Origin of the sequence: Rhizobium nepotum 39/7, from assembly GCF_000949865.1 — a bacterium.
GTDB lineage: Bacteria > Pseudomonadota > Alphaproteobacteria > Rhizobiales > Rhizobiaceae > Agrobacterium > Agrobacterium nepotum.
Map to the genome: position 1 here is coordinate 1 of NZ_JWJH01000001.1, position 115,343 is coordinate 115,343.

The 115,343-nt window shown below is 59.0% G+C and carries 93 protein-coding genes, 1 tRNA gene and 1 pseudogene (1 of these 95 running past the window's edge); 58 read left to right on the forward strand and 37 right to left on the reverse strand.

Annotation, left to right across the window (positions count from 1 at the left end):
• Window positions 1-182 precede the first annotated feature (182 nt).
• Entirely contained in the window at window positions 183-908 is a 726-nt protein-coding gene (hutC, locus tag RS75_RS00005) for a histidine utilization repressor (protein ID WP_200893606.1), read from the reverse strand.
• A 48-nt stretch (window positions 909-956) separates the two neighbouring features.
• Window positions 957-2,303 carry a formimidoylglutamate deiminase gene (locus RS75_RS00010; RefSeq protein WP_045016135.1) on the reverse strand — a complete coding sequence of 449 codons (1,347 nt, stop codon included), beginning with the start codon at window positions 2,301-2,303 and terminating at the stop codon, window positions 957-959.
• Window positions 2,304-2,418: 115 nt separating this feature from the next.
• On the opposite strand from RS75_RS00010, the gene hutI reads away from it, so the two are divergent.
• From hutI to RS75_RS00035, 5 genes are read left to right on the forward strand one after another with little or no spacing between them, the layout of a single operon-like run.
• A complete protein-coding gene (hutI, locus tag RS75_RS00015; protein ID WP_045016138.1) occupies window positions 2,419-3,678 on the forward strand; it encodes an imidazolonepropionase in 1,260 nt (419 codons plus the stop codon).
• Window positions 3,675-5,219: a histidine ammonia-lyase gene (hutH, locus tag RS75_RS00020; RefSeq protein ID WP_045016140.1), complete on the forward strand. Its 1,545-nt coding sequence runs from the start codon at window positions 3,675-3,677 to the stop codon at window positions 5,217-5,219. The genes hutI and hutH overlap by 4 nt, the downstream gene beginning before the upstream one ends.
• A gap of 1 nt (window position 5,220) precedes the next feature.
• Window positions 5,221-6,039, forward strand: coding sequence for an N-formylglutamate deformylase (gene hutG / locus RS75_RS00025; protein WP_045016143.1), 819 nt, complete (start codon window positions 5,221-5,223; stop codon window positions 6,037-6,039).
• On the forward strand, window positions 6,036-7,709 hold the full coding sequence (gene hutU, locus RS75_RS00030) for a urocanate hydratase (protein WP_045016144.1): 1,674 nt from the start codon (window positions 6,036-6,038) through the stop codon (window positions 7,707-7,709). The genes hutG and hutU overlap by 4 nt, the downstream gene beginning before the upstream one ends.
• A gap of 60 nt (window positions 7,710-7,769) precedes the next feature.
• Window positions 7,770-8,339, forward strand: coding sequence for a HutD/Ves family protein (locus RS75_RS00035; protein ID WP_045016146.1), 570 nt, complete (start codon window positions 7,770-7,772; stop codon window positions 8,337-8,339).
• A gap of 13 nt (window positions 8,340-8,352) precedes the next feature.
• Here RS75_RS00035 and RS75_RS00040 read toward each other — a convergent pair whose 3' ends face one another.
• The 4 genes from RS75_RS00040 to RS75_RS00055 all read right to left on the reverse strand — a co-directional run bounded on the left by RS75_RS00040 (window position 8,353) and on the right by RS75_RS00055 (window position 13,139).
• A complete protein-coding gene (locus RS75_RS00040) occupies window positions 8,353-9,831 on the reverse strand; it encodes a M81 family metallopeptidase (RefSeq protein ID WP_045016149.1) in 1,479 nt (492 codons plus the stop codon).
• A gap of 71 nt (window positions 9,832-9,902) precedes the next feature.
• Window positions 9,903-10,991 (reverse strand): D-TA family PLP-dependent enzyme, encoded by a 1,089-nt coding sequence (locus RS75_RS00045; protein WP_045016657.1) that lies wholly within the window; start codon window positions 10,989-10,991, stop codon window positions 9,903-9,905.
• Window positions 10,992-11,022: 31 nt separating this feature from the next.
• Window positions 11,023-11,418 (reverse strand): RidA family protein, encoded by a 396-nt coding sequence (locus RS75_RS00050; protein WP_084686306.1) that lies wholly within the window; start codon window positions 11,416-11,418, stop codon window positions 11,023-11,025.
• A gap of 335 nt (window positions 11,419-11,753) precedes the next feature.
• The gene (locus RS75_RS00055) at window positions 11,754-13,139 is read right to left on the reverse strand and encodes an FAD/NAD(P)-binding protein (protein WP_045016151.1); all 1,386 of its coding nucleotides are present in this window, start codon (window positions 13,137-13,139) and stop codon (window positions 11,754-11,756) included.
• 431 nt (window positions 13,140-13,570) lie between these two features.
• On the opposite strand from RS75_RS00055, the gene repA reads away from it, so the two are divergent.
• The 5 genes and pseudogenes from repA (at window position 13,571) to soxR (ending at window position 18,691) form a co-directional block, all read left to right on the forward strand.
• Window positions 13,571-14,785, forward strand: coding sequence for a plasmid partitioning protein RepA (gene repA / locus RS75_RS00060; RefSeq protein WP_084686307.1), 1,215 nt, complete (start codon window positions 13,571-13,573; stop codon window positions 14,783-14,785).
• Window positions 14,782-15,792: a plasmid partitioning protein RepB gene (repB, locus tag RS75_RS00065; protein WP_045016155.1), complete on the forward strand. Its 1,011-nt coding sequence runs from the start codon at window positions 14,782-14,784 to the stop codon at window positions 15,790-15,792. The genes repA and repB overlap by 4 nt, the downstream gene beginning before the upstream one ends.
• Window positions 15,793-15,977: 185 nt before the next feature.
• Entirely contained in the window at window positions 15,978-17,255 is a 1,278-nt protein-coding gene (gene repC / locus RS75_RS00070) for a plasmid replication protein RepC (RefSeq protein WP_084686308.1), read from the forward strand.
• A gap of 480 nt (window positions 17,256-17,735) precedes the next feature.
• Window positions 17,736-17,947 (forward strand): annotated as a pseudogene (locus RS75_RS27020) (hypothetical protein).
• A 288-nt stretch (window positions 17,948-18,235) separates the two neighbouring features.
• Complete coding sequence (gene soxR, locus RS75_RS00075; RefSeq protein ID WP_045016158.1) at window positions 18,236-18,691, forward strand: redox-sensitive transcriptional activator SoxR; 456 nt, start codon at window positions 18,236-18,238, stop codon at window positions 18,689-18,691.
• Between the two features lie 38 nt (window positions 18,692-18,729).
• On the opposite strand, the gene amyA is transcribed toward soxR, so the two are convergent.
• The 6 genes from amyA to RS75_RS00105 form a co-directional block, all read right to left on the reverse strand.
• Window positions 18,730-20,217, reverse strand: a complete 1,488-nt coding sequence (amyA, locus tag RS75_RS00080; RefSeq protein WP_045016160.1) for an alpha-amylase — start codon at window positions 20,215-20,217, stop codon at window positions 18,730-18,732.
• Between the two features lie 133 nt (window positions 20,218-20,350).
• Window positions 20,351-22,081 carry an acetyl/propionyl/methylcrotonyl-CoA carboxylase subunit alpha gene (locus RS75_RS00085; protein ID WP_045016162.1) on the reverse strand — a complete coding sequence of 577 codons (1,731 nt, stop codon included), beginning with the start codon at window positions 22,079-22,081 and terminating at the stop codon, window positions 20,351-20,353.
• Window positions 22,082-22,098: 17 nt separating this feature from the next.
• On the reverse strand, window positions 22,099-23,694 hold the full coding sequence (locus tag RS75_RS00090) for a 5-oxoprolinase subunit B/C family protein (RefSeq protein ID WP_045016165.1): 1,596 nt from the start codon (window positions 23,692-23,694) through the stop codon (window positions 22,099-22,101).
• Window positions 23,695-23,701: 7 nt separating this feature from the next.
• Window positions 23,702-24,511, reverse strand: a complete 810-nt coding sequence (locus RS75_RS00095; RefSeq protein WP_045016166.1) for a putative hydro-lyase — start codon at window positions 24,509-24,511, stop codon at window positions 23,702-23,704.
• Between the two features lie 12 nt (window positions 24,512-24,523).
• On the reverse strand, window positions 24,524-25,291 hold the full coding sequence (locus tag RS75_RS00100; RefSeq protein ID WP_045016168.1) for a LamB/YcsF family protein: 768 nt from the start codon (window positions 25,289-25,291) through the stop codon (window positions 24,524-24,526).
• A gap of 20 nt (window positions 25,292-25,311) precedes the next feature.
• Window positions 25,312-26,553, reverse strand: a complete 1,242-nt coding sequence (locus RS75_RS00105; RefSeq protein WP_045016170.1) for an NRAMP family divalent metal transporter — start codon at window positions 26,551-26,553, stop codon at window positions 25,312-25,314.
• A gap of 262 nt (window positions 26,554-26,815) precedes the next feature.
• Here RS75_RS00105 and RS75_RS00110 point away from each other — a divergent pair, with 262 nt between their 5' ends.
• The 19 genes from RS75_RS00110 to glpK all read left to right on the forward strand — a co-directional run bounded on the left by RS75_RS00110 (window position 26,816) and on the right by glpK (window position 50,285).
• Window positions 26,816-27,469: a GntR family transcriptional regulator gene (locus RS75_RS00110; RefSeq protein ID WP_045016173.1), complete on the forward strand. Its 654-nt coding sequence runs from the start codon at window positions 26,816-26,818 to the stop codon at window positions 27,467-27,469.
• Between the two features lie 103 nt (window positions 27,470-27,572).
• A complete protein-coding gene (locus tag RS75_RS00115; RefSeq protein ID WP_045016659.1) occupies window positions 27,573-28,160 on the forward strand; it encodes an ANTAR domain-containing response regulator in 588 nt (195 codons plus the stop codon).
• A 36-nt stretch (window positions 28,161-28,196) separates the two neighbouring features.
• Window positions 28,197-29,492 (forward strand): CmpA/NrtA family ABC transporter substrate-binding protein, encoded by a 1,296-nt coding sequence (locus RS75_RS00120; protein WP_045016176.1) that lies wholly within the window; start codon window positions 28,197-28,199, stop codon window positions 29,490-29,492.
• A gap of 377 nt (window positions 29,493-29,869) precedes the next feature.
• Complete coding sequence (locus tag RS75_RS00125) at window positions 29,870-31,162, forward strand: CmpA/NrtA family ABC transporter substrate-binding protein (protein ID WP_045016177.1); 1,293 nt, start codon at window positions 29,870-29,872, stop codon at window positions 31,160-31,162.
• A 115-nt stretch (window positions 31,163-31,277) separates the two neighbouring features.
• Window positions 31,278-32,171, forward strand: a complete 894-nt coding sequence (gene ntrB, locus RS75_RS00130) for a nitrate ABC transporter permease (RefSeq protein ID WP_045016179.1) — start codon at window positions 31,278-31,280, stop codon at window positions 32,169-32,171.
• A gap of 13 nt (window positions 32,172-32,184) precedes the next feature.
• Window positions 32,185-32,982 (forward strand): ABC transporter ATP-binding protein, encoded by a 798-nt coding sequence (locus RS75_RS00135; RefSeq protein WP_045016181.1) that lies wholly within the window; start codon window positions 32,185-32,187, stop codon window positions 32,980-32,982.
• 5 nt (window positions 32,983-32,987) lie between these two features.
• Entirely contained in the window at window positions 32,988-35,435 is a 2,448-nt protein-coding gene (gene nirB / locus RS75_RS00140; protein WP_045016183.1) for a nitrite reductase large subunit NirB, read from the forward strand.
• A gap of 5 nt (window positions 35,436-35,440) precedes the next feature.
• Window positions 35,441-35,776 (forward strand): nitrite reductase small subunit NirD, encoded by a 336-nt coding sequence (gene nirD, locus RS75_RS00145; protein WP_045016186.1) that lies wholly within the window; start codon window positions 35,441-35,443, stop codon window positions 35,774-35,776.
• Between the two features lie 220 nt (window positions 35,777-35,996).
• Window positions 35,997-38,645 carry a nitrate reductase gene (locus tag RS75_RS00155; RefSeq protein WP_045016188.1) on the forward strand — a complete coding sequence of 883 codons (2,649 nt, stop codon included), beginning with the start codon at window positions 35,997-35,999 and terminating at the stop codon, window positions 38,643-38,645.
• Entirely contained in the window at window positions 38,617-40,095 is a 1,479-nt protein-coding gene (gene cysG, locus RS75_RS00160; RefSeq protein WP_045016190.1) for a siroheme synthase CysG, read from the forward strand. The genes RS75_RS00155 and cysG overlap by 29 nt, the downstream gene beginning before the upstream one ends.
• 135 nt (window positions 40,096-40,230) lie before the next feature.
• Window positions 40,231-41,004, forward strand: a complete 774-nt coding sequence (locus tag RS75_RS00165) for a DeoR/GlpR family DNA-binding transcription regulator (RefSeq protein WP_045016192.1) — start codon at window positions 40,231-40,233, stop codon at window positions 41,002-41,004.
• A 108-nt stretch (window positions 41,005-41,112) separates the two neighbouring features.
• On the forward strand, window positions 41,113-42,636 hold the full coding sequence (locus RS75_RS00170; protein WP_045016194.1) for a glycerol-3-phosphate dehydrogenase: 1,524 nt from the start codon (window positions 41,113-41,115) through the stop codon (window positions 42,634-42,636).
• 37 nt (window positions 42,637-42,673) lie between these two features.
• Window positions 42,674-43,741, forward strand: a complete 1,068-nt coding sequence (locus RS75_RS00175; RefSeq protein WP_045016196.1) for an ABC transporter ATP-binding protein — start codon at window positions 42,674-42,676, stop codon at window positions 43,739-43,741.
• Window positions 43,742-43,754: 13 nt separating this feature from the next.
• Entirely contained in the window at window positions 43,755-44,825 is a 1,071-nt protein-coding gene (locus tag RS75_RS00180) for an ABC transporter ATP-binding protein (RefSeq protein ID WP_045016198.1), read from the forward strand.
• 2 nt (window positions 44,826-44,827) lie between these two features.
• Window positions 44,828-45,694 (forward strand): carbohydrate ABC transporter permease, encoded by an 867-nt coding sequence (locus tag RS75_RS00185; RefSeq protein ID WP_045016205.1) that lies wholly within the window; start codon window positions 44,828-44,830, stop codon window positions 45,692-45,694.
• A gap of 81 nt (window positions 45,695-45,775) precedes the next feature.
• Entirely contained in the window at window positions 45,776-46,621 is an 846-nt protein-coding gene (locus RS75_RS00190; protein WP_407691484.1) for a carbohydrate ABC transporter permease, read from the forward strand.
• A 2-nt stretch (window positions 46,622-46,623) separates the two neighbouring features.
• Window positions 46,624-46,917 carry a DUF2160 domain-containing protein gene (locus tag RS75_RS00195; RefSeq protein WP_045016210.1) on the forward strand — a complete coding sequence of 98 codons (294 nt, stop codon included), beginning with the start codon at window positions 46,624-46,626 and terminating at the stop codon, window positions 46,915-46,917.
• A gap of 77 nt (window positions 46,918-46,994) precedes the next feature.
• Entirely contained in the window at window positions 46,995-48,716 is a 1,722-nt protein-coding gene (locus RS75_RS00200; protein WP_045016212.1) for an ABC transporter substrate-binding protein, read from the forward strand.
• Window positions 48,717-48,785: 69 nt separating this feature from the next.
• On the forward strand, window positions 48,786-50,285 hold the full coding sequence (glpK, locus tag RS75_RS00205; RefSeq protein ID WP_045016214.1) for a glycerol kinase GlpK: 1,500 nt from the start codon (window positions 48,786-48,788) through the stop codon (window positions 50,283-50,285).
• Between the two features lie 6 nt (window positions 50,286-50,291).
• Here the strand turns inward: glpK and RS75_RS00210 are convergent, their stop codons facing one another.
• Entirely contained in the window at window positions 50,292-51,152 is an 861-nt protein-coding gene (locus tag RS75_RS00210; RefSeq protein ID WP_045016216.1) for a LysR substrate-binding domain-containing protein, read from the reverse strand.
• 99 nt (window positions 51,153-51,251) lie between these two features.
• On the opposite strand from RS75_RS00210, the gene RS75_RS00215 reads away from it, so the two are divergent.
• Window positions 51,252-52,271: a bile acid:sodium symporter family protein gene (locus tag RS75_RS00215; protein ID WP_045016218.1), complete on the forward strand. Its 1,020-nt coding sequence runs from the start codon at window positions 51,252-51,254 to the stop codon at window positions 52,269-52,271.
• Window positions 52,272-52,337: 66 nt separating this feature from the next.
• On the opposite strand, the gene hspL is transcribed toward RS75_RS00215, so the two are convergent.
• Window positions 52,338-52,820: a heat shock protein HspL gene (gene hspL / locus RS75_RS00220; protein ID WP_045016220.1), complete on the reverse strand. Its 483-nt coding sequence runs from the start codon at window positions 52,818-52,820 to the stop codon at window positions 52,338-52,340.
• A 387-nt stretch (window positions 52,821-53,207) separates the two neighbouring features.
• Between hspL and RS75_RS00225 the strand changes: the two genes are divergently transcribed.
• On the forward strand, window positions 53,208-54,149 hold the full coding sequence (locus tag RS75_RS00225) for an alpha/beta fold hydrolase (protein WP_045016222.1): 942 nt from the start codon (window positions 53,208-53,210) through the stop codon (window positions 54,147-54,149).
• Between the two features lie 45 nt (window positions 54,150-54,194).
• On the opposite strand, the gene hisN is transcribed toward RS75_RS00225, so the two are convergent.
• Both hisN and RS75_RS00235 read right to left on the reverse strand, forming a co-directional pair.
• Window positions 54,195-54,971, reverse strand: coding sequence for a histidinol-phosphatase (hisN, locus tag RS75_RS00230; RefSeq protein ID WP_045016224.1), 777 nt, complete (start codon window positions 54,969-54,971; stop codon window positions 54,195-54,197).
• Window positions 54,972-55,275: 304 nt separating this feature from the next.
• Complete coding sequence (locus RS75_RS00235) at window positions 55,276-56,160, reverse strand: N-formylglutamate amidohydrolase (protein WP_045016226.1); 885 nt, start codon at window positions 56,158-56,160, stop codon at window positions 55,276-55,278.
• 181 nt (window positions 56,161-56,341) lie between these two features.
• Between RS75_RS00235 and cpdR the strand changes: the two genes are divergently transcribed.
• Both cpdR and RS75_RS00245 read left to right on the forward strand, forming a co-directional pair.
• Window positions 56,342-56,704 carry a cell cycle two-component system response regulator CpdR gene (cpdR, locus tag RS75_RS00240; protein ID WP_003497910.1) on the forward strand — a complete coding sequence of 121 codons (363 nt, stop codon included), beginning with the start codon at window positions 56,342-56,344 and terminating at the stop codon, window positions 56,702-56,704.
• Between the two features lie 81 nt (window positions 56,705-56,785).
• Window positions 56,786-56,860, forward strand: a tRNA-Val gene (locus RS75_RS00245).
• A 590-nt stretch (window positions 56,861-57,450) separates the two neighbouring features.
• Here the strand turns inward: RS75_RS00245 and RS75_RS00255 are convergent.
• Window positions 57,451-58,980, reverse strand: coding sequence for an MFS transporter (locus RS75_RS00255; RefSeq protein WP_234704213.1), 1,530 nt, complete (start codon window positions 58,978-58,980; stop codon window positions 57,451-57,453).
• A 132-nt stretch (window positions 58,981-59,112) separates the two neighbouring features.
• Between RS75_RS00255 and RS75_RS00260 the strand changes: the two genes are divergently transcribed.
• From RS75_RS00260 to RS75_RS00305, 10 genes are all read left to right on the forward strand, one after another.
• Window positions 59,113-60,003 carry a LysR family transcriptional regulator gene (locus RS75_RS00260; RefSeq protein WP_045016230.1) on the forward strand — a complete coding sequence of 297 codons (891 nt, stop codon included), beginning with the start codon at window positions 59,113-59,115 and terminating at the stop codon, window positions 60,001-60,003.
• A 260-nt stretch (window positions 60,004-60,263) separates the two neighbouring features.
• Entirely contained in the window at window positions 60,264-61,277 is a 1,014-nt protein-coding gene (locus tag RS75_RS00265; RefSeq protein WP_045016232.1) for a substrate-binding domain-containing protein, read from the forward strand.
• A 71-nt stretch (window positions 61,278-61,348) separates the two neighbouring features.
• Window positions 61,349-62,869 carry a sugar ABC transporter ATP-binding protein gene (locus tag RS75_RS00270; RefSeq protein WP_045016234.1) on the forward strand — a complete coding sequence of 507 codons (1,521 nt, stop codon included), beginning with the start codon at window positions 61,349-61,351 and terminating at the stop codon, window positions 62,867-62,869.
• A gap of 12 nt (window positions 62,870-62,881) precedes the next feature.
• On the forward strand, window positions 62,882-63,883 hold the full coding sequence (locus tag RS75_RS00275; protein ID WP_045016236.1) for an ABC transporter permease: 1,002 nt from the start codon (window positions 62,882-62,884) through the stop codon (window positions 63,881-63,883).
• 41 nt (window positions 63,884-63,924) lie between these two features.
• On the forward strand, window positions 63,925-64,899 hold the full coding sequence (locus RS75_RS00280; RefSeq protein ID WP_045016238.1) for a sugar-binding transcriptional regulator: 975 nt from the start codon (window positions 63,925-63,927) through the stop codon (window positions 64,897-64,899).
• Window positions 64,896-65,894 (forward strand): aldo/keto reductase, encoded by a 999-nt coding sequence (locus RS75_RS00285; protein WP_045016240.1) that lies wholly within the window; start codon window positions 64,896-64,898, stop codon window positions 65,892-65,894. Before RS75_RS00280 ends, RS75_RS00285 begins: the two co-directional genes overlap by 4 nt.
• Window positions 65,895-66,016: 122 nt before the next feature.
• Window positions 66,017-67,741, forward strand: a complete 1,725-nt coding sequence (locus RS75_RS00290; RefSeq protein WP_045016241.1) for a glycerol-3-phosphate dehydrogenase/oxidase — start codon at window positions 66,017-66,019, stop codon at window positions 67,739-67,741.
• On the forward strand, window positions 67,738-68,586 hold the full coding sequence (locus RS75_RS00295) for a class I fructose-bisphosphate aldolase (RefSeq protein ID WP_200893607.1): 849 nt from the start codon (window positions 67,738-67,740) through the stop codon (window positions 68,584-68,586). The genes RS75_RS00290 and RS75_RS00295 overlap by 4 nt, the downstream gene beginning before the upstream one ends.
• Entirely contained in the window at window positions 68,579-70,075 is a 1,497-nt protein-coding gene (locus RS75_RS00300; RefSeq protein ID WP_045016243.1) for an FGGY-family carbohydrate kinase, read from the forward strand. Before RS75_RS00295 ends, RS75_RS00300 begins: the two co-directional genes overlap by 8 nt.
• Window positions 70,076-70,363: 288 nt before the next feature.
• Window positions 70,364-72,568, forward strand: a complete 2,205-nt coding sequence (locus tag RS75_RS00305; RefSeq protein WP_045016245.1) for a methyl-accepting chemotaxis protein — start codon at window positions 70,364-70,366, stop codon at window positions 72,566-72,568.
• 37 nt (window positions 72,569-72,605) lie between these two features.
• Here the strand turns inward: RS75_RS00305 and RS75_RS00310 are convergent, their stop codons facing one another.
• Window positions 72,606-73,550 (reverse strand): bifunctional helix-turn-helix transcriptional regulator/GNAT family N-acetyltransferase, encoded by a 945-nt coding sequence (locus RS75_RS00310; protein WP_045016247.1) that lies wholly within the window; start codon window positions 73,548-73,550, stop codon window positions 72,606-72,608.
• Window positions 73,551-73,781: 231 nt separating this feature from the next.
• On the opposite strand from RS75_RS00310, the gene RS75_RS00315 reads away from it, so the two are divergent.
• Window positions 73,782-74,120: a hypothetical protein gene (locus tag RS75_RS00315; protein WP_045016669.1), complete on the forward strand. Its 339-nt coding sequence runs from the start codon at window positions 73,782-73,784 to the stop codon at window positions 74,118-74,120.
• A gap of 42 nt (window positions 74,121-74,162) precedes the next feature.
• Here RS75_RS00315 and RS75_RS00320 read toward each other — a convergent pair whose 3' ends face one another.
• The 9 genes from RS75_RS00320 to RS75_RS00360 all read right to left on the reverse strand — a co-directional run bounded on the left by RS75_RS00320 (window position 74,163) and on the right by RS75_RS00360 (window position 85,152).
• Entirely contained in the window at window positions 74,163-75,311 is a 1,149-nt protein-coding gene (locus RS75_RS00320; protein WP_045016249.1) for an alpha-hydroxy acid oxidase, read from the reverse strand.
• 155 nt (window positions 75,312-75,466) lie between these two features.
• Complete coding sequence (locus RS75_RS00325) at window positions 75,467-77,089, reverse strand: acyltransferase (protein ID WP_045016251.1); 1,623 nt, start codon at window positions 77,087-77,089, stop codon at window positions 75,467-75,469.
• On the reverse strand, window positions 77,086-78,960 hold the full coding sequence (locus RS75_RS00330) for a DUF2264 domain-containing protein (protein ID WP_045016253.1): 1,875 nt from the start codon (window positions 78,958-78,960) through the stop codon (window positions 77,086-77,088). The genes RS75_RS00325 and RS75_RS00330 overlap by 4 nt, the downstream gene beginning before the upstream one ends.
• A 69-nt stretch (window positions 78,961-79,029) precedes the next feature.
• The gene (locus tag RS75_RS00335; protein ID WP_045016255.1) at window positions 79,030-80,310 is read right to left on the reverse strand and encodes an ABC transporter substrate-binding protein; all 1,281 of its coding nucleotides are present in this window, start codon (window positions 80,308-80,310) and stop codon (window positions 79,030-79,032) included.
• A 48-nt stretch (window positions 80,311-80,358) separates the two neighbouring features.
• Window positions 80,359-81,063, reverse strand: a complete 705-nt coding sequence (locus RS75_RS00340) for a DUF624 domain-containing protein (protein WP_045016257.1) — start codon at window positions 81,061-81,063, stop codon at window positions 80,359-80,361.
• A 19-nt stretch (window positions 81,064-81,082) separates the two neighbouring features.
• Window positions 81,083-82,192: an ABC transporter ATP-binding protein gene (locus RS75_RS00345; RefSeq protein ID WP_045016258.1), complete on the reverse strand. Its 1,110-nt coding sequence runs from the start codon at window positions 82,190-82,192 to the stop codon at window positions 81,083-81,085.
• Between the two features lie 13 nt (window positions 82,193-82,205).
• On the reverse strand, window positions 82,206-83,378 hold the full coding sequence (locus RS75_RS00350) for a glycoside hydrolase family 88 protein (RefSeq protein WP_045016260.1): 1,173 nt from the start codon (window positions 83,376-83,378) through the stop codon (window positions 82,206-82,208).
• A gap of 4 nt (window positions 83,379-83,382) precedes the next feature.
• Window positions 83,383-84,219 carry a carbohydrate ABC transporter permease gene (locus RS75_RS00355; protein ID WP_045016262.1) on the reverse strand — a complete coding sequence of 279 codons (837 nt, stop codon included), beginning with the start codon at window positions 84,217-84,219 and terminating at the stop codon, window positions 83,383-83,385.
• A 3-nt stretch (window positions 84,220-84,222) separates the two neighbouring features.
• Entirely contained in the window at window positions 84,223-85,152 is a 930-nt protein-coding gene (locus tag RS75_RS00360) for a carbohydrate ABC transporter permease (RefSeq protein ID WP_407691485.1), read from the reverse strand.
• 242 nt (window positions 85,153-85,394) lie between these two features.
• On the opposite strand from RS75_RS00360, the gene RS75_RS00365 reads away from it, so the two are divergent.
• Window positions 85,395-87,182 carry a heparinase II/III domain-containing protein gene (locus tag RS75_RS00365; RefSeq protein ID WP_045016266.1) on the forward strand — a complete coding sequence of 596 codons (1,788 nt, stop codon included), beginning with the start codon at window positions 85,395-85,397 and terminating at the stop codon, window positions 87,180-87,182.
• 10 nt (window positions 87,183-87,192) lie between these two features.
• Entirely contained in the window at window positions 87,193-88,005 is an 813-nt protein-coding gene (locus RS75_RS00370; protein ID WP_045016269.1) for a hypothetical protein, read from the forward strand.
• Window positions 88,006-88,087: 82 nt separating this feature from the next.
• On the opposite strand, the gene RS75_RS00375 is transcribed toward RS75_RS00370, so the two are convergent.
• The 6 genes from RS75_RS00375 to RS75_RS00400 all read right to left on the reverse strand — a co-directional run bounded on the left by RS75_RS00375 (window position 88,088) and on the right by RS75_RS00400 (window position 98,898).
• A complete protein-coding gene (locus RS75_RS00375; RefSeq protein WP_084686311.1) occupies window positions 88,088-88,840 on the reverse strand; it encodes a FadR/GntR family transcriptional regulator in 753 nt (250 codons plus the stop codon).
• Between the two features lie 268 nt (window positions 88,841-89,108).
• Complete coding sequence (locus RS75_RS00380; RefSeq protein ID WP_045016272.1) at window positions 89,109-90,731, reverse strand: ABC-F family ATP-binding cassette domain-containing protein; 1,623 nt, start codon at window positions 90,729-90,731, stop codon at window positions 89,109-89,111.
• Between the two features lie 143 nt (window positions 90,732-90,874).
• On the reverse strand, window positions 90,875-92,113 hold the full coding sequence (locus tag RS75_RS00385; protein WP_045016274.1) for a vWA domain-containing protein: 1,239 nt from the start codon (window positions 92,111-92,113) through the stop codon (window positions 90,875-90,877).
• Window positions 92,114-92,281: 168 nt separating this feature from the next.
• Window positions 92,282-93,160: a transglutaminase family protein gene (locus RS75_RS00390; RefSeq protein WP_045016277.1), complete on the reverse strand. Its 879-nt coding sequence runs from the start codon at window positions 93,158-93,160 to the stop codon at window positions 92,282-92,284.
• A gap of 4 nt (window positions 93,161-93,164) precedes the next feature.
• A complete protein-coding gene (locus tag RS75_RS00395; RefSeq protein ID WP_045016279.1) occupies window positions 93,165-95,570 on the reverse strand; it encodes a circularly permuted type 2 ATP-grasp protein in 2,406 nt (801 codons plus the stop codon).
• A gap of 1 nt (window position 95,571) precedes the next feature.
• The gene (locus RS75_RS00400) at window positions 95,572-98,898 is read right to left on the reverse strand and encodes a transglutaminase family protein (RefSeq protein ID WP_045016281.1); all 3,327 of its coding nucleotides are present in this window, start codon (window positions 98,896-98,898) and stop codon (window positions 95,572-95,574) included.
• Window positions 98,899-98,969: 71 nt separating this feature from the next.
• On the opposite strand from RS75_RS00400, the gene RS75_RS26570 reads away from it, so the two are divergent.
• Together RS75_RS26570 and RS75_RS00410 are read left to right on the forward strand one after the other, a co-directional pair.
• The gene (locus tag RS75_RS26570) at window positions 98,970-99,206 is read left to right on the forward strand and encodes a hypothetical protein (RefSeq protein WP_045016283.1); all 237 of its coding nucleotides are present in this window, start codon (window positions 98,970-98,972) and stop codon (window positions 99,204-99,206) included.
• The gene (locus RS75_RS00410) at window positions 99,191-100,999 is read left to right on the forward strand and encodes an ABC transporter ATP-binding protein/permease (RefSeq protein WP_045016285.1); all 1,809 of its coding nucleotides are present in this window, start codon (window positions 99,191-99,193) and stop codon (window positions 100,997-100,999) included. The genes RS75_RS26570 and RS75_RS00410 overlap by 16 nt, the downstream gene beginning before the upstream one ends.
• 42 nt (window positions 101,000-101,041) lie before the next feature.
• Here RS75_RS00410 and RS75_RS00415 read toward each other — a convergent pair whose 3' ends face one another.
• Complete coding sequence (locus RS75_RS00415; protein ID WP_045016673.1) at window positions 101,042-101,236, reverse strand: hypothetical protein; 195 nt, start codon at window positions 101,234-101,236, stop codon at window positions 101,042-101,044.
• 173 nt (window positions 101,237-101,409) lie between these two features.
• On the opposite strand from RS75_RS00415, the gene RS75_RS00420 reads away from it, so the two are divergent.
• The 5 genes from RS75_RS00420 (at window position 101,410) to RS75_RS00440 (ending at window position 106,076) form a co-directional block, all read left to right on the forward strand.
• Complete coding sequence (locus RS75_RS00420) at window positions 101,410-101,799, forward strand: acyl-CoA thioesterase (protein WP_045016288.1); 390 nt, start codon at window positions 101,410-101,412, stop codon at window positions 101,797-101,799.
• A 113-nt stretch (window positions 101,800-101,912) separates the two neighbouring features.
• Window positions 101,913-103,094 carry a carboxylate--amine ligase gene (locus RS75_RS00425; protein WP_045016290.1) on the forward strand — a complete coding sequence of 394 codons (1,182 nt, stop codon included), beginning with the start codon at window positions 101,913-101,915 and terminating at the stop codon, window positions 103,092-103,094.
• 6 nt (window positions 103,095-103,100) lie between these two features.
• The gene (locus RS75_RS00430; RefSeq protein ID WP_045016675.1) at window positions 103,101-104,150 is read left to right on the forward strand and encodes a polysaccharide deacetylase family protein; all 1,050 of its coding nucleotides are present in this window, start codon (window positions 103,101-103,103) and stop codon (window positions 104,148-104,150) included.
• Between the two features lie 173 nt (window positions 104,151-104,323).
• On the forward strand, window positions 104,324-105,364 hold the full coding sequence (locus RS75_RS00435) for a four-carbon acid sugar kinase family protein (protein WP_045016293.1): 1,041 nt from the start codon (window positions 104,324-104,326) through the stop codon (window positions 105,362-105,364).
• A 4-nt stretch (window positions 105,365-105,368) separates the two neighbouring features.
• Complete coding sequence (locus RS75_RS00440) at window positions 105,369-106,076, forward strand: FadR/GntR family transcriptional regulator (RefSeq protein ID WP_045016295.1); 708 nt, start codon at window positions 105,369-105,371, stop codon at window positions 106,074-106,076.
• A 47-nt stretch (window positions 106,077-106,123) separates the two neighbouring features.
• Here RS75_RS00440 and RS75_RS00445 read toward each other — a convergent pair whose 3' ends face one another.
• The 3 genes from RS75_RS00445 to RS75_RS00455 are packed head-to-tail and all read right to left on the reverse strand — an operon-like array spanning window position 106,124 to window position 109,397.
• Window positions 106,124-107,251: an iron-containing alcohol dehydrogenase gene (locus tag RS75_RS00445; protein WP_045016296.1), complete on the reverse strand. Its 1,128-nt coding sequence runs from the start codon at window positions 107,249-107,251 to the stop codon at window positions 106,124-106,126.
• Window positions 107,248-108,204 (reverse strand): 4-hydroxythreonine-4-phosphate dehydrogenase PdxA, encoded by a 957-nt coding sequence (pdxA, locus tag RS75_RS00450; RefSeq protein WP_045016298.1) that lies wholly within the window; start codon window positions 108,202-108,204, stop codon window positions 107,248-107,250. The genes RS75_RS00445 and pdxA overlap by 4 nt, the downstream gene beginning before the upstream one ends.
• The gene (locus RS75_RS00455; RefSeq protein WP_045016300.1) at window positions 108,201-109,397 is read right to left on the reverse strand and encodes a sialidase family protein; all 1,197 of its coding nucleotides are present in this window, start codon (window positions 109,395-109,397) and stop codon (window positions 108,201-108,203) included. Before RS75_RS00455 ends, pdxA begins: the two co-directional genes overlap by 4 nt.
• Before the next feature lie 322 nt (window positions 109,398-109,719).
• Between RS75_RS00455 and RS75_RS00460 the strand changes: the two genes are divergently transcribed.
• The 5 genes from RS75_RS00460 to RS75_RS00480 all read left to right on the forward strand — a co-directional run.
• Complete coding sequence (locus RS75_RS00460) at window positions 109,720-111,228, forward strand: ABC transporter substrate-binding protein (protein WP_045016302.1); 1,509 nt, start codon at window positions 109,720-109,722, stop codon at window positions 111,226-111,228.
• 77 nt (window positions 111,229-111,305) lie between these two features.
• Window positions 111,306-112,220 (forward strand): ABC transporter permease, encoded by a 915-nt coding sequence (locus RS75_RS00465; protein ID WP_045016304.1) that lies wholly within the window; start codon window positions 111,306-111,308, stop codon window positions 112,218-112,220.
• A 15-nt stretch (window positions 112,221-112,235) separates the two neighbouring features.
• Complete coding sequence (locus tag RS75_RS00470; protein ID WP_045016307.1) at window positions 112,236-113,159, forward strand: ABC transporter permease; 924 nt, start codon at window positions 112,236-112,238, stop codon at window positions 113,157-113,159.
• Window positions 113,152-114,795 carry an ABC transporter ATP-binding protein gene (locus RS75_RS00475; RefSeq protein ID WP_045016309.1) on the forward strand — a complete coding sequence of 548 codons (1,644 nt, stop codon included), beginning with the start codon at window positions 113,152-113,154 and terminating at the stop codon, window positions 114,793-114,795. The genes RS75_RS00470 and RS75_RS00475 overlap by 8 nt, the downstream gene beginning before the upstream one ends.
• Window positions 114,792-115,343, forward strand: the 5' portion of a protein-coding gene (locus RS75_RS00480; RefSeq protein ID WP_045016310.1) for a dihydrodipicolinate synthase family protein. It continues 321 nt past the right edge of the window; the window shows 552 of its 873 coding nt (coding positions 1-552); the start codon lies at window positions 114,792-114,794; the stop codon falls past the right edge of the window. The genes RS75_RS00475 and RS75_RS00480 overlap by 4 nt, the downstream gene beginning before the upstream one ends.

Genomic DNA, 115,343 nt, shown 5'->3' on the forward strand with positions numbered 1-115,343 from the left:
AACACAACAAAATACAAATTCTAGAAAAAACTCGAAAGTGATTGATTCTAAAGGAGAGTTTGAAATTAGTCATACAAACTAACAGATTTTAACACTTTCGCAGCCGCCTGGCAAAAACCGGAGCTTCCCCTTTCCAGGACAGGGGTTCTCTAGAGCTGTTGCAGAGGTATGTGTTCCCGACCTCAGTCGGAAGACGGGCTGAAACGGGCGACCAGGGCGTGCGCATTGCCGGGATAAGTGAAGCGTACATAGGTGACGGCACCCGAATTGCTCCATGTGCGCCGTTCCACGACAAGGCAGGCCTGCCTTTCGGAGATGCCCAGCAAACGTGCGATCTCCTTCGAGGGCGTTTCGGCGCTGATCCGGTGTTCGGCAGTGCTCCACGGAACATGACCCAGCAGCCAGGGTCCGGGCGCAATCTCCGTGAAATCAGCTTCTGCGGCCTTCGGCACGGCGGCCACGCTGATGAGACGCTGTTCGATACAGAATTCGCGCCTGCCCGCAAAATGGATGCAGACAATACCGAGCAGCGTTTCTCCGATAGCAACGTCGAGACTTGCGCGATCGTCTCGCTTTGCCGCACGCGATACGCGCTCCAGGACTTTAAAGCCATATACCAGGCCGAGGGATTCGACTTCAGCCCTGATATCGTGAATTTCGAGAACCGCAGACTGGATCTGCGGCTGACGAACGAAGCTGCCGGATTTCTTGCGGCGCTCGATCAGACCAGCCGTCACAAGCTGGCCCATGACCTTGTTGACGGTCATGCGTGAGCAATCGTAATGGGCGGCGAGGTCGACCTCAAAGGGTAACCGGTGACCCGGTGGCCATTCCCCCGATACGATCCGGCCCTCGATATCGCTGAGGATACGCTGGTGCAGGGTTTGCCCGGCCGATGCTTTCGTCACGTCCGCAATGCCTTCCAACGGCTCGATCTCGTTCCTATCGAGCGCATATCAGCTATCGACAAGTTCGGCCATGACCTTGTTGAAGCGGTCCGATATTTCGTGGCGATGAACGTGCCGACCCGCTTGCACCAGCTTTTTACCACGCACCCAGACGGAATCGATGCGAACGCCACCCGCGAATATCCACTGGTCGAGAATCTGAGATATAGGCAGATAGGAAACGGCTGTGACATCAAGCGCAACAAAATCGGCGCTTTTTCCCTGTTCTATGCCATTTCGTGATGCCAGCGCCCTGCCGCCACCTTCGAGCGCCTGCCGAAACAGTTTCTCGCCCGTAGATCGCCCGGCATCGGCGATGACATTGCGCGCCCGAAGCGACAGGCGCTGCGAATATTCGAGCATCCGCAATTCTTCCGGCACGGAGATGAGGATGTTGGAATCGGAACCGACACCGTAATGGCCGCCTTCCGCAATAAAATCCGGCGCGGGGAAGATGCCGTCACCGAGATTGGCCTCCGTGATCGGGCAGAGACCGGCAACCGCGCCGCTTTTTGCCATGCGGCGCGTTTCAGCGTCCGTCATATGCGTCGCATGAATGAGGCACCAGCGATCATCGACGGGTGCATTCTCCAAAAGCCACTCCACCGGCCGGGCACCGGAAAAGGCAAGCGAATCTTCGATTTCCTTTACCTGCTCCGCCACATGAATGTGGATCGGCCCGCCCTTTGCAAGCGGCTCGATGGCGGCCAGTTCGCTGCCGGTTACGGCGCGCAGGCTATGCGGCGCGATGCCGAGCGCAGCACCCGGCAATGCGTTCACCACGGCCTGCGCGCCCTGCATCAACCGTTCGTAGCTGTCGAGCGAGTGGATGAAACGTTTCTGCCCGTCAATCGGCGTCTGGCCGCCGAAACCGGAATGCGCGTAAAATACCGGCAGCAATGTCAGGCCGATACCCGTTTGCGCGGCCGCCGCACCGATACGCTCGGCCATCTCGGCGATATTGCCGTAATGCGAGCCATCCCTGTCATTATGCAGGTAATGAAATTCGCCGACCCGCCCGAAACCTGCCTCCAGCATTTCCATATATAGCTGGGCGGCCACCGCCTCGACGTGATCCGGCGTCATGGACAATGCGAACTTGTACATGACGGTACGCCAGCTCCAGAAACTGTCATCGGCAGGCCCGCGAATTTCGGCAAGTCCGGCCATGGCCCGTTGAAAAGCGTGGCTGTGGAGATTGGGCATGGCAGGCAGGATGACGGCATGCCGCTCATCCTGCGACTGCGGGGAAACATTGCTTTCGACGGATAAAACAGCGCCATCATTGCAAACAATGCGAACATCCTGCGCCCATCCGCCAGCCAGAAGCGCTGCGCCCGCGTGAATTGCCGTCATGCCATCCTCTCCTCTTCGTCGATCGGGCAAGGCCACTTTCAAACATGAAATTGCGGCTTGCCAAGCTCGTTATTATGTATATACATTTGAGCCACAAAAGAAAGGCGAAAAGCAAATGCCAGGGAACAAATCTGCAAAGGGAATGGCGACGGAAAACGCTGCTGAATTGTGGCGCAACGCCCGGCTGGCAACCTTCAACCCCTTGATGGAAGGCATCGGCGCAATCGAAAACGCCGTCATCGCCGTACGCGATGGCCGCATCGCCTTTGCCGGCCCTGAACGCGATCTGCCTGCCGATCTGGCAGCGGCCAACGAGGTCACCGATTGCGGTGGACGCTGGATCACCCCGGCTCTGATCGATTGCCACACACATCTGGTCTTTGGCGGCAACCGCGCCATGGAATTCGAAATGCGGCTCAATGGCGCGACCTATGAGGAGATCGCCAAGGCAGGCGGCGGCATCGTTTCTTCGGTGCGCGACACACGCGCACTTTCGGAAGAGGCTTTGTTGGCACAGGCATTGCCCCGTCTCGACACGCTTCTGGCCGAGGGCGTCTCGACCGTCGAAATCAAATCCGGTTACGGTCTCGATATTGAAACCGAACTGAAAATGCTGCGTGTCGCCCGCAGGCTTGGAACGCTGCGCCCTGTTAGAATCGTCACCAGTTATCTGGCCGCGCATGCAACGCCCGCCGAATATAAGGGCCGTAACGCCGATTATATTATGGAAGTGGTTCTGCCGGGGCTGGAAAAAGCCCATGCGGAAGGGCTGGTGGATGCGGTCGATGGTTTTTGCGAAGGCATCGCCTTTTCCGTCGAGGAAATAACCCAGGTTTTCGAGGCGGCAAAACAGCGCGGGCTTCCCGTCAAGCTGCATGCCGAACAGCTTTCCAACCTCGGTGGTACAGAGCTTGCCGCATCCTATGGTGCACTTTCTGCAGATCATCTGGAATATCTTGATGAGGTGGGCGCTGGGGCGCTGGCAAAAGCGGGAACGGTGGCCGTGCTTCTGCCGGGCGCATTTTATGCACTCCGGGAAAAACAGCTGCCACCGGTTCAGGCTCTGCGCGACGCAGGCGCCGCCATGGCGCTCGCGACCGATTGCAATCCCGGCACCTCCCCACTCACCTCCCTGCTTCTGACCATGAATATGGGGGCGACGCTTTTCCGCATGACAGTGGAAGAGTGCCTGACGGCGACGACGCGCAATGCCGCGAAGGCGCTCGGCCTGCTGGCTGAAACCGGCACGCTGGAAGCCGGAAAATCCGCCGATTTCACTATTTGGGATATCGAACGCCCGGCCGAGCTTGTCTACCGCATCGGCTTCAATCCGCTCCACGCCCGCATTTTCAGGGGACAGAAAGTTTGCCCATGACCATGAAGACCATCACGCTTCACCCCGGCACTGTGACCCTTGCCGATCTTGCCGCGATCTACTGGGATAACGGCGCTGCCAAACTCGACCGTTCATTCGATGCCGGTATCGAAAAGGCGGCGGCCCGCATCGCCGAGATCGCCGCCGGCAATGCCCCGGTCTATGGCATCAATACCGGTTTCGGCAAACTCGCTTCCATCAAGATCGATGCAGCCGATGTGGCAAAGCTGCAGCGCAATCTCATTCTTTCACATTGCTGCGGCGTCGGTGCGGCGCTTCCGGAAAATGTCGTGCGCCTTATCATGGCGCTGAAGCTGATTTCGCTCGGTCGCGGCGCATCCGGCGTGCGGCTGGAACTGGTGCGACTGATTGAGGAGATGCTGGAAAAAGGCGTAATCCCGGCTATTCCGGAAAAGGGTTCGGTCGGCGCATCCGGCGATCTCGCCCCGCTTGCCCATATGGCCGCCGTGATGATGGGCGAAGGCGAGGCTTTTTATGAAGGCGCGCTTCTGCCCGCCGGCGAGGTGCTCGCAAGAGCCGGGCTGACCCCGGTTGTTCTTGCCGCCAAGGAGGGCCTGGCGTTGATCAACGGCACGCAGACCTCTACGGCGCTGGCGCTCGCCGGTCTTTTCCGCGCCCACCGCGCGGCACAGGCAGCCCTGATAACAGGTGCGCTTTCCACCGACGCCGCCATGGGTTCTTCCGCACCTTTTCATCCCGATATTCACACTTTGCGCGGCCACAAGGGGCAGATCGACGCGGGTGCTGCACTTCGCGGATTGCTGGAAGGTTCCGAAATCCGCGTGAGCCATATCGAAGGCGACGAGCGCGTCCAGGATCCCTATTGCATCCGCTGCCAGCCGCAGGTGGACGGCGCCTGCCTCGATCTTCTGCGGCAAGTGGCCCGCACGCTTGAAATCGAGGCCAATGCGGTGACGGACAATCCGCTGGTGCTTTCCGACAATTCCGTCGTGTCCGGCGGCAACTTCCACGCCGAACCGGTAGCCTTTGCCGCCGACCAGACGGCGCTCGCCATCTGCGAGATCGGCGCGATCGCGCAGCGCCGCGTGGCGCTTCTCGTCGACCCTGCCCTTTCCTATGGCCTTCCCGCTTTTCTCTCGAAAAAGCCGGGGCTGAATTCCGGCCTGATGATTGCCGAGGTCACCTCCGCCGCGCTGATGAGCGAAAACAAGCAGATGGCGCATCCGGCCTCGGTCGATTCGACGCCAACCTCCGCCAATCAGGAAGACCATGTCTCCATGGCCTGCCATGGCGCGCGCCGCCTTCTGGCAATGACGGAAAATCTCTTTGCCATTCTCGGCATCGAGGCGCTTTCGGCGGTTCAGGGCGTGGAACTGCGCGGGCCGCTGAAAACCAGTCCGGAGCTGCAAAAGGCAATCGCCGTGCTGCGTACGATGATCCCTTCGCTGGAAGAGGACCGTTATATGGCGCCGGACCTGAAGGCGGCGGCAGAGCTGATTGCCACCGGCGCTCTGGTCTCCGTGATTTCGGAAGGCATCCTGCCGAAGCTGGAGGTGTAAGATGCACATCTTCGACATCAGGCAAGGCTCATCGCCCGTCATTCTTGGCCTTCCCCACACCGGTACCGATGTGCCGGCGGAAATCTGGCAACGCCTGAACGACAACGGCAAGATGCTTGCCGATACCGACTGGCACATTCATGATCTCTATGCGGATCTGCTGGACGACGCGACCACGGTGCGCGCCACCTTTCATCGTTACGTGATCGACGCCAACCGCGACCCCGAGGGCGTCAGCCTTTACCCCGGACAGAACACCACGGGCCTCGTTCCGGAAACCGATTTCGACGGCAAGCCGATCTGGAATGAGGGGCAGGAACCCGACCAGGGCGATATAGCCTATCGGCTGGAAACCTTTCACGCGCCCTATCATGCAGCCCTTGCAGCGGAAATAGAGCGGGTGAAGGCCATCCACGGCATCGCCATTCTCTACGATTGCCATTCCATCCGCTCGCATATCCCTTTCCTCTTCGAAGGCAAGCTGCCGGATTTCAACATCGGCACGGATATGGGAAAGACCTGCAATCCCGCCATTGAGAAAATGGTGGTCGAAGCGACCGCTGCTGCGGAAGGTTACACCAGCATTCTCAACGGCCGTTTCAAGGGTGGCTGGACGACGCGCCACTACGGAAAGCCCGAAACCGGGGTGCACGCCATCCAGATGGAACTGGCGCAATCCACCCATCTGACGGCCGAGGCACCGCCATTTGCCTATGATGACGCCAAGGCGGCGAAACTTCGCATCCACCTGAAAGATATTCTCGTGCGTATCGAGACGACTGCGCTGACACTGGCACACACCAAAAGGGGAACCAAATGACCAATCCTCGTCATAATATTCGCGACGTCCGCGCTGCGCGTGGAACCGAACTGACCGCGAAATCCTGGATGACCGAAGCGCCGCTGCGCATGCTGATGAACAATCTCGATCCTGAAGTGGCCGAGAACCCGCACGAACTGGTGGTTTATGGCGGCATCGGCCGCGCCGCCCGCACCTGGGCAGACTTCGACAAGATCGTCGCGACGCTGCGCGATCTCAACGAAGACGAGACGCTGATGGTCCAGTCCGGCAAACCGGTCGGTGTGTTTCGCACCCACAAGGATGCGCCGCGTGTATTGATTGCCAACTCCAATCTCGTGCCGCACTGGGCGACCTGGGATCATTTCAACGAGCTGGATAAGAAGGGTCTCGCCATGTACGGCCAGATGACCGCCGGCTCCTGGATCTATATCGGCAGCCAGGGCATCGTGCAGGGCACCTACGAAACCTTCGTCGAGGCCGGGCGCCAGCATTATGGCGGCGATCTCAAGGGCAAGTGGGTTCTGACCGGCGGCCTTGGCGGCATGGGCGGCGCCCAGCCACTCGCCGCCGTCATGGCCGGTGCCTGCTGCCTTGCCATCGAATGCAATCCCGATTCGATCGATTTTCGCCTGCGCACCCGTTACGTCGATGCCCGCGCAGAAACCCTCGATGAGGCGATGGAGATGATCGAGCGCTGGACCGCTGCCGGTGAGGCGAAGTCCGTTGGCCTGCTCGGCAACACCTCCGAAATCCTGCCGGAAATGGTCCGCCGTGGCATCCGTCCGGATATGGTGACCGACCAGACCTCGGCGCACGACCCGATAAACGGCTACCTGCCGAAAGGCTGGACGATGGCCAAGTGGAAGGAAAAGCGCGAGAGCGACCCGAAGGCCGTCGAAAAGGCCGCACGCGCCTCGATGCGCGAACATGTCGAGGCGATGATCGCCTTCCAGGACATGGGCATCCCGACCTTCGACTACGGTAACAACATCCGCCAGGTCGCCAAGGAAGAAGGCCTCGAAAATGCCTTCGCCTTCCCGGGCTTCGTGCCTGCCTATATCCGCCCGCTGTTCTGCCGTGGCATCGGCCCCTTCCGTTGGGCTGCTCTTTCCGGTGATCCCGAGGATATCCGCAAGACCGACGCCAAGGTGAAGGAACTGCTTCCAGACAACAAGCACCTGCACAACTGGCTGGACATGGCCGCCGAACGCATCGCCTTCCAGGGACTGCCGGCGCGTATCTGCTGGGTTGGCCTTGGTGATCGTCACCGCCTCGGGCTCGCCTTCAACGAAATGGTCAGGAGCGGCGAACTCAGCGCCCCGATCGTCATCGGCCGCGACCATCTCGATTCGGGTTCCGTCGCCTCGCCGAACCGCGAGACCGAAGCCATGAAGGACGGTTCGGATGCCGTGTCCGACTGGCCGCTCCTGAATGCGCTGCTCAACACGGCGTCAGGCGCGACCTGGGTTTCGCTGCATCACGGCGGCGGCGTCGGCATGGGCTTTTCACAGCATTCCGGCATGGTCATCTGCTGCGACGGCACCGATGATGCGGCCCGTCGCATCGAGCGTGTGCTGTGGAACGACCCGGCAACCGGCGTGATGCGCCATGCCGATGCCGGTTACGAGATCGCCGTGGAATGCGCAGAAGAACAGGGTCTGCGACTGCCCGGCATTCTCGGCAACTGATCCAGCATGGCCGGGAATGCGGAAAACGGTTTCCGGCCAAAACCTTGCGGAAGTAGAAACATGACCCTGTTGCGTGCAAGCGGCTACAAACGCATGCCCTGGAAAAACGGTGGTGGCGAGACGGTGGAAATCGCCGTCTTTCCGCCTGATGCCTCTGTGGATGACTTCGACTGGCGCATCAGCATGGCGACAGTTGCCAGCAACGGCCCGTTCTCCATCTTTCCCGGCATAGACCGCACCCTGTCTATTCTTGAGGGAAACGGCATGGTGTTGGCAATCGCCGCAAATAACCCGCTTCTCCTGACGATCGAAAGTGCGCCCCTGCCCTTTCCGGCGGATGTGCCGGTGAACGCAACCTTATACAACGGTCCGATCGTCGATCTGAACGTCATGACCCGTCGTTCGACCTTTCGCCACAGCGTGCAAAGGCGGTCCGGCACGTTTTTCGCAGACGCTGCCGGCAACACGACGCTTGTTCTCGCGCTCGATCCGCTGACAATCTCCAGCGGCAATGGCAAAGACCGCCTGGAGAGCTTGGACAGCCTGATGATCGAAAGCGATTTGCCTTTCACCGTCGAGACGCATCAAAGCGAAGGTGCGTTTTTCCTGATCTCGCTTGAGCGCATCTGAAGCCGCCACAACTTCAATCCAGCCCCAGCGGATCGGCCACCCTTGGCCAAAGCTGCAGGCTTGCCTTGCGATAGGCGGTTTTTGCCGGATCGGTCGGGTAAGACGTCGGGGCGGCGATGTAAACGATCTCGGATGCGACCGGCGCAAAACCCGCGTGGAAGTGGTTGGTCGACTTCACCAGCAGCACGTCTTTCCTGGCGAAATCGATGCCAAGATTGGAAAAGATATCCGGCTCATAAGTTTGGGTTCGGCTGGTGATGAGAATGATATCTATCTCCGTTCCGACCGGCCGGACAACGGCGGCACGTCCGAGCGTGACGCGGCTGTTGCGGAAACTCTGCCATCCCGCCTCGGCGGTGCGCATCACCCTGATCCGGAAATCAAGCGGCTGGCCACCTTCAGGGCTGGATTTGCCGCCGATGCGCAAATCGATCTCCGCGCCCTCGCCCGCCGCATGACAGAAGGACACGGCAATCGGATCCCAGATCGTCGCGACGCCGATATTATCCATGCCGCGCTCCACCAGGCGTCGCAGAATATGAGTGGCATCGCCCGCGACACCGCCGCCGGGATTGTCCCATATATCCGACACCACGACCGGCATATCCGGATTTTCGCTCCGAATGGCGAGAGCCTTGTCGAGACCCGCTTCGGTGTCGAGCATCGGCATCGCGGTCAGCTTGCGCATGGCGTAAAGCTCACGGCCAAGTTTTTGCGCCAGAGCATCGCCCTTCGCCCTGTCACCATCGGTAACCACAATGATACGCGTGCCCATATCCGGTACATCGCCGGCCATAAAACCGTGAATGACGGAAATGGACAGAATGCCATCCCTGCCCTCCAACGCCTTCAACCGGTCGACATAGGAACGCATCGGCTCGCGGCTGGTGGGATAAATGGTAATCATACGGCAATCGAACGTGGAGATGACCGGCCTGATCTCTCCCCGCAAGGTACGCAGCGCCAATTCCACGACATGCTCGCCCCGTTCTTCGAAGTCCGTATGGGGGAATTCCAGAAACGTTGCCATAATGTCGAGATTAGCGACCCTCAGCGCCGTCAGATGGCTGTGGGGATCGAATTCCGCCGCTATCAGCACATCGGGACCGACCAGCGCGCGGATATGCGACAGAAAATCGCCTTCTGGATCGTCATAACCTTGCGCCACCATGGCACCATGCAGGCCAAGAACCACGGCATCGACGGGCAGGGCGGCGGCAAGCTCGGCAAGAATGGTGTCACGCAACGTTTCATAGGTCTGGCGCTGGATCAGCCCCGCCGGCTCTGCCCAGCAGGAGGTGCCCTCGATTACCGTAAACCCTTCCGCCTTGCCACGGCGGCGCAGAATTGGCACCGGCGACGAGCAAAGTGTCGGCGTTTCCGGATGTTCGCCCGGCCCGGCATAAAAAGCGGCGCGAAAAGCATCCATATCCGTCGGAACGGGTGAAAACGTATTGGTTTCGGTGGCGAGCGATGCCGTGAATATGCGCATAACTGTGATTCTCGTTGCCGGTGCCCACCTTTTGGCAGCATCCTTTTCGCAATTTAATTAGCCGGGTAATATTACCAGACGGTGCCGCGCGCCGCGACCTCCTCAACCCGCGTCACGATACCGTTTCGATGAAAAACCATCCTGTCGAAAAGATTGCTGACGACGCAGGTGTGGTTCGGCACGACCTTGACCACATCGCCGATTTCGGGCCGGCCTGCGGTGCATCCGGACAAATCGACGACCGCGTGTTCTTCCGATAACGACGTGATTTTTGCGCCTTCATACCCTTCGATCAGCCCATAATCGCTGAAACCCAGAAGATCAGAGGTCAAGGCCTTGGAACCGCTATCCAGCACGGCGCGGTCCGGTGTGGGTTTCGATACCACGGTAGCAAGAACATGCATCGCCAGATCACCGGCGGTGCAATGTCCGGCACGCAACATCGAGCGGTCATTATAGACATAGGTGCCCGCCCGGTGTTCGGTCGCGGAGGGAACGAGATGCGCGGAGAAAAAATCCGGTGAACCACCGCTGGAGCGAACCGGGCAGTCAATGCCCTTTTCCGCAAGCAGCGCCATGGTTTCACGAATGAAATTTTCCACCTTTTCAGCGTCGCCGGGGGCCGGATAGGTCAAAATACCCCTAAATTTAAGGCCCGGTGCCGCAACGATCTTTTCTGCAAGCTCCGATACGGCTTCGGGGGTCTGCACGCCACAGCGTTTTCCACCGGTATCACATTCAACAAGTACGGAAAGTGGTCTTTCCGCATCGAATGTGCCGGCAAGGCCGGCAATTGTCACAGTGCTGTCGGCAACGACGCTCAGTTGTCCGATACGCGCATTCAGCGCCTTCAACCGCGAAAGTTTTGCCGCGCCAAGGATATTATAGGTGATCAGAATATTGTCGAAACCGGCATCCGCGAAAACCTCCGCCTCGCTGACCTTCTGGCAATTGATACCGATGGCGCCCGCCTGAAGCTGCTGTCTCGCGATGGCCGGTATCTTGTGCGTTTTGATATGCGGGCGGAAAGCCTTGCCATGACCGTCGAGATAGGATTGCGCCCTCAAAATATTGGCGGCAAGCCGGTCTTCGTCGATCACCGGCATTGGCGTCGAAATCGCGTTGAGTGGAGTGCCCTTGTCAGGCCAGGGATATGTCATCATATGCTCTCAAAATCGGCAAAAACTGGAATCAGTCCAGCGGCTTGTAGGCGATAACGTCCATTTCCACCTTCGCATCGACCATCAGGGTCGATTGAACGGTGGAGCGTGCCGGCGGATGATCGATGAAATGCTTCTGGAAAACCGCGTTGAAGCTCGAAAAGTCCCGCGCGTCGTCAAGCCAGACATTGACCTTGACCACATCGGCGAGCGTACAATCGGCAAGTGCCAGAACATCCTTGATATTGGCCACAACCTGCTCCGTCTGCGCCACGATGCCGCCGGTTACCACCTCGCCATCGACGGTCGGTACCTGTCCGGACACATAGACAAAATCACCCGCCCGAACGGCCTTGGCAAAAGGCCGACGCTGACCGCCAGCCTGAGTGTCAGCCGTTTCGAACCGCACCAGCATCTGCTTTTCCATTGAGCCTCGCAAATAATTTTCATAATTTCCGTATTTTTCTGATTTTATAGCCGATTTAACGTCAACATTCCATAAGTGATGTAAATTATTTAGCAACTGGAACTCGCCGCGCAATCCGGCAGCTTCAAAGTCGTTGCCTAGCCTCTCCTGTAAGACGTTTTCGCAGTCTACCTCCTGCTTTGCAAATCAGGACCAATGGCATTTCGGATGGCTCCCTCATTACAGAAGAAACAAGTTTGCCGCGGCTAACTTCAAAAACCAAAGAACCCAAGAAAAAGCAGTACCCGAGGAAGTGCGTGCGGACGCAGTCGGCTTCAACTCATTTCTCCGCCAAATCAGCCGTGCGCGGCCACGCGGCTGCTCAATGCCACTCTGTCCGTAACGGTCCGTGCGATTTTCTGTGCCTGCACCCGAATATCCGGCACTGCAGTTATTTCCCAGAAGCGGCCAGCCGTCAGCGCTCCGGCGGCGAATAGGCCGGGCCAGATTTGTCCGTCTGCCCGTAACAAACGGGACTGATCATCAACTTCGACTCCAAGACCAAAAGAGTCGAGCAAAATAACACCATCGTCGCGCATGGATTCCAGAAGACGCGAATGACCAATGCCCGCTCTCTCCATGCCCGTGCAATTAACAACCCAATCAACCTGAATATCCCTAAGCGTCTGCGTATGTCTGCGGCGATAAAGCACGGTAATCCCGTCTTGCCCTTGCTCAAGGGAGCGGAGATAACCGGCGTGGATCTCCAAAGTCCCCTCAGAAAGAAGTGTTTCGAATGCCTTGTGGACTTCAGGCGCAATCCGGTGCCGGTGGATGTTCCACCAGGGCAGGGCGTGCCGAAGAAATCGTCCACGCTGCTCGGAGGTTAGGCTTTGCCAAAGCAGCTGCGTCTTTGGCCGCAGACCGTCCATCACCGTGCGCCATGGCGTTCCTTCATTCACTTGTCTGCGCAGGGACTGCAACAGGCGGCTGATTTCGGTCGAACCTTCAGGCAAGAACGGCTCAGCGGCCGGTAGCGGCGGGCTGACATGCGGATGCGGCACGAGCCCTCGGCGGGATAAGACGTGGATTGGACCGCGATGCCCTTTCCCACGCAAGGTCAAAACCTGATCGATCATCGTCAGGCCCGAACCCAGGATACAGATACGGTCCCCCGTCTTCACCCGCGACAACCATCCCGGCTGCCAGCAGTGCCCAATAACATGCTGCGCCCTGCTCTCCTCTTTCGCCAGAGTTTGCACCGGCAAACTCGCCGCACCGACACCCAGACATAAAACAACATTCTGCGCGAGCAGCATTTCGCCATTCTCCAGAACGAAAGAATATCCGCCGTCACTATCCGGCCGGCAGCCGGACGCCTTTGCGCGGATGAAGTCCACCCTCGCCCGTTGATCCCGGCTTCTCAGCAGAGCCGCTAGCCTATCCCTCAGATAAAGACCGTAATCTCCGCGCGAGGCGAACAACAAAGGATCATCCCCAAGCCCGTTTCCCGTCAGCCAATCGAGAAAGTCATTCGGTCGGTCTGGGAAGACGCTCATGCGGCCCGCCGGTACGTTAAGCCGATGATAGGGCAACTCGGTACGATAGGCAGTGCCACGTCCGAAATCAGAATCATCGCCGACGATGGCGATCGAAGCGTCTGCTGGCAGGGATGACAAAAGATGAGCGGCGGTACAGATGGCCGAAAAACCCGACCCGACGATAGCGACATCATAGGACATTCAATCCTCCAACCTTCGATAGCACGAACGATCAGGCGATGGGCGCCGGACCCATTGATACTCTAGTCAATGAGTAGAGATTAAACACCTCCGAATGTCCACCCTTCACTTTCCGCCATCGAGACCGGCCATCGCATGAGTAGAGATCGTCAAAGTTAGCCGCGGCAAACTTCGACCTCTCTCTGCAGAGCAGCCACAAAGAAAGATGGATACCGCATTATTAAGGGACCGAGAGTGAAGTTAGCCGCGGCTAACCGACAATCTGTCACAAAAACAAAATCTGATTCTTCCACAATGCCTTAGCGGGACTTTCGCATCCGAGAAAAAAGCCTATTGCGCCAAAAAGAGAATCGGCGCTTATATCTCAGTTGCGGAAAAAACCGTCTTTTTCGAAAAAAACCGCAACTGCAATTTCGAGCGAAAGAAGATCCATGACACAGAGTGCCGACTCAAGACTTGCTGCAGGGGCACCGGACCTGACGAGCCTTATACAACAGCATTCGGCTGCGTTGTCAGCCCAATTGCAGGCGCATAATGCAAATACGTTTTCACCGCATACTGAAAAGAGCATGCGTCATTTTTCGCCTGCGGAAACTGCCCGGTTGATCGGAATCGGCGAAGCCTATCTTCGCCAGATAGCAGCTGAACGTCCGGAACTGGATGCGGCACAAGTCTCCGGTCGTCGGTCCTATTCGGTAGAGGATATGGACGAGATCAGAAAATTTCTCGATCAGGGCGCGCGCGGCACACGCCGCTACCTGCCCCACCGTCGTGATGGCGAAGAATTGCAGGTCATCGCGGTCATGAATTTCAAAGGCGGTTCAGGAAAGACCACGACGTCGGCGCATCTTGCGCAATATCTGGCGCTGCGCGGTTACAGGGTTCTCGCCATCGATCTCGATCCGCAGGCAAGTCTGTCGGCGCTCTTCGGCCATCAGCCGGAAATGGATGTCGGTCCGAACGAAACCCTTTATGGCGCGATCCGCTACGATGACGAGCGCCGGCCGATCGCAGAGATCGTGCGCGGCACCTATATTCCCAACCTTCATATCGTTCCGGGCAATCTGGAGCTTATGGAGTTTGAGCACGATACGCCGCGGGCGCTGATGCGTCGCGCGCCGGGCGACACGCTGTTCTTTGCCCGCATCGGCCAGGCAATAGCTCAGGCACAGAATTTCTACGACGTCGTTGTCATCGATTGCCCGCCGCAACTCGGTTACCTGACGCTTTCGGCGCTGACGGCGGCGACATCGGTTCTCGTCACCGTTCATCCGCAAATGCTTGACGTCATGTCCATGAACCAGTTCCTTGCCATGACCGGCGATCTTCTCGCGGAAATCGGCAGGGCCGGCGCACGATCCGATTATAACTGGATGCGTTACCTGATCACCCGTTTCGAACCGAGCGACGGGCCGCAAAACCAGATGGTCGCTTTCCTGCGATCGATCTTCGGTGAAAATGTCCTCATTCATCCAATGCTGAAGAGCACGGCCGTTTCGGATGCCGGATTGACCAACCAGACGCTTTTCGAGGTGGAAAGAACCCAGTTCACCCGTTCGACCTACGATCGCGCTCTGGAAGCCATGAACAACGTAAACGCTGAAATCGAAGGACTGATTAAAAAAGCGTGGGGTAGGGCAGCATGAGTAGAAAAGAGATCTTCGCCAATCTCGGCACACCTGGTACCGACAACGAAACCGCTCCCGAGCGGTCGCGTCCGCGCGTCAGACCCATCCTCGGTTCTCCGGAACTGGTGACGGATGTCCTGAATTCGCCGGTCGGCATGATCGGCCAGTCATTGAATGAAGTATCGGAACGTTCCAAGCGCGCTGAAGAGATCGAAAAACGGCTCGCAGAGGGTCTGACGATCGTTTCGCTCAATCCTGCCGATATCGACCCCTCTTTCATACCGGACCGCATGCCGTCCTCGGAAGAGGCGGATGCAGGCCTGGTCGAAGCCATTCGCGAGCAGGGCCAGCAGGTTCCCATTCTGGTGCGCCCGCATCCCGATTTCCCCGGTCGTTATCAGGTCGCCTTCGGCCATCGCCGTCTGCGCGCCGTTTCCATCCTGGGTATTCCGGTCAAGGCTGTCGTTCGCGATCTCAGCGATGAACAGCTGGTTGTCGCCCAGGGACAGGAAAACAACGAGCGTCGCGACCTCACCTATATCGAAAAGGCGCGCTTCGCCCAGAAACTACAGATACGGTTTCCCCGTGACACGATCATGGCAGCGATGTCGCTGCACAAGGGCGATCTTTCCAACATGCTGTCGGTTGTCGGGCGTATTCCGGAGGATCTCGTCGATCTTATCGGTCCTGCGCCCACCGTCGGCCGCCGTAACTGGATGGATCTTGCAGATCAGCTTTCCTCGTCGCAGGTCAAGGAAGCAGCGCGCGCCTATGTCAGGGAGCCTTCCGTTGCCGCTCTTCTGTCCGAAGACCGTTTCAAGTCGCTTCTGGATTTTCTGAAGCCCAAGGCACAGGCCAAGAAAGCCGGTGTCTGGTCTTCTGAAACGGGCAGCAGACTGGCGAAAGTGGTCGAGAGCGACCGTAAGCTGGATATATCGATCGACAAGAACGAGGCACCGGAATTTGCCGATTTCGTTCTCGAACATCTTCAGGCGCTGTTTGCCGAATACCGGTCCAAGCAGTGATTTTCAATATCAACGACTAACAGGAGACGCATCACAAAAGAAAAAAGCCCCCGAACGTTGCCGTACGGAAGCCTTTCTTTGATCTAAGCAACCAAAGAATCTCATTTCCGCGAATCATAGTCAAGAGTCTTGGCATCGAATTTTTCGGTGAGCGATTTTCTTTTGCCTTGTGAAAGGTGAAAGACATGGACAGCACATGTGTAACGACGCCCTTTGGGCGGCGAGCGATGTCATTTGGCGTTCTCGCAACGCAGTTTGCCGCGCAGAAGAACAAGAAGACCGAAGCGGTCGATAAATGGAAACTCTATCGTTCCGTCTGTGAAGCCAGGCCATTGCTCGGCGTGACCGACCGTTCGCTCGCGGTTTTGAACGCGCTTTTGAGCTTTTATCCGAAGAGCGAACTCTCCAGCGAAGCCGGTTTGGTGGTCTTCCCGTCGAACACGCAATTGTCGCTGCGTGCGCATGGCATGGCCGAACAGACATTGCGCCGGCATCTCTCGGCTCTTGTCGAGGCCGGTCTCATTATCCGCAAGGATAGCCCTAACGGAAAACGCTATGCCCGCAAACACCGGGGAGGGGAGATCAGCGAAGCTTACGGTTTCTCGCTGGCGCCACTCCTTGCCCGTAAATCGGAAATCGAGGAACTTGCCGAGCGCATCGTCCGCGAGCGGCTCGATCTTCAGCGTCTTCGCGAAAACATCAGCCTTTGCCGCCGCGATATCCAGAAACTTTGCGAAATGATCGCCACCAGCGGTGAAGTCGAGACATCCGAAGGATTCCAGACCCGCTACAATACGATTGCCCGGTCTCTTGGCCGCAATTCAAAACCTGCCGAACTGAAGGAAATCGCCGGTTTTCTGGTCTCTCTGCGCACGGAAGTGACCAACTATCTGGAAAATATTGAAAAATCGGAGAAAATGGGCGGCAATGACTGCCAAAATGAGCGCCTCATAAAGAATTCAGAATCCGAATCCATATCTAAACCGCTAGATTTGCGTGAACCGGCAATCGTTGCACCTGCCGACACAACAGTCACACAGCCAGCATATGCTGCACCCATCAGTGCAAGACCTTCACCACAACAGCCAAAGCCTGTTCTTCATAAGCAATTTTTTGTTCCTGATATTGTTTTGGTTTTGAAGGCTTGCCCGGATATCTCTCTCTATGCCCCAGGAGGAGCGATAACCGGCTGGCGTGATCTCGAAGTGGCAACGTCCGTGATCAAAACCATGTTCAACATCAGCCAGTCGGCTTATCAGGACGCGCTGACTACCTTCGGCCGCCAGGGAACCGCAGCCATTCTCGCCTGCCTGCTGCAAAAGGCGGACCAGATCAGTTCGCTTGGCGGATATCTGCGCAATCTGACCCGTAAGGCCCATGAGGACAGTTTCGATCTTCAGGCCCTGCTTCTGGCGCAGTTACGTGGGCGAACGGTCGCTATGGAGAAAGGCATGACAGGATGAGTTCGTTGAGGTGAGGGAAGACGGCGACGGCTTGCGAAATTTCCCGTCTGAAGCTACATTGAAGCTGCTTCCACAATATCCGAAGATTCGTTGTAAGGCTGCTTACGTTTCCACACAGGTTGCAGCCGATGGGCCTCCCTATGGTTAATGCAAGGTAGAGAAAGCTAACTTACAATTAGCTTTCATTTGCGCTTTTCCCTGATTGGTTTCAATCGCTTGAGTCCGGAGCGTTTTTAGCGGAAAAGCAGGGTTTACGGCAGGAAAGTGTGATTTTTACCGGCCCAAAGTCTGGGGAACAGGATTTGGAGGAAGCAGAAACGGCATTACTGCACCGGCCGAAAACATTTCCGCCTTCATCGAGAAACGATCATTGTAATTGGCAAACGCTACGCCTGCGCACGGGTATCGCAACGCGCGGGAATTGAACTTTCACTGAAGTTTCGCGTTTCCGCTTCACTGCCACAACGGATCGCGAAGCCAATGATTTTTTCGGATGACATGGAACTGGCCGTCGCTCTTTATATGCGGATAATGCCTTGCCCCGTCAGGTGGCTATTAAAAAGCTTTTGCAGGTTGGGCTTCAGGACACAGGCTACTTGACCGGTGGCGCGGGCCGACCAGCAGAAATCGTCGACGGGCAGCCAAGTGCAGACTATGTACAATACGGCACTTATCTCGACGGAGACAACTGAAACGCCCGGAAACCGGGAACTGCGGGAACTTGCGCGCGGCTACCGTCTATAACGTCGGCACCGACGATTTCAAAACCGCGATGGAAGGCTGCCGGTTCTGGATCCGCATGACCGTGAAATCCTGATCCGACCACATTCAGGATTTCAGAGGCGCCTGTCGGGTGCCTCTTTTTAATTCGGCTATCCAGCCTATTGACCTCAACCATAGTTGAGGAATTATACCGGCTGCTCTTCAATGTGTTTCCGCGTTTTTAAGAGCGGAGATCGTTCAGAAAACCGGAGCCGGGCATGGAAAATACCGTATCTAGACACAGCCTGACGGTGGGGGAAGTTGCGCGTCGTAGTGGCATCGCCGTTTCCACCATCCATTTTTATGAGGCGAAGGGACTGATCGAAGGCTGGCGCACCAGCGGGAACCAGCGTCGCTATCATCGCGCCGTCCTGCGGCGTATCGCCATCATCCGCATCGCGCAGCGGGCCGGCATTCAGCTCAGCATCATCAGGGACGCTTTGGCGGATTTGCCGCAGGATCGGGTGGCGACGACGGCGGACTGGCGCGTGTTCTCGCAGTCATGGCGGGAAATGCTCCAACTTCGCATCAACAGCCTCATTATGCTGCGCGACCAGCTTACCGGCTGCATCGGCTGCGGCTGCCTTTCGCTGGATGACTGTCCATTACGTAATCCGAACGATGTTCTGGCCGATGCCGGCGCAGGCCCGCGCCGTCTCGTATCTGCTGAATGAGCAAGGTTTTCGTCTGGTCGCTCTAAAATCGATAATCCTTACTCGGAATCGGCCGGAACCCAGACACTGACGCTGCCGCCATTGCTGGGGAAGACGCCCTTGCCGTTCTCGCCAAGGGTAATCTGTTCGTGACGGTGACCGAGAAAGTCACGCCATACCGCTCCTGCCTGTTCCGGGCCAAGATCGATCTGTTTTTCCGCCGGCTCGCCGTTTGACATCACCACCACGCAGCCCGGCTCGTCGGCGGTGCCATGGCGAATAAAGGCAATGCAGCTTGGATCATCGAGAACATCCGTCTGGGCACCGTTGGCGAAGCGGCTGCGCGCCTCGATGAGCTTCGGCAGGCATTCGATCGCCGGCATGTCGATCTCATGCTCGTTGCCGTCATCACCGGTGTCGGTGTAGCGGGTGCCGAACAGATCGGGATAAAAGACGCAGGGAACGCCCTCTTCGCGCAGCAGAATGATGGCATAGGCCAGAGGCTTGAACCACGGCTCCACTGGTGCTTCCAGGGATTGCAGCGGCTGTGTGTCATGGTTGTCGACAAGTGTGACGGCATGGTCGGGAACAGCCGAAATCAGCGACCCGTCGAAGATGGTGCGCATGTCGAAATCGCCGCCGTGTTTGGAGGCATCGTGAAAACGGTGGTGAAGGGCGACATCGAAAAGCATCAATTGTTTGTCGACCAGATCGAGATAACTTTTCAGCGCCTCGATATCCGGGTGCCAATATTCCGCCACGACGAAAAGATCGGGATCGACCGTGTCGCGCATATGGCCGACCCAATCGCGGAAAAACCAGGCCGGAATATGCTTGGCGGCATCAATGCGGAAACCATCGACCTGCACCTGCTCGGCAAGCCACCGGCCCCAATATTTGAGTTCCTCGTAGACCGCCCTGTTTCTGAATTCGACATCGGCGCCCATCAGATAGTCGAAGTTGCCGTTTTCCTCATCGACCTCTTCATTCCACTCGCCGTCGCCATATTCGTTGACGAGGCGAAAAATGCCGTCCTCATCAGGCTCTTCGATGTGGTCGACACCGCTGAAGCACTTCACGTCCCAGATGAATTTGGAATGTTTGCCGTTTCGGCCCGGAAAGGTGAACCGCGTATAGGCGAGCGCCTGAAAATCCTCATCGTCTATTTCGGTGCGGTCTTCGGGATTGACGCGGCGAACCCGCACCGTCTCCTTTTCATCTGCACCCATCTTGTGATTGAAGACCACGTCGTGGATGACGCGGATGCCGTTTTCCTTGAGTGTGCGGCCAGCCTGTTCGAGAGCGGTGCGATCGCCATATTTGGTGGCGACGGTTCCCTTCTGGTCGAATTCGCCAAGGTCAAAAAGATCGTAGGTGTCGTAACCCGCCGAGTAACCGCCGCCGGCACCCTTGTAGGCCGGCGGCAGCCAAACATCAGTGATGCCCATCTGGGCAAGGCTTGTCGCCTTTTCGGCCACCTCGCTCCATAATTTCCCTCCGTCCGGATAATACCAATGGAAGAATTGAAGCAAGGTGCGTCCGGCCATATTTCCCTCATATTGGTTAGCAGGTCGCGCCATAAACGGAACGGCGGCGAAAGGGTTCCGCCGCCGTTGCTGACCGAGCTTCGATTGTGAGGGGGGCCACCTTCCCGGACGGGTCTGTGGCGTCGTCTATATGCTATTCCGCAATTTCCAGAAGTGCGGCACCGGCCTGCAGATAATCGCCTTCCTTGACGATCAGGCGGACCTTGCCGGCCTTCGTGGCGACGATTTGCGTTTCCATCTTCATGGCTTCCATGACGGCCAGAAGATCGCCTGCGGAAACGGTTTCGCCGTCCTTCACCTTGAAGGATTGCAATGTTCCCGAAACGGGAGCGGTGATTTCCCCCTCATTCTCCTTGACCGTTGCACCGGGGGTAGCGGCATTACCGCCGCTGACGGCGCCGAGACCGGATAGCAGCAGGTTCGGCAGACCGACCGAGACCCGCTTGCCGTCGATTTCCAGAAAGGTGCGGGTGATTGATGGATCCTCGGCCGGTGCCGGTCGTTCCATGGCATCGGGCATGGCGGCGAAATCTGTCTCGATCCAGCGGGTATGAACCTTGAATCCATCCGTGCCGATGAAGTCGTCCGTTTCGACGGCGGCGCGATGGAACGGCAGGACCGTGGCAATGCCTTCGATGCGGAATTCCTTCAGCGCGCGGCGGGCGCGGCGCAGAACCTCGTCGCGGTCGGCACCCGTGACGATGAGCTTCGCCATGAGCGAGTCGAACACGCCAGGCACGCTGGAGCCGCTGACGACGCCGCTATCCACGCGAATTCCGGGACCGGAAGGCGCGTCGAAAACCGAGATCGAACCCGGTGTGGGCAGGAAGCCCCGGCCGGGATCTTCGGCATTGATGCGGAATTCCATCGAGTGGCCGCGCGGTTCCGGTGTTTCAAGCACCCGCAGCTTATGGCCTTCGGCGATACGGAATTGCTCGATGACGAGATCGATGCCGGTGGTTTCCTCGGTGACGGGATGTTCCACCTGTAGGCGCGTATTGACCTCCAGGAAGGAAATGGTGCCGTCGACGCCGAGCAGGAATTCGACGGTGCCGGCGCCGGAATAACCTGCGGCGGCACAGATCGCCTTTGCAGCATCGTGGATCTTCTGCCGCTGTTCGGTGGAAAGGAAGGGTGCGGGAGCCTCCTCGATCAGCTTCTGGTTACGGCGTTGCAGCGAGCAGTCGCGGGTGCCGAGCACCAAAACGTTGCCGTGCTTGTCGGCCAGAACCTGGGCCTCGATATGACGCGGCCGGTCGAGGAAGCGCTCGAGGAAACATTCGCCGCGACCGAAGGCGGCTGTCGCCTCGCGCACGGCGGATTCGTAGAGATCGGCGATTTCTTCCATCTTCCACGCGACCTTCAGGCCGCGCCCGCCACCGCCATGCGCCGCCTTGATGGCGACGGGCAGGCCATATTCTTCGGCAAAAGCGGTGACTTCGGCGGCGGAAGCGACGGGGCCGTCGCTGCCCGCGACCAGCGGCGCGCCGACACCAGTGGCGATGCGCCGCGCCTCGACCTTGTCGCCCAACGCTTCGATGACGTGTGGGTCGGGGCCGATCCAGCTAAGGCCGGCGTCGATAACCGCCTGAGCAAATTCAGCGCGTTCGGACAGGAAGCCATAACCGGGGTGAACGGCGTCTGCACCGGCACGTTTGGCGATCGCAATCAGCTTGGCGATATCGAGATAGGTCTCGGCCGGGCGCAGGCCCTCCAGCGCATAGGCCTCATCCGCCAGTCGGACGAAAAGAGCATCCTGATCGGGGTCGGCATAAACGGCGACCGATTGCAGGCCGTAATCGCGGCACGCGCGGATGATCCGCACCGCGATCTCGCCGCGATTGGCAATCAGCACTTTTTTCATCGCTTTTCTCCTCGGAATTATTTGCTCTTGGCCGCGATTTCGGCGAAGGGGCCGATCGGGCGGAACTTGATTTTGGCGTTGACGGGGATTTGCCCGGCAAGATCGAGATGATATTCCGCAACCGCGCCGACGACGGGATAGCCGCCGGTCAGCGGATGGTCGGCAAGGAAGAGCACGGGCTGGCCGCTATGGGGAATCTGGATCGCTCCCGTCGCCGTGCCTTCGCTCGGCAATTCGGCACTGTCCCTGCGCTCCATCGGTACCTCGCCGGAAAGGCGGATGCCAACGCGGTTCGATTGCGGCGTGACCTGCCAGAGCTGGCCGGTCAATGTGTCGAGACCTTTCTGCGTGAACCAGTCGGTGCGCGGCCCGAGAACGACGTCGAGTGTTACGACATCGCCGGTCGCCGGCGGATCGAAGGCCGGAACCTCGTTGATTGACACGCTGGAGAGGTTGTTCTTTTCCCCCTTCAGCAGCAGGATCGTGCCTGCGGTCACGCTTTCGGGGCCGACCACGGCGAGCGTATCCGTCGCAAAGCTGCCCAGCACGGGCGCGACGTCGAACCCACCGCGCACGGCAAGATAACAGCGCATGCCCTTTGGCGGCTGGCCGAAGGTGACCACATCGCCGGGCTCGAGAGAGACGGGAATATGCGTCTGTACCGTGAAACTGCGATCCGCCGTTCTGATGGTGACGGGGCAGGGTGCACCGGCAATGCCAATGACCGCGCGGCTTGTGCTTTTGAAGGAAAAACCGCCGAGCGTCAGTTCGAGACAGGGCGTGTTGACGGGATTGCCGACGATGCGGTTGGCGGCGTTAAATGCGCCACGATCCAGCGCGCCGGAGGCGGATACGCCCTGTCCGGTCTGGCCGAAGCGGCCGAGATCCTGAAAAATGGCGGGCATGGGTGCGGCGAGCACCTCGAAATGCGGGCCTTCTTTCGTTGTCTCTGGCCGGGAGGTGCGCGGTGCCGAGGCAGGGACATCAACCGTTCTTCCGGCCTTGTCCATATCGAAGAAACGCACGCGATAACCCGGCTGGAAAAGCGCGCCAGGGTCGCGGTCGATATCCCACATCTTTTCCGGTGTGGTGCCGATGATCTGCCAGCCGCCGGGGCTGTTTTGCGGATAGACGCCACTGAAAGCGCCGGCCAGCGCCACCGAACCGGCCGGAATGCGGGTGCGCGGGCTTTGCCTGCGTGGCACATGAAGGGCCGGATCGCCGCCGACCAGATAACCGAAACCGGGGGCGAAACCGCAAAAGGCCACGGTGAATTCGCTTTCGGTGTGGCGGCGGATGACCTCATCGACGCTCATGCCGGTCAGTTCGGCAACGTCGGCCAGATCCTCGCCATTATAGTGGACGGGGATTTCCACCAGATTGTCCGAAGGTGCGATTTTTGCCGAGAGGTCGCGGCTGGAAAGCCGGGCGACCAACGTCTCCGCGCTGATTTTTTCGGGGCGGAAACGGATCATCAGGGTACGTGCAGCCGGAACCGTCTCTTCGACGCCTTCGACCGGATCGTTCTGAAGCGAGGCGAAGAGCGCCAGCGTTTCGTCAAGATCGGCAAGTTCGACAAGAATGGTGGTGAGGCTGACAGGGAGAAAACGCATCATGTCCTCACGCGTGATAGGCGGAATCGGGAATGTCGGTGATGAACATGTGCCCGGGCGCATGGGTGATCGCAAACGGCACACCGGACGCCATCACGGCGGCCTGAGGCGTCACGCCGCAGGCCCAGAAAACCGGAACCTCGCCCGGTTCGATCCGAACCGCATCACCGAAATCCGGTTTAGCGAGATCCGATATGCCGATCTCTTCCGGCGCTCCGACGTGCACGGGCGCGCCGTGAACAGCCGGGAAACGCCCGGAAATAGTCGCGGCGTCTGCCACGCGCGAAGCCGGGATCGGCCGCATGGAAACGACCATGTTGCCCTTAAAGCGTCCGGCCGGCCGGCAGGGCCGGTTGGTAAGGTACATCGGAACGTTGCTCTTGTCGGTCATGTGGCGGATTTCGATGCCCGCCTCGACCATCGGCGTTTCGAAGGTAAAACTGCAACCGATCAGGAATGCAACGAGATCGTCACGCTCTGCCCAGGCGGCGGTCGCATCAGCGGTTTCTTCTGCAAGCTTGCCGTCTCGCCAGATACGATAGAGCGGCAGATCGGTCCTGAGATCGGCGCCGGGTGCTAGAAGTGTGGTAGGCGAGCCGGGATCGGAGACATCGAGCACCGGGCAGGGTTTTGGATTGCGCTGCGCATAAAGCAGGAAATCGAAGGCCCAGTCGCGCGGAAGCACGATCATATTGGCCTGCGTGAAGCCGGGAGCGATACCGGAGGTGGGCGCAATAAGACCATCGCGATAGGTGGCGCGGGCTTTTCGCGCGGCTTCCGCGTCGGTGTGGCTGAGAAAGGACGTCGGTAGGGTCATTGGTCGCTCCTTTTAGAGAATGGATGCAAAAGAGCGGATATCGATGCCTTCGGCCTCGAAACGGCGGCGGATTTCCTGGGCGATGGCGACCGCGCCGGGGCTGTCGCCATGTACGCAGATGGACTGCGCCTCGATTTTTATAACGCTGCCGTCGATGGCTTCCAGCGTGCCTTCGCGGGCGAGCCGCACCATCCGACCGGCGATCTTTGTGGCGTCATGCAGAACGGCACCGGCTTCGCGGCGCGAAACAAGCTGTCCTTCAGGTGTATAGGCCCGATCGGCGAAAGCTTCGGCGACGACGGCAAGGCCCGCCTTGCGGGCGAGATCGAGAATGGGCGCATTGGCAAGACCCATAAGCACCAGTGAGGAATCGACAGCCTTGATGCCGTCGATCACTGCCTGTCCCTGTTTCGCGTCGTTGGCGATGCGGTTGTAAAGTGCGCCATGCGGCTTCACGTAGCGCACCGTGGTTCCGGCAGCTGCGGCAACGCCTTTCAGCGCGCCGATCTGGTAGATGACATCGGCGATCAGTTCTTCCGAGGTGACGTCCAGATCGCGGCGGCCGAAGCCGACGCGGTCTGGATAGGAGACATGGGCGCCGACGACCACGCCTTTTTCGGCGGCGGCCTTGACGGTGCGGTAGATGCCGGCCGGGTCACCCGCGTGAAATCCGCAGGCGATGTTGGCGCTGGAAACGATGGCGAGCATCGCCTCATCATCGCCCATGCTCCAGGCACCGTAACTTTCGCCAAGATCGCTGTTGAGATCGATAGCGGCCATGTTTGCCTCCCTTTGGTTTTTTACAGGCCAAGCAGGCCGAAGATGGTACCGGCGGACTTGTAGCCCATGTACCATGTCAATGCGCAGGTCAGAACGCCGAGCACCAGCAGTATGCGCGGATAACGATAACCACCCATCAGGTCTTCGCGTTTCCAGGCGGCGAACAGGAAGATGCTGAGGCCGATCGGGAGAATAAGTCCGTTCAGGCCGCCGACGAAGATGAGCATGGCGGCCGGCGGCGTCGTGATCAGCAGGTAGCAGACGAGCGAGATGGCGATGAAAATCACCGTTGCCATGTTGCGGGCGCGTTCGCTCATGTCCTGCTTGAAGACGGGCATGAACGAAACGGAGGTATAGGCCGCTCCGATGACGCTGGTGATGGCCGCCGCCCAGAAGATGATGCCGAAGAGCCGGAAGCCGAGATCGCCTGCGGCTGCACGGAAGGCCTGTGCAGCGGGATTGGCAGTCTGGCCTGAGGTATCGATTATGACGCCGCTGGCGACGACGCCGAGAATGGCGAGGAAAAGCACGTAGCGCATGATGCCGGTGACGGCGATGCCTGTCAGAGCGGCGCGATTGACGGCGGGCAGGTTCTCGATGCCGACCATTCCCCGATCCAGCAGACGGTGTGCGCCGGAATAGGTGATATAACCGCCAACGGTGCCGCCGACGATTGTGGTGATGGTTGCGAAATTGATCGTATCCGGCAGGAATGTCTGACGGAAAGCGTCGCCCACGGGCGGTGCGGAAACGAACGCCACATAAAGCGTCAGCACGATCATCAGGATGCCGGCGAAAATGATGAACCGGTCAACAGCAAGGCCCGCGCGTTTTGAAACGAAGATGGCAATGGCAAATATCGCGCTGATCGCACCGCCGATTTTCGGGTCCAGCCCAAAAATAGCGTTCAGGCCAAGGCCGGTGCCGCCGATATTGCCGATATTGAAGAACAGACCGCCAATAATGACGAGAACGGCGAGCAGATAACCGGCGCCGGGAATGGCTGCGTTCGCAATATCCGACGCCCGCATGCGCGTCAGTGTGACGATGCGCCAGATGTTGAGCTGGACGACGAAGTCGATGAGGATGGAGGCGAGAATGCCGAAAGCGAAGGCTGCGCCAAGCTGTGTGGTAAATGTCGCCGTTTGCGTGATGAAGCCGGGACCGATGGCTGATGTCGCCATCAGGAATATCGCCCCCATCAGGGACGCGCGTTTTGACGTATTGGTGTCGGCAGCCGGGATGAGCTTTTTCTGCTCCATGGATTTTCTCCGCTCCTGTCGCAATCCGCCCCTCGCGGATGCTCTAGGCGTCGATCTTGTCCTGTTCCGTGAAATTGTCAATATTGTTGAACAATAAATGATAATCGTTCTTTTATATTGTCTATTTGTTGGACGTTATGGCCATGATTTAATCACGTTTTTTTCGTGCTTTGCTAAAGCTTTGTGCTATGGGCAATCATGCCGTGTCCGAACATGCCTGTCACGGAATTCCCGATGCTGCATTGCTCTTAAGGAAAGCGCTATGACGGAAACGATAGAGGGTCTGCCGCTTGCGGATCGATTGGCGAAGGGTATTCGCACCCTGTTGATTTCCGGCGAACTGATGCCGGGGCAGCGCCTTTCGGAAGCGGCCTTCAGCGAACGTTTCGACGTCTCCCGTAATTCGCTGCGCGAAGCTTTTCGCCTTCTGACCAAGGACGGTTTGCTGCGCCACGAGGCCAATCGCGGCGTTTTTGTCGCCGTTCCCACCATGGCTTCGGTGATCGATATTTATCGGGTGCGGCGCATGGTGGAATGCGGCGCGCTGCGTCAGGCCTGGCACAAACATTCGTCCATCCGGATAATGCGCGCGGCGGTCGATGACGCCAAGATAAAGCGCGAAGACGCGGACTGGCTGGGTGTCGGCAGCGCCAACATGAAGTTCCACGCAGCCGTGGTCGATCTTCTCGACAGCGCCCGTCTCAGCGATTTTTACGAACGCATCGCCGCCGAGCTCAGGCTTTGCTTTGGCCTCTTGAAAGACCCGGAACAGCTCCATTCCCCCTTCGTCGACATGAACAGCAAGATCCTGTCGCTGATGGAAGAGGGCAAGGGGGCCGAGGCCGGCGACGAGATGGAAATCTATCTCAATCTCTCCGAGCGAACGGTTTTGAAAGCGCTTGAACGCGCATCCTGAGATGTCCGATGCAGCCGGGGTGAAAACGCTTCTTCGGCGCCTGCCTCATTTTTGTATCGGCACCTGATTGCCAAGTTTGTTGCGGTGCGTCATCAATGCCTGCATGACGCTTCGCGACCTCACCATCCTCGTTATAGACGAAAACGCGATCCGCGCCTCGATCATCGAGGAGGGGCTGCGCGAGGCCGGATATCATCGCGTCACGGTTATCCATGAGGTGCACGGTGTGGCGCGCACCATCGAGACGCTGCAGCCGGATGTCATTTTCATCGATCTTGAAAATCCCAACCGCGACATGATGGAGCATCTGTTCCAGCTGACACGCACGGTCGGCCGGCCGATCGCCATGTTCGTCGATCGCTCCGACACGGCCTCCATCGAGGCGGCAGTCGAGGCGGGGGTTTCCGCCTATGTGGTCGACGGGCTGAAGAAAGAGCGGGTCAAGCCCATTCTCGATATGGCAGTCAGCCGCTTCAACGCTTTCAGCCGCCTGCGCCAGGAACTTGCCGAAGCGAAATCGGCGCTCGGGGAGCGCAAGGTCATCGAGCGCGCCAAGGGCATTCTGATGAAGATGCGCGGCCTTTCCGAAGAGGAGGCCTTTGCGCTTTTGCGGCAAACGGCAATGAACGAGAAAAAGAAAATATCCGAGATCGCGCAAAGCGTGGTCACCGCGGCCGGTCTGTTGATGTGACGAACCCGCCGGCGGGACAGTCGAGGAGTGTATGATATGGCGGCACAGGAAAAAACGGCCGGGCCAAAAGAGGGGATGAAGCAAGCTGCGGGCGCGCCGGCAATCGTGGGCAGCGACCGGCAGAAAATCCTGCGTGCGGGTTTTATTCCGCTTGTCGATGCGTCCGTGTTGATCGCGGCGGCCGAATTCGGTTTCGCCGAACGCGAAGGCCTGTCGCTCGATCTCGTTAAGGATGTGTCCTGGGCGAATGCGCGCGACCGGCTGGCGTTTCGGCAATTCGACATTGCCCACATGCTGTCGCCAATGCCCGTCGCCTCCATGCTTGGGCTCGGCTCCAATCCCTCGCCGACGATTACACCATTTTCTCTCGGGCGCGGCGGCAATGCGATCACGCTTTCGACCCGGCTTTTTGCCCGGATGAAGGCGCTGACGGGACTTTCCGAAACGGCGGGAGCGCTCGAAAATGCCAAAGCTCTGAAGCGGGTGCTGGATGACATGCGGGCGCGGGGCGAAGCCGCGCCGACGCTCGGTATGACCTATCCGTTTTCGTCGCATAATTACGAATTTCGTTATTGGCTCGCGGCCGGCGGCATTCATCCCGACCATGACGTCAAGCTGGTGGTCGTGCCGCCGCCATTGACATCGGATGCGCTGGCGGCGGGCGCTATCGACGGTTTCTGCGTCGGCGCGCCATGGAACATCGTTGCCGCCGAGCGCGGTGTCGGCAGGATCGTTGCCGCCAAGCAGGATTTGTGGCCTTCCGCACCCGAAAAAGTCATCGGCATGCGGCCGGAATGGGCCGAAAACCAGCAGGAGACGGTCGGCCGGCTTCTGACGGCGCTCGATGCCGCCGCGCGCTGGTGTGACCTTGCGGAAAATCACGATGACCTCAGCAGGGCGCTTGCCGATGCCCGTTATATCGGCGCGCCGGAAAGCATCATCCGCCACGTGCTTGCCGGTGAATTCAGCATTGACAGCCAGGGCAACCGGCGTGTCATCGACAAATATTTCCTCTTCCACGGTGGCCATGCCAATTATCCGCGCCAGAGCCAGGCATTGTGGATTTACAGCCAGATGATCCGCTGGGGGCAAACGGAATTTTCGCAGGCGGGTGTGGAAGCCGCCTTGTCCGCTTACCGGCCGGATATTTATCGGGCGGCGCTGGGCGACACCAATGCGCCTGATGATGCCGATATTCGTATCGAAGGGCAGGATGTCGGCGATCGTTTCGTTGATGGTTTCGTTTTCGATCCCGCTGATATTGCGGGCTATGTGGACGGCTTTACCGTGCGCACATCCGCACCGTTTCCCCCGGCCTCCGGAGAGACGTGAGCGCCGCCAACTTTGCTGACTGCGTAAATTTCAATCGGGAAATCTCTCCATTTGCACAAATGGAAGACAAAAAGGCGAGCGATTAAAATTTAATCACTCCTCGGAATGTCGACAATAATCTTTTATTTTCAATGGTATAAAATAAAAATCATAAACTGGCACGCCTCTTGCTTCTCCCTTATTGCACCGGTCAACGACGATCGGGGCGAGCAGGGCGCGGTATAGGCGCTTTCAAAGACATAGACGTCGCAAGGTTTTGCTGCCCGGAACATCTCCCGTTCCGCACGCGCAAACACCGAGCGGCGTTTTTTTATTTTCCGGTTTTTTCGCAAGCGAAAGCGTCACCGCAAAGGTGGCCCAATAAGGGGAACATGCGAATGAAAAAGATATTCTCGGGCGATGTCAGCCGCCGCACGATACTGAAGACGACAGCCACCGCAGCCCTTGTTACCGCCGTGCGCACCGCCTTTCCGTCAGGCGCTTTCGCCGCCACTGCCGAACCGGAGGTAAAAGGTGCTAAAATCGGCTTTATCGCGCTGACTGACGCCGCGCCACTCATCATCGCGGCTGAAAAGGGGCTGTTCGCCAAACATGGCATGCCGGATGTCGAAGTGCTCAAGCAGGCTTCCTGGGGCGCGACGCGCGACAATCTCGTGCTTGGCGGCGCATCCAACGGCATTGACGGCGCGCATATTCTGACCCCGATGCCCTATCTCATGCATACCGGCAAAGTGACCCAGAACAACGTGCCGGTACCGATGGCGCTCATCGCCCGCCTCAATCTCGACAGTCAGGGCATTTCCGTCGCCAAGGAATATGCCGACACCGGCGTTCAGCTGGACGCGTCCAGGCTGAAGGCGGCTTTCGAGAAAAAGAAGGCCGAAGGCAAGGAAATCAAGGCCGCCATGACATTCCCCGGCGGCACGCACGATCTGTGGATCCGCTACTGGCTGGCTGCCGGCGGCATCGATCCGGACAAGGACGTCTCTACCATCGTCGTTCCGCCGCCGCAGATGGTTGCCAACATGAAGGTCGGCAACATGGACGTTTTCTGTGTGGGCGAACCGTGGAACGAACAGCTCGTCAATCAGGGCATAGGCTTTACCGCCTGTACCACCGGAGAACTCTGGAAGGGTCATCCCGAAAAGGCGCTCGGCATGCGAGCCGACTGGGTGGAAAAGAACCCAAATGCCACCAAGGCTTTGCTGATGGCCGTGATGGAGGCTCAACAATGGTGCGACGAGATGGCGAACAAGGAGGAGATGTCCACCATCCTCGGCAAGCGCCAATGGTTCAACGTGCCGCCCAAGGATGTTCTCGGCCGCCTCAAGGGCAATATCAACTACGGCAATGGCCGCGTTTTGGAAAATACCGGCCTGCAGATGAAGTTCTGGCAGGACCACGCCTCATATCCCTTCCACAGCCATGACAGCTGGTTCATCACGGAAAACATCCGCTGGGGCAAATTCGCACCCGATACCGACGTGAAGGCGTTAGTTGCGAAGGTCAATCGTGAGGATATCTGGCGCGAGGCCGCCAGGGATCTCGGCGTTTCCGACATTCCCGCCTCCACATCGCGCGGCAAGGAAACCTTCTTCGACGGAAAGGTTTTCGACCCCGAAAATCCATCCGCCTATCTCGAAAGTCTTTCCATCAAAGCGGCCTCCTGAGGAGGAGACACGGGTGTCGCCCCTCATCCTGAAGCTCCGGCCTTTGAGCGGCTGCGACTGAAGACCGGATGAGGGGCGAGACCCTGACCGCAACTGAAATCAAGAGGAAATGCCCATGTCCGCATTGGCCCGAAAATTCAAGGAAGAGCCACAGCAACCGGCGGCCCAGAAGGCAAACGTCGTGGCTCTGTCGCCCAAACATTCGCCACAGATCGATCTGCGTAAATGGGCGGCGGCTGCGGCCCGCAACATCATACCGCCGTTTATCGTCCTTGCCGTGTTGCTCGGTGTCTGGCAGGTTCTCTGTTCCGCCCCCGGCTCATCGCTGCCGCCGCCGAGCCAGGTCTTCGAGGAAAGCTACGACCTCATCGTTTCGCCGTTTTTCCATAACGGCTCGCAGGATATCGGTCTTGGCTGGCGCGTGCTGGTTTCGCTGGAACGGGTGGCTTACGGTTTCGGCCTTGCGGCTATCGCCGGTATCATCCTCGGCGCAGTGATCGGCCAGTCGATCTGGGCGATGCGTGGCCTCGACCCTATCTTTCAGGTTCTGCGTACCGTGCCGCCGCTTGCCTGGCTGCCGCTTTCGCTCGCCGCTTTTCAGGACAGCAACCCGTCGGCCATTTTCGTGATCTTCATCACATCCATCTGGCCGGTCATCATCAATACGGCAGTCGGCGTGCGCAACATTCCGCAGGATTACCGCAACGTTGCAAAGGTGCTGCGGCTGAACCAGCTCGAATTTTTCTTCAAGATCATGCTGCCTTCCGCCGCGCCCTACATCTTCACCGGCCTTCGCATTGGTGTCGGCCTCTCGTGGCTCGCCATCGTGGCCGCTGAAATGCTGACGGGCGGTGTCGGCATCGGCTTCTTCATCTGGGATGCGTGGAACTCCTCGCGACTGCCCGACATCATCGTGGCGCTGGCCTACATCGGCGTCGTCGGTTTCATGCTCGACAAGCTGGTGGCGGCGCTTGGCAAGGTTATCACTCGCGGCGCTGCGGCAAATTGAGAGGGCCAAAATTATGAACGCTTATTTGAAGCTCGATCATATCGACAAATATTTCGACAAGGGCGGCTCACGCGCCGAGGTGCTGAAAGGCATCAACCTCACCATCGAAAAAGGCGAATTCGTCTCTGTCATCGGCCATTCCGGCTGCGGCAAGTCCACCATGCTCAACCTCATCGCCGGGTTGACGAAAGTGTCAGCCGGTGCAGTGCTTCTCGAAAATCGTGAGGTCAACGAGCCGGGGCCTGAACGCGCTGTCGTGTTCCAGAACCACAGCCTGCTGCCCTGGCTTTCGGTCTATGAAAACGTCAACCTCGCTGTGGAAAAGGTGTTTCGCAGCACCAAGACGCGGACTGAGCGGCACGACTGGGTCATGCGCAATCTCGATCTCGTGCAGATGGCCCATGCCAAGGACAAGAAACCGTCTGAAATTTCCGGTGGCATGAAACAGCGCGTCGGCATTGCCCGTGCGCTCGCCATGGAACCGAAAATCCTGCTGCTGGACGAGCCTTTCGGCGCGCTGGACGCGCTGACGCGTGCTCACCTTCAGGACGCGGTGATGGAAATCCACGCCCGGCTCGGCAACACCATGGTTATGATCACCCACGATGTGGACGAGGCGGTGCTGCTGTCCGATCGCATCGTGATGATGACCAACGGTCCCGCCGCCCATATCGGCGAAGTGCTTGACGTGCCGTTGGCACGCCCGCGCAATCGCATCGAGCTTGCCTCGGACAAGACCTATCTCAAATGCCGCGAAGCCGTGCTGAAGTTCCTTTACGAACGTCACCGCTTCGTCGAAGCTGCGGAGTAACGACCATGACGCAAAAACTCGTCATCATCGGCAATGGCATGGCGCCGGGGCGCATGCTGGAAAACCTGTTCGAAACTGCCCCCGGTCTTTACGACGTCACGATCTTCAACGCCGAGCCACGCGTCAATTACGACCGCATCATGCTCTCGCCCGTGCTCTCAGGCGAAAAGAGCTATGAAGACATCGTCATCCACAATGACGAATGGTATGCGGCTAACAACGTGACCCTGCACAAGGGCGCGAAGGTCACCGGCATCGACCGTGACAACAAGACCGTGACAAGCGAAAACGGCATTACGGTCTCTTACGACAGGCTGGTGATCGCTACTGGCTCCCTGCCCTTCATCATCCCCGTTCCCGGCCATCAATTGCCGGGCGTGCTCGCCTATCGCGATCTCGACGACGTGACGAAGATGCTGGAAATCGCTAGGGGCAAGGGCCGCGCCATCGTCATCGGTGCCGGTCTTCTCGGGCTGGAAGCGGCTTATGGCCTGAAGCGTCAGGGCATGGACGTCACCGTCATCCACCTGATGCCGACAATCATGGAGCGCCAGCTCGACCCGGCAGCGGCCTATCTTCTGGAAAAGGCGCTCAGTGAGCGCGGCATCGACATCATCACCAAGGCCAATACCAAACGCATTCTCGGCGAAGAGAAGGTCGAAGGCATCGAGCTGGAAGACGGCCGGATCATTGAGGGCGACATGGTGGTCATGGCGGTCGGCATCCGCCCCGCTTCCGGTCTCGCCAAGGAAGCCGGTATTGCCGTCAATCGCGGCATCGTAGTGGATGATGGCATGATGACGTCGGACGCTTCGATCTATGCACTCGGCGAATGCGCCGAACATCGCGGCATGTGCTACGGGCTGGTCGCGCCGCTTTATGAATCGGCACGGGTGCTGGCTGACCGGCTTTGCGGCGGCTCGGCCGAATATCACGGTTCCGTCACCAACACCAAGCTGAAGGTGACGGGCATCAATCTGTTCTCCGCCGGCGATTTCGCCGAAGGCGACGACCGTGAGGAAATCGTGCTGCGCGATGCCACCGCCGGTGTCTACAAGCGCCTGATCCTCAAAGAAAACCGCATCATCGGTGCGGTTCTCTACGGCGAGACGGCGGATGGGTCATGGTTCTTCGACCTCATGAAGAAATCGGCCGATATTTCCGCCATGCGCGAAACCCTGATTTTCGGCCAGGCCTATCAGGGAGGGTCTCCGCTGGACCCTATGGCGGCCGTTGCAGCCTTGCCGGATGATGCGGAAATCTGCGGCTGCAACGGCGTCTGCAAGGGCAAGATCACGTCGGTGATCAGCTCCAAAGGCCTGACCTCACTGGACGACGTGCGGGCCCACACGAAAGCTTCCGCCTCCTGCGGCAATTGCACCGGCCTCGTCGAGCAATTGATGACGCTGACGCTGGGCGACAGCTACAATCCCGCTGCCGTGCAGCCCATGTGCAAATGTACCGATCTTGGTCATGACGATGTGCGCCGTCTCATCAAGGCCAAGGGCCTGAAGACCATTCCCGCCGTGATGCAGGAACTGGAGTGGAAAACCTCCTGCGGATGCGCCAAATGCCGCCCCGCGCTCAATTATTATCTCGTCTGCGACTTTCCGGACGAATATGCCGACGATTATCAATCGCGCTATATCAATGAGCGCGTCCACGCCAATATCCAGAAGGACGGCACCTATTCCGTCGTCCCGCGCATGTGGGGCGGCGTTACGTCCTCCTCCGAACTCAGGGCGATTGCGGATGTGGTCGACAAGTTCGAAATCCCGATGGTGAAGGTGACCGGCGGCCAGCGCATCGATCTTCTCGGCATCGAGAAGGAGGATTTGCCGGCGGTCTGGGCCGATCTCGGCAAGGCCGGTTTCATTTCCGGTCAGGCCTATGCCAAGGGGCTGCGCACCGTGAAGACCTGCGTTGGCGAACAATGGTGCCGTTTCGGCACGCAGGATTCCACCGGGTTTGGCATCCGCATCGAAAAATTCATGTGGGGCTCCTGGACACCCGCCAAGCTGAAGCTTGCCGTTTCCGGCTGTCCGCGCAACTGCGCGGAGGCCACCTGCAAGGATATCGGCGTCATCTGCGTCGATTCCGGTTTTGAAATCCATTTTGCCGGTGCCGCCGGTCTCGATATCAAGGGCACGGAAGTGCTCGGTCTCGTCAAAACCGAGGATGAGGCACTCGAGCATATCGTGGCGCTGACCCAGATGTACCGTGAACAGGCGCGCTACCTCGAGCGCATCTACAAATGGGCAAAGCGCATCGGTTACGACGAGGTTCGCCGCCAGATCATGGACGATACTGACAAGCGCAAAGCCTATTTCGACCGCTTCGTCTTCAGTCAGAAATTCGCCCAGGTCGATCCCTGGTCGGAGCGTGTGTCGGGTCACGACAAGCACGAATTCAAGCCCATGGCGGCAATCGGTTTCAACCAGGCAGCGGAGTGAAGAGGATGGACAGCAACTGGATCGATATCGGCAACGTTTCTGAGATTCCTCTGCGGGGCGCACGGTGCGTAAAAACGCCTGTCGGTAAGATCGCGGTTTTCCGCACGGCGGAAAATCAGGTTTTTGCCATCGAGGACCATTGCCCGCACAAGGGTGGGCCGCTGAGCCAAGGCATCGTGCACGGCGCGTCCGTAACATGCCCGCTGCACAACTGGGTCATTTCGCTGGAAACCGGCAAGGCGCTGGGGGCGGATGAGGGCGAGGTGAGGACTATCCCTGTCCGCAATCTGGATGGACGGCTCTCGATTGCGCTTGAAACCCTGATGATTGCAGCGGAGTGAATTTTGATGGTGGCGATAGCGAAGATACCCCCCTCTGTCCTGTCGGACATCTCCCCCTCAAGGGGGGAGATCGACAAACCGAAGGCTTCCCGCTTCATCTCTATGGCCAGTGCCGCAAGCTGTGAATGGAAGTTCGTGCCGCAATTGATCTCCCCCCATGAGGGGGAGATGTCCGGCAGGACAGAGGGGGGTGAACGCCACTTGCTCAAGGGGCAAACCCATGCCCGTTGAAACAAAAACCACCTGTCCCTATTGCGGCGTCGGCTGCGGTGTCATCGCCACCGTCAACGACAATGGTGCCGTTTCCGTCAAAGGCGATCAGGATCACCCCGCCAATTTCGGCAGGCTGTGTTCCAAGGGTTCGGCTCTCGCCGAAACCATCGATCTCGACGGGCGCCTGCTGTACCCTGAGATCGGCGGCAAGCGGGTGGCATGGGACGAAGCGCTTGATCTCGTCGCTTCCCGGTTCTCCGAGGCCATAGCCGAGCACGGCCCGGATTCGGTTGCCTTCTACGTCTCCGGACAGTTGCTGACGGAGGATTATTATCTCGCCAACAAGCTGATGAAGGGTTTCATCGGCTCGGCCAATATCGATACGAATTCAAGGCTTTGCATGTCGTCTTCGGTTGCCGGCCACCGCCGCGCTTTCGGGGCCGACACGGTGCCCGGCACCTATGAGGATTTGGAGCTTGCCGATCTGGTGATCCTCACCGGTTCCAATCTCGCCTGGTGTCATCCGGTCCTTTATCAACGGATTGCCGCCGCGAAGGCAGCGCGGCCGGAAATGAAAATTGTCGTCATCGATCCGCGCCGGACGATGAGCGCCGATATTGCCGATATGCATCTTGCCATCCGCCCGGATGGCGATGTGGCGCTGTTTACCGGCCTGCTGGCGCATCTTTCCCACAGTCGCGCCTTAGATCGCGGTTATGTGGAAAATCATACGGCGGGATTTGATGCCGCGATGCAGGCCGCAAGCGGATACAGTCTGCCGGAGATCGCCGAGGCCACGGGCCTGACGATTGCCGAACTGATTTCCTTTTACGAACTGTTCGAGCACACCGAAAAGACCGTCACCTGTTACAGCCAGGGCGTCAACCAGTCGCAAAGCGGCACCGACAAGGTCAATGCCATCATCAATTGCCACCTTGCCACCGGCCGCATCGGCACGCCCGGCACGGGTCCGTTTTCGCTCACGGGCCAGCCGAATGCGATGGGCGGACGCGAAGTTGGCGGGCTGGCCAACATGCTGGCCGCCCATATGGCCATCGAAAGTGCTGAAGACCGCGACCGCGTCAAGCGCTTCTGGGCCTCGCCAGCAATTGCGCAAAAGCCCGGCCTGAAAGCGGTGGATATGTTCAGGGCGGTGGCTGATGGCCGCATCAAGGCGCTGTGGATCATGGCCACCAATCCCGTCGTCTCGATGCCCGATGCCGATGCCGTCGAGGCGGCGATCAAGGCCTGTCCTTTCGTTGTCGTTTCGGATGTCGTGGCCGGTACCGACACGGCCCGCCATGGCCATGTGCTGTTGCCGTCGCTCGGCTGGGGGGAAAAGGACGGCACGGTCACCAATTCCGAACGGCGGATTTCCCGTCAGCGCGGCTTTCTCGATGCGCCGGGCGAAGCGAAGGCCGACTGGTGGCAGATGGCGGAAGTGGGCCGGCGCATGGGCTTTGACGCCGCCTTCGCTTACCGGCAGCCATCCGAGATTTTCGCCGAACATGCGGAACTTTCCGGCTTCGAAAATGCGGGAAGCCGCGATTTCGATATCAGTGGGGCCGAGCGGGATTCCTACGATGCGATGACACCCTTTCAATGGCCGAAAGTCGGGCCGGGTGAAACCGGCATTCCCCGCTTTTTTGCGGATGGTCGTTTTTATCACGCGGATGGAAAGGCTCGGTTCATCACCACGGCCTTGCCGGAGACGCGCAGGACATCGCCTGATTATCCGCTGACGCTGAATACCGGCCGCATCCGTGACCAATGGCACACCATGACCCGCACCGGCAAAAGCGCGCGGCTTACCGCCCATATCGCCGAGCCTTTTGCCGAGCTTCATCCGCGCGATGCGCAAGCGCTGGGAATCGAAAGCGCCGATCTGGTGGAGCTGGAAAGCCCGCACGGCAAGGTTTTGCTGCGAGCGCTGGTCAGCGAAAGACAGGCGCGCGGATCGGTCTTCGCGCCGATGCACTGGAACGACCAGTTCGCCTCCCGGGCTCGGATCGATGTCGTTGTCGCCCCGGTTACGGATCCGCATTCCGGTCAGCCGGCCTCAAAAAATGTAGCGGTGAAGGCAACGCGTTTCGAGGCGAAAGCCTATGGTTTCGCTATTTCTCGTACACGGCCAAATGCGCCGGATTGCGCTTACTGGGCCATCGCCAAGGCCGATGGCGGCTATCGCATGGAGCTTGCCTTCAAGGAGGAACCGCAGGACTGGGCGCTCTGGGCGCGGCAGTTTTTCGGTCTCGATGTAAGGATCGAGCCGCTGGGTTACAGCGACCGGCAGACGGGTGATCTGCGCCTTGCCTTCTTCGATGGCGAAACCCTGCTGGCCGCGTTGTTTATCGCCAAACAACCGGTGGCGGTCGCCCGCAACTGGGCGATATCGCAGCTTGGCCAACGTCACGAGGACTTGCGCATGCGTTTTGCGCTGGTCGCCGGTCGTCCGGGCGCCGGGCGGGCCGATCCGGGCGCAACTGTCTGTTCCTGCTTCAATGTCGGTGTGAACCAGATCACGGCCGCCATCCGCGATGGCTGCCACAGCGTTGAAGCCGTCGGCAAGACGTTGAATGCCGGAACCAATTGCGGCTCTTGCCGCGCCGAGATCAGGGGGATCATCGATGGATGCCTTAAAACCGCAGCGGAATGAGCCGGCCCGTATGGAAAAGCTCGCCAAGTTGCCGGTCTTCTGGGGGCTGGAGGGCAAGCGCGTGGTGCTAGTGGGCGGATCGGACGGGGCGGCCTGGAAGGCGGAACTGCTGCTGGCCTGCGGTGCCGAGGTACATGTCTATTGCGCAAAGGACGACCTGTCGGAGACGTTCGCTGCCCTCATTGAAAAAAGCCCGACCTTAAGTTTTCACGACCAGGCCTGGCATGCGGGCATATTCGAAAATGCCGAACTGGCGCTGGCGGACTGCGAAACGAACGTGGAGGCGCACGCCTTTTATTCCGCCGCACGCACGGCTGGCGTCCCCGTCAATGTCATCGACAAGCCGGAATTCTGCCAGTTCCAGTTCGGCTCCATCGTCAATCGTTCGCCGGTGGTGGTGTCGATCTCGACCGACGGTGCAGCACCCATTCTGGCGCAGGCCATTCGCCGGCGCATCGAGACAACGCTGCCGCTGGCGCTCAAGGATTGGGGCGCGCTTGCCCAGACGATCCGCGAGCGGGTCAATCTGCGGCTGGCCCCCGGTTCGGCGCGACGGTTTTTCTGGGAAAAATTCGTCGACCGGGCGTTTACCGAAAGGCTGGATGAGGGCGGCGAGGAACGTATATTCGCCGATATCGGAATGCAGGCCGGACGGACAGGCTCGACACGCGGACTTGTGACGCTTGTAGGTGCCGGACCGGGCGATGCCGAGCTGCTGACGCTGAAAGCGGTGCGTGCCCTGCAGGCGGCGGATGTCATCCTGTTCGACGATCTCGTGTCAGCGGAAGTGCTGGAACTGGCGCGACGGGAGGCGAAGCGCATGCTGGTCGGCAAGCGTGGCGGCCGGGAAAGCTGCAAGCAGGAAGACATCAACGAGATGATGATCCGCCTCGCCAAGGCAGGTAAACGCGTGGTGCGGCTGAAATCCGGCGATCCGATGATTTTCGGTCGCGCCGGGGAGGAGATAGCAGCGCTGGAGGCTGAAAATATCCCGGTCGAAGTCGTGCCCGGCATCACCGCCGCAAGCGCCATGGCCTCCCGTCTCGGTGTCTCCCTGACGCATCGCGACCACGCGCAATCGGTCCGCTTCGTCACCGGCCATTCCCGGCAGGGTAAGCTGCCGGAGAATATCGACTGGAAAACGCTTTCCGATCCCGCCGTGACCACCGTTTTTTATATGGGTGGACGAACCGCAGCCGAGATCGAGTCTTCCCTGCTTGCTCACGGCATGCCCGCCGCGACGCCTGTCGCCGTCATGATTTCCGTCAGCCGCGCGAACGAACAGCGCTGGTGCGGTTCGCTTGCGCAACTGGCTGCGGCCGTTGCGAGGCTGGGCGTGAACGAGCCTGTGCTGATCGGCATCGGTGATGCGTTCGGTGCCGCATCCTCGGCATTCGCGGGTGCCAGCGCGCAGGAGCAGATCACTAAGGCTATTCAGAAAGCCGGCTAATAAGTCTAGGGCAGCGCGGCGTTTTTGCGCTGGCCCGCAAGCCGCTCGCTGTCGGCGCTATAAACCGTCCCTTGACATTGGTTTTTCGTTCGCTCTTCAATAAAACGAAAAAATTGAAAGAGGAGGGAGGGTGAAATGCTGCTCACACCGCGTCAGGATGAAATCGTCACGCTGGCAAAAGCGAACGGGCGGGTGCTGGTCGATGAGTTGGCCGCGCGCTTTTCGGTGACCCCCCAAACGATCCGCAAGGACCTGAACGATCTCTGCGATACGCGGGTGCTGACACGTATCCACGGTGGCGCGCTTTTTCCGAGCGGCAACGAGAACGTCAAATACGAGGCGCGTCGTGCGATCGCTTCCTCCGAAAAACAGGCCATTGGTGCCGCTGCCGCTGCGTTGATCCCCAACAACTCGTCGCTTTTTATCAATATCGGCACGACGACAGAGGCGGTGGGGGAAGCGCTTTCGGACCATCATGAGTTGATGGTCATCACCAACAATATCAATGTTGCCAACAGGTTGCGGGTTTTCCCCGGCATCGAGGTGGTGATTGCGGGCGGCGTCGTGCGCGGGTCGGATGGCGGCATCGTCGGCGAGGCGGCGGTGGATTTCATCCGTCAGTTCAAGGTCGATTTCGCTGTCATCGGCGTTTCAGCGATCGATGAGGACGGCGCTCTGCTGGACTTCGATTTTCGCGAGGTCAAGGTTGCGCAGGCGATCATCTCCAATGCGCGCCATGTCATTCTGGTGTCGGACTCTTCTAAATTCGAACGCACCGCACCTGTGCGCATCGGCCATCTTTCACAGGTACACACCTTTATCACCGATCATTGTCCTGTTGATTCGATCCGTTCCATCTGTGCCGAGCATGACGTCCGACTGATCGAAACCGAGACGCGCGAGCCCTGATCCGGACGGCACCGGAATTTCGTTTGACATTCGTTTTGTCTTCAAATTAGATGTCCGTGCTTTCAATATGTCGATGGGGAGAGCGTCGATGAAAGCGTGGGAGGGTCCATGTCTGATGAGGCAATCCACGATATTTTCGTGATCGGCGGCGGCATCAACGGCTGCGGCATTGCGCGTGACGCCGTCGGCAGGGGGTATTCCGTTGTGCTTGCGGAAATGAACGATTTTGCTTCCGGCACCTCGTCCGCTGCCACGAAACTCATCCATGGCGGCTTGCGTTATCTCGAGCATTACGAGTTTCGTCTGGTTCGCGAAGCCCTGATGGAGCGCGAGGTGCTGTGGGCCATGGCGCCGCACATCATCTGGCCGATGCGCTTCGTTTTGCCGTTTCAGAAGGGTGGCGTGCGTCCGGCATGGCTCGTGCGGCTCGGGCTTTTTCTTTACGATCATCTCGGCGGCCGCAAGCTTCTGCCCGCCACCCGCTCGCTCGATCTGCGCCGCGATCCGGCCGGAAAACCGCTGAAACCGGTTTTTGCCAAAGCTTTTGAATATTCCGACGGCTGGGTGGACGATGCCCGCCTCGTGGTGCTGAACGCCCGCGATGCTGCCGATCGTGGCGCCTTGATCCTCAATCGCACGCAGGTGGTTTCGGCACGGCGCGAAGGCGCGTTCTGGCGGGTCGAAACGAAAAGTGCCGCCGGAGAAACCGCGACCTACAGGGCGCGCATGCTGGTCAATGCCGCAGGCCCCTGGGTGGACAAGGTTCTGGCTTCTACATTCGGCAAGAACAATGTCCACAATGTCCGCCTCGTGCAGGGCAGCCACATCATCGTGCGCAAAAAATTCTCCGATCCGCGCGCGTATTTTTTCCAGAATCCGGACGGGCGCATCATTTTCGCCATCCCCTACGAACAGGACTTTACACTGATCGGCACGACGGATCGCGACTATACCGCCGATCCCCGTGCTGTTAAGATCAGCGACGAGGAGATCAGCTATCTTTGCAGCGCTGCGAGCGAATATTTCGCCGAACCGGTTACGCCGGCCGATATCGTCTGGACCTATTCCGGTGTGCGGCCGCTTTTCGATGACGGCGCGTCGAAGGCGCAGGAAGCAACGCGCGATTACGTGCTGAAAACCGAAGGGGCTGAAGGCGAAGCGCCGCTTCTCAATATTTTCGGCGGCAAGCTCACCACCTATCGGCGGCTTGCCGAACATGCTCTTGAAAAAATCGGCGATGCACTGGGTGAAAAGGGCTCGTCATGGACGGCAGGCTCGCATTTGCCGGGCGGAAATTTCGGCGCCCAAGCCTATACCGGGGAGGTTACGTCCCTGCGGTCGCGTTATCCCTTTCTCGATGAGCGTCATGCCAGGCGGCTCGTCCGCTGCTATGGAACGGATGCGGTGTCTATAATCGGCAATGCGGGGGAGAAGGCTGCGCTGGGGCGATATTTCGGCGGCACGCTTTATGAGGCCGAGGTTCGCTGGCTGATGGCGCGGGAATGGGCGCTGACAGCGGAGGATATTCTGTGGCGCCGCACCAAGCAGGGGCTTTTCCTTGTCCCCGAAGAGGTGCGCGGGCTGGACGACTATATCGAGGACATTGCAGGTGGACGCTTGAAGGCAATCTGACGATCCGATTGAAAAGCGGAGGAGGCTTTGGATCACCATGCTTGAATTGCGAAACGTCTCGAAGATGGTCGGCGGTGAATATCACATTCACCCGACCGATCTGACGTTGCAGCGCGGAAGCCTGAACGTCCTGCTTGGACCGACACTTTCGGGCAAGACGACGCTCATGCGGCTGATGGCGGGGCTGGACAAGCCAAGCGGCGGCGCGATCCTTTTTAATGGGGAGGACGTGACGGGCTGGCCGGTGCAGAAGCGCAACGTCGCCATGGTCTATCAACAGTTCATCAATTATCCGGCGCTCAGCGTTTACGAAAACATCGCCTCGCCGATGCGTGTGGCCGGCAAAGATAAGGCAACGATCGACAGGGAGGTCAGGAAGGCCGCCGAACTTCTGAGGCTGACGCCCTATCTCGACCGCACGCCGCTAAGCCTTTCCGGTGGCCAGCAACAGCGCACGGCGCTTGCCCGCGCCATCGTCAAGAACGCCACTCTGGTGCTGCTCGACGAGCCACTGGCAAATCTCGATTACAAGCTGCGCGAGGAAATGCGTGAGGAATTGCCGCGCATCTTTGCGGAATCCGGTGCCATCTTCGTTTATGCCACGACCGAACCCTCCGAAGCCCTGCTCCTCGGTGGCAATACCGCGACCCTGAACGAGGGAAAGGTGACGCAGTTCAACCGCACGATCGAGGTTTACCGGCGTCCGGTGGATATCGTGACCGCGAAAATCTTTGCCGATCCGCCGCTCAACACCATCGAGGTCATCAAGACGGGCGGCGCCTTCACCCGCGCCGACCATGCGGTCGTCCCGGTTCCGGCGCACCTTGCCGCCATGCCGGACGGCCCCTTGACCATCGCTTTCCAGCCGCACCATCTTTTCCCACGTCAAAAGGGGCAGGCGGTGCAATCCATCCGGGCGCGGACGCTGATTTCAGAGATTGCCGGATCGGAAAGCTTCGTCCACGTCGAATTTTCGGGCCAGCGGTGGGTCATGCTGGCGCAGGGCATTCACGACATCGAGCCGGATACGGAGATCGAGCTTTTTCTCGATACGCGACATCTGATGGCTTTCGATGCACACGGCCGCGCCATCGAAGCGGCGTAAGGGGAGATCGATCATGGCACGCATCACGCTCGATCACATTCGCCACGCTTATAACGCCAAGGCGCAGGCGGCCGGCGACTATGCACTGAAGGAAGTGCACCATGAATGGGAGGATGGCGGGGCCTATGCGCTGCTCGGCCCTTCCGGCTGCGGCAAGACAACGCTGCTCAACATCATTTCCGGACTGCTTCGCCCTTCCGAAGGCCGCATCGCCTTCGACGGAACCGATGTCACCGACCTTGCCACCGAAGACCGCAACATCGCCCAGGTGTTCCAGTTCCCGGTCGTCTACGACACGATGACGGTTTACGACAATCTGGCCTTTCCGCTGCGCAACCGGCATGTGCCGGAAGCCGAAGTCGACCGCCGCGTACAGGAAATTCTGGAAATGACCGATCTTTCCGGCATGGCCAAACGCCACGCGCGCGGTCTGACAGCGGACCAGAAGCAGAAGATTTCGCTGGCGCGCGGGCTGGTGCGTTCCGACGTCAATGCCATCCTCTTCGACGAGCCGCTGACGGTGATCGATCCGCATATGAAATGGGTGCTGCGTTCGCAGCTGAAGCGCCTGCACCGCCAGTCGGGTTTCACCATGGTCTATGTGACCCACGACCAGACAGAAGCGCTGACTTTCGCCGACAAGGTGGTGGTCATGTATGACGGTCAGATCGTCCAGATCGGTACGCCCGCCGAACTCTTCGAACGGCCGGGACACACTTTCGTCGGTTATTTCATCGGTTCGCCCGGCATGAACGTGCTGCCCGCCAGCATCGATGGCGCAACCGCAATTGTCGGCGGCCTCGGCGTGCCGCTTGCCGGCATGCCGAAGGTTGACGCAAAGCAACGGATCGAGATCGGCATCCGCCCGGAATTCGTGAGGCTGGAGCGGGGCGGCATGCCGATCACCGTCGATGAGGTCGAGGATATCGGACGCCGGAAGATCGTTCGCGCCCGGTTTGCCGGCCAGAAGCTTGCGATTGTCGTTCCGGAAGAAGAGGAAATTCCGGCGGAAGCGGGTGTTCGCTTCGATCCGGCTGCCATCGGTGTCTTTGCCGATTCCTGGCGTGTGAAGATGGGGGCCTGACCATGGAAAAGAGCTGGAACAACAAGGCGTGGTTCATGGTGCTGCCGGTTCTGGTGCTGGTCGCCTTTTCCGCTGTCATTCCGCTGATGACGGTCGTGAACTATTCGGTGCAGGACACGTTCGGCAACAACCAATTCTTCTGGGCGGGAACGCAGTGGTTCCAGGAAATCCTTAGCTCCGACCGCTTCTGGAACGCACTCGGACGCAATCTGGTCTTTTCCGGTATCATATTGGCGATCGAAATTCCGCTTGGCATATTCATCGCGCTCAAGATGCCGAAATCCGGCATCGGCGTTCCGGTCTGCCTCGTCACGATGGCACTGCCGCTGCTGGTGCCATGGAATGTCGTCGGCACGATCTGGCAGGTGTTCGGCCGCAGCGATATCGGGCTGCTCGGCTATTACGCCAATCAGCTTGGGCTTGATTACAACTACGTCAATGATCCGGTCGATGCGTGGATCACGGTCGTCATCATGGACGTGTGGCACTGGACTAGCCTTGTCGTGCTCCTGTGCTACGCCAGCCTCGTCTCCATTCCCGATGCCTATTATCAGGCAGCAAGGATTGACGGCGCATCACGTTTTGCGGTGTTCCGGTTCATTCAGTTGCCGAAGATGAAGCGGGTGCTGCTGATCGCATTTCTGCTGCGCTTCATGGACAGCTTCATGATCTATACCGAGCCTTTCGTCGTCACCGGCGGCGGTCCCGGCAACTCCACCACCTTCCTGTCCATCGATCTCGTCAAGGTGGCGCTCGGCCAGTTCGATTTGGGGCCTGCCGCCGCCATGTCGTTGATCTACTTCCTCATCATCCTGTTGTTGTCCTGGGTGTTCTACACCGTGATGACCAGCCACGACGCGGAGACTTGAGACATGAGCGCCTCTGATGTCACCACAAGCGTGGAACTCAACGGCATCGGCAATCCGCCGGTGAGAGCCACTTCGGCGGGAATGGCGGGCCTTGCTGCGAATTCACGGTCACGCCGCCGCCACGGGCCATCGCGCTTTTCCTGGCTGGTACCGACGATCTATATCATCCTGCTGCTCGTGCCGATTTACTGGCTCATCAATATGAGCTTTAAGACGAACACGGAAATCGTCTCGTCGATGACGCTTTATCCGCACCAGCCGACGCTACAGAACTACCGCACGATCTTCACCGATTCATCCTGGTATTCGGGGTATATCAACTCGATCATCTACGTCGTCATGAACATGGTGATCTCGGTCTCGGCAGCGCTTCCGGCGGCTTATGCTTTCTCGCGTTACCGTTTTCTGGGCGACAAGCACCTGTTCTTCTGGTTGCTGACCAACCGCATGGCCCCGCCCGCCGTCTTCGCGCTTCCCTTTTTCCAGCTCTATTCGGCTTTCGGCCTGATCGACACGCACATCGCTGTGGCCCTGGCGCATTGCCTGTTCAACGTTCCGCTGGCGGTGTGGATTCTCGAAGGCTTCATGTCGGGTGTGCCAAAGGAGATCGACGAGACCGCTTATATTGACGGCTACTCCTTCCCGAAATTCTTCGTGAAGATTTTCATGCCGCTCATCGCTTCCGGCATTGGCGTCGCCTGCTTCTTCAGCTTCATGTTTTCATGGGTCGAGCTTCTGATCGCCCGCACGCTGACGACGACCGACGCCAAGCCGATTGCGGCGACGATGACGCGAACCGTTTCCGCTGCCGGCATGGACTGGGGCCTGCTGGCCGCAGCCGGTGTGCTGACGCTCATTCCGGGTGCGCTGGTGATCTGGTTCGTCCGCAATTACATCGCCAAGGGCTTTGCGCTGGGGAGGGTTTGACCATGACGAAGATGCCCGATTTTACCTGGATGGCGTGGACCTGGCAGACAGCCGCGTTTTTCGGCGCGATCGCCGTGCTGCTTATCGGCATGTGGTTCTGGGAATATTTCTCGCCCGGCGGCAATCCCCGTTTTGGCTTGCTGCGCTTTGAGACCACGCGCGGCGACCGGCTGTTCATTTCGCTGCTCGGCAGCGCTTTCATACATCTTGCATGGCTCGGGCTGGTCGGCCCGAACCTGTGGTGGGCTCTCGCTCTGTCAGCGGTCTACGCAATCGGCGTTTTCCGTTTCGTCTAGAGCAGGAAAGAAAGGTGCGGCGGAGGAAAACCGCACCCGGCAGACTTCATGCAATCGCAACCCTTGGGAGGACTGATATGCGACGGCATCTGATGACGACGACGGCAGCCATGCTGCTGGCAATGACGGGTTCCGCTTTCGCCGGAATGGAGGAGGCAAAGCAATTTCTCGACAAGGAAATCGGTGATCTTTCGTCGCTTTCACGCGGCGATCAGGAAAAGGAACTGCAATGGTTTGTCGATGCCGCGAAACCTTTCGCTGGCATGGACATCAAGGTCGTTTCCGAATCCCTGACGACGCATGAGTACGAATCCAAGGTGCTGGCCCCGGCGTTTACCGCCATCACCGGCATCAAGGTCACGCACGACATCATTCAGGAAGGTGACGTCGTCGAAAAAATCCAGACCCAGATGCAGACCGGTCAGAACCTTTACGACGGCTGGGTCAACGACAGCGACCTCATCGGTACACACTGGCGTTACCAGCAGGTACGCAACCTGACAGACTTCATGGCCAATGAGGGCAAGGACGTCACCAATCCCGGCCTTGATCTCAAGGACTTCATCGGCAGCGCGTTTACGACGGCACCGGACAAGAAGCTCTATCAGCTTCCCGACCAGCAATTCGCGAACCTTTACTGGTTCCGTTACGACTGGTTCAATGACGACAAGAACAAGGCCGATTTCAAGGCCAAATACGGCTATGACCTCGGTGTCCCGGTCAACTGGTCGGCCTATGAGGATATCGCTGAATTCTTCACCGGCCGTGATGTCGGCGGCAAGAAAGTCTTTGGCCATATGGATTACGGCAAGAAGGACCCGTCGCTCGGCTGGCGCTTCACCGATGCCTGGCTTTCCATGGCCGGCAACGGCGACAAGGGCCTGCCGAACGGCCTGCCGGTCGATGAATGGGGCATCAAGGTCAACGAAAAGTCGCAGCCGGTTGGTTCCTGCGTCGCGCGTGGCGGCGATACCAATGGTCCGGCTTCGGTCTACTCCATCGAGAAATATCTCGAATGGCTGAAGAAATATGCGCCGCCGGAAGCGCAGGGCATGACCTTCTCCGAATCCGGCCCGGTGCCGGCCCAGGGCAATATCGCCCAGCAGATCTTCTGGTACACAGCCTTCACCGCCGATATGGCCAAGCCCGGCCTGCCGGTCGTGAGCGAGGATGGTTCGCCGAAATGGCGCGTCGCACCTTCCCCACATGGCGTCTACTGGAAGGACGGCATGAAGCTCGGTTATCAGGATGTGGGTTCGTGGACGTTGATGAAGTCCACGCCCGACGACCGCGCCAAGGCCGCATGGCTTTATGCGCAGTTCGTGACCTCCAAAACCGTGGATGTGAAGAAGAGCCATGTGGGTCTCACCTTCATTCGTGACACCACCATCCACCACCAGAGCTTCACGGACCGGGCCGCCAAGCTCGGCGGCCTCATCGAGTTCTACCGCTCGCCGGCCCGTGTGCAATGGTCGCCAACCGGCACCAACGTTCCGGATTATCCGAAACTGGCGCAGCTTTGGTGGCAGGCGATCGGTGATGCATCCTCGGGTGCGAAAACCGCTCAAGCCGCGATGGACTCACTCTGCGCCGAGCAGGAAAAGGTCATGAGCCGTCTGGAACGCGCCGGTGTGCAGGGCGATATCGGCCCGAAGCTGGCGGAAGAACATGATATCGACTACTGGAACAAGGACGCCGTTTCGAAGGGCAATCTGGCGCCGCAGCTAAAGATTGCCAACGAAAAGGAAAAACCGGTCACCGTCAATTACGACGAACTGGTCAAAAGCTGGCAGAAGTGATTTCTGCGTGAAATCTTAAACCGGGGCGGCTTTGCCGCCCCGTCATTGCGTTTGAATGGGAGTAGCATAATGGGCGGTTATATTCTGGCGATCGATCAGGGGACGACATCGACGCGGTCGATGGTCTTTGATCGCGACATGCGGGTCATTGGTGTCGGACAGCGAGAATTTCCGCAGCATTTCCCGGCCTCCGGCTGGGTCGAACACGATGCCGAGGATATCTGGAAAAGCGTGCTCGAAACCATCCGGCTGGCGCTCGCCGATGCCGGCATCGCCGCTTTCGATATCGAGGCGATCGGCATCACCAACCAGCGCGAAACGACCGTGCTGTGGGACCGGAACACGGGTGAGGCCGTGCACCGGGCGGTAGTCTGGCAGGATCGCCGCGCCGCGCCGATTTGCGAGGATCTGAAGCGAAGGGGGCTGGAGCCGCTCTTTTCAAAAAAGACCGGATTGCTGCTCGATCCCTATTTTTCCGGCACCAAGCTCGCATGGCTTCTCGATCGTGTCAGCGGCCTTCGCGAAAGGGCGGAAAAAGGGGAAATCTGTTTCGGCACGGTCGACAGTTTCCTTATCTATCGCCTGACAGGTGGCCGTCGCCATGTGACTGACGCCACCAATGCCTCGCGAACGCTGATTTACAATATTGAAGACAATGCCTGGGACGAGGAGCTGTTGTCTATCCTCGACATTCCCCGCGCCATGCTGCCAGAAGTGCTGGATTGCGCCGCCGATTTCGGCGTCACGGACAAGTCGCTTCTGGGTGCGGAAATTCCGATCCTCGGCGTGGCCGGCGACCAGCAGGCGGCGGTGATCGGCAATGCCTGCTTCGAACCCGGCATGATGAAATCCACCTACGGCACCGGCTGCTTTGCGCTTCTCAATACCGGCACGGATCGCGTCGCCTCCACCAACCGGCTGTTGACGACGATTGCTTATCGCCTCGATGGCGTGACGACCTATGCGCTGGAAGGCTCGATCTTCATTGCAGGCGCTGCGGTGCAATGGCTGCGTGATGAGCTGGGCTTCATTTCGGTCGCCTCCGAAGTCAGCGCGCTTGCCGAAAAAGCCGATCCCAATCAGCGCGTCTATCTGGTCCCGGCCTTTACCGGTCTTGGCGCACCCTATTGGGATGCCGAGGCGCGTGGGGCGATTTTCGGCCTGACACGCGGCACCGGACCTGCGGAATTCGCGCGTGCGGCGCTGGAAAGCGTTGCCTATCAGACCTTCGACCTGTTGGACGCCATGCGCAATGACTGGGCGGGTGACAACGGCAAGACAGTTCTGCGGGTCGATGGCGGCATGGTTGCCTCCGACTGGACCATGCAGCGGCTGGCGAACATTCTTGCTGCACCGGTCGACCGGCCGGTATTTCTGGAAACCACCATTCTCGGTGCCGCTTGGCTCGCGGCGTCGCGCGCCGGCATCTGGCCGGACCGCGAGGCCTTCGCTGCCCATTGGAAACGCGACCGTCGTTTCAATCCCGACATGGATGAGACCGAGCGGAAAAACGCCATCGCCGGCTGGCGCGATAGCGTCGGCCGCTGCCTGTCGCGACGGGAAAACTGACGACGCTTATACGAAGCTGCCGGGTGCGATGCTCTTGCTGGAAACCAGATCGGAGAGGGCGCGCACCAGTTTCGCATCGGTACCCTTGCTAGGTTGAAGCACGAATTCCACATCTTCAAGCGCTGGCAATACGTCCGCCGCAATCTCCTTGAGGCCGGCGGGCGCCATGCTGCGTGGTTGCACGAGGATGCCCATGCCCGCCCTTGCGGCGGCGGTCAGTCCGCTGAGGCTGCCGCAGGTGCAGACGATCCGCCATGAAAGACCGGCCCGATCCAGCGCCTCCTGCGCCGCCTTTCTGGTAATGCTCGGCGGCGGAAAGGCGATCAGCGGCAGGGCGTCCGGCTGGCTCAGCATCCGCTCCGGGTCACGCGCGAGCCACACGAGAGGTTCGCGGTAAAGAAAGTGGCCGAGCTTGTCGCCGAGCCGGCGTTTGGCGAGCACGACATCCAGTTCGCCATTGTCCTGCATCTGGTAAAGAACGCCGCTGAGGGAAACCGTCAGTTCCAGATCCACCAGGGGATAGAGGCGGATGAATTCCTCCAGAATGGCGGTCAGCCGGCTGGCGACGAAATCCTCCGAAACGCCAAGCCTTAAGCGCCCGCGCAAACGGGTTTCGCTGAACAGCGAGGAGACTTTGCTGTCGATCTCCAGCATATTGCGGGCATAACCGAGCAGCGCCTCGCCTTCGCCGGTCAGCTTCACCTGATGGGTGCTGCGCGCGATCAGCCGGCGGCCAAGTGCTGCCTCCAACCTTTGAATATGCTGGCTGACGGTGGATTGGCCGATACCCAGCCGCTCGGCAGCCAGCGTGAAGCTGCCGGTTTGCTGAAGCATCACAAAGCTGGCAAGATGTTGAAGGTTCAGCATTTATCTGCAATCATGATAACTGTTAATCTTTGCATCCGAATTCATGATGAGCGATAGTGGCACGCGTTTCAAGCAAAACCGATGCCGGAAAGACCTCCCATGACCCGCTTCCTGCCCGACCGTTTCACCATGATGCTGGTGGCCACCGTGATTTTGGCTTCCTTTCTGCCGATCAGCGGCCAGCCTGCGGAATATTTCGGGCTTGCGACGAAACTGGCGATCGCAATGCTGTTTTTTTTGCATGGCGCGCGGCTTTCGCGTGATGTGGTGATTGCCGGCATTTTGCACTGGCGCCTGCATATGGCGATCCTTCTCGTCACCTTTGGCCTTTTCCCATTGCTCGGCATAGCAATCGGTTTCATTCCGGACAGCATTTTGCCGGCACCGCTTTATATGGGCGTGCTATTTCTCTGCGTCCTGCCGTCAACGGTTCAGTCTTCCATCGCCTTCACATCCATGGCGGGCGGAAACGTGCCTGCCGCGATCTGTTCTGCCTCCGCATCGAATATTTTCGGCATGGTGCTGACCCCCTTGCTGGTCGGCCTGCTGTTTACCGTGGGTGGCCATGGCGGCGGATTTTCGATGGATGCGTTCCTGCAGATATTCCTGCAACTGCTCCTGCCCTTCATCGCGGGCCAGGTGCTGCAGCCGTGGATCGGCGACTGGATCATGGCGCGCAAGAAATTGCTGTCTCCCGTTGATCGCGGCTCGATCCTGATGGTCGTTTATCTCGCCTTCTCCGACGCCGTGATCGAAGGCATATGGCAGACATTTTCCCTGCGAGACATCGGCGTCGTCATCGTCATCAATATTGTGCTTCTGGCGCTTGTCCTGTGCGTGACGATGTTCGGCAGCCGCGCGCTCGGTTTCAAAAAGGCGGATGAAATCACCATCACCTTCTGCGGATCGAAGAAGAGCCTTGCCAGTGGCGTGCCCATGGCGGGTGCCATCTTCGCCGGGCAGAGCATCGGCGCAATCGTGTTGCCGATCATGCTTTTCCATCAGATTCAGTTGATGGTCTGCGCGGTGCTGGCCCAGCGCTACGCCCGCAAGGCCCATGAAAAGGCGGCGATATTGGAAGCGGCCGGTGCGGAAGGCGCGGTGGCATCCACCCGCTGAAGAGCGAATTTTCATCAAACAAAAACGGCCCCTAATAGGGGCCGTTCGTTTGACATCCGGATCGGCTTAGTTGACCTGGGCCGGCGTGATCTGGGCTTCGATCGTCTTCGGCGCATCGGCGCTGTCGGACGAGATCGCAATGCGGCGCGGTTTCATGGCTTCCGGAATGTTGCGGACGAGATCGATGTGAAGCAGGCCATTCTTCAGGGAAGCGGCTTGGACTTCGACATGGTCGGCAAGCTGGAAGCGGCGTTCGAAAGCGCGCGTGGCGATGCCGCGATACAGGAACTCGCCTTCGGACGACTTCTCATCTGCGGCCTTCTCGGCCTTCACCGTCAGCGTATTGGCACGAGATTCGATGCTGAGTTCGGTTTCATCGAAACCGGCAACGGCCATGGTGATGCGATAGGCGTTTTCACCCGTCCGCTCAATATTGTAGGGCGGATAGGATTGCGCCTGTTCGGGCTGTCCGAGGCCGTCAAGCATCGAAAAAAGACGGTCGAAACCGACGGTGGAACGATAGAGAGGGGAAAAATCGACGTGACGCATGGTGTCCTCCTTATGAAGCGACTGTTTGCGGTTAATCCGGCGTCCCGTTCTGGCGACGGCCGGACATATGGCGCGGTCCCGTTCTGGCGGCCGCATGAATGAGATGGGAATGGCTTGCCGCCGCGTCAAGGGGGAGCGTCGAGGGCGAAAAGGTGAAGGGCAAGATGAACCATGGCTGAACGTCGGGTTCCGGCATCGTTCAGTTTGAGAGCCATAAAACTTCGGTCATCGGAGACATTCTCCGTGGGCAGAAGCAATAACGTCCCTTCTTCTTCTGTCTTATTCGCCGGAACCGCGACTGCTTTAACCGACGGTTCCGGCAATTTTTTCTTTGACCTTCGCTCGCCGCCGACCTATCCCGAGAAGGCATGAAAGCCGGAAAGACCGATGATCGAAGCCACATTGCGCGAGAGCGAAGACAACCCGGTTCCCGGCAACCATACCGTTGGTTATTTCGCCGGTCATGGCGGCAAACAGCTTCGATATGCAATCTTCCGCGCCAGCCGACATATTGCACGCGGAACCGTGGTTCTGCTGCACGGTCGAAACGAATGTATCGAGAAATATTTCGAAACCATCAACGATCTGACGGCCATGGGTTTCTGGGTCGCGACCTTCGACACGCGCGGGCAGGGCGGCTCCGAAAGGTTGCAGAAGAAGCCAGGCGCCGGGCATGTGCGGCGCTTTTCCGACTACCAGCACGATATAAGTCTCTTTCTCGAGCAGGTGGTGCTGCCGGATACGCGGCTGCCGTTCTTCATGATCGCGCATTCCACCGGCGCGCTGGCAGCGCTTGCCGCAGCACCCAGCCTGTCGAACAGGATTGACCGGCTGGCGCTTTGTTCGCCCTTTATCGAGCTGGACAGCCAGCAATCCGTTCCTTCGCCCGTCATTCGGCTGGTCGCGACCCTCTTAAGCCTCGTGGGTCTTGGAAAAACTCAGCTTGGCAAGGATCAGCGCGAACGGGATTTTGACGGCAACCCGCTGACCTCGGACGCCAGGCGTTTTGCCAGGAACCTCTCGCTGCACCGGCAATATCCGGAACTGTTCATCGGTGCACCCACGGCCCGATGGGTCTATGAGGCGCTGAAGGCCATGGGGCGGGTAACGCGTCAGGACCATCTGACGAATATAACCATTCCAACCCTCATTCTGGCGCCGATGCTGGATACGATCACGCCCTACAAGGCGCAGGAAGAACTGTCGCGCAATTTCCGGGCGGCCCAGCTTCTTTCCGTGACCGGCGCGCGCCACGAATTGCTGCATGAGCGCGATGTTTTCCGCAAACAGGCGCTGGCGGCCATCGATGCTTTTTTCGCGCCGGAATGATGCCGGGGATGGCGCGGTTGCGCCATACACCTTCAGCGATACCGTCTATAGTTTAGAGAGAATGGCGAGCGCCTGTTCGTGTACTGCTTTGGAGCCCGCAGCCAGAATGCGGCCGCCATTTTCCGGCCGGCCCCCATTCCAGGTGGTGATGATGCCACCGGCCTGTTCGATCACCGGAATGAGTGCGCCGACATCATAGGGCTTCAGGCCGGACTCGATCACCAGATCGACATGGCCGGCGGCGAGCAGGCAATAAGCGTAACAATCCACGCCATAACGGAAAAGGCGGACCTGATCCTCTACCTTTTCGTAAAAGGGCTTTTCTTCTTCGGTGAAGATATGAGGGGTCGTGGTGAACAGCACCGCATCCGATAGCGAAGCGCATTCGCGCGTATGAATCTTGCGCTCGCCGTCGGGTCCGAAATACCAGGCGGCTTTGCCGTCGGCAAAATAACGCTCTCTGGTGAAGGGCTGATCCATGATGCCCATCGCGGCGCGGCCGGCCGACTGGAAGCCGATCAGCGTGCCCCAGACCGGCACGCCGGAAATGAAGGCGCGTGTGCCGTCGATCGGGTCGATAACCCAGATATGTTCGCGGTCGAGACCAATGTTGCCGTGTTCTTCGCCAAGAATGCCGTGCTGCGGGAAATGCGCCTCGATGAGGGCGCGAATGGCGCTTTCCGCTGCCTGATCACCCTCCGTTACCGGATCGTAGCCGCCGTCCTGCTTGTTGGTGACGGCAATGCCCGTGCGGAAGCGGGGAAGCGTTTCAGCGCTGGCTGCATCGGCAAGTTTGAAGAAGAAATCCCGGTCGGGCAGCATGCGAAACCTCATTGCCTGAATTGTGTGACGAATGCATAGACCGGAATCGCATCCGTCGTCCACTCGTACCGATGCCATTGTGGCCGTTTCCATATTTTCAGCAAAAGCCTAAAAAATATGCATAAAATAAAATGATTGACAATTGTGCATATAATGCATAGCGTGACCCTGCAGTCTTTGACTGTAAATACCCTCCTTGGGTGTTTCCTCCCTAGACTTGACCGCGCTAAGGCGCGGTTTTTTTTGCCCGGCATGCGGCCAGGCGGTCTGAAAGGAGATCTGAAATATCCAAGAATTTGAGGCGTTATTCGGCGGCGAGTGAGGTTTCTATCGCGTATTCCGAAACGAAGGCGCCAAGCTGGCGCATGAAGATTTCAAGCGACGCCTGAATGGCTGGAAAGTCGGCTTTCTTCGAAAGCGTCTTTTCATCGACGTAAAGCGCCCGGTTGACCTCGATCTGCAGCGCGTGGAGGGAGCGGATCGGCCGCCCGTAATGTTCGGTGATGAAGCCGCCGGCATAGGGCTTGTTGCAGACCGCGACGAAACCCAGCTCCTCGAGGAAATGCAGGGCGGCGCGGGAGACTTCCTGGGAAGCGCTGGTGCCGTAACGATCACCGATAATCACATCCGGCCGCAGATTCGAGCCGGCGACACGAATATTGCCTGGCATCGAATGGCAATCGATCAGTACTGCCATGCCGAAATTGGCATGGGTGCGGGAAAGCAGCCTGCGCAGGCAGGCGTGGTAAGGTTTGTAAATCGTCTCGATCCGCGCCAGCGCCTCGTCGACGGGCAGGCGGTGGGCATAGATATCCATATTCTCGGCGACGATGCGCGGCACGGTGCCCAGGCCGCCGGCAACCCGCATCGAGCCGATATTGGCATAGGGCGGCAGAGTGCCTTCAAACATGCGCGGATCAAGCTCGTAAGGCTCGCGATTGACGTCGAGATAGGCGCGGGGAAAATTAGCTTTCAGCAGCGGTGCGCCGATCTCGGGTGCTGCGGCGAACAGCTCATCAACGAAGTGATCTTCCGAGCGCCGGATCTCGTGCGAATCGAGTCGCGCCGATTCCAGAAAGGAAATGGGATAACAGCGGCCGCTATGGGGGGAATTATAGACGAATGGCAGGGTTTGAACGGCCGGTTCCGTTACTTCGAACAGCTCGTATTCACCCGTTATCCAGTCCATTCAGGCCCATTTACCATGTCGCAAACAATCAGGATGTTCATGTTGCCAGTTACAGTGCGGCAAGTCCATACTATCGCCCATGCAGCGCTATACCGATTCTTATCTTCACATGATATTTACCGTGAAAATCCTATAATCGGGCTAGGGTATCTCAAACATTGAGCAGTTACGGTCACTTATGATGAATCAGAAAATTCTTCTCGCGGAAGACGACAACGATATGCGCCGCTTTCTCGTCAAGGCGCTGGAAAAAGCCGGTTACAAGGTTTCTTCCTTCGACAATGGCGCCAGCGCCTATGATCGGCTTCGAGAGGAGCCCTTTTCGCTGTTGCTGACCGATATCGTCATGCCGGAAATGGATGGCATCGAGCTGGCACGGCGTGCGACCGAACTCGATCCCGACCTGAAAGTGATGTTCATCACCGGCTTTGCAGCCGTCGCGCTGAACGCCGATTCGAAGGCTCCGAAGGACGCCAAGGTGCTTTCCAAGCCGTTCCATCTGCGCGATCTGGTGGATGAGGTCAACAAACTCCTTGTGGCGTAAGGGGTCTCGAAAAACCTTCACAAAACCGAAAAAAAGCAGTTGACGCATGAACAGGTTTTGTGGTCTATCCGCCGCCACGGAGGGCGTGTAGCTCAGCGGGAGAGCACTACGTTGACATCGTAGGGGTCACAGGTTCAATCCCTGTCACGCCCACCATCCGGTTTTCCTGACTTGTCAGGCGTTTGCGAGGTTGACGACACAACCCGCCTTTCTCCCTCCTTTATTTAACGCCTGATGCAAGAAATCATTTTTGGCATTCGGCACCGCGTCATTAGACAAACTCCTGAATTGAAAGAACATCTGGCCCGAGACGAGGAGGTGACTACCGATGAGTAACAGGTCGTTTTGGATATGGCTGTCGATGCTCGCAATACCGGTTTTCATCCTGATCGCGGCCCAGGTGGATACAAATTCTGCACCCTCGATCGGTGGCGGAGGTTATGACCTCGGGCCGTTCTTATATTCCTGGCTGTTGATCATTGTCACAGTTCTCTGGTCGCTTTGTGCTCTCGCGGCCGCAATAGTCTACCGAGACCGGATATCCTCGATACGAGCACTTGGATTAACGGCTATCGGACTTGTCACTTTCGCTGGCGTACTTCTTTTTTATCGAGAAAATCTTTTCTAAAATTATTGTAGTCGGGAGCAACATTGTTTCCGCCTATGTCGAGGCTGGGATTTGTCAGGTTCAAACCCGCGAACGCCGGCAAGGGCGATCCGGGTTTGACGCCATCCAACGGCTCGGTCTATCTCGGAACCTCTGTCTGTTGCCCAGCCTCACCGGCGACCCCGGCTTCATCCGGCAGGAGGATGAGGATCGCGATCGCGCATAGTGTCGTTACCGCTGCGAGCCACCAGCAAAGCGTTGAAAAGGCGGTCTGGTAGGCATCCTGTAAGACATTATTCCCGATGTGGGACGATATTGCCGCTGCTCCTGCCAGGTCTCCGACTGCCAGACGCTGCCCGGTCTGGTTCAAAAGAGATGTAGAAAGAGGCGCGAGCCGGCCGAGCGATGCCGAGATCAATGTTGACAGAGCAGCGCTGACGATTGCGAGCGCGATGCCTTCACCGGCGACCCGGACGGTGCTGAATATGCCGGTTGCCATTCCCGCACGTTCCACCGGCACGACGCTGACAGACAGGCCATCCATCAGGCCCCAGGGCAAGCCTGCTCCTATGCCGATGACGAGCATGGGCAGAACGATCATGCTGCCATCTTCCTCGGTGAAGCCGGCAAGCCAGACGAGGCCGGCGGCGGCGATCAACAGGCCAATACCGGAGAGCATGCCCGGTGAAACATGACGCGCCAGCATTGTCGTCACTATAGGCACCACAAGCATGGGAGCCGACAGCCCCAACATAATGAACCCTGCTCCAATCGGCCCATGTTGCTCGATGCCGATCAGGCGCAACGGAATGACGACCAGAAGAACGACGAAGCAGGCGCAGGTGGCGATCGGTAATAATTGCACGCCCACGAAGCGCGGATAGCGAAACAGCGAGAGATCCAGCATCGGCCGCACGGCCCGCATTTCGATCACGATGAAGGCTGCGAGTGAAATCACGAACCCTGCGCTGAAGGCGATGATGCCAGCGGGGCCGAGAACCGGCAGCTCGATCATCGCGACGGTGAAGAGGGTAAGTGTGAGGGTAAAGCTTGCGGCGCCCAGCCAGTCGAGTTCCGCCGCATCGGGATCCTTCGTTTCGCGCATCCGTGGCGGGCCGAGGATCAAGGCGAGGAGACCAATCAGACCGCCAGCGAGGAATATCGCCCGCCATCCGACTGTTTCGAGCATCAAGCCCGTCAGCAACGGGCCGGATGCAAGGCCGATGCCGAAGGTGGTTCCGAGCAATCCGAACGCTCGCGTCCTTGCATGGCCATCAAATTCCTGCGCAAGCGCAGCCGTTCCTCCGGCCAGGGCGGCGGCGGCGCCCACGCCCTGGCCGGCACGCAACAGGTCGATGATCCAGACCGAAGGCGCCAACCCAAGGGCGAAGGAAAATCCGGAAAACAGTGCAAGGCCAATCAAAAACACACGTCTTCTGCCATATCGATCGGCCAATGCGCCGGCCGCCATCAGAAGGCTTCCGAAAGCCAGCATGAAGGCATTGGTGATCCAGGTGAGAGATTCCGGCGATCCGCCAAGGTCCTGGCCAATCGCCGGTGTGGCAACCGCGCCGGCGGAGAAGTTTAAAGGAAGGGTCAAGGCGGCAAGACATACCGCCGCCAATACCGAATTTCGGCTGGCGACTGGCCTTTGAGGGGTGTCGATCATGAAAGCTCCAATAGTGAAGACGTGCGCGACACTCAGGTCGCGCATCTGGCTGCATTCTCATCAACCGATCTGAATTCGATAATCGGCCTCATGGGCCTTTCATTGCGGATCAGAATTCTCTAATCATTGGTCATGGATAAGCTGAGCGAGATCGATGCCTTTGTCCGGGTTGCCGAAAGGCTGAATTTTGCCAAGGCCGGGCAGAGCCTGGGACTTTCACCTTCCGCAGTCGGGAAAAGTGTCGCCCGGCTGGAGATGTCTCTGGGTGTGCGGCTGTTCAACCGCACTACACGGCAGGTCTCATTGACCAATGAAGGGGCAATATTGTTTGAGCGCTATCGGGCCATACTGACCGATCTGCGCGATGCCCATGAGGCGGTCACGGATAATCTGGCTTTGCCGCGCGGCAGTCTGCGCGTGACGCTTCCAACAATCGGATACCGCTTTCTGCTGCCGATCCTGCCCGAATTTCGACGACGTTATCCTGACATCGATCTGGAACTCGACTTCAACGACAGACGCGTCGATCTGATCGAAGGTGGTTTTGATGCGGCGATCCGCAGCGGCGAACTCGACGATTCCAGCCTGATGGCGCGACGTCTCGGGCCGTTTCGGTTCGTTTTATGCGCGTCGCCAGACTATTTTCAACGAATGGGCACGCCCCTGCACCCCGACCAGTTGCCAAAGCATGAAGCATTGCGCTTCCGCTTCCCCACCTCCGGCAGGTTTCAGGGCTGGCTACTGGAAAACGGCGACAATCCCTTGTCGAACATGCGCGTCGCTCTGACCTGTGGCAATATGGAGGCGGTACGGGCGGCGGCGATCGACGGGTTGGGCCTTGCTTATATGCCCGATTTTCTGGCGACGGACGCTGTCCGTGACGGTTTGCTGAAGACAGTGCTGAACGAACATCTTGCCGCACCGGGGCAGTTCTCGATACTTTGGCCGTCAGCGCGCTTCATGACGCCACGGCTGCGCGCTTTTGTCGATTTTGCGGCCGAAAAGCTGTTCGTCGAAACCTGATAACGAGTCGTTCGTTACGCGCCGCCCGCCACCTGTGAGGCATGGTGTCATCGCGTTCATCTGTCTTAAGTAACCGCAATGACCGCTGATGCCACAGCTTATCGGACTGTCACGCAAATATCCGCAATAAATTTCACCATGAAAAATAAAATGCAAAACGCATTGACGCGCGTTCTGTTTGCCGATATCTCAAACGTCATGCAATAAATTACATCGAATAAAATTTATTGCGACTAAGTCATTATCCTTGGGAGGGGAATATGCTGGCTTTTCTGAAATCGACCGTCGCTGCGGGTGTTTTAGCCGTGGCTGTTTCCGCTGGCGTCGGCTCTCAGGCCGCTGCTGCGGGCAAATTCGCCTGCGAACCGGGCGAGACCTATGTGATGAACGTGATGGTTTCCAGCCACCCCTATTGGGTGCCGGTCTTTGAAGGTTTCAAGCAGGCCGCAAAGGCGCTCGGCTGCGAGGCCGTTTTCACAGGCACGCCTGAATATGACATCACCAAGCAGATCGCTTCCTTCGAGCAGGAATTGGTGAAGAAGCCGAAAGGCATACTTCTCCATCCGATGCAGGCCGATCCCTTCATCGAGCCGATCAACAAGGCGATCGGCTCCGGCGTTTCGGTAACGACTTTTGCAGCGGATTCGCCGAAGTCGAAACGCACGGCCTACATCACCTCGGACAATGTGGCCGAGGCGAAATTTGCGGCTGACGAGATCGTCAAGAAGCTGGGCGAGAAGGGTGAATATGCCGTTCTCGAAAATCCGGGCCAGAGCAACCATGATCTGCGTGTCACCGCGCTGATCGATTATATGGGGCGCACCTATCCGGAGATGAAACTGGTCGGCCGCCAGGCGACCAACCAGGATGCGAACGTCGCCTATCAGGCGGTCGGTGCGATGCTGCAGGCCAACCCCAATCTCGGCGCATTGTGGATTCCCGAGGCCGGCTCGGCCGAAGGCGCGACGACAGCTGTTCTCGAGGCGAAAAAGAAGGTCCTGATCCTGCATGCGGATATCACCCCGGCCACGCTGGAACATATCAAGCAGGGCAATATCTACATGTCCGTCAATCCCAATCAGGGTGTTCAGGGCTTCATGGGTTTCATGAATACCTTTCTGGGTGCCCATTCGGATCTGATCGACCCGTTCAACGACTACAAGGTGTCGGGCTTCAACCCGATGCAGGTCCCTTCGATGGACAATGGTTTCGCGGTGATCACCAAGGCGAACGCCGCTTCCTTTGATCTCAACGAATATATGAAGGGGCGCTAACGCGCCGCCCTGAAACCGGCGAGGTTTAAGCCTCGCCGGATAAAGGGAAAGCAAGTCCGGGAGGAGGCGTTATGGACGAGGTCATCCTCAGCATGACGAATATTCACAAGGCGTTCGGCCCCGTGCGGGCGTTGCGCAGTGCTGCTTTTGAGTTGCGGCGTGGCGAAATCCACGCGCTGGCGGGTGAAAACGGTGCCGGCAAGTCAACGCTGATGCATATTATCGACGGTATTCTGCAGCCTGATGGCGGGGAAATCCTGCTGGACGGCAAGCCGGTGCGGATTTCCTCGCCCAATGCGGCAAATCGGCTCGGTATCGGTTTCGTTCATCAGGAGATCGCGCTTTGCCCGGAAATTTCGGTTGCCGAAAACATGTTCATGTCGGAGACCGGCCGGAGCCGATCCTGGTTCATGAATTATCGCGATCTTGGCAAGCGGGCAGCAACCATCCTGCGGGAAATCGGCGATATCGATCCTGCCAGCCGTGCCGGTGATCTGTCGATTTCGCAGCAGCAGATCGTTGAGATAGCCAAGGCGCTGACGCTCGATTGCCGTATTCTGATCCTGGATGAGCCGACAGCGGCTTTAACCGAGACCGAGGCCCAGATCCTTTTCCGGATCATGCACCGGCTGGCGGAACGCGGGATTGCGATCATCTATATCTCGCACCGCATGGCGGAGATTTTCGAACATTGCGACCGCATCACGGTGATGCGCGACGGCTGCCACATCAGGACAGCGAATATTGCGGAGATTTCTCCGGAGGAGGTCGTCAACAGCATGGTGGGCCGGGTGCTCGACAAGCTCTACCCGCCGAAACTTGCGGAAGACGAAAAATCGGATGAGGTCATTCTCTCGGTTCGCGGACTGAATGAAGGAAAGCGTGTTTTCGACGTCGATTTCGATTTGCGCCGGGGTGAAATCCTTGGGCTTGCCGGTCTGATCGGCGCGGGGCGAAGCGAGATCGCGCGGGCTATCTGCCGGCTGGAGGGAAAACCAAGGGGCGAGATCGCGCTGCGTGGCAGGCCGCTGCGGCTCAGAGATTATCGCGACAGCATCCGCGAGGGGCTGGTCTATCTGTCGGAGGACCGGAAGGGAGACGGGCTGTTTCTCAACATGTCCATCGCCGCGAACGTATCCGCGCTCGATGTCGGCAGAATATCGAACGGCATGGGCTTCATCGAGCGGCGCAAGGAAATGAAGCGCGCCGACGAGTTGGGACGCCGGTTGAAATTGCGGGCGAACAGCGTAGGCGACACTGTCTCGACCTTAAGCGGCGGCAACCAGCAGAAGGTGGCGCTGGCGAAGATGCTGTCAGTGGAACCCGAAGTCGTCTTTCTCGACGAGCCGACACGCGGGGTGGATGTGGGCGCGAAGGCCGAAATCCACCGTCAGATCCGGGAACTGGCGCGCGAGGGTGTCGGCGTGGTCGTCATATCCTCGGAGCTGCCGGAACTCATCGGCGTCAGCGACCGCGTGCTGGTCGTGCGCGAAGGGCGCATCACCGGCGAGGTCGAGGGTGAGGACATGACGGAAGAAAAGATCATGCAGCTTGCATCGATCAATATTGTAGAGAGCCCGGCGGGGGCCTGAGGGAGCGGAAAAATGGCAACATCGGAAACACCTTCAAGCGTCGCAGAAGTGGCGGTTCGCCGCACCGGCTGGTGGGAACCGGCGCTCAAGGCACGGGAAACCGGGCTTATCGTCATCATCCTCGCGCTTTTTGCGGTGATGTCCTTCATATCCCCGTATTTTCTGACCGTAGACAATCTGCGGGCGATGGCCATGGTCTTCGCCATCGAAAGCATCGTCGTGGTCGGCATGACGATCCTCCTGATCTCCGGCGGCATCGATCTTTCTGTCGGTTCCGTCACGGCGCTTGCGATGGTGGCGGCCGGCTGGCTGTTCCTCAATGGCGTCGATCCCTGGGTCGCTGCCGGATTGGCGATCTGCCTTACGACATTGGTCGGCATGGCCATGGGATTCCTGACTACAGTCATCGGCCTGCACCATTTCATCGTGTCGCTGGGCGTCATGGTGATTGCGCGCGGTGTTTGCCTTCTGGCAACGGGCGGGCGACCGCTCGGTCTGTACTCCCTGCCGCCGGAGTTCAAATTCATCGGGCAGGGCGCGCTTGGCGGCATTCCGCTGGTGCTGATCATATTCGCGGTGGTGGTCGTTTGCTTCGATCTGCTGCTGCGGCGCACGACCGCATTCCGTAAGGTATTCTATACCGGCAGCAATCCGAAGGCGGCGGCCTATTCCGGTATCCGCGTCGGCCGGGTGATGTTTGCCACCACCACGCTTTGTTCGATGCTGTGCGGTGTTGCGGGCGTGATCTACATGGCTCGTTTCGGGTCGGCCCAGCCGAGCTTCGGGGTTGGCATGGAACTCAATGTCATCGCGGCGGCGGTCATTGGCGGCGCCAGCCTTTCGGGCGGTTCGGGCACCATTCTTGGCGCGATCCTTGGGGCGATCCTTTTGTCAGTCGTCTCCAGTTCGCTTGCCTTGCTCAACGTGTCTGTCTACTGGCAGGACATCATCAGGGGAAGCATATTGCTGACTGCGGTTCTGTTCGACCACTATCTGGTCAGGCGTCGTCGCTGAGCGCCCGGCAAGCGCCCATGGGCAAGTGGAGAGATACGATCATGCTGGATACCAAGGACGACTTCGATCAACAGAGACAGATGTATTCCGTCCTGGTGCTGCATTTCATCGAGGGTGTGAAGCAGTCGGAGATCGCCGAGCGGCTCAATCTTTCCCACACCAAGGTGAACCGCATGATTGCGGCGGGCCGCAAGGCGGGCATGGTGAAGATCACCATCGCCAGTCCCTATCAAAGGCTGGTGGATCTCGAAAACGAGATCACTCGCCGCTTTGGCCTCAGGCAGTCGGTGGTGACGCCAACGGTTTCCGATAATCCGGAAACCGCGTTGCAAATGGTCGGGCGGGTGGCCGCCAACCACTTGCTGGAGACCATCCGCGACGGCGACGTGATTGCGATCACGGGCGGCAAGGCGGTCAGTGCGGTTGTCGACAATCTGGAGGCGGAGCGCCGCTTCGATGTGCGGGTGGTGCCGCTGACCGGCGGCGTGCAGGGCAAGCACTATACGGATGTGAACCATCTCGCCACCCAGCTGGCGGAAAAGCTCGGCGGCAGTGCGTCGCTTATTCATGCGCCGCTGTTTGCCGAGGATGAAGAACAACGCGATCTCCTGATGAACGTCGCGTCGATCCGCGAGGTGTTCGATCTGGCCCGGCAGGCACAGGTGGCGCTGGTCGGCATCGGTTCGGTGGAGGCGCCCGGATCCGGTTATTACGATCTCCTGCCGGATGCGGCGCGGGGCGGGCAGGCGCTGGTGGATGCGGGCATTGCCGGCGAGTTTCTCGCTCATCTCACCACGGCGGACGGGCAGCTGGCACGGATCGATCTCAACTCGCGTGTGGTGGCGCTGGACCCCGGGCAGCTTGCCCGGTGCCCGAACATCATCGGCGTGGCGGCCGGGGCCATCAAGGCCGGACCGGTAGCGGCTACGCTCGCAGGCCGCTATCTGACCTCGCTCGTCGTGGACGAGGTGATCGCCGGTTATTTACTGGATCAAGAAGAAGGGGAAACTTCGTGACGGACAAGGCTATATTGACCCGGACGATCGGCGGCAGCGGTATCAGCGCATCCGCCGTTGGGTTAGGGACCTGGGCCATCGGCGGGTGGATGTGGGGCGGCACCGACGAGCGGCAATCTATCGCCGCCATTCAGGCCTCTCTCGATGCCGGCATTTCCCTGATCGACACCGCGCCAGCCTATGGCATGGGACTTGCGGAAACCATCGTCGGCAAGGCGATTGCCGGCAGGCGCGACAAGGTGGTGCTGGTCAGCAAATGCGGGCTTGTCTGGCATCTGAATGAGGGCGCCTATTTCTTCCACCAGGACGGCAAGCCCGTTCACCGTTATCTCGGCGCCGCTTCGATCCGGCATGAGGTCGAAGAGAGCCTGAAGCGGCTCGGAACCGACTACATCGACCACTATGTCACCCACTGGCAGGATGCGACGACCCCGATTGCCGAGACGGTGGAAACGCTTGTGCGCCTGAAGGACGAAGGCAAGATCCGCTCTATCGGCGCAAGCAACGTCTCACAGGACGATCTTGCGGCCTATATCGCTACAGGTGCGCTGGATGCCATTCAGGAAGAATATTCCATGGTGAAGCGTGATATCGAGACGACACTCCTGCCACTTTGCCGACAGAACGCCGTTTCGGTCCTCAGCTACTCTTCGCTGGCGCTCGGTCTTCTGTCCGGTAAGGTCGGGCCTGAACGGGTTTTTGCAGGGGATGATCAGCGCAAGGGCAATCCGCGTTTCAGCCAGGTGAACCGCGAGAAGATCGCGCGGCTGATGCAGGCACTGGAACCCGTGGCAGCGGCTCACGGCGCCTCTGTCGCGCAGGTGGTGATTGCCTGGACGATAGCCCAGCCCGGCATAACGTTCTCATTGTGTGGTGCGCGCGATCCGGCTCAGGCGGTTGAAAATGCTGCCGCCGCCCGCCTGCGCCTCACGGAAAGCGAATTGGCTCTCATTAGCGCCGGCGTTGCTGGGCATCTCGTGGGGCTCGATGCGTAAAACATGTAGCTGAGACGGGGCCTCCGGCGAATAGTCCATAATTTTCGTCACCCCTCTCTTACGTCGCTTTAAATGGTCAACAACATTGGGACGTTGGTATTTAGCCAGCGAACGGTATTTCTATGCCCAGTTTTCGCGAGGACGCTCTCCGCCGCATCCGGCAAGATGGTGATTTCGACGCCGTCGTCATCGGCGGCGGCATCAATGGCATCGCCGCCTATCGCGATCTTGCCCTACAGGGGCTGCGGGTGCTTCTGGTAGAGCGCAACGATTTCTCCTCCGGCTGCAGCGCCGCGCCCTCGCGCATGATCCATGGCGGCCTGCGTTATCTCGAAAACGGTGAATTCGGCCTCGTGGCGGAATCATTGCGGGAGCGCGATGCGCTTCTGACACTCGCGCCGCATATGGTTCATCCGCTGCCGACGACGATCCCTATTTTTTCGACGTTCAGCGGCCTGTTCAATGCGGCGGCCACCTTTGTCGGGTCCGGCGGCAAACCCGCCAGCCGGGGTGCGCTTGCCATCAAGGCGGGTCTGATGCTCTATGACTTCGTCACCCGCAGAAACCGCATCCTGCCCCGCCACGAATTCCGCAGTGCGCGCAAGACCTTGCAGCGCTGGCCGGGCCTGACGCCTGACATCAGATATTCGGCCACCTATTACGATGCGTGGATAAGCCATCCGGAAAGGCTTGCGCTGGAGCTTCTGATCGACACCCGTTTCGACGCGCCGCGAAGCGTCGCGCTGAACTATGCCGAACTTATCCGCCTTGATGACCACTATCATCTTAAGGTCGAGGGCACGGACGAAACCTTCCCCATCCAGCCAAGCATCATCGTCAATGCGACGGGCGCCTGGATCGATGAGACGATCGGCACGCTGACTGCTGCCCCGGCTGCGGACAAAGCAAAACCGACCGTTTCCGGCACCAAGGGATCGCATCTGATCCTCGCTAACGCGGCGCTCCTCAAGGCTCTGGACGGCCATATGATTTTTTTCGAGAATGCCGACAACCGCGTCTGCATCCTCTTTCCCTATCTCGGCCGCGTTCTTGCGGGTTCGACCGATATCAAGGTGGATCGTCCCGAACGGGTGCGGTGCGAGCCGGAGGAGCGTGACTATATCCTTGAGGCCATCCGCCAGGTCTTTCCGCAGATTGCGATCGACCAGTCTGACATTGTCTTCAGTTTCAGCGGCATACGTCCCCTGCCGCGCAGCGATGCCGCCTTTACCGGAAGAATATCCCGCAGCCATTTCATCCACCGTGTCGAGGGTGACCCGCCGCAGCTCTGCATGATCGGCGGCAAGTGGACGACGTTCAGAGCTTTTGGCGAACAGGTGACTGACGAGGTTCTGGCCTTTCTCGAACGCAAACGGCTGACCGGCACCATGAACCGCCCGATCGGCGGTGGCAGGAATTTCCCCACCGGTGCCGGACGCCTGCCGGCCCTGCTGTCGGAGGAGTTTTCAATCAGCAAAGACCGGGCGGAACATCTGGCATCGGCCTACGGTTCACGCGCGCTCGAATTGATGGGCTTTTGCCGGGGTCGCCCGGATGACACGCCGCTTTGCGAAAAGCTGCCGATCACGGCTGCAGAGGTGGTCTGGCTGATCCGCTCCGAACATGTCCGGCACCTGACTGATCTCATCCTGCGACGCACGACACTCGCCATCACCGGCGTGATCGACGCCGAGTCGATCCACGCGATCCTCGATGTCACGGCGCGCGAGCTGGGCTGGGCGCCACAGAGGGCGGCAGAGGAGCGGCAGCGGCTCATTGATGAACTCGAGACCTTTTATGGGGTCACGGCGGCAATGCTTCAACACAGATGCAAGGAGAATGCATGATGATTCGAATTTCGAAAAAGGCGCGCATGAACCGGCTGTTCCGCAACGGCGGATGCCTGGATGTGGCCATCGATCACGGGGTTTGCAACGAGCCGAGCTTCCTCGTCGGGCTGGAGGATATGGCGCAAACCGTCGACAGGCTGGTGGAAGCGGGTCCCGACGCGATCCAGATGGCCTATGGGCAGGCCGACCTGTTGCAGCAAAGGCCGGAGCGCGACAAGCCGGCGCTCGTCATGCGCATCGACATGGGCAATCCCTATAATTCGACACGCCACCGGACCATGTGGTCGCAGCTTCAAAACTATCACGATCCGATCATCGGCGCGCTGGAGATGGACGCAGCCTGCGTTGTCGTCAATCTGTTCATGCTGCCGGACGAGCCGGACCTGTTTCGCCAATGCGTCGAGAACATCAGCCGCGTGCGCGCCGATTGCCATCGTTACGGCATGCCGCTGATGATCGAGCCGCTGGTTATGCTGCCCAATGATGTTCGCGGTGGTTATCAGGTCGATGGCGACGCCGAAAAGATCGTCACGCTGGTACGTCTTGCCTCGGAAATGGGAGCCGATATCATCAAGGCCGATCCCACCAGCGATCCGCATGATTTTCACAAGGTGGTCGAGGCCGCGCGGTGCCCGGTGCTGGTGAGGGGCGGGGGGCGTGAGGACTTGCGCAATGTGCTGGCGAAATCGGCGGCTCTGGTGGCCGAGGGCGCGAACGGGATGGTTTATGGGCGCAACATCTACCAGCATGACAACCCCAAGGCCGTTGTCGCGGCCTTGATGGCCATCATCCATCAGGGTGCGGGTGGTGAGGAAGCATGGGATATCTATAATCGTGGCTGATAAAAATCACATATTGGGTCTGGATGTCGGCAACACGGTGATCAAGGCCGTGCTGTTCGACACGGCGGGCCGGCAGGTCGCGCAACATGCCATTGATGGTCATTCGACATTTCCCCAGCCGGGTTACGTCGAGCGCGATCTCGAGGAATTGTGGCGGAACGGATGCGAGGCGATCCGCCAGCTTCTGGCAAAATCGTCGGTCGATCCCCGGAGCATTTTGGCGGTGGGCTGCGCGGGTCATGGCAACGGCCTTTACCTTCTCGACAAGGAGCAGCAGCCCCTGATCGGCATCCAGTCGCTCGACAGCCGCGCGGCCGATGTGGCGGCGGAGCTTGACCAGAAAAGCGGAGCGCAATTGCAGAACCGTTGCCTGCAAAGGCCATGGCCTGCACAGACGCCGAGCTTGCTGGCCTGGGTGAAACGACATGCACCCGATATGTACACCCAGATCGGCACCGTCCTCTTCTGCAAGGATTTCGTCAATTTCCGCCTGTCGGGCAGTCTTGCGAATGACATCTCCGACCTCAGCGGCGCAGGGCTGCTTGCTTTCCCGGAAGCGCTGCTCGACCGGGAACTCCTGTCGCTCTATGGACTTGAAGATGCAATTGCCTTTTTCCCGCGCCTGGTGGAATCGGCGGATATCGTCGGCCATATCACAGTGGAGGCTTCGGCTCTGACGGGGCTTTCCGAAGGTACGCCCGTCATCGGCGGTTTCTTCGATGTCGTCTCCAGCGCCATGGGATCGGGCGTCATCAATGCCGGGGAGGCATCCATCATCGCGGGCACCTGGAGCATCAATCAGGTTTTTGCGGACAAGCCGGTCGTCAGCCCCGATGTCTTCATGGTCACCACCTTCGGCCATAACCGCTATGTCAATATCGAATCCAGCGCCACCTCCGCCGCCAATCTCGAATGGTACGTGCATCGTGTTCGCGGCGACCATGGCGACCATGCCTTCGAGCGTTGCAACGAACTGGTCGGCTCCGTCACGCAACGCGCCGACGATCCGTTCTTCCACCCGTTTATTTTCGGCTCACGGCTGGGTGCGGAATTTCGTGGTGGTTTTTACGGTCTGGCCGGATGGCATGGCGAAGGCCATATGCTGAGAGCCCTGTTCGAGGGTGTGTGTTTCGAACACCGCCGCCATATCGGCGTCCTGCGTGAAGCGGGCCTGCCGGTTGACGGCGCCGTGATGTCCGGCGGCGGTTCCCGCAGCCAGCACTGGCCGCAGATCATGGCAGATGTTCTGGAAATTCCCCTGCGTGTCGCGGAGGCCCGGGAGACCGGCGCGCTCGGTGCGGCCATCGGTGCGGCCGTGGCGATCGGTCTCTATCCCGGCTATGAAGAGGCGGTCGCGGCGATGACGCGTGTGGCAAGCGCCTACACACCGGATGCAGGGCAAATCCCGCATTATCGGCGGCGTTACGGCCTCTACACACAATTGACGGACCAGTTGCGCGGCTTCTGGAAGGCTCTGCGTCTACAGTAATAAAGGTTTCCCATTTTGCGGTTCAGCGGTGCGCAATCATGCGCATCGCATCGACGGTGGGTTGCCTATAATATGAATGGTTTTATCCGAATATCGCATAATATACTGTATATGCTGAAATATTAAGGTTCTATAATGAATTGCTGTTTAATTTGTCTAGTTAAATATATGATCTAAAGTAATTTTTAAGTATAGCTTCATAATATTGTCTACCTGGCCGGTCGCTGACAGTTTCGGGGCATCCGCAACGGCCTCAGCCGTCGCGGCAGGATTTTTTGGGGGGTGGACATGCTATTTAAATCGACTACGGGCCGGAATATCTTCGCAGTTGCTGCGTGCGGCGTCATTGCAACGATCGCGGCTTCGGCCGTGCTGTTTTATCGGTCCTTTGAGGATACGAGGGTCAACAGCATTGAGCGTATGCGGCAGATCGCCCACGCCGAAGCCTTGACGACCGAGAAGAATATCGGCGGCACGATCCATATCGTAAATAGTCTCGCTTCGGTTCTGGAATCGATGAAGCAGACAGGCGACGCCGATCGGGGCAAGGCCGATCAGCTTATCCGGCACATGCTGGTAAACAATCCCGATGTGCTTGGCCTTTGGACTGGATGGGAGCCAAACGCGTTCGACGGCAAGGATGCGGACTTCGCCAACAGGGAGGGAAATGATGCGACCGGTCGTTACGTGCCCTATTGGGTGCGCAGCGGTGACAAAATAAGCAACACCGCGTTGGTGGATTATACTACCGCAGGTCCGGGCGACTATTATCAATTGCCCTTCACACTGAAGAAAACAGTTGTCATCGAACCCTATTCCTATGCGATCGATGGCAAGGAGGTTCTCATAACCTCTGTCGCCAAGCCGGTTGTCGTTGATGGCAAAGTGCTGGGGGTTGCCGGCCTCGATCTGTCGCTGGCGGAAACGAACAGGGCGCTGTCGACCGTCCGGCCGATGGGAACGGGCTTCGTGAGCCTCATCAGTGGAGGCGGCAAGATCATCAGCCATCCCGATGCGGCGATAATGGGGAAAAATCTCGCAGATGGCGGCACGCAGACCGTGGGCTGGGATCAACTGATCGCCAATCCCGGTACAGAACGGGAAATGACGGCGCAGGACGGAACGGTTTCCCTTGTCATCGCCTTGCCGGTCATGCTCACCGGCGACATGAAGTGGTATGCAATCGTTTCGGTGCCGGAAGACACCGTCTTTGCGCAGCTGCATGCGATGATGCGCGACGCCGCCTTGACAATCGTGACGGCGGCCGTGCTGCTGGCGCTGGCCGGCTGGTTTATTGCGCGACGGTTCATCAACCGCATCGCCAACGTCATCGATGAAACCGCCCAGATCGCTCAGGGAAATCTGGAACTGACGCTGAAGGATATAGAGACCAGGGATGAGATCGGTGATCTTGCCCGCTCGCTTGACGTTCTGCGCGAAAGCAATCGTGAAAAGGCCTCGCTGGAGCGGGAAGCGGAGGCCAACCGCACTCTTGGCGAAGAGGAGCGTGTGGCCCGCGAACGCAAGGCTGCCGATGAGGCGAGCGGCATCCGGTTCGCCGTCGACAGTCTGGCCTATGCGCTGGCCAGGCTTGCGGATGGCGATGTGTCCTGCCGTATCGAGGATCCTTTTGTCGATCGGTTCGATGCCGTACGCAACGATTTCAACGGATCGGCCGGGAAATTGCAGCGCGCGCTTTTGCGGGTATCGGACAACGCCTCCGGCATCGATGCCGGTGCCAATGAAATCAAGTCGGCGTCGGATGATCTGGCAAGGCGAACGGAGCAGCAGGCCGCTGCCGTGGAGGAAACCGCCGCAGCCCTTGAAGAGATCACGATAACGGTGAAAGACGCCGCGAACCGGGCGCATGAGGCGGGTCGGCTTGTCTCGCGCACACGCATCGGCGCGGAACGATCGGGCGAGGTCGTGCGTCAGGCGGTGATCGCGATGGAGCGGATCGAAAAATCGTCGAGCGAGATTTTCAACATCATCGGCGTGATCGACGAGATCGCTTTCCAGACGAATTTACTGGCGCTCAATGCCGGCGTGGAAGCGGCGCGTGCCGGTGAGGCTGGCAAGGGTTTCGCCGTGGTGGCGCAGGAGGTGCGCGAACTTGCGCAACGCTCCGCCGGTGCGGCGAAGGAAATCAAGTCGCTGATCACCAAATCCAACCAGCAGGTCGAAGAGGGCGTGCATCTGGTTGGCGATACCGGCAAGGCGCTCGATGTGATCGTTGCCGAAGTGCAGGAGATCAACCAGCACGTCGCCGCGATCGTGGAATCCGCCCAGGAGCAGTCATCCGGCCTCCAGCAGATCAACATGGCCGTCAACCAGATGGATCAGGACACGCAGAAAAACGCCGCGATGGTCGAGCAAATGACCGCCGCAAGCCACAATCTGGCAGGGGAGGTCGATGCGCTGAACCGGCTGCTCGGCCAGTTTGAGCTGGGCTCGGGCACCGGCGCTCATCGCGGGGTTCTCGAGGCGGCCTGATCGGCCGCCCCGAAGTCCAGTTCGCCTTCTGATGGGTTCAGCCCATCGGGAGGCGCCTGACGAAGCGCTGTTCCAGAACCTCGCTTCCCCACTGACTGCCCGGACGTTGCTCGACGCATGCGAAACCATGGGTCTCGTAAAGATGCCGTGCCGCTGCAAGGCCGTTGAACGTCCACAGATGGGTTTCGGTAAAGGCCTTCTCATCCGCGAAGGCGAGGGCGGTCGTCAACAGCCTGCGACCAACGCCTCCTCCGCGCACGCCATCATCGACGATGAACCAGCGTAGATGCGCGGCTCCCGGTCCAAGGTCCTCACCGTCGATTGCCACCGAGCCGATGATGTCCTCACCCCGCATCGCGACCCAGATCGCATTTTGCGGGTTTTCGAGCCGATTGCAAAAGGAGGCGAGACCTTCGGCAACAACGGATTCGAAACGCTGGCCGAAACCTGATGTCCGGGCGTAATACAGCGCATGCATCTGTGTGATGCGGGCAATGAGGCCCGGCCTGTAACCTTCGGTGATCTCGATTGCGGGAGCCGCAGCATTGGGTCTGTCTCCCAGCGCGTCAGTGTAAAGGCGAAGTCCTTCGAGGATCGTTCGGCCGTCCGCAGGCGCGAGCCGCGTCAGCGCCTTCGATACCTGCCGGTTTGCAAAGGCGTGAATGGCGCCAACCCGCTCTTGCCCTCGCCGGGCCAGACGCAGCCGCTTGATGCGGCTATCCTCTTCGTCCGTCTCTTCCAGAACGTCGCCCGACAGAACGAGTTTGCGAAGCATGCGGCTGATGCTCGATTTTTCAAGCCGAAGCAGCTTCCCAAGGTCACGCGCCGTAATGCCCGGAAGCGTCTCGATCTCGATCAGGGCATGCACGGCGGAGGGTGGCAAATCGGTGCCGGCGAAATCTCCACCCATAAAACCGAGTTCGCGTACGAGCCGGCGGGAGGTGGAGCGGATATCATTTATGGGACAAGTTTGTTCAGACATGCCAAATCCATTATAGTTGCATAGTGCAACCATAATCACGTCAATGGAGCTTGCCAAGATTGCTGTCGCGAAAAAAGTCAGTTTTCTCCGCGAAAGTTGCGGCATCTATCATGGAACAACGGAATATGATGGCTAATCGATACCGCCGATGACGTGACAGTCCTTTAAGCTCGCTCTTGCGGTGGTTGCGGGATCATTTGCCGCAGATGATTAGTCGGCTATAGGATGGATATGCCCGATACGCCCCGATTTTTCCGCTATACCATTTTAGCCGCGATGTTCCCGGTCGCAGCCCTCGGTATCGTGGGAACACCGAACGAATATCGCGCCATCGGCATCGCGGCCGTTGATTGTGACGGGCCAATGTCCGTTCTGATCGCCGCCGTACCGGCACTTGTGGTCTATTGGCTTGTTGGCTGGACGTTTCTTTCCGGGGGCAAGCGCCGCCGTTTCCTGATTTCAGGTGGCGTTTGTGGGCTGGTTTGTCTGGCACTTGTCTGGAGCATTGGCGCGGCGCTCCAGGAACAGCGGAGAAATATGGCTGAAATGGCCTGTGATTCCCGGTTGTGACGATGCCTTGAATCACAGGTCTGGAGCGGGATTTCGGACGAATTAGTCGCGGAACCGCAGGTTCCGGCGTGTCAGCTGGTCTACGGTGGTGCAGCCCATCAGTTTCATGCCTCGCTCGATTTCGACGCGCATCTGCTCGAGCGCCCGCTCGACACCGGCCTGTCCGGCAGCCGCGAGCGGGAAAAGGTAATAGCGACCGAGACCAACGGCCTTCGCTCCCAGAGACAGGGCTTTGAGGACGTGCGTTCCACGCTGCACGCCACCATCCATCATCACGTCGATCCGGTCGCCGACCGCATCGACGATCTCGGCCAGCTGATCGAAGGCGCTGCGCGAACCGTCTAGCTGGCGACCGCCATGATTGGAGAGCACGATGCCGCTGCAGCCGATCTCGGCGGCGCGCCTGGCGTCGTCCACGGACATGATCCCCTTCAGGCAGAACGGCCCGCCCCATTCGCGCACCATCTGCGCCACATCGTCCCAGTTCATGGAAGGGTCGAGCATTTCGGTAAAATAGCGGCTGATGGAAAGCGCACCGCCGTCCATTTTAATGTGGCCGTCGAGCTGTGGCAGACTGAAGCGCTCATGCCGTAGATAATTGATCCCCCAGGCCGGCTTGATGGCGAATTGGGCGAGGCCGGAAAGATTGAGTTTGAACGGAATGGCAAAGCCGGTGCGTTTGTCGCGCTCCCGATTTCCGCCCGTGATGCTGTCCACCGTCAGCATCATCGTCTGCACACCGGCGCTCTTGGCGCGCGCCATCATATCGCGGTTGAGGCCGCGATCCTTGTGAAAATAGAACTGATAGACCTGTGGGCCGCCGCTGATCCGGCGCGCTTCCTCAAGGCTGGTGGTGCCGAGGGAGGAGACGCCGAACATCGTGCCGCATTTTCCGGCTGCCGCAGCCACCGCCCGTTCCCCCTGATGATGGAAGAGACGTTGAAGGGCCGTCGGGGAACAATAGACCGGCATCGACAGCTTCTGCCCCATGACGGTGACAGACATGTCCACATCGGCTACGCCCCGCAGGACATCGGGAACGAGATCGCAATTGTCAAAGGCGGCCGTGTTTCGCCGGTACGTCACCTCGTCGTCGGCAGCGCCATCTATGTAGTTGAAGATCGGTCCGGGAAGACGCTGTTTTGCCATGCGGCGAAAATCGTGGAAATTGTAGCAGTCTTTAAGTTGCATCTGTTACTCGACCGGTCCGGTTTGAAAGCTCTCGAAAGATGGTCCGAAACCTATACCGGGGATTTCGGGCGGGCAATCGTGCCTTCGACGATTTCCGCACTGTCTGAGAGGCGGTCCGAGGGTAAAGCGGAGTGCGGATGTGCACCTGACGGCATTCATTGCGAAAAACGATGGACGCCCCGTGGCCTGAACGGCAGGAGCTGTTCGGCATCGAGGAGCTTCGCCGCCAGCCAGATGACCGACATCCACATTTCAGTGCCCTGAAGTCCGGGCGGATGTCCTTCAGCGAAGGCAAATCCCCTGTCTTTTTTCCACCGCCCGCGGTTTCTCGTGAGAGTTTCGCGGGCGATCTTTTTCGCCTCGTCCCGTCGGTGATCCGTCTGTTTCAGGCATAAAAGAAGGGGGTGGATCGTATCGAGAAGGTTGCAGGCATTAAAATCCTCGCCATGAAAACCGGCATGGGCGCGATAATTGGCGATGACGGAGTCTATCGCCGCTTCCGGATAGGGAAGAGGCAGGTCGAACTGGGCATATGAACCGCGCGTAAGCCGGTAAAAACCGTTGACGGGTTGAAGCAGGCCCTGTCCTGATGTCGGCAGGCCCCAGAGACCGGTGGTTTTATCCGCATGCATTGCCAGCCAGCCGAAAAGCGCGTGGCGGTTGTTGCCCGATGTGAAATAGCGACCGTTGAAGTAAAGCGCCGTGGCGATGGCATCGACGGTCGCGCCGCAATGCCATGCGCGGTTTTGCCAGGGCAGGCTCTCCAGCAGAAGGGTGAGCGCATCCGCGTTCATATCCTCCACGAAAGCGATCGGTTGTTGCGGCGCGTCATCGAAACATTCGAGGGCGTATCCAACGGCCAGAATATTGTAGAGGATTTCGGGATCCTGTTCGGGAGGCAAGGAGCGGGGATGGCCGGCGGCGAAAAAAAGTCCTGTCCGTTCGTCTTGCATGTGCTTAAGGCCAGAGACGGTTTTTTGAACGTCGAAAACCGTTCGTTCCTGGCCGAAAGCCGCTGCGATCTCGACGGCGTCGCATAGATGCCGGGTGCTTTCAACAATCTGCCCGGAGGCGTCGGGCGAACGATAGAGACCGTCCACGCGGCAGGAGTCGATTGCGGGAAGCCAGCCTTCGGTGATTTCCTTGCCGAGTTCCAGCAGCAGGCCGTCGATCTCTTGCGGGGAATGCGCCGTTGTCTTATCTGTGCGGTATCGCAGGACCCGCGCAGGAACGCCGCCGGCAACGGCCATGGGAGGAATGTTCCTCGTCACCACGGCGCCTGCCGCGATGATGGCTCCGCGCCCTATTTTAACGCCGTCCAGCACGGCGGCATTGGCGCCGATCCACACATCGTCGCCGATTTCTATGCCGAGCGATGTCAATGGCTGGCGATGGATGGGGGTCTCGGTATCATCGAAACCATGGTTGAAGCCGACAATGCTGACATGCGAGGCGATGCGCGCGCCATTGCCGATCTTCACCTTGCCGGAAACGCAGGCATAGGGGTTGATCGAGACGTTGTCGCCAAGCTCGATGTCGCCCCGCACAATTGCGTAACCTGCAATCCATGACTGCGCACCCATGAGCAGCCTGTCGGTATGCACCTCGGCTTTAGCGGCAATATAGATACCCTGCGCGAAAGTGGCGTTAGCGGAGCTCTCAAGGCCACGCAGTCGCGCCTGATGATCGGGACTGTCGATATCCTCCTGCTTCCTCTCCCAGGTCAGGATGTTCAGTCGACCAGAGTTTTCGGAGACAATCGGCGTGCCGCCTTTCATCGCAGCCGGCCCACATGGTTTTCCTCGAGAGCATGGGCCGGTACCCGGCGCCCCTCACGCTTGAACATGTCTTCCAGACTGGCGAGATCGGGAACATCGGGCAATGCCGCCAACGCCGCTTCCGCCGCCTTGTCGGCGGGCAGCGCCATGGACGCCGTCACGAGGAGCGTCTCGCCTGATAGAACTGTGCCGCGCAATTGCGGGACAAGGGTTCTTGCGTGAAGGAGGTTGGTGTTGGCGATCGCCTGATGGCACACGCCGTCGCGCCGGATGCCGACTGAGAGATCAACTATGGCGCTGGTGTCGCCTTGTCCGTAACAAACCGCGAGACCCTGCCCGGCTTCGGTGAGATCGCGGTTGAAATCTGCGCGAACGATGGCAAATCCGCCTTCGGATGTGTGTAGCGCGCGAGGGGTCCGGAGCCGGTGAAACCTGAGATGCCAGGGGTTGCGCGGAACGAGCCAGGTTTCGATTTCGACGTCCGCCCAAGGTCGCCAGCGCGAATAGAGGCAGTCTTGCGCGATCAATGCCTCCTCCATCGTTTCACGCGTGCGGAAATGACCGCCGTCGTCGGAAAGGCCAAGCATGCCATCGAAACTCGCGGCGGCAAAATGCCGGTCGTCCGCCTCGACGTTAAAGGCATAACGGGTGGAATAGACGAATTTCGCATATTTTTCCTGCGCGCCGCGCATTTTGTCGTGCTGCTGCCCGGAGGATAAAACGACGACATTGCCCGGCGTGTGGAACGCCACCATGCCGGGTTCCGGCAATGGAACCGGCTCGGCGAACTCTTGCGGTTCCGCCTCCTCGGCCGTCCAGAACGGATGATCGGCCGGCAGCGCGAGCGGCAGGAAAAATTTGAGCGCCCAGTAGGGCGAGCAGGGGGAGTTGTAGCTCTCGCTCATCAGCAGGTTCGGATAGCCGTATCCAACTGAGAGGACGCCATCGCGATCCGCGATCGGTCGCTTCGACCACCAGCGGATGTGGCGCATGTAATAACCCTTGATCTGCGGCCAGGGCAGCGCTTCCAGACCGGAAAACGCCAGAGCGCCCCAGAAACCACCCGCCGCAAAACGATAGGTCTGACTGCGCCCGAAAGCGAGCGAGGACCCGTCCGGACCGAACCAGTGGCGCATATCGCTGGCGAAAACGCGGGACCGTTCGAGGAACCGCGTTTTTCGCGCATCGTCGCCTTTTGCAAGAACGGTGTAGATCAGGCCGTAAAAATGCATGGCGAAAGGAATGTAATGATCGACCCGGCGGACCGGCCCGTCCCGATACCAGCCGTTTCCGATATCGAAAGCTTCCAGCTCGTCAAGATAGGTCCGGGTCTTGGCGCTGTCGAAATTCACACCAGCCCGTTCCAGTCCGAGATCGATCAGGACACGGAAGAATTTCCAGTTATTGTCGACGAATTCCCGTTCGCGCGCCGCCAGAAGATAGGTGGCGACATTTTGCTTCTCCGCTTCGGCAAGCGGTTCCCAGATGTGTTCGGGAACCATGGCAAGCGCAAACCCTATGGCCGCCAGTTCAACAAGCCGCTGGTTCCGGTCGGACGTATCGCCCCAATATTCGGGGTGAGCCGGATCGGTGCCGTTGGCCAGTCCGCGCCTGTAGAGGTCCCAGTGCGGAAAGGTATACCCGCCCGCAGCAAGCGGAACGATGCCCCACAATGGCCGGGCAAATCCTTCCAGCTCCGCTGCGGGATAATCGAAAATTGCGCCCGTCGCGCCCAGCCGGACGCGGGCGCCACCTGAGGAAAAACACGCAAGCAGCGGATTGAAGAGATCGATCACGGCCTTTGCGAGGTCGTCTCTGGTCAGGAGAGAATTGTCAAAGAGCGGATTGGCTCGAGCGCTATCGTAAGTCACGGTGATGAATTTCCGGATTCCTGTTCAAGGAGAGGGCCGCAGGCGGGACAGCCTGCGGCCCTCTGGCTATTATTTGATGGCCTTGACGCCCTCGTTCATGTCCTTGATGCCGTCATCGATCGAAATATTGTCGGTCATCAGCGCGTCATGGACGCGGTTCAGAACGACCTCGATCTTGGCCGCATTCGGATTGACCGCCATTTCCAGATAGGCCTTGCCCGCCTGAAGCGCGTCCTTGCTGCCCTGATCCTGCGGGAAGCCCGGCAGAGACGCGATTTTTTGCGCCACGTCGTCGGTTCTGAGTGCCGGGAACGTGCCGGTGGAGGCGATGATGGCTGCGCCTTCAGGCCCGGTTACGAACTGGATGAAGTCCAGTGCTGTTTCCTTGTGGCCGGAATTCTTATTGACCGACAGTCCGGCAATCTGCGCCGCCGTCGCGCCTGCCGCCACGCCGTCGGGGTGGGGGAATTTCACGATGCCCCAGTTGGCGCTTTTCGACTCGCCCGACTTCACCTTGGCGATCTGGGTTCCAACAAACCATGTTCCCATCGGCAACATGCCGATCGTTCCGTTGAAGAACAACGCGGAATAATGGGTGTTGGATGTCTTGAGCGAGGCATAGGACGGTATCGCGCCGCTCTTTTGCAGGGCGAGCGCACGCTCATACCAGGGTTTCAGGAATTCATAATTGCCGTCCACCAGCGTGTGTTTGCCATCCTGGATGCCGGGCAGTTGCACTGTCGAGCGCCAGGTATGCAAAAGCGCGCCGTAGACGCGGTTTGCGCCCATGCCGCCTTTCAGCTTGCCGGCGATTTCATCGAACTGCGCCCAGCTCATATCGTTGGTGGGGTAGGGCACGCCCGCCTTGTCGAAAATATCCTTGTTGTAATAGACCACCCAGAAATCCGAGCGGAACGGCAGGGCGTAAATCTTGCCGTCGATGGTCAGTTCTTCGATCAGGCCGCCATAGGGTGACGTCTCGATCTTCTGATCCTTGATGAAGCCGCTGAGATCGGTGATGTTGCCGGCGCGCACCAGATTGGCGTAGCCGGGAACGTCCTTGATGGTGACGACGTCAATATCCTTGGAGCCGCCGGTCAACTGCGTGGATATCATCTGCGTGTAATCTTGCGAGCCGAGGTCCACCACCTCGAACGTCACATTCGGATGCTTCTGTTTATAGGCCTCCATCAAGGGCTTGAAGTAAGCGCCCTTGTCCAGATCCCACAGCGCCCATTTCAGCGTGACTGGCGTATCGCCTGCGGCAAAAGCCGTTCCTCCCATGCCCATGGCAATGCCGAGACCGGCGGTTGCGAGAGCAAATGCACGTCTGGTTGTTCTAAACTCCATAGCCCGTTTCTCCTTCCCTGACTGATGTCGTTGTCTTCTCGGTATTTTCTAAAGGCCTCTCCCCACTGGCTCCGGCATTCGCCCGTGTTTTTTCGCGGCAATATTTCTGGCCGCGAAACACAGGGCGAACATGCCGAGGGAAAAATTGATGGTTGCCGGCATGAACACGGACACCGGATAAAGCAGGATATGCGCGAACCAGAGTGCCGCGACGAAACCGAGTGCTGAAAGCATCGGCAATGGCCTTACCAGCGCAAGAAGCGCCGCCTGCCGCACCGTTGCCAAAAGCTGCAAATCCTGCCTGACCATGAGAACGGTGGCGTAGGCGCACAGAAGAACGAGGAACAGCGTTACCGCCAGGCTGATCGCAAAAGGCAGGCTGTAGGCGAGCTGCAGCCGGGCGGCTCCGGCATAGCTGACGGTCGTATAGGCGCCGGCGCTCACCAGCAGTGCGCCGAGAACCGCAAGAGCGGTGCCGCGAAAGGCAAATTTCCGCAAGGCCTCAAGAAAATCGCGCAACAGATAGGTGTTCTCGTCATTTGAAAAGGAGACGCAGACGCGGGTCATGGCAAACATCGCCGCCGGCATCGTCACCAGCGGCAGGCTGGCGATGAGGAACAGGATATTGAGCTTCACCATCTCCCACCACTCGCGTTTGAGGATATTAAGGAACAGCGCAAGGCCGGTGAGAGGCGGGGCGTTCTTGTCGATCCCGGCTCCTTCCCTGGTCCATAACCGTTCCAGCCATTGCATTGCGTTTCTCCCCGCAGCCTCAGTAGAGGATCGATCGTTCGGTGGCAGGATCGAAAAACTGCGCATTCGTCAGATCCGCCACCAGCTCGACCGGATCGCCGATCTTCGCCTTGAAGCGCGGCGATACCCGCGCAACGAGGTGCTTGCCGCCGGATAAAAGATTGAGATGCACTTCCGATCCCATTGGCTCAGCCAGTTCCACCGTCGCCTTGAAGGGGGAGACATTGGCGGCATCGATATCCGCCGGGGCGAATTCGTGGAAATTTTCCGGGCGAATGCCCAGAATGAGGTCCTTGCCTTCGTAGGGCAGCAGACGCCCGGCATCGATACCGGCCGGCAAAGGCAGGGAGTTGCCGTCGAAGATGGCGACGAGACGCTCGCCGTTGCGATGGAGGGTCACAGGAAGCATGTTCATCTGCGGCGCGCCGATGAAACCCGCAACGAACATGTTGATCGGCCGGTCGTAGAGATTTTGCGGCGTATCCACCTGCTGGATATGGCCGTCCTTCATCACCACGATGCGGTCCGCCATCGTCATGGCTTCCACCTGATCGTGGGTTACGTAGATGAAGGTGGCGTCCAGCCGCTTGTGCAGTTTGGAAATTTCCGACCGCATCGTGCCGCGCAGCTTGGCGTCCAGATTGGAAAGCGGCTCATCGAGAAGGAAGACTTCCGGGTTACGCACCATCGCCCGGCCGAGCGCGACACGCTGACGCTGCCCGCCGGACAGCGCCTTGGGTTTGCGGTTCAGCAGATGGGTAATGTCGAGAATTTTCGCCGCTTCCTTCACCTTCGTATCGATGATCTCGCGCGGCGCCCTTCTGAGTTCGAGACCGAAGGCCATGTTCTTGTAGACGGTCATATGCGGATAAAGCGCATAATTCTGGAACACCATGGCGATGTCGCGATCCTTGGAGGGCACGTCATTCATCACGTCCTCGCCGATGCGGAGTTCGCCGCCGGAAATTTCCTCCAGCCCGGCGATCATCCGCAGGGTCGTGGATTTGCCGCATCCGGAAGGGCCAACCAGAATGATGAATTCCTTGTCGGCGATATCCAGATCGATATCGTGAACGACCTTGAGGGCGCCGAAGGTCTTGTTGAGTTTTTTCAGGGAAATGCTTGCCATCTGTTCCTCGCGCTCACCAATAGGAAGACCAGTTGCGCGAAAGTCGGATCAGCGCTTCCAGATAATAATAATCACCCCATGAGACGCACTCATCGACGCCCTCGCCCCGGCAGGTGTTATGGGCGGTTTTCTTGGAATAGGTGCCGTGCAGAAGCTGTCCGTTGGAAATCGCCGGATCCCGCACCGAGTAGATATCCGCCAGACTTTTCACCATGCGTCTTGCCAGATTTCGGTACTTGTCCGCCTTTTCCGGCGTCTCCAGTTCAGCCATTTCCAGCAGGCCGCAGGCAACGATGGCGGCTGCCGAACTGTCGCGCGGTTCGCCGTCACCATCCGTAAAGATCAGGTCCCAATAGGGCACGAGATCATCGGGCAGGCGTTTCAGGTAAAAGGAGAGAAGCCGCTCGAACGTATCGCGATAGGCGGGCAAACGCTCGTAACGATAGGAAATGGCCATGCCGGCGATGCCCCAGGCCTGCCCGCGTGCCCAGTAGCTCTCGTCGCTGTATCCCTGCTTCGTCACGCCGCGCACCGGCGCGCCCGTCTCCGGGTCCATGTAGAATGTATGATAGGTGGAATCGTCCGGCCGGACGGAATGGGCAAGCGTGGTGCGGGCATGGGCAAGTGCGACGGTGCGGTAGTCTTCCCGGCCCGTTTCCCTGCTTGCCCAATAAAGCAGCGGCAGGTTCAAAAGGCAGTCGATGATGTAGCGATATTCATTGGGATTGTCCCGGCGGCCCCAGGCCTGAATGAATTGCCCGACCGGCTGGAACCGTTCCATCAGCTGATCGGCGGCCATCAGCGCCGCGCGCCTGCCATCCTCGTCGCCTACAAGCTTCCATGCGGCGATGCAGGAGGGCGAATAGAGAAACCCCATATCGTGGTGATCGGTCTCGATGCGGTTTTCGATGCGGCGCAGGAAACTCTGTACCTGGATTTGCGCCGCATGCTGAAAAGTCCTGTCGCCGGTGTGTTCGAAGGCGAGCCATATCTGGCCCGGCCAGAAACCGGCGGTCCATTGGTCGTTGGCCACTGCGGGGTAGAAATTCTTCACGCTCGAATGGTTCTGCGCCGCATAGGTGAATTGCGGCAGGTTGCGCCTGACCTGTGCGACGGCGGCCGTGAGTGCGGCGTCGATTTCCGCGGCGGTGATCGGGTTCGGAACGGTTGTGGTCAAGTCGAGCATGAAATCAACCCTTGATGCCAGTGGAAGCAACGCCTTCGACAAAGAAGCGCTGCAATGCGAGGAAAACGACGAGAACGGGAATGAGGGCGACGACCGAGGCGGCCATGATCAACCCGTATTCCGCCGAATATTGCGAAATGAACATACGCAGGCCGATCTGGATGGTCTTGAGTTCGGTCTTGGTGAGATAGATCATCGGCCCGAGGAAATCGTTCCAGGTCGTGACGAAGGTAAAGATCGTCAATGTGGAAAGCGCCGGCTTGGAGAGCGGCAGCATGATCTTCGCCCATATCTGGTACTCGTTCATGCCGTCGATGCGGGCCGCCTCGCAAAGCTCGTTCGGGATCGACATGTAGAACTGCCGCATCAGGAAGACGCCGAAGGCGGTGAAGGCCTGCAGGAAAATCAGGGCGAGATGGGTGTTGTTGAGCCCGAACTCGCGCATCAGCAGGAATTGCGGCACCATATAAACCTGCCAGGGCATGGCGATGGTGGCGATATAGCCGAGAAACAGCGTGTTCTTGTAGGGAAAATGCAGCTTGGCGAAGGCATAGGCCGCAAAGCTTGATGTCAGCAATTGCAGCAACGTGACGATGATCGTCAGCTTCGACGTATTGTAGATGAAGAGCGCCAGCGGAATTTTCGTCCAGATTTCAACGTAGTTTTCCCAGCGTGGCTGAGAAGGAATCCACTCGATCGGAAAGGCGAAAACATCACGGCTAAGCTTCAGCGATGCCGACAGCATCCACGCGAAGGGCAACAGCATGATGATGGTGACAATGATCACGGTCAGATAGATGCCGATCGTGGCGGTGGGGATTTTGCGGTCCATGATGCGCATCGATCAATCCTCCCGCTGCCGTTTGAACTGAATGATGGTGACGACGAGGACGAGGAAGAACAGGACGAGGGCGATCATGCTGGAATAGCCGAGATCCCAGGAAATGAAGGCTTCGTTGTAGATGTGGTAGACGAGAACCAGCGTCGAGGTGCCCGGCCCGCCCTGCGTGATCATGTAGACCTGATCGAAGACTTTGAAGGACTGGATGGTCAGCATGACGGTGACGAAAAAGGTGGTCGGCGCAAGCTGCGGCAGGGTCACATGGATGAATTTCTGCCACGCATTGGCGCCGTCCAGCCCCGCCGCTTCGTAAAGCTCCGAATTGATGCCCTGAAGCCCGGCGAGATAGATGACCATGTAATAACCCATGCTCTTCCACACACCGAAGAGAATGACCGTCACCATGGCCCAATGCCGGTCCGCCGCCCATCCCGGCATATCGGCGGGATCAAGGCCGAGCGTATAGAGCAGCATGTTGACCGGACCCATCTCCGGATTGAAAATCATGTTCCAGACGACGGCGACTGCGACCAGCGACGCGACATAGGGAAAGAACATCGCCGTGCGGAAGAAATTACGGCCGAGGATTTTCTGGTTGAGCAGGATCGCAAGTCCCAGCGCGCAGGCGAGCGTGGCCGGCACGGATGCGACCGTATAGATGACTGTGTTCCAGAAGGCTGCGATAAAGGCCCTGTCCTCGAAAAGCCGCCAGAAATTATCGAGCCCGGCAAAACGCATCGCATTGGAGCCGTCCCAATGCATGAAGGCCAAAGCGAAGGCGAAGATAATGGGGCCGAGCGTAAAAATCGCGAAGCCGAGGAAATTGGGCGCAATGAAGGAATAGGCAACGAGCGCATTTTCGATTCTGCGCCGCCGTTTGGAGACGATGCGGACTTTTTTCTTCCGATACGGTGCTGCCTGCTTGTCGGACATGGTCGCGGTTGCGATTGCCACAGCCTACCTCCCATTGCTGTCGTTCCACCGCATCATCGGTGCCAGCTGCGTTTTCCATCGCGGCTAGGGTCTTCACCTTGCCGCCTCCCGCGCTCTGGATAACACAATATCGATATTGGTCAAACAACTTTGCATAAAGTCAGACAAATTTTCTGGTTTTTTGAAAATACGTATGATAGGAGCCGCATATCGATTGCGGAACGCGCGGGAGGTTTGAGGGCGTGTTTGTCGAAATGATGCGGTTCCTGCCCGATCGGCTCGCCGATTTCGGTGCGGAGCTGACGGCACAGAAAATACGGTCTTCAGCGCCGGACGCGGTTTCCCGCAGCCTCATCGAGGCGGCGGAGCAGGCCCTTGGCGAACCTTGGCCGCTCATTCTGGCGGGCGACTACCGGGAATATAGCCGGAGCGGCAATCGCGATCATTTCGAGGGGCTTTATTTTTCCCGGCGCCTGAAACTGAATGCGCTCGTTCTCGGCGAATGCGTCGAGGGGCAGGGCCGTTTTCTGGATGCCATCATCGACGGTTTGTGGCTGATATGCGAGGAAAGCGGCTGGCAATTGCCCGCCCATAATTCCCATATTCGCGGTAGCCCGCGAGATCCTCTGCCCGATCCGGAAAATCCGGTGATCGACCTTTTCGCGGCCGAAACCGGCGCCAATCTGGCGCTGTGCCTGCGTCTGCTTGCAACGGAACTGGAAGGGGTAAATATAAATCTCGTTTTGCGCGTTCGCGCCGAGATCGAGCGGCGCATCACGCGGCCTTATCTTGCCCGGCATTTCTGGTGGATGGGCAATGGTGACGAGCGGATGAACAACTGGACGGCCTGGATAAGCCAGAACGTCCTGCTCTCGACCCTGCTGTTGCCTACCGACCAGCCGACGAGACGTTTGGTGGTGGAAAAGGCGCTCAAAAGCCTCGATGCGTTTCAGAAGGATTATGCGGAAGACGGGGCCTGCGAGGAGGGCGTTCTTTATTACGGCCATGCCGCGCTTTGCATGTTCGGGGCGATGAGCATTCTCGAAGCTTCCGCCCCCGGCTCCATGGCACCGCTTTTTAATGCGCTGAAACTGCGCAACATGGCCGAGTTCATCCTCAACATGCATGTGCAGGAAGACAGATTTTTCAACTTCGCCGATGCGCCGGCGAAGGTCGAAACATCGGGGGTACGGGAATATCTCTTCGGCAAGGCCGTCTCGTCGTTGCCGCTTCAGGCCTTCGCCGCCGCTTGCTGGAACCGCACGTCGGACCGGCTGATGCGGAAAGAGTGGAACCTTTGGTATCGTGTTCAGGCCGTTCTCGTCACACCGGAATTGTCTGCGCTTGTTCCCGCAGAGCTTGCAAAGATTGACATCGCCTATCCCGGCATCGGACTGGCGATTGCCCGCGACGGGGTTTTCGATCTTGCCGTGAAGGTGGGCAATAATGGCGAAAGCCACAACCACAACGATGTCGGTAGTTTCACGCTCTATAAAAATGGTCGACCGTTCATCATCGATGTAGGGGTGGAAACCTACACCGCAAAAACCTTTTCGCCGCAACGCTACGAAATCTGGACGATGCAGTCGGCCTTTCACAATTTGCCGACCTTCGGCGGTGTCACGCAGACCGCCGGGTCTGAATTTGCCGCGCGGGATTTTGCGGCCGGGTTTTCGGAAAAACAGGCGGAAATTTCCTTCGATATAGCCGGCGCGTATCCCGCCGTTGCGGGTGTGAGGTCTTATCGCCGCTGCGTTCGGCTGTTGCGTGGCAGCCATGTCGAAGTCGTCGACGAATATGAAGGCAGTGGGGCAGCAATTCTGTCGCTCATGGTCGCCGAAAAGCCCGTCGTGACGCCGGATCGTCTGAACTTTGCGGATTTGGGAGACATCATCTGCGAAGGCGCGGGGCTGCCTGCTGTCGAAGCAATACCGATCGAAGACGCCCGCCTTCGCCAATCCTGGCCGGAGACGATCTACCGCGTTCTCATTCCCTTTGAAGCCAAACGTCTGTGCCTGACGATCAGTTAAGGAAGTGCCGATGAAGCTTACACTCAAGGTCGTCAATGCGGCTGGTGCGATTTTGGCGCAGGCCGGAGCGGAGGACGAGGTTTTTCTCGTTTATCGGGCCGAATATTGCGAGGGCGATCTGCTTGTCGTCGAGATTTCGGAACCCGGTCATATCTGGCTTGCCCTCGACGCCGGAATGCCGCCGACTCTGGTTTTCTTGCGGAAAACAGAATTTGTCCTGCCGGTTCCTTCCGCCTCAAGGCGAAAATCCTATCCGCCGCAAGCGTTCAGCGGCGTCATTCACCGGATCACGGCGCGGCGCGCGCTCGCCGGGGAGGTTGGGGTCCGCAGAAACCTGGCCTTAAACCCGTTTGACGACCATGAAAACACCTCGCTGTTTCCGCACGTCTATGCGAGCACCGAAACGCGCGGAGAGGCCGCCTTTGCGGCCCGCAATGTCATCGATGGCGAAAAGGCCAGCGCCGGTCACGGTTTCTGGCCCTATACCAGCTGGGGTATCAATCGCGATCCCGAGGCTTCATTGACGCTTGTTTTCGGCCGTGCGGTGCTGATCGACCAGCTGACATTTTATCTGCGAGCGGATTTCCCCCATGATGCATGGTGGGAGCAGGCGAGCGTCACCTTTTCCGACGGTGAAAGCGCCAGCTTCGCCTTGCGAAAAACCGGAGCTGCCCAGACTTTCCCGGTCGCGCCGCGCCAGGTGGAATGGATCCGCTTGCATGATCTTAAAAAAGCGGACGATCCCTCGCCCTTCCCCGCGCTGACACAAATCGAGGTATGGGGCGCGGATTTGCGCGAAACGCTTCAGAGCGCGTCCGGTTAAACGGAATCGCCGGACGCACTCCATATCCTGGTTTTCGCATTTTCCGGACGTAAAACCGCTCCGCAATTCCACTGGGCATGCTCTAGCTGTGTGCGATGCCCCGCAGGTCGCGCATCATGTCGCGGTAGCGGTGCTGGCTGCCGCGCAAATGCGCCTGCATCGCCAGTTTGGCGTCCTGTTCATTTCTGTCCGATATGGCGATGACGATCGCTTCATGTTCCTTGTGGATCAGCCGTCTGTAGGCCGTCTGGTCGTTTTCCGCAGTTTCGGAAACCACGCGGGATTGCGGGATGACGGCCTGGCCGTGCAACTCGAGGAATTGCGTAAAAAGCGGATTGTTGGTCGCGGCCGCTACGGCGAGGTGAAGAGCCAGATCAGCCTCGCGAATAGAGCGGTTTTGCTCAATACATTCGAGAAGCCGGGCATGACAGTCGAAAATAGCCTCTTCCTGCGATGGTGAGCGGCGAAGAGCGGCAAGGCCAGCCGCCTCGATTTCAAGCGGCGTTCTGATTTCCAGAACTTCCAGATCGGAAGATAGCCGGGCGCGATCGATACCGGGAGCGGACGAGATTTCCTTCTCGCGCTTCAGCACGAAGATGCCCGCCCCCTGGCGAACCTCCACCAGCCCGTCGCAGCGCAGACCCGTGACCGCCTCGCGCACGACTGTGCGGCTGACGCCATGCGTTTCCGTCATCTCGATTTCGCTGGGCAGCCGGTCGCCGGGTCCGTATTGCCCTGAGGCAATCGCGTTTCTCAGACTCAGACTGACCTGGCTGACCAGAGAACCGGAAGATTTATTGCGCTGCTTTTGCTGTTCAGGCACCTGGGTCACCATGCATTAAAATCGAGGCAGGGCGCGATGCCCATGAAATATGTATGATGAATTTCAATAAAACTCAATGATCATACCAATTCTACCCTTGGTGATCGCATCTCTTGCCGGATCGCGCGCATTCTTCACCCATGCGAAACGTCAGAAGCCCGGCTTCGCTGAAAAACTTGATCGTCAGGTCGTAGCTATGCGGTCACGATCCGCGTTCCGAAACGATCAACGGCTCGTCAGCAAGTTCCCTGATGCGCAGGCTTTCGGTGCGTGCGTCGTGTTAGCTGCGCAGACCGGGTGCTTCCTGTCCGGTGCTTTCCACATATTCCGTGTATCCGCCGCCAAATTGGTGGATGCCATCCGGTGTCAGTTCCAGCACCCTGTTTGAAAGGGCGGCCAGAAAATGACGATCGTGAGAAACGAACAGCATCGTGCCTTCATATTCCGACAGGGCCTTGATCAGCATTTCCTTGGTGTCGAGGTCGAGATGGTTCGTCGGCTCGTCCAGAACCAGGAAATTCGGCGGGTCAAACAGCATGGCGGCCATGACGAGACGGGCTTTTTCACCGCCGGACAAAACACGGCAGCGTTTTTCCACATCGTCGCCGGAAAAACCGAAACAGCCGGAAAGGGCGCGCAGCGGTGCCTGGCCGGCTTTCGGAAAACGCTCCTCCAGCCATTCGAGAATGGTGCTGTCGCCATCCAGAACATCCATGGCGTGCTGGGCGAAATAACCGAGCTTGACGCTGGCGCCGAGCGTGACGTTGCCGGAGTCCGGCGCGGTCGTGCCGGTCACCAGTTTCAGCAAAGTTGATTTTCCGGCACCGTTGACGCCCATGATGCACCAGCGCTCCTTGCGCCGCACCATGAAATCCAGCTCACCGTAGATCGTGCGGCTGCCATAGGCCTTGTTCACTTTCTTCAGCGCAACGACATCTTCGCCCGATCTGGGCGCCGGTGCGAATTCGAAAGCGACCGTCTGGCGCCGCTTGGGCGGCTCGACGCGGTCGATCTTCTCGAGTTTCTTGACACGGCTCTGCACCTGCGAAGCGTGCGATGCGCGCGCCTTGAAGCGTTCGATAAATTTGATTTCCTTGGCGAGCATCGCCTGCTGGCGCTCGAATTGCGCCTGCTGCTGCTTTTCGTTCTGCGCCCGCTGCTGTTCGTAAAAGCCGTAGTCGCCGGAATAGGTGTTGAGACTGCCGCCATCGATTTCGATGATCTTCGTCACGATGCGGTTCATGAATTCGCGGTCATGCGCGGTCATCAAAAGCGCGCCGTCATAGGTCTTCAGAAAATCCTCGAGCCAGATCAGGCTTTCGAGATCGAGATGGTTCGATGGTTCGTCGAGCAGCATCACGTCCGGGCGCATCAAAAGGATGCGGGCGAGCGCCACGCGCATTTTCCAGCCGCCGGAAAGTTTGGCGACATCGCCGTCCATCATTTCCTGGCTGAAGCTCAGTCCGGCCAGAACTTCGCGCGCGCGGCCCTCAAGCGCGTATCCGTCCAGCTCTTCATAACGCGCCTGTACTTCGCCATAACGCTCGATGATGGCATCCATTTCGTCCATCCGGTCGGGATCGGACATGGCGGCTTCCAGTTGCCGCAGTTCGGCCGCCACTTCGCTGACCGGGCCAGCACCTTCCATGACTTCGGCCACGGCGGAGCGGCCGGACATCTCGCCGACATCCTGATTGAAGTAACCGACCGTCATGCCCTTTTCGACGACGACCTGTCCCTCATCGGGTTGCTCCTCGCCGGTGATCATCCGGAACAGCGTGGTCTTTCCGGAGCCGTTCGGGCCGACAAGACCGATCTTCTCGCCGCGATTGAGCGCGGCGGAGGCCTCGATGTAGAGAATGCGGTGACTGTTCGACTTGCTGATATTTTCAATGCGGATCATGACGGGGCCTGTGAATGGGAGCGGCCCTCCTATGCCACGGGCCGCCGCCGCTGTCACCTGCCGCGCACGCCTTGTCAGCCATGCAACGGGGCAAGGTAGCTCCGGAGTGATCACGCTTCCGGGCCTGTGCCCGCCATATTTCGTCAGTTGGTCAGCGTGGCTATGCTGCCGGCAGCCTTGCGCGCGATTTCGCCGAAGGCAGTGACGATCTGCTCCAAGTTTTTGGGCTCGTAATAATTGTCTTTAGTGTAAGCGCATTCCTGTAGCAGCTTTTGGCCTTTCGCAGGCGCCATGAAGGCGACGCTGAAAACTTTGATGCCGTCCTTCTTGGCTTTCTCGCAGGTCTTGAGGACGGCCGCATCGATACCGGCGTTCCACGTGGCGCTATACCCCGTCATTTCGCCGTCCGTCATAAGAACGATGTAACGCTCGAAGGATTCGTTTTTCTCCTTCTTGTGCTCGTCAGCTTCAGTTGGGTTCACCTTTTTGAGGGCGTTGTAAGCTGCGTCCAGGCCGCTGGTCGCGTCTGTACCGCCAGTTGGAAATTCTGGGATCTCCTTGTCGACATAGCTGACAATACCGCTGGTTCCCCAGCTGATGGCCTGAGATGTATAGGCCTCGTGCGTGTAAACAGAAGCACCCGTTCGAACCAGTTGGGAACCGCCATCGGCGGTATGAGTTGGATCTGCCGTCTTCAGTGTGGCAACGAGAAAGCTGATCGCTGTTTTCAACGATGTGGCCTTGTTGACGTAGCAGGGTGATGTGTTTTTAAGGCTGGGGTAGCTGCTCCAATTGCCGGCCGTGTAGTTCTGGCACGACGTTTTTTCGGTATTGACGGTATCCGTCTTGAAGGACATTGAACCGGAGCGGTCGAGCACCAGATACATGGAGATCGGCGCGCCCTTGTTGACGGTGCTCACTGCGGTGCCCGTCGCCGCGATGTCGAGTGTTTTTGGTCCGATGAACCCCAGCAGCGGATTGAGCTTCATCTGATAGTTGATCGTGGTCTCGATGGTGTAAGTCTTGCCGCGTGCATTTTCCGTCGTGCCAATATTGATTGGGGAGTTTTTCTCGAGTTCCTTCTTCTCTTCCTCCGTCAGGTTCTTTTCCATCTGGCTGACGATGAAGGCTTTGGCGGTCTCCTTGATCTGTTCGTCGGTCAGCTCGCCTTTTTTCAAACGGGCTTCGGTCGCCGCCGCAAGGGCTGCAGAATCTGCCGTATTCTGCAGGTCCGCTTTCACCTGCATCACATTGGCCAGTTCTATGCCGGCGCCTGCGACACCCAATAATACCGGCAACAGGATTGCAGTCATCATGCCAAAATTGCCGCTCGTGTCGGCAAGGAAACGGCGCTTCAGTTTTTGGGGTGCGGAGGCGTTCATAAGAGTGCTCAACAATTAGAATATTCGGTTGAGCGCAGGAAACCTACAAACGATGTAAAATCCGCTAATACAAACGGTTAAATTTTATATGGCGTTCAAATTGGCGCAGTTTTCCAAGTATTTTCAAGAATTATTTCGGATGGGGTCGGAATAATAAATCGCGTGTCATTATTGGACGGGAATGACGTCGACGGCCTGTTTTATCTGCTGATTGCCGTAGCTCTTCAAAACGCCGATCACCGGCGCGACATCGGAATAATCCCGGCCATAACCAACGACGATATGGTCGCTTCCAGCCGCAATATCATTGGTGGGGTCGAGCTCCAGATAACCGGCCGCCTCGCCGCACCAGATGCGAACCCAGGCATGCATCGCATCGGCACCTTCCAGACGCTCCTTGCCCGGTGGAGGAATGGTGCGCAGGAAGCCGCTGACGTAACCGGCGGGAATGCCGAGGCTGCGTAGCGCCATGATCATGATATGCGAAAAATCCTGACACACGCCGCGTTTCAGCTTGAAGGCTTCCGATGGCGTCGTATCCACGGTCGTTGCCTCACCGTCATAGGTGAAGTCCCTGTGGATGCGTTTGCATATCGAGAGGGCGATCTCGCGAATGGTCATTCCGGGTTTCAGCACTTCTCGTGCATAGGCCGAGATTGCCGCATCCGTCCCTAGTCTCGGACTGGTGCCGATGAAGTGGTGCGGCGACTGGGAGTCGATCGACCAGACGTCGGCAAGGCCCTGCGGCAGGCGTGAAAGCTCCGGTGAAAAATCAGCCGTCAACGCTGGCGCGTCCACCATCACACGCGCCTGCATGCGGATATCCAGTTTCTCGTGCGGCGCGCGCAGATGCACTGATGTGGCCGATTGATGAAAGAAATCCGTAAAGATGGCGCGTTCTTCCGGCACCGGCGAAACATCGATAGAACCGGCGACAAGCCGCTGCCGGCCAGGGATCGACAGGGGCAGAACCCGGATAATATGGCGCGCGCCGTGGGCCAGCGTGTCGTAGGTGTAACCCATATGCAGGGAAAGATCATAAAGCATCGGGTTATCCGAGATAAGTACGGGCCAGAACATCGGAAAGATGCTCCATGTCCGTTTCGAGCTGGCGATAGATCGCGCCGTTCATGTTTTCCGGCGTCATCACGGCAAGACCGGAATGCAGCCGCATCGCCTCGCGGTAAAAGGGCGACATCTGGCCGTTTACAAAGGCGTTCGGAAGCTGCTCCACCTCGGTGCGGATTTCATTCAACTGGAACAGGATCGACCGTGGATTGAGCGGATCGAGCGCCAGAAGATCGGTGACGGTCAGACCCGCCGTGCTGACGTTGTAACGGCGGCGATGAGTCATGACGCTGTCGCCGATTTCCAGCAGCATATCATAGGAGCCATCCGGTGCATCCGGTCCCGTCATATGGCCGAGAAGCCGCGTCATATGCAGGCCGCGTTCGAGATAGCGACCGATCGACAGGAAACGCCAGCCGGTGAACCGATACATGTTTTCATGCACGAGACCGGCAAAGCCGGCAAGCTTGCGCAGGAGGATCGTCATGGCATGGGTTGCGTCGTCGCCGGGCGAGACCTTTGCGTGGAACCGGCGGGCGGTCTTGGCAAGATCGTTCAGCGCCAGCCATCCATCCGGCGAAAAGCGGTCGCGAATGTTGCTGGCGGAATAAAGCGCGCTGTTGATATTGTTCAGCAGGCTTTCCGGCACGGCATCGTTCATCTCCACATCCAGCGCTTCGAGATAACGCGTCACATGCGCAAGCAGGGGCTGGCGTGGGTCGGCGGATTCGGCATAACGCCCGTGCCAGGCGCGTAGAATGCGTAGTGCCCCTTCCGAACGTTCGATATAGCGGCCGAGCCAGAAGAGGTTATCCGCAGCCCGGCTGGGCAGGCTGCCCGGCATGTTGCGGGTGAAGCTTTCTTCCGCCGGCAAAAGCGTGGTGCGTTCCACCGGCTTGTCGCTGACGATCCAGACATCCGCAGCACTGCCGCCCGATTGCATGGCGATGGCGGAGACATCGTTGCTGCTGCCGATCCGCGCAAAGCCGCCGGGCATGATCTGCCAGCCATCCTGCGTGCGTGCGGCAAAAACGCGAAGGCTCATCGGGCGCGGCACGAGCTTGTTGTCGATATAGGCCGGGGTTGTGGAGAGTGTTACCACCTCCTGGCCCACCAGCCTGTGGCCATCGGAGGCAAGCCAGTCGCTGATCGATTCCTTCGCTGTTTCGCGCAGGGACGATCCGAGCACAGACTGGCCGTTGTCTTCGAAGAAAGGAAGCCGGGAATAGGCCGGGCCGATAACCATGCCTTCGATATTGCCGGCGACATGGCGGCGTTCCGATTCCTGCCCGCACCACCAGGTCGCGATCGACGGCAGTTTCAGGTCTTCGCCAAGCAGGTGACGGCAGACGCGCGGCATGAAGGAAAGCAAGGCCCGCGTCTCGAGAATGCCGGTGCCGAGCGCGTTGACGATTGTCAGTGCTTCGTTGCGCAGCGCCTGCACCATGCCCGGCGTGCCGATGTGGGATTGCTGATTCAGTTCCAGCGGGTCGGAATAGGAGGCGTCGAGACGCCGCCAGAGCACGCCGATCGGCTTCAGCCCGGCCACGGTTCTCACCATCACGCGGCCGTTGAGGACGGTCAGATCCTCGCCCTCGAGCAGCATGAAGCCGAGATAACGGGCGATATAGGCGTGTTCGAAATAGGTTTCGTTTGCGGGTCCGGGCGTCAGCACCGCGATGCGGTCATCCGGGTGCTTTCTGTGCGCCTGTAACGTGTCGCGGAAAGCGCCAAAAAACGAAGCGAGACGGTGAACATGGGTTTCCGCATAGATGTCGGAAAGCGCGCGCGTGGTCGCCACCCGGTTTTCGAGCGCAAAACCCGCGCCGGAAGGCGCCTGCGTCCTGTCGGCCAGCACCCACCAGTTACCATCCGGTCCACGCCCGATCTCGAAAGAGCAGAAATGCAGGTAATGACCGCTTGCCGGTTTTACCCCGACCATCGGCCGCAGATATTCGGGATTGGAGGCGATCAGCGCTGGTGGAACATAGCCTTCCTTTACCAGCCGGTTTTCACCGTAAAAATCGGCGACCATGGCTTCCAGAAGATTGGCGCGCTGTTTCAGCCCCTCGGAAAGAACCGCCCATTCCTTGTCGTCGATCAGCACCGGAATATGGGAGATCGGCCAGTTTCTTTCGCTGCTCCCCTTGGCGTAATCGCGGTAGAACACGCCCGCATCGCGCAGATAGCGGTCGGTGCGGGCAAAGCGTTCGTGCAATTCGCGTTCAGACATGCGCGACAAGGCGCCGAGCAGGTGTTTCCAGACTGGTCTTACCTTGCCGTTGGTGTCGAGCATTTCGTCGGCGACGCCAGGCAAGGGGGAATAATCAAGCCCGCGCGGTTGCGCGCCCGTTTCCCTCTTGCGTTCCGTTGCCGGGGCTTTGGACAATTTACACTCCGTATGGCCGGCGCAGATCGAGCGTCAGCGGAAATTCTGGCGACACGGTTTCCGCCATCAGCGGATATTGCCCGGCCGTATGTCCCCATGGTTCGAAACGGGCGAGGCGGCGTGCCTCGGCTTCGTTGCCGTTGACGGGAAATGTCTCGTAATTGCGCCCGCCCGGATGAGCAACATGGTAGATGCATCCGCCGATCGATCGGCCCGACCATGTATCATAAATGTCAAAGGTCAAGGGTGAATTGACGGGCAGCACAGGATGCAGGCCGGCGGAAGGCTGCCATGCCTTGAAGCGAACCCCCGCCACCGCGACGCTGCGATTTTCCGTCGCGGTCAGCGGAACCGCACGTCCATTGCATGTAACGGCATAACGGGACGGGTTAGAGGTTTCGAGGCGCACCTGGAGGCGCTCGACGGAGCTGTCGACATAACGCACGGTTCCGCCGATGGCGCCCTGTTCACCCATCACATGCCAGGGTTCCAGCGCCTGCCGCAATTCCAGCTTCGCGCCCTCATATTCCACCTCGCCGAAGAACGGGAAACGGAATTCCTGCTGGGCGGTGAACCATTCCGGCTTCAGGTCAAAACCGTTTTCCCTGAGATCCCCGAGCACGTCCATGAAGTCTGCCCAGATATAGTGCGGTAGCATGAAACGGTCGGCGAGCGTCGTGCCCCAGCGCACGAATTTTCCGGCGGCCGGGTTTTTCCAGAAACGGGCGATGAGGGCGCGTACCAGCAATTGCTGGGCGAGCGACATACGGGCGTTCGGCGGCATCTCAAAACCGCGGAACTCCACGAGGCCGAGGCGGCCTGTCGGCCCATCCGGCGAAAACAGCTTGTCGATGCAGATTTCGGCGCGGTGGGTATTGCCCGTCACATCCGTAAGCAGGTTGCGAAACAGACGGTCGACCAGCCATGGCAATGGTGGCGCGCCTTCACTGGGGGCTGGCACCTGCGCGAGCGCGATTTCCAGCTCATAGAGACTGTCGTGGCGGGCTTCGTCGATGCGTGGCGCCTGACTTGTCGGGCCGATGAACAGGCCGGAGAACAGGTAGGAGAGCGACGGGTGCCGCTGCCAGTGCAAGACGAGGCTTTTCAGAAGATCGGGCCGACGCAGGAAAGGGCTGTCATTGGGGTTGGCGCCGCCCACGACCACATGGTTGCCCCCGCCGGTGCCGGTGTGGCGGCCGTCGATCATGAACTTGTCGGCGCCCAGACGCGTCTGGCGTGCCTCGTCGTAGACCGCCGTGGTGATGTCGACGCAATCCTTCCAGCTGGCGGCCGGGTGGATGTTGACCTCGATGACGCCGGGATCGGGCGCGACGCGGATGACATTGATGCGCTCGTCATGCGGCGGGCCATAGCCTTCGATATGGACCGGCAGTCCGAGATCGGTCGCTGCCGCTTCCGCCGCGGCGATCAGTTCGAGATAGTCCTCGATGCGTTCGACCGGTGGCATAAAGACGCAAAGCCGTCCGTCGCGCGGTTCCACGGACATTGCGGTGCGCACCGCGCCGCCAATTTCTCCCAGCGTCTGTTCGATGCGTTCCTGCCCGGAGGCTTCATCGACGTGGAAAGAAGCTTCCGGCATGGTGCGCCCGGAGGGCTTGAATTTGTCGGGAAGCGGCCCCCTCGGGATCGAAGGGTCGGCCTCGTGAATATAGGGATAGGCGGATGGCGGCACGTGGGGCAGGGTGCCGAGCGGCAGGCGGTAACCGACCGGGCTGTCGCCCGGGACGAGGAAGATCTTGCCGCGCCGCGTATTCCATTTCTCGCTGACCCAGCCTTTGCCATCGGCCTTGGCGTTCCACGCCTGCACCGGAAGAATATAGCCCGTCGGGGTCGTCAATCCGCGTTCGAACACGCGGGCAATACGGTTTCGCTCTTCGGGGTCCTTCAGTTTCGAATTGGACGGATCGACATTGTCGGGAAGACTGCCTTCCTTGATGATCCATTCGGCCGGATCCTCATAGGCCGGAAGTACCAGATCCGGTTCCACGCCAAGATGAGTGGCGATGCCGCTCAGCAGTTTCTGCGCGTCCTGTGCCTCGACGCCGGTATTTGCGTCTTCTTCGGCGATCAGCGCCGGGTTTTGCCAGATCGGCAGTCCGTCTTTGCGCCAGTAAAGCGAAAAGGTCCAGCGGGGCAGGCTCTCGCCCGGATACCATTTTCCCTGCCCGTAATGCAAAAAGCCGCCGGGGGCGAAACGTTCGCGCAGGCGGCGGATCAAGGCATCCGCCTTTTCGCGTTTCGTCGGTCCAACCGCGTCGGTGTTCCATTCTTCGGATTCGAAATCGTCAATGGAAACGAATGTCGGCTCGCCGCCCATGGTCAGCCGCACGTCATGGGCATTCAGAACCTGATCGACCTCTTTGCCGAGCGTGTTGAGGCTCTCCCAGCTCTCATCGGAGAAGGGTTTGGTGATGCGCGGGGTTTCGGCAACGCGCCGGACCTGCATATCGAAAGCGAATTCCGTATTGGCCTCGCCGAAATAACCGCCGGAAATCGGCGCTGCATTGCGGAAATGCGGCGTTGCCGCCAGCGGAATATGGCTCTCGCCGGTCAAAAGCCCCGAAGTGGGATCGAGACCGATCCAGCCCGCGCCCGGCATGTAGACCTCGGCCCAGGCATGCAGATCAGTGAAATCCACCTCCGTTCCGGACGGGCCGTCCAGCGCCTTGAGATCCGGCGTCAGCTGGATCAGGTATCCCGATACGAAACGCGCGGCAAGGCCGAGATGTCTGAGGATCTGGACGAACAGCCAGCTGCTGTCGCGGCACGACCCCCTGCCGGAAGCCAGCGTTTCTTCCGGGGTCTGAACCCCCGGCTCCATGCGGATGACGTAACCGATTTCCTGTTGCAGACGGGCGTTGAGGCCCACGACCATATCGACGGTCGGTTGTCCGGGCGTGTGGTCGACCGTGGCCATGAAGGCGGAAAGCAGGGGGCCGGTCGGTTCCGGTTTCATGTAGATGGACAGATCTTCCTGCAACTCCTGCGGATAGTCGAACGGCCATTTGGTCGCTTCTTCCTCCACGAAGAAATCGAACGGATTGTAAACCGTCATATCGGCGACAAGATCGACCTCGATCTTAAATTCCGTCGCCGGCTCGGGAAAAACGAAACGGGCGAGGTAATTGCCGTAAGGATCCTGTTGAAGGTTCACGAAATGATTGGACGGGGAAACCTTGAGCGAATGGCTGATGACGTGGGTTCTGGAGTGGGAGGCGGGCTTCAATCTTATGATTTGCGGTCCAAGGCGAACCGGATTGTCGTATTTATAATGCGTCAGATGATAGATGCTCGCTTTGATTGCCATTAATCTGCCTTGCCCGGTTTTCCGGTTTATGCGGTTTGTCCGCCCCTCTGAAATTATTCGGATTTTGTGCAATGCAGGAAAAGAAAGCAAGGATCATTTCCCGGGGCAATCGCATTGTTGGTAGAGGCCGCGATGTTTGCCCGCAGGAAGAATCGCCGGGGCTTTTAAATCGCCGCCGTCAGGATTTCGCCGGGGTTGTGGACAAGGTCGAACGGCGTGTTATTGCTTGGCATTGCAAAGCGCAGGATCGCGAACCGCTTTCTTTGCCGACTGACGTTTCGGAATGGACTGAATGGCAACAACGGTGACCGACGATCAGCGCAAGAGCGGGGCTAACCTTTCGGGCTTCGATCTCGATTTTCGTGCGCAGCTGCGCATGATGGGCAATGCCTTCTGGACGTCACCGGTGCGCAACCGGCTGATATTGCTGTCGATTGCCCTGCTCGTCGTGATATTGCTCACCGCCTATGGCCAGATCAGGCTCAACGAATGGAACGCACCGTTTTACAACGCGCTGGAACGGCGCGACCTTGGCGCCTTCCTCCATCAGCTTGAGGTCTTCGCGATCATTGCCGGGCTGTTGCTTCTTCTCAACGTCATCCAGACATGGCTGAACCAGATGACGGCGCTGAACATGCGCGAGGGTCTTGCCAAGGATATGGTGGACCAGTGGCTGAAACCGGGCCGCGCCGCGCGTCTTGCCGGTTTCGGCACCATCGCGATCAACCCGGACCAGCGTTTGCACGATGACGTTCGCAATCTTGCGGAAAGCAGCACGGCGCTTTCCATTGGCCTTGTAAATGCGACGATCCTGCTCATCAGCTTCATCGGCGTTCTCTGGAGCCTGTCGGCGGGCTTTTCCATTACGATCAACGGCGATCCCGTGCCCATTCCGGGATACATGGTCTGGGCGGCGATCTTTTATGCAGGCTCGGCATCGCTGCTCAGCAACCTTGTCGGCTACCGTCTGGTCGGGCTGAATGCAGAACGTTATTCGAAAGAGGCCGAACTGCGCTTTTCTCTGATGCGCGCCAGCGAAAATCTGGCGGCGATTGCGCTCGCGCGTGGTGAAAAAAACGAGAGGCGGCGGATCGGCGTCGATATCGATGCGGTGCTCGGTGTGATCCGGGGCCTTGCCATGGCGATGACGCATCTGACGTGGGTTTCGTCGGGCTACGGGTGGCTGGCGGTCGTCGCGCCCATTCTGATTGCCGCGCCGGTTTATTTTTCCGGCAACCTCACCTTCGGCGGGCTGATGATGGCTGTCGGGGCTTTCAACCAGGTCAATACGGCGCTGCGCTGGTATATCGACAATTTCGGGCCGATCGCCAGCTGGAAGGCGACGTTGCAGCGTGTTTCGGTGTTCCGCAACGCCCTGATCCAGATGGACAGTGTCGAACAGCATGGTCTGGCGATCGATCTTCAAAGAAGCACGGAGAATGATAAAATCCGCCTCCAGTCGGTGACGATCTGCCGCGATGCCGGTGGGCAGGACCTGGAGCGGGGTTTTCGCTTGCGCGAGACCGATGTTGAAATCGGACCCGGCGATCGTCTCATGGTCAATGGCGAGCAGGGCGTGAACCGGCGGCTGCTCTTTGCCGCAATGGCGGGCCTGTGGCCCTGGGGGCAGGGCCGAATAGAAATGCCCGAACAGTCCGATACGCTTTTCATCGCCCAGCACGGCTATCTGCCGACGGGGACGCTACGCGAAGTTCTGGCCTATCCGCGCGCACCCCAGCGGTTTGCGGAGGAGGACTATGTTGCTGCGCTTACCGCATGCGGGCTCGGTGAGATGGCATCCCGGCTTGACGAAAACATCCGCTGGGACAAGAAGCTGGATTCGGATGAGCAGGCCAGCCTCAGGATCGCCAATGCGCTGTTGCTGAAGCCGAAATTCATCGTCATCGACGATTTGCTGGAAGGGCTGGAAAAACAGACGCAGGATACGCTGGCCGAGGTTCTGCGTGGGATCGAAGACGTGGCTATTATCTATATCGGCAGGTCAGAGACATTTCTGTCTGTTCTTTCCCCGGCTGTGGCCCATCTGGATCACGCCTTTATGAAGGAAAATACAGCGAAACCGGATATCGCTCCGCAATAAGCGGCCGCCGGGCTGTGCGGCCCGTTGGCCCAATCGGGCGGATCAAAGCCGCAAATGCCATTGTTCCGAGTTGAGCCGCTGCTGTTTGGCAAGGCTTACGGTGCCGCCCGGTCCTTCCTGCGAACGCAGGGCAAGGGTGCCTGTTGCCAGACTGATGGCGACGACGCTGGCGACCGCGAGAACGATACGGTCATAGCGCTGCTGTATCGTGTTGTTTCCACTCCAGTCATAAGCCATTTGCACGCCCCCGCGTTTTTTGGAATCGTGCCCCATCATGGTTAACCGAAGCTTACGATGACGTCGTGATTCCTTGCTGTTTTGGAAAGGCTGCCGCGAAAAATCAGCTATTGGCTGATGGGAGGCTGTTGTTTAAATCCGGCGGCGGGAGGTTCTTGAAAGGAATTTGAGACATGGACCAGCAACCGCCCACCGATATGGAACTCACGCTCAGAACGCTTGCCATGCCGGCGGACGCCAATCCGGCCGGCGATATTTTCGGCGGCTGGGTCATGTCGCAGATGGACCTTGCGGCCTTCGTCCGCGCCAATGATGTGGCGGGCGGGCGTACCGTTACCGTGGCGGTTCATGAAATCGTCTTCAAGAAACCGGTCAAGATCGGCGATACCTTGTGCGTCTACACCAGGATCGAAAAGGTCGGGCGCACCTCCGTCACACTCAAGATTGAGGCTTGGACCCGCAGGCATTATCAGGATTCCCGGGAAAAGGTCACCGAGGCCGTCTTCATCATGGTCGCTGTGGACGACAAGGGTGAGCCGCGTCCCGTTCGCAAAGAAGTGTGAAGCGACACTCCGCCGTCCTGTTCATTGATCGCCAGACGCCCAATAATTGAGAAATATCCAATTTATTTATCAATTTTTGCGATCAAGGTATGGAATAGGGCGGGGATCAGGCTGTGACCATTCCAGGTGTTGTTATTGTTGGTGGCGCTCACGGCACGCTTGCCCTTGCCCGCAGCCTTGGCGCCCTTGATGTGCCTGTGCACTATCTCACCCATGATTCACCCCTGCCGGGCTGGTCGCGTTTCGTTCGGGAAACGATCCGCTGGCCGGGGCCGCATGATGCCGGGGCTTTGGCGTTTTTGCGCGAGATGGCGGGGAAACATCATCTGAAAGGTTGCCTTCTGGTGCCATCGGGGGATGGTGAGGTTCAACTTGTTTCGCAACATCGCGATGAGCTTTCCGCCCTTTATGAGATCGTCCTGCCGGATTGGACCTCTCTGCAATGGATCTGCGAGAAGCCGCTGCTCTACAAACGCGCCGCGGAGCTTGGCGTCAGTTTTCCCCGGACATATGCGCTGACATCGACCGCTGACATCGATGCGCTGGAGGTGAGGTTTCCCGTTATCCTCAAGCCGAATATGGGTGGCGGCGACACCGTGATCTCCCGGGCGAAGGTTATCCGCGCCGATGACAGGCAGACGCTGAAAGCGGCCTTTGCCGAGGCGAGCGGCGAGATCGGTGCGGGCAATGTCGTGGTACAGGAACTCATTCCCGGCGGAGGAGAAAGCCAGTTTTCCTATGCGGCGCTCTGGCGGAATGGCGAACCGGTTGCCGAATTCACCGCCCGGCGTGCACGCCAATATCCTGTCGATTTCGGTTATACCAGCACCTGTGTCGAGGTGGTCGACAACCGGCAAGCGATCGATGCGGCCCGGAAAATATTGAAATCCGTTGGTCACAGCGGGCTTGTCGAGGTGGAATTCAAGCGCGATGGCAGGGATGGATCGCTGAAACTTCTCGATGTCAATCCACGCCCATGGTCATGGTTCGGCCTGTGTTCGGCCGCCGGCATCGATCTTGGCGCGCTGCTGTGGCAAGTTGCCAATGACATGCCGACCGGCCAGTCCTTCGATGCGCGGCAAGGCGTTTCCTGGTCCTATCTTGTCCGCGATGCCATTGCTGCGTTCACATTGAACCGGCGGGGGCAGGGGGGCAATTATTTCGCCTCTCTGCGCAAAATCCGCAGCTGGGCCGCTTTCGCGCCTAACGATCCCTTGCCGGGCCTGATCGACCTGCCGCTTACGGTCTGGAGAGTTATCAAAAAACGGGTTCTGCCCGGTCTGAAGTCACGGTAGTTGGCGATGGTGTTCTTGCAGTCGGTAAAACGCTCGCTGAAATATGGGGCCATAAGAACGGGGCTAGAGGTTGCTTCCCTGCCGGCGGTTCGTGCGGCTATCCCATTCTTTGCCGGACGCGGCGCGATCTTCACGCTCCACCATGTTCGCCCGGATGCGGATGTTTCGGCTTTTGCACCGAATGTGCACCTGTCGATCACGCCGCAGTTTCTGGAAGAGGCGATAGTGGCCGCGCTCGAATGCGGTCTTGTGCCCGTTCATCTGCATGATCTGCCGCGCTTGCTCACCGATAATTCCGAGGAGCGGGCGTTTTGCGCCTTCACGCTTGACGATGGTTATCGCAACAATGTCGAATATGCCGCTCCGGTCTTCCGCAAATACGCCGTTCCCTACACGATTTTCATCACGCCGGGCTTTGTCGAGCGGACGCGCAGCATGTGGTGGGAGACCGCTGCCGCGCTGACGCAAAAGGCGGCGTCCTTCGACTTTGATTTCGGGGCAGGGCCGGAACAGGTGAAATCCTCCAGCCCTTGGCAAAAAGCTGACGCATTCGCGCGTCTGGAAAACTTCGTCCAGGGCTTCGCGGAGGATGAGGCGGTGGAGAGGATCGACCGTACGGCGAGGCAATATGGTATCGATCCGATCGCCATCGTAGACGAACTCGTCATGGATGCGGCCGAACTCAAGGCGTTGTCGGGTGATCCCCTGGTTCATCTCGGCGCGCATACCATGACGCATGTGAACATGCGCAAGATCGATGCGGCGCGTCTGGCCTACGAGATCGAGGAATCGACGCGCCGGATAGAGGCCTATGTCGCGCATCGGCCACAATCCTTTTCCTATCCCTATGGCTCGACAAAGGCGGTGGGAGAACGCGAAGCGAATGCGATATTCTCAGCGGGATTTCCCGTGGCGGTCACCACGCAGGCGGGTGTTCTCGGACCCCGCAGCCTCGAAACGCCGATGCTTCTGCCGCGCGTGTCGCTGAACGGGCGTTTTCAAAAAAAGCGCTTTGTCAAAGCGCTTATCTCAGGCTTGCCTTTCCGCTTCATCTAGCGACGAAAAGCCGTTCGTCGTCTTCCGTTCCTGATCTTGCCGTCTGATGGATGGCGGCCGGCTTGGTTAATCGAAGCGCCGCATTATTTTTGTTATTCACTTCCATTTATCTATTGATTATAAATCAATTTATCGAAGGAAAACATGACAACTTTTTTCTAAGGTTTTCGCCCGTGCTGTTGATTTTTGCCGACGACCTGACCGGCGCGCTTGATGCGGCCGCCCCCTTTGCGGGGCGGGGGCTTTCGACCGAGGTTGCGATCGGTATTGACGGCGTCGGTGCGGCACTGGCGGATGCGCCGGCCGTTCTCAGCGTCAATCTGGGGTGCCGGGATGGCGAGGCGGATGAAGCCCGCCGTCGGACGGAGGAACTTCTGACGCTGGTTCCGGCCGGCACAGTTCTGTTCAAGAAGATCGATTCCCGCCTGAAAGGGCATATCGCTGCGGAAATGGACGCGATTTCCTACCGCCATGCGCTTGTCGCCCCCGCCATTCCTGATTTCGGGCGTATCGTCGTTGGCGGGGCCGTGTCCGGTTTTGGCGTCGATGACGCCATTCCGGTTGATGAAAGGCTGGGCGGGCACACCAGCCGCTGCACGATACCCGATACCCGATCCCAGGCGGACATCAGCGAGGCTCTCGTCGCCGGACGGGCAAATGGGGTCGATCTCCTGGTGGGTGCGCGGGGCCTTGCCGAGGCGCTGGCCGAAATGATGGCGGCACGGACTGTGCCTGAACCGGCGACCATTCCCGTGGGCAAGGGGCTTTTCGTCATCGGTTCGCGCGACCCGATCACCATGGAACAAATTGAAGTCCTCAAGGGTACCGGCTTTGCGTCTGTCATCGATGCATCCAATGGTGTCGTGCCTTCTAAGGCAGGTGATGGCTCTGGCCTGACACTCGTTCAGGCGACACAAGGGACTGAAGATGTTTCGCCGCTCAAGGTCGCCGACCGGCTGGCGCAAGGGGTCGTGCCTCACTTCACGGACGGGGCAACCACGCTGTTGTTGTCCGGTGGGGCCACGGCCGAAGCCGTACTGCGCGGCATGGATATCTCGCGTCTTCGTCTTGCCGGCGAATGCCTGCCCGGTCTCGGTGTCGGCTGGTCCGGCGGCCAATGTTTTATTGCGAAGTCCGGCGGTTTTGGGCAAGCTGACACGTTGAAACGAATTGCGAAAATGATGCTTGGCGAAAATGACGCCGGAGAGAGCTGACCAGATGGGGCTGATGAAAGAAACGGCGCGCAAGGCACTTCCGGACATTATTTTCGAGCGAATGCACCGGGCGATCAAATCCGGCGCCTATAAGCCAGATGAGCGGCTGCCGACCGAACATGAACTGGCCATGGAGTTCGAAGTGTCGAGGCCGGTTGTCCGCGAGGCCCTGCGGCGGTTGCGCGAGCAGGGGTTCATCTATTCCCGAAGAGGCTCGGGCAGCTATGTGCGGGCATTCGGCCTGCGCGAACCGCTGGGTTTCGGCCAGCTGGAAAATGTCGCCGATCTTCTGAACTGTTATGAATTCCGGCTGACGCTGGAGCCGGCAGCGGCGGCGGCCGCGGCCCTGCGGCATGATGGTGAAAGGCTGTCGGCGATCAAAAAGGCGCTGGAGTTGATGCGGGACGCCACCAATCGCCAGTCTCACCGGGAGGATGCCGACTACCAGTTCCACCTCGCCATCGCGCGGGCGGCAAGGAACAGTTATTTCTCGACCGCCATGGAGGCTCTGAAAGACCATATCGCGGTTGGAATGAAGTTTCACGGCATGTCGGTGAAGCGCGAGGCATCCGGCCTCACGCGCGTGTTTGCCGAGCATGAGGCGATAGCGAATGCGATAGCGGATGGCGATGCGGAGGCCGCGCGGCGGTTGATGCTGGAGCATCTAACGGGATCGCGCGACCGCCTGTTCGAATCCTCGCATACGGATTGATGAAGTGACGGCAAACCGATGCGCGCGACTGCGCATCGGATTTTCCCTCAGAAGGCGCGGCGGTAAATGCCGAGCACGTCCTCGAGGCTCATATCGATGGGATTGTTGTCCATCAGTCGGCGGATTGCGTGCGCGTCTTCGGCATAACGGGAAAGATCGCTTTCGCTTGCTCCGTGCCTAGCGAGTGACATTTCAATGCCGAGGCCGGCGCAGAAATCCGTCGCCGCCTTGCTAAGGTCATCAGGTGAAAGATGCGCGCGAAGCCCGAGCGCTCCGGCCACTTCCGCTGTCTTTGCCGAAACCGCAGGCTGATTGAAGGCCAGAACATGCGGGAAGACGATGGCGTTCGCCAATCCGTGCGGCAGGTTGAGAAGCGTGCCCAGCGGATAAGCGATGGCGTGACCGGCCGCCGTATTGACCGGGCCAAGGCAGATGCCGCCATAATAGGAGGCCAGCATCATTCCTTCCCGCGCTTCGGTATCGCCGCCATCACGAACGGCGCGCGCCAGATATTTGCCCACCAGCGCAAAACCCATGCGAGCGAAACCGTCGATCATCGGATGGGCCTTGCGGTTGGTAAAAGCCTCCACACAATGGGCCATGGCGTCCACCCCCGTTGCCGCCGTAACGGCTGGTGGCACGGAATAGGTGAGTTCCGGATCGAGAATGGCGAAATCCGCGATCAGATAAGGGCTTTCGACCGCGATCTTGTTGCCCTTGACGGGATCGGTGATGAGCGATCGGATGCCGGCTTCCGATCCGGTTCCGGCGGTGGTGGCGATCTGCACGAGCCTTGTGTCGCGTCCGGCAACTCGGTTGGGCCCAGCCACATCCTCAAGCGTCTGAGTGGAATTCCAGAGTGCGGCGACCAGCTTTGCCACATCCATCACCGAGCCGCCGCCGAGGCCGATGATGAGATCGGGTTTGGCAGCGCGCGCCGCCGCCAGTGCGGCATCAAGCGTTGCCGTGTCGGGCTCGCCGGGAATGGCGTCGAAAACGGTGAAAGCGCCCTGCAATTGCAGCCGCTCAGCGAATTTCGCAGTCAGCGGCGTGGCGATCACCAGGGTTGATGCGGTTTCGCCGGCCCAGGCACCGACCTGTGAAATGGTGCCAGCGCCAATTGCGAGCCTGCGCGGCTGGTGGATGAGAATGGAAGCTGTGGACATGGTGCTCATCCTTTCGCGCTCTTGCCCGCCACGAGCTTGCGCGCATAGGCGATGGCCTCTTTCATGTTGCCGTGATTGGCGATGCCTTTGCCGGCAATGTCGAAGGCCGTGCCGTGATCGACGGAGGTACGGTCTATAGGCAGATCGACCGAGACATTGACGGCGGTATCGAAGGCCACGAGCTTGATGGGGATGTGGCCCTGATCGTGATATTGCGCAACGACGAGATCGAAAGCGCCCGAATAGGCCCGGTGGAACACGGTATCGGCGGAAATCGGCCCTTGCACCTCGATGCCTTCGGCGCGCGCGGCTGCAACAGCCGGCGCAATCTGGTCGTCGTCCTCGGTGCCGAATAGGCCGTTTTCGCCGCAATGCGGATTGATGCCGGCAACTGCGATGCGCGGACGCTCGTAACCGATGCGCTTCAAATGGGCATCGCCGGCGCGGATCGTCGCCAGCACCCGTTCCGTCGTGGCGCGGCGAATGGCTTCCTGCAGGGAAACATGGGTCGAGACGTGAATGACCTTCAGCCGTTCGGAGGCAAGCAGCATATAGGCCGCCGAAGAACCGGTCAGGCTGCGCAGCATGCCGGTGTGCCCGTCATAATGGTGGCCTGCGAGGTTTAAGGCTTCCTTGTTGATCGGCGCGGTGACGATGCAGCCGATTGCACCTGCTTCGGCATCGCGAACGGCCTTCTCAATGAAACGGAAGGCGGCGTCTCCGGCCACGGGCGACAGCGTGCCCCAGGGCAGCGGCGCGCCTTCCACAGGCAGGTTGACGACATGGCCGGTGAGATCGATGTCGACGCCAAGTGCCTGCCGCGCCGCTTCCAGTGTGGCGAGGTTGCCGTAAATCCGCGTCGCTGCGCGATCCGTGGCGGACATTTCGGCGAGTGCGCGGACGGTGATTTCCGGGCCGACGCCGCAGGGGTCACCCATGGTGATGCCAATGATGTTGCTCATCTTTCTCTCCTGTCCTCGGCGTCTGCCCAGCCGGGCGCCAGCCGGACATATTTGATTGCGCGGCGATGATAGGTGTAGCTCGCGTGCAGCGTACCGTCCGGTGCCTCCAGAAGCCATGGATAGGACATTTCCAGATTGCGGCCGTCCGTCGAATCGTTCGACAGGCAGGTGCCCGGCCCGCCCTCGATCAGAATTCGGGCAGGAAAGCTGCGCCCGTCGTCATCGGACAGGCAGATGGAGACTGGCGCGCGCGGCACGCCCCAGACGGGCACGCATCCGCCGCTCGGATCGGCATCCGGCCTGTCGTCATCCTCGCCCAGCTCGTCATAAAGCGAGGCGCGCCTGTCGCTCGATTGCGCGGCGTTAACGGGGTTGCAGATCATTGCCAGCCTGCCGTCACCGAGCCTGATCGCGGCGATGGAGGAATTGTTGTTCGGCACGTCGGTCGGTTGCGGCTCTGCCCATGAGCGGCCGCCATCGGCGCTTTCCGTGCGGTAGACGAAATCGGCCTGACGGCGGCGGAAAAAAGCGGAGTATTGCGTATCCGCGCCCGCAACCGGGCTCATATGCACGCAGCCGGTCGAGCCCGGCAGTTCCTGCAATTGCCATGTCGCGCCATTGTCCTGGGATATGCCGAGCGCTGCCGTGTCGTGGCTGCCGTTCCATTTCTGGCCGGGGCGCTGGACGCAGCGGAAGATCGGCAGCAACCAGGCGCCGTCATCGCGGATGCGGAGCGGTGCGCGCACGAAACAGCCTTTCGGAAGATCGAGAAAACGGCCTTCATCGGAGGACAGTTTTTCCGGTGCAGCCGGGTCGCGGACGACCCGCGCCATGCGGATGCGGCATTCGTCCTGATTGCCGGAGGGCTGGGAGGTATGAAACAGCCAGAGAACGCCGTCCGGAGCGTTGAAAAGAACCGGGTTTTGCTCGGAATGGGCAGGGTCTTGGCTCAGGCGTTGCGGTGTGCCCCAGCGGGTTGCACCTGATGTCAACACCGACGCGAAGATCGAGATATCTGATTTTCCCTCCAGCGTGCCGCCGAACCATGCGCAAAACAGGGTGCCGTCATCAGCCAAGTGCAGGAAGCTCGCATGGTTCTGGATCATCGGTGACGGCAGGAACGCTTCGTGCCGGTTTTCTGAAACGGCATGGATGGCTCCGGTCATGGCGTGATCGATGTCATCAGGGGTCATCGTGGTCTCCTCTTGCCTGATGGAAATGACATATTCGAAAAGTTGTCAAGTTTATTTGATAAAAATTTTGCGTGGAAATTTTTCGATTATAGCATCTATCTAATTGTTTTTCTTTGGTAAAATAAGGAATATCTTTTCGAATAAAAAATGCTAATGAAAAATAAATTGACAAAAAACGTTTGAGCGTCAATGCTCTGCTTACGGATGGAGGAAACAATCATCCGCACGCCATGCTCCTGAATGAAGGGGACGGGTTATTTTTTAGATAACCCTTGCGGCGCGCCGCCATGTTGCTGAATTTCTGATCTGGGAGGAGAACGGAATGAAGAAGTCATTGATTGCGGGCGCCCTGGCCATGGGTTGCCTCAGCGCCGCCGTATCGCCGGCGTTTTCGGCGTCGGGGCCGATCAAGATCGTGCTGGCGGAAGAGGCGGACCTGCTCGAACCTTGCATGGCGACCCGCTCCAACATCGGCCGTATCATCATGGAGAACGTCAGCGAGACGCTGACGGAGCTTGATGTGCGCGGCAAGAACGGCGTGCAGCCGCGCCTCGCTGAAAAATGGGAACAGAATGCGGACGGAAGCTGGCGTTTCCATCTGCGTGAGGGTGTGAAGTTTTCCGACGGCACAGCCTTCGACGCCAAGGATGTCAAGCATAGCTTCGAGCGCATCATGAGCGACAAGAACGCCTGCGAATCCCGCCGTTATTTCGGCGGTATGAGCGTTACCCCGACAATCGTCGACGACCACACGATCGACTTCAAAACCGAACCGGCCCAGCCGATTCTTCCGCTGTTGATGTCGCTCGTCACCATCGTTCCTGAAGAAACCAAGATGGAATTCATCCGCGAGCCTGTCGGCACCGGACCTTACAAGCTGACCAACTGGACGCCGGGCCAGCAGATCGTTCTGACCGCGCGCGACGATTATTGGGGCACCAAGCCGCAGGTGACGGAGGCGACCTATCTTTTCCGCGCCGATCCTTCGGTGCGCGCCGCCATGGTGCAGACCGGCGAGGCCGATCTTTCGCCTTCCATTTCCCAGCTTGACGCCACAAATGCAAAGACCGACTTCTCCTATCTCGACAGCGAGACGGTCTATATGCGCCTCGATCACAACATCGCGCCGCTGAACGATGTTCGGGTGCGCCGCGCGCTCAATCTCGCCATCGATCGGCAAGCCTTCCTCGGTACGCTGGTTCCCGAAGGTGCTGTGCTGGCCACCGCGCTCGTTCCGCCGACTACGCTTGGCTGGAACCCCGACGTCAAGGTGTTCCCCTATGATCCCGAGAGCGCAAAGAAGCTGCTTGAGGAAGCCAAGGCTGCCGGCGTGAAGGTGGATACGCCGATCACCGTCATCGCACGCACGGCGAACTTTCCGAACGTCACCGAGATCATGGAAGCGATCCAGCAACAATTGCAGGAAGTCGGCTTCAAGATCGATCTGAAATTCGTGGAAGTGGCCGAACACGAAAGCTACTATTCCAAGCCATTCAAGGAAGGCCGGGGACCGCAGATCGTCGCCGCCATGCACGATAATTCCAAGGGTGACCCGTCCTTCACCATGTTCTTCAAATATGCCACCAAGGGCACGCAGTCCGGCTTTTCGGACCCCAAGGTGGACGACCTGATCGAACGTGCATCCGCAGCCGTCGGTGACGAGCGCGCCAAGCTCTGGTCCGAACTCATCGCCTACCTGCACGACGACGTGGTGGCGGATGTGCTGCTGTTCCACATGGTCGGCTTCTCGCGTGTCTCCGAGCGGCTGGACTTCAAGCCCACCATCGCCACCAACTCGATGCTGCAGCTTTCGGAAATCGGCATCAAGTAAAGCCTTTGTCCTATCAGCCAAAGAGCGGCGGCGGAGCTTGAGCTTCGCCGCCCTCGTTGAAAAACCGGAGGCAACCCATGCTGAGCTTCATCCGAAAACGTTCCGTTGCGAGCCTGATCTCCCTGATCGGCCTTATCGTGATGGTTTTTTTCCTGTCCCGCCTGACGGGAGACCCGGCCGCACTGTTTTTGCCGGTGGAGGCTTCGGAGGAGTTGAAGCAGCAGTTTCGCGCGCTGCATGGGCTGAACGATCCGCTGATGGTGCAGTTTCTGCGCTATGCGGGCGACGTGATGACCGGGGATCTGGGCGAATCGCTGCGAAAGGCCCGCCCGGCGCTGGATGTGGTGCTTGAGGCTTTCGTCTGGACATTGTGGCTTGCGGTGATCACCATGTCGCTGGTCACCAGCGCGGCCATCGTCGTCGGTTCGCTTGCGGCTTTCCGGTCCGGTGGCTTTTTCGACCGCATGGCCTCGACCATCTCGCTCATCGGCGCCTCTGTGCCGGATTTCTGGCTGGCGATCGTGGCGATCGTGGTATTTTCCGTCAATCTCGCCTGGCTGCCCACGTCAGGCACGGGCTCGGTGCTGCACTGGATCTTGCCGATCTCGGTTCTGTTCGTGCGCCCCTTCGGCATCATCGTGCAGGTGGTGCGCGGCTCGATGATCGGCGCGCTGTCGTCGGCCTATGTCAAAACGGCGCGCGCCAAGGGGGTGAAATCGGGCCCGGTCATCTTCGTGCATGCCTTGCGCAACGCCATGTTGCCGGTCATCACCGTCATCGGCGATCAGGCGGCAAGCCTCCTTAACGGTGCAGTTATCGTCGAAACCATTTTCGGATTTCCCGGTGTCGGCAAGTTGATGATCGATTCCATTCTTCAGCGTGATTTCAACGTCGTGCTGGCCGCCATTCTTATCACGGCGCTTGCGATCTTCCTGATGAACCTTCTGATCGATATCGCCTATGCGCTCCTCGATCCGCGTATCCGGCACTGAGGAGACCGTTCAGCCATGAGCCTTTTGAATGCCGAAACCGAAATCGTGGACGAACCGCCCTTTGCAACACGCATGCTGCGCATGTTGTGGGCCGATAAATTTGCGCTCTGCGCCGCGATCTTCCTTATCGTCATCGTCATCCTTGCCTTTGTCGGACCGGCATGGCTCGGCGATCTGGCGACGAAACAGAACCTGCGCGGACGTAACCTTGCTCCGTTCGACTGGCAGCGCGAGTGGTATTTCTGGCTGGGGGCGGATGCGCTCGGGCGCTCGCTCTTCGCGCGTATCGTCGCCGCCACGCAAAACACGATGATGATCGCCGCCGGCGCCGTTCTTCTCTCCGCCGTAACCGGCACCGTGCTCGGCCTGATCGCGGGTTTTTCCTCCGCCCGCACCGGGCAGATCATCATGCGGCTCGCGGATGTGATCATGTCGTTTCCGTCGTTACTGATCGCGGTCATCGTGCTCTATCTGCTTGGTTCCTCCATCCTCAACCTGATGCTGGTGCTGGCGATCACCCGCATCCCGGTTTACATACGCACCACAAGGGCGGAGGTGCTGGAGGTGCGGGAACGCATGTTCGTGCAGGCGGCACGCGTGATGGGCGCATCGGGAAAACGTATCCTGTTCCGGCACATCCTGCCCGTCGTGCTGCCGACGTTGACGACACTTGCAACGCTTGATTTCGCCTATGTGATGCTGGCGGAAAGCGCGCTGTCTTTCCTCGGCATCGGCATTCAGCCGCCGGAAATTACCTGGGGCCTGATGATCTCGCAGGGGCGGCAATACCTCACCAATGCCTGGTGGCTGTCCTTCTGGCCGGGTCTTGCCATCATCCTCACCACCCTGTCGCTCAACCTGCTTTCCAACTGGCTGCGCATCGCGCTCGACCCCGTGCAGCGCTGGCGGCTGGAAATGAAAGGCCGCAAGCATGGCTGACCATCTTCTCGACGTGCGCAACCTTTCCGTGGAGTTTCACACCGCAAGCGGTGTCGTTCACGCGGTGAAGGACGTTTCCTACCACATCGACCGTGGCGAAACGCTGGCGATCCTTGGCGAAAGCGGCTCGGGCAAATCGGTGTCGGCCTCGGCCATCATGAACCTCATCGACATGCCGCCCGGGCGTATCAGCGGCGGCCAGATATTGCTTGAGGGCAAAGACCTTCTGACAATGCCGGCCGAGGCGCGTCGCGAGATCAACGGCCGGCGCGTCGCCATGATTTTTCAGGATCCGCTCAGCCACCTCAACCCCGTCTATACTGTTGGTTGGCAAATCCGCGAGGCGATGACCGCCCATGGAATGGACAAGGCAAAGGCTGAAACGGAGGCGAAACGGCTCGTCGCGCGCGTTGGTATTCCCGATCCGGACGGGGCCTTGAAGAAATATCCGCACGAATTTTCCGGTGGCCAGCGCCAGCGTGTGATGATTGCCATGGCTCTGGCGCTCAGACCCGATCTGTTGATCGCCGACGAGCCCACCACAGCGCTTGACGTGACGGTGCAGGCCGAGGTGCTGTCGCTGCTCAAGGAATTGCAGCGCGAAACCGGCATGGCCGTGCTCATCATCACCCACGATCTCGGCGTCGTCGCCGAAATCGCCGACCGGGTGGTGGTGATGGAAAAGGGTGTGCTGGTGGAGACCGGCACGGTTCGCGAGGTCTACCGCAATCCGCAGCATCCCTACACCCGCAAGCTCATCAGTGCTGCACCCGGCAGGGGCGAAATGCATGAGCCGCAAGCTGCCGGCGAACCGCTTCTTCGCGTGCGTGACGTGCGTAAGCGCTACGGCGCGTTCGAGGCGCTAAAGGGTGTTTCTTTCGATCTGATGGCCGGCGAAACCATCGCCGTCGTCGGCGAAAGCGGTTCAGGCAAATCGACGCTCGCGCGCATTCTGCTGCGGCTTGACGAGCCAGATGCGGGCAGCGCCGAATGGAAGGGGCGTGACCTCTTCAAGCTTTCGCCTGCGGAACTTTTCGCGCTCAGGCGTGATCTGCAGATGGTGTTTCAGGACCCCACCCAGTCGCTCAATCCCCGCATGACCGTGTTTCAGCTGATCTCCGAAGCCTGGGTCATCCATCCGGACATATTGCCCAAGGCAAGATGGCGCGAGCGGGTTACGGAATTGCTGCATCAGGTCGGCCTTTCGCCTGAACATATGCGCCGTTATCCGCACCAGTTCTCCGGCGGTCAGCGGCAGCGGATCGCCATCGCCCGCGCTTTGGCGCTGGAGCCGAAGCTCATCATCTGCGACGAGGCGGTCTCGGCGCTTGACGTGTCGGTTCAGGCGCAGGTCATAGCGCTTCTGGACAAGCTGCGTCGCGAAATGGGTCTTTCCTTCATCTTCATCGCGCATGACCTGCCGGTGGTTCGGGATTTTGCCGATCGCGTCATGGTGATGCAGCGGGGCGAAGTGGTGGAATTCGACACGGTCCGGCAGGTTTTCGAGGCGCCACGCGAGGCCTATACCCGTGCGCTTCTTTCGGCCAGCCTCGATCCGGACCCCGATATGCAGTCCACGCATCGTTTGGCCGACGTCGGCCACACTATTGGAAATCCAAGCGGAGTTCTTTCATGACCAAACATGCCTTCGTCGCGCTCGTCACCTGTTTCAACGAGGACGAAACAATCAATTACGAAGCAACCCGCGCGCAGGTGCGCCGCCAGGTGGCGGCCGGAAACAATATCATGTGCGCCGGCACCAATGGCGATTTCACCGCGCTGACGCATGAGGAGAAGGTCCGGCTGACCGAAGAGGTGGTGGATGAGGTGGCGGGCCGCGCCAGGGTCATCGTCAATGCCGGCATGCCCGCCACTTTCGAAACCCTGCAACTTGCCAAGGCCTTCGACCGTATCGGCGTCGATGGTATTGCCGTCATCACGCCCTTCTTCATCGCCTGCACGCAGGACGGGCTGATCCGCCATTTCTCAACGGTGGCCGACGCCGTCGAAACACCGGTCTATCTCTACGATATTCCGGCAAGAACCCAGAACCACATAGAGCCGGAAACCGCGCGCAAACTCGCGGCCCATGGCAATATCGCCGGCATCAAGGATTCCGGCGGCGCACAGCAGACGCTGGAGGCTTATCTTCAGGTGGCAAAGGAAATGCCCGGTTTCGAGGTC

Bases quoted from the DNA above. Each gene is read 5' to 3' on its own strand.
- RS75_RS00445 (WP_045016296.1), bottom strand. From the start codon at position 107,251: ATGAGCACCATGTCCACAGCTTCCATTCTCATCCACCAGCCGCGCAGG.
- RS75_RS00035 (WP_045016146.1), top strand. From the start codon at position 7,770: ATGACCCTGTTGCGTGCAAGCGGCTACAAACGCATGCCCTGGAAAAAC.
- RS75_RS00400 (WP_045016281.1), bottom strand. From the start codon at position 98,898: ATGGCAATCAAAGCGAGCATCTATCATCTGACGCATTATAAATACGAC.
- glpK (WP_045016214.1), top strand. From the start codon at position 48,786: ATGGGCGGTTATATTCTGGCGATCGATCAGGGGACGACATCGACGCGG.
- RS75_RS00465 (WP_045016304.1), top strand. From the start codon at position 111,306: ATGCTGAGCTTCATCCGAAAACGTTCCGTTGCGAGCCTGATCTCCCTG.
- RS75_RS00275 (WP_045016236.1), top strand. From the start codon at position 62,882: ATGGCAACATCGGAAACACCTTCAAGCGTCGCAGAAGTGGCGGTTCGC.
- RS75_RS00315 (WP_045016669.1), top strand. From the start codon at position 73,782: ATGCCCGATACGCCCCGATTTTTCCGCTATACCATTTTAGCCGCGATG.
- RS75_RS00310 (WP_045016247.1), bottom strand. From the start codon at position 73,550: ATGTCTGAACAAACTTGTCCCATAAATGATATCCGCTCCACCTCCCGC.
- repB (WP_045016155.1), top strand. From the start codon at position 14,782: ATGAGTAGAAAAGAGATCTTCGCCAATCTCGGCACACCTGGTACCGAC.
- RS75_RS00010 (WP_045016135.1), bottom strand. From the start codon at position 2,303: ATGACGGCAATTCACGCGGGCGCAGCGCTTCTGGCTGGCGGATGGGCG.
- RS75_RS00290 (WP_045016241.1), top strand. From the start codon at position 66,017: ATGCCCAGTTTTCGCGAGGACGCTCTCCGCCGCATCCGGCAAGATGGT.
- RS75_RS00105 (WP_045016170.1), bottom strand. From the start codon at position 26,553: ATGGAGCAGAAAAAGCTCATCCCGGCTGCCGACACCAATACGTCAAAA.
- RS75_RS00110 (WP_045016173.1), top strand. From the start codon at position 26,816: ATGACGGAAACGATAGAGGGTCTGCCGCTTGCGGATCGATTGGCGAAG.
- RS75_RS00280 (WP_045016238.1), top strand. From the start codon at position 63,925: ATGCTGGATACCAAGGACGACTTCGATCAACAGAGACAGATGTATTCC.
- RS75_RS00260 (WP_045016230.1), top strand. From the start codon at position 59,113: ATGGATAAGCTGAGCGAGATCGATGCCTTTGTCCGGGTTGCCGAAAGG.
- RS75_RS00115 (WP_045016659.1), top strand. From the start codon at position 27,573: ATGACGCTTCGCGACCTCACCATCCTCGTTATAGACGAAAACGCGATC.
- nirD (WP_045016186.1), top strand. From the start codon at position 35,441: ATGGACAGCAACTGGATCGATATCGGCAACGTTTCTGAGATTCCTCTG.
- RS75_RS00135 (WP_045016181.1), top strand. From the start codon at position 32,185: ATGAACGCTTATTTGAAGCTCGATCATATCGACAAATATTTCGACAAG.
- RS75_RS00320 (WP_045016249.1), bottom strand. From the start codon at position 75,311: ATGCAACTTAAAGACTGCTACAATTTCCACGATTTTCGCCGCATGGCA.
- RS75_RS00345 (WP_045016258.1), bottom strand. From the start codon at position 82,192: ATGGCAAGCATTTCCCTGAAAAAACTCAACAAGACCTTCGGCGCCCTC.
- RS75_RS00440 (WP_045016295.1), top strand. From the start codon at position 105,369: ATGGGGCTGATGAAAGAAACGGCGCGCAAGGCACTTCCGGACATTATT.
- RS75_RS00175 (WP_045016196.1), top strand. From the start codon at position 42,674: ATGCTTGAATTGCGAAACGTCTCGAAGATGGTCGGCGGTGAATATCAC.
- RS75_RS00410 (WP_045016285.1), top strand. From the start codon at position 99,191: ATGGCAACAACGGTGACCGACGATCAGCGCAAGAGCGGGGCTAACCTT.
- RS75_RS00415 (WP_045016673.1), bottom strand. From the start codon at position 101,236: ATGGCTTATGACTGGAGTGGAAACAACACGATACAGCAGCGCTATGAC.
- RS75_RS00195 (WP_045016210.1), top strand. From the start codon at position 46,624: ATGACGAAGATGCCCGATTTTACCTGGATGGCGTGGACCTGGCAGACA.
- RS75_RS00360 (WP_407691485.1), bottom strand. From the start codon at position 85,152: ATGTCCGACAAGCAGGCAGCACCGTATCGGAAGAAAAAAGTCCGCATC.
- RS75_RS00180 (WP_045016198.1), top strand. From the start codon at position 43,755: ATGGCACGCATCACGCTCGATCACATTCGCCACGCTTATAACGCCAAG.
- RS75_RS00375 (WP_084686311.1), bottom strand. From the start codon at position 88,840: ATGGTGACCCAGGTGCCTGAACAGCAAAAGCAGCGCAATAAATCTTCC.
- RS75_RS00085 (WP_045016162.1), bottom strand. From the start codon at position 22,081: ATGAAAAAAGTGCTGATTGCCAATCGCGGCGAGATCGCGGTGCGGATC.
- RS75_RS00120 (WP_045016176.1), top strand. From the start codon at position 28,197: ATGGCGGCACAGGAAAAAACGGCCGGGCCAAAAGAGGGGATGAAGCAA.
- RS75_RS00355 (WP_045016262.1), bottom strand. From the start codon at position 84,219: ATGCGCATCATGGACCGCAAAATCCCCACCGCCACGATCGGCATCTAT.
- RS75_RS00270 (WP_045016234.1), top strand. From the start codon at position 61,349: ATGGACGAGGTCATCCTCAGCATGACGAATATTCACAAGGCGTTCGGC.
- hutU (WP_045016144.1), top strand. From the start codon at position 6,036: ATGACCAATCCTCGTCATAATATTCGCGACGTCCGCGCTGCGCGTGGA.
- RS75_RS00050 (WP_084686306.1), bottom strand. From the start codon at position 11,418: ATGGAAAAGCAGATGCTGGTGCGGTTCGAAACGGCTGACACTCAGGCT.
- RS75_RS00335 (WP_045016255.1), bottom strand. From the start codon at position 80,310: ATGGAGTTTAGAACAACCAGACGTGCATTTGCTCTCGCAACCGCCGGT.
- RS75_RS00430 (WP_045016675.1), top strand. From the start codon at position 103,101: ATGGTGTTCTTGCAGTCGGTAAAACGCTCGCTGAAATATGGGGCCATA.
- RS75_RS00325 (WP_045016251.1), bottom strand. From the start codon at position 77,089: ATGAAAGGCGGCACGCCGATTGTCTCCGAAAACTCTGGTCGACTGAAC.
- RS75_RS00390 (WP_045016277.1), bottom strand. From the start codon at position 93,160: ATGCTTTATGATCTTTCCCTGCATATGGGTTACACCTACGACACGCTG.
- RS75_RS00055 (WP_045016151.1), bottom strand. From the start codon at position 13,139: ATGTCCTATGATGTCGCTATCGTCGGGTCGGGTTTTTCGGCCATCTGT.
- amyA (WP_045016160.1), bottom strand. From the start codon at position 20,217: ATGGCCGGACGCACCTTGCTTCAATTCTTCCATTGGTATTATCCGGAC.
- RS75_RS00125 (WP_045016177.1), top strand. From the start codon at position 29,870: ATGAAAAAGATATTCTCGGGCGATGTCAGCCGCCGCACGATACTGAAG.
- cpdR (WP_003497910.1), top strand. From the start codon at position 56,342: ATGAATCAGAAAATTCTTCTCGCGGAAGACGACAACGATATGCGCCGC.
- soxR (WP_045016158.1), top strand. From the start codon at position 18,236: ATGGAAAATACCGTATCTAGACACAGCCTGACGGTGGGGGAAGTTGCG.
- RS75_RS00100 (WP_045016168.1), bottom strand. From the start codon at position 25,291: ATGGCCGCTATCGATCTCAACAGCGATCTTGGCGAAAGTTACGGTGCC.
- RS75_RS00045 (WP_045016657.1), bottom strand. From the start codon at position 10,991: ATGACATATCCCTGGCCTGACAAGGGCACTCCACTCAACGCGATTTCG.
- ntrB (WP_045016179.1), top strand. From the start codon at position 31,278: ATGTCCGCATTGGCCCGAAAATTCAAGGAAGAGCCACAGCAACCGGCG.
- RS75_RS00095 (WP_045016166.1), bottom strand. From the start codon at position 24,511: ATGACCCTACCGACGTCCTTTCTCAGCCACACCGACGCGGAAGCCGCG.
- pdxA (WP_045016298.1), bottom strand. From the start codon at position 108,204: ATGAGCAACATCATTGGCATCACCATGGGTGACCCCTGCGGCGTCGGC.
- repA (WP_084686307.1), top strand. From the start codon at position 13,571: ATGACACAGAGTGCCGACTCAAGACTTGCTGCAGGGGCACCGGACCTG.
- RS75_RS00385 (WP_045016274.1), bottom strand. From the start codon at position 92,113: ATGAACGCCTCCGCACCCCAAAAACTGAAGCGCCGTTTCCTTGCCGAC.
- RS75_RS00460 (WP_045016302.1), top strand. From the start codon at position 109,720: ATGAAGAAGTCATTGATTGCGGGCGCCCTGGCCATGGGTTGCCTCAGC.
- RS75_RS00200 (WP_045016212.1), top strand. From the start codon at position 46,995: ATGCGACGGCATCTGATGACGACGACGGCAGCCATGCTGCTGGCAATG.
- RS75_RS00340 (WP_045016257.1), bottom strand. From the start codon at position 81,063: ATGCAATGGCTGGAACGGTTATGGACCAGGGAAGGAGCCGGGATCGAC.
- RS75_RS00190 (WP_407691484.1), top strand. From the start codon at position 45,776: ATGGCGGGCCTTGCTGCGAATTCACGGTCACGCCGCCGCCACGGGCCA.
- RS75_RS00295 (WP_200893607.1), top strand. From the start codon at position 67,738: ATGATGATTCGAATTTCGAAAAAGGCGCGCATGAACCGGCTGTTCCGC.
- RS75_RS00165 (WP_045016192.1), top strand. From the start codon at position 40,231: ATGCTGCTCACACCGCGTCAGGATGAAATCGTCACGCTGGCAAAAGCG.
- hutG (WP_045016143.1), top strand. From the start codon at position 5,221: ATGCACATCTTCGACATCAGGCAAGGCTCATCGCCCGTCATTCTTGGC.
- nirB (WP_045016183.1), top strand. From the start codon at position 32,988: ATGACGCAAAAACTCGTCATCATCGGCAATGGCATGGCGCCGGGGCGC.
- repC (WP_084686308.1), top strand. From the start codon at position 15,978: ATGGACAGCACATGTGTAACGACGCCCTTTGGGCGGCGAGCGATGTCA.
- RS75_RS00255 (WP_234704213.1), bottom strand. From the start codon at position 58,980: ATGATCGACACCCCTCAAAGGCCAGTCGCCAGCCGAAATTCGGTATTG.
- RS75_RS00420 (WP_045016288.1), top strand. From the start codon at position 101,410: ATGGACCAGCAACCGCCCACCGATATGGAACTCACGCTCAGAACGCTT.
- RS75_RS00265 (WP_045016232.1), top strand. From the start codon at position 60,264: ATGCTGGCTTTTCTGAAATCGACCGTCGCTGCGGGTGTTTTAGCCGTG.
- RS75_RS00475 (WP_045016309.1), top strand. From the start codon at position 113,152: ATGGCTGACCATCTTCTCGACGTGCGCAACCTTTCCGTGGAGTTTCAC.
- RS75_RS00305 (WP_045016245.1), top strand. From the start codon at position 70,364: ATGCTATTTAAATCGACTACGGGCCGGAATATCTTCGCAGTTGCTGCG.
- RS75_RS00215 (WP_045016218.1), top strand. From the start codon at position 51,252: ATGACCCGCTTCCTGCCCGACCGTTTCACCATGATGCTGGTGGCCACC.
- cysG (WP_045016190.1), top strand. From the start codon at position 38,617: ATGGATGCCTTAAAACCGCAGCGGAATGAGCCGGCCCGTATGGAAAAG.
- RS75_RS00350 (WP_045016260.1), bottom strand. From the start codon at position 83,378: ATGCTCGACTTGACCACAACCGTTCCGAACCCGATCACCGCCGCGGAA.
- RS75_RS26570 (WP_045016283.1), top strand. From the start codon at position 98,970: ATGCAGGAAAAGAAAGCAAGGATCATTTCCCGGGGCAATCGCATTGTT.
- RS75_RS00210 (WP_045016216.1), bottom strand. From the start codon at position 51,152: ATGCTGAACCTTCAACATCTTGCCAGCTTTGTGATGCTTCAGCAAACC.
- RS75_RS00040 (WP_045016149.1), bottom strand. From the start codon at position 9,831: ATGCGCATATTCACGGCATCGCTCGCCACCGAAACCAATACGTTTTCA.
- hisN (WP_045016224.1), bottom strand. From the start codon at position 54,971: ATGCTGCCCGACCGGGATTTCTTCTTCAAACTTGCCGATGCAGCCAGC.
- RS75_RS00380 (WP_045016272.1), bottom strand. From the start codon at position 90,731: ATGATCCGCATTGAAAATATCAGCAAGTCGAACAGTCACCGCATTCTC.
- hutH (WP_045016140.1), top strand. From the start codon at position 3,675: ATGACCATGAAGACCATCACGCTTCACCCCGGCACTGTGACCCTTGCC.
- hspL (WP_045016220.1), bottom strand. From the start codon at position 52,820: ATGCGTCACGTCGATTTTTCCCCTCTCTATCGTTCCACCGTCGGTTTC.
- RS75_RS00370 (WP_045016269.1), top strand. From the start codon at position 87,193: ATGAAGCTTACACTCAAGGTCGTCAATGCGGCTGGTGCGATTTTGGCG.
- hutI (WP_045016138.1), top strand. From the start codon at position 2,419: ATGCCAGGGAACAAATCTGCAAAGGGAATGGCGACGGAAAACGCTGCT.
- RS75_RS00235 (WP_045016226.1), bottom strand. From the start codon at position 56,160: ATGGACTGGATAACGGGTGAATACGAGCTGTTCGAAGTAACGGAACCG.
- RS75_RS00455 (WP_045016300.1), bottom strand. From the start codon at position 109,397: ATGACCCCTGATGACATCGATCACGCCATGACCGGAGCCATCCATGCC.
- RS75_RS00225 (WP_045016222.1), top strand. From the start codon at position 53,208: ATGATCGAAGCCACATTGCGCGAGAGCGAAGACAACCCGGTTCCCGGC.
- RS75_RS00170 (WP_045016194.1), top strand. From the start codon at position 41,113: ATGTCTGATGAGGCAATCCACGATATTTTCGTGATCGGCGGCGGCATC.
- RS75_RS00470 (WP_045016307.1), top strand. From the start codon at position 112,236: ATGAGCCTTTTGAATGCCGAAACCGAAATCGTGGACGAACCGCCCTTT.
- RS75_RS00090 (WP_045016165.1), bottom strand. From the start codon at position 23,694: ATGCGTTTTCTCCCTGTCAGCCTCACCACCATTCTTGTCGAACTTGCC.
- RS75_RS00185 (WP_045016205.1), top strand. From the start codon at position 44,828: ATGGAAAAGAGCTGGAACAACAAGGCGTGGTTCATGGTGCTGCCGGTT.
- RS75_RS00155 (WP_045016188.1), top strand. From the start codon at position 35,997: ATGCCCGTTGAAACAAAAACCACCTGTCCCTATTGCGGCGTCGGCTGC.